Source organism: Georgenia sp. EYE_87 (genome assembly GCF_023148685.1).
GTDB lineage: Bacteria > Actinomycetota > Actinomycetes > Actinomycetales > Actinomycetaceae > Georgenia.
Genome location: NZ_JAHXNL010000002.1, coordinates 286,083 through 399,122 on the forward strand (window position 1 = coordinate 286,083; position 113,040 = coordinate 399,122).

114 protein-coding genes and 5 tRNA genes (2 of these 119 running past the window's edge) are annotated in these 113,040 nt (G+C 72.8%); 95 read left to right on the forward strand and 24 right to left on the reverse strand.

Annotated features, from left to right (window positions below; genetic code table 11):
• The 7 genes from KZX45_RS04660 to KZX45_RS04690 all read left to right on the forward strand — a co-directional run.
• Positions 1 to 65, forward strand: a tRNA-Tyr gene (locus tag KZX45_RS04660) (it extends 17 nt beyond the left edge of the window).
• A gap of 178 nt (positions 66 to 243) precedes the next feature.
• Positions 244 to 316 (forward strand) — tRNA-Thr (locus tag KZX45_RS04665).
• 50 nt (positions 317 to 366) lie between these two features.
• Positions 367 to 443, forward strand: a tRNA-Met gene (locus tag KZX45_RS04670).
• Between the two features lie 62 nt (positions 444 to 505).
• A complete protein-coding gene (gene rpmG, locus KZX45_RS04675) occupies positions 506 to 676 on the forward strand; it encodes a 50S ribosomal protein L33 (RefSeq protein ID WP_248256539.1) in 171 nt (56 codons plus the stop codon).
• Between the two features lie 32 nt (positions 677 to 708).
• Positions 709 to 1,182, forward strand: a complete 474-nt coding sequence (locus tag KZX45_RS04680; protein WP_248256540.1) for a MaoC family dehydratase N-terminal domain-containing protein — start codon at positions 709 to 711, stop codon at positions 1,180 to 1,182.
• Positions 1,179 to 1,634, forward strand: coding sequence for a MaoC family dehydratase (locus KZX45_RS04685; protein WP_248256541.1), 456 nt, complete (start codon positions 1,179 to 1,181; stop codon positions 1,632 to 1,634). The genes KZX45_RS04680 and KZX45_RS04685 overlap by 4 nt, the downstream gene beginning before the upstream one ends.
• Positions 1,635 to 1,711: 77 nt before the next feature.
• The gene (locus KZX45_RS04690; RefSeq protein WP_308221705.1) at positions 1,712 to 2,899 is read left to right on the forward strand and encodes a UDP-N-acetylmuramate dehydrogenase; all 1,188 of its coding nucleotides are present in this window, start codon (positions 1,712 to 1,714) and stop codon (positions 2,897 to 2,899) included.
• A 96-nt stretch (positions 2,900 to 2,995) separates the two neighbouring features.
• Here the strand turns inward: KZX45_RS04690 and KZX45_RS04695 are convergent, their stop codons facing one another.
• The 5 genes from KZX45_RS04695 to KZX45_RS04715 form a co-directional block, all read right to left on the reverse strand.
• Positions 2,996 to 3,370 carry a GntR family transcriptional regulator gene (locus KZX45_RS04695; RefSeq protein ID WP_248256542.1) on the reverse strand — a complete coding sequence of 125 codons (375 nt, stop codon included), beginning with the start codon at positions 3,368 to 3,370 and terminating at the stop codon, positions 2,996 to 2,998.
• Positions 3,367 to 4,287, reverse strand: coding sequence for a hypothetical protein (locus KZX45_RS04700; RefSeq protein WP_248256543.1), 921 nt, complete (start codon positions 4,285 to 4,287; stop codon positions 3,367 to 3,369). The genes KZX45_RS04695 and KZX45_RS04700 overlap by 4 nt, the downstream gene beginning before the upstream one ends.
• Before the next feature lie 185 nt (positions 4,288 to 4,472).
• Positions 4,473 to 5,201, reverse strand: coding sequence for an alpha/beta hydrolase (locus KZX45_RS04705; RefSeq protein ID WP_248256544.1), 729 nt, complete (start codon positions 5,199 to 5,201; stop codon positions 4,473 to 4,475).
• Complete coding sequence (locus KZX45_RS04710; RefSeq protein ID WP_248256545.1) at positions 5,198 to 5,947, reverse strand: alpha/beta fold hydrolase; 750 nt, start codon at positions 5,945 to 5,947, stop codon at positions 5,198 to 5,200. Before KZX45_RS04710 ends, KZX45_RS04705 begins: the two co-directional genes overlap by 4 nt.
• 86 nt (positions 5,948 to 6,033) lie before the next feature.
• Positions 6,034 to 7,065: an adenosine deaminase gene (locus KZX45_RS04715; RefSeq protein WP_248256546.1), complete on the reverse strand. Its 1,032-nt coding sequence runs from the start codon at positions 7,063 to 7,065 to the stop codon at positions 6,034 to 6,036.
• 127 nt (positions 7,066 to 7,192) lie between these two features.
• On the opposite strand from KZX45_RS04715, the gene KZX45_RS04720 reads away from it, so the two are divergent.
• Entirely contained in the window at positions 7,193 to 8,467 is a 1,275-nt protein-coding gene (locus tag KZX45_RS04720) for a phosphotransferase (RefSeq protein WP_248256547.1), read from the forward strand.
• Positions 8,468 to 8,602: 135 nt separating this feature from the next.
• On the opposite strand, the gene KZX45_RS04725 is transcribed toward KZX45_RS04720, so the two are convergent.
• Complete coding sequence (locus tag KZX45_RS04725; RefSeq protein ID WP_248256548.1) at positions 8,603 to 9,175, reverse strand: hypothetical protein; 573 nt, start codon at positions 9,173 to 9,175, stop codon at positions 8,603 to 8,605.
• A gap of 113 nt (positions 9,176 to 9,288) precedes the next feature.
• Between KZX45_RS04725 and KZX45_RS04730 the strand changes: the two genes are divergently transcribed.
• Both KZX45_RS04730 and KZX45_RS04735 read left to right on the forward strand, forming a co-directional pair.
• On the forward strand, positions 9,289 to 9,714 hold the full coding sequence (locus tag KZX45_RS04730; protein WP_248256549.1) for a hypothetical protein: 426 nt from the start codon (positions 9,289 to 9,291) through the stop codon (positions 9,712 to 9,714).
• Positions 9,711 to 10,565 carry a ketopantoate reductase family protein gene (locus KZX45_RS04735; protein ID WP_248256550.1) on the forward strand — a complete coding sequence of 285 codons (855 nt, stop codon included), beginning with the start codon at positions 9,711 to 9,713 and terminating at the stop codon, positions 10,563 to 10,565. The genes KZX45_RS04730 and KZX45_RS04735 overlap by 4 nt, the downstream gene beginning before the upstream one ends.
• Here KZX45_RS04735 and KZX45_RS04740 read toward each other — a convergent pair.
• Positions 10,555 to 11,226 (reverse strand): response regulator transcription factor, encoded by a 672-nt coding sequence (locus KZX45_RS04740; protein WP_248256551.1) that lies wholly within the window; start codon positions 11,224 to 11,226, stop codon positions 10,555 to 10,557. The two genes, KZX45_RS04735 and KZX45_RS04740, sit on opposite strands and share 11 nt — an antisense overlap.
• 154 nt (positions 11,227 to 11,380) lie before the next feature.
• Here KZX45_RS04740 and KZX45_RS04745 point away from each other — a divergent pair, with 154 nt between their 5' ends.
• Positions 11,381 to 12,802, forward strand: coding sequence for a sodium:alanine symporter family protein (locus KZX45_RS04745; RefSeq protein ID WP_248256552.1), 1,422 nt, complete (start codon positions 11,381 to 11,383; stop codon positions 12,800 to 12,802).
• Positions 12,803 to 12,812: 10 nt separating this feature from the next.
• Here KZX45_RS04745 and KZX45_RS04750 read toward each other — a convergent pair whose 3' ends face one another.
• On the reverse strand, positions 12,813 to 14,315 hold the full coding sequence (locus tag KZX45_RS04750) for a cell wall metabolism sensor histidine kinase WalK (protein WP_248256553.1): 1,503 nt from the start codon (positions 14,313 to 14,315) through the stop codon (positions 12,813 to 12,815).
• 189 nt (positions 14,316 to 14,504) lie between these two features.
• Positions 14,505 to 15,716, reverse strand: coding sequence for a pyridoxal phosphate-dependent aminotransferase (locus KZX45_RS04755; protein WP_248256554.1), 1,212 nt, complete (start codon positions 15,714 to 15,716; stop codon positions 14,505 to 14,507).
• A gap of 273 nt (positions 15,717 to 15,989) precedes the next feature.
• On the opposite strand from KZX45_RS04755, the gene KZX45_RS04760 reads away from it, so the two are divergent.
• The 52 genes from KZX45_RS04760 to KZX45_RS05015 all read left to right on the forward strand — a co-directional run bounded on the left by KZX45_RS04760 (position 15,990) and on the right by KZX45_RS05015 (position 62,838).
• A tRNA-Trp gene (locus KZX45_RS04760) sits at positions 15,990 to 16,065 on the forward strand.
• A 114-nt stretch (positions 16,066 to 16,179) separates the two neighbouring features.
• Positions 16,180 to 16,449 carry a preprotein translocase subunit SecE gene (gene secE, locus KZX45_RS04765; protein ID WP_248256555.1) on the forward strand — a complete coding sequence of 90 codons (270 nt, stop codon included), beginning with the start codon at positions 16,180 to 16,182 and terminating at the stop codon, positions 16,447 to 16,449.
• Positions 16,450 to 16,682: 233 nt separating this feature from the next.
• A complete protein-coding gene (gene nusG, locus KZX45_RS04770; protein WP_374112556.1) occupies positions 16,683 to 17,492 on the forward strand; it encodes a transcription termination/antitermination protein NusG in 810 nt (269 codons plus the stop codon).
• Positions 17,493 to 17,556: 64 nt separating this feature from the next.
• Complete coding sequence (rplK, locus tag KZX45_RS04775; protein WP_248256557.1) at positions 17,557 to 17,988, forward strand: 50S ribosomal protein L11; 432 nt, start codon at positions 17,557 to 17,559, stop codon at positions 17,986 to 17,988.
• Positions 17,989 to 18,077: 89 nt separating this feature from the next.
• Entirely contained in the window at positions 18,078 to 18,794 is a 717-nt protein-coding gene (rplA, locus tag KZX45_RS04780) for a 50S ribosomal protein L1 (protein WP_248256558.1), read from the forward strand.
• A 486-nt stretch (positions 18,795 to 19,280) separates the two neighbouring features.
• Entirely contained in the window at positions 19,281 to 19,802 is a 522-nt protein-coding gene (gene rplJ / locus KZX45_RS04785; protein ID WP_248256559.1) for a 50S ribosomal protein L10, read from the forward strand.
• A gap of 80 nt (positions 19,803 to 19,882) precedes the next feature.
• Positions 19,883 to 20,272, forward strand: coding sequence for a 50S ribosomal protein L7/L12 (gene rplL / locus KZX45_RS04790; protein ID WP_248256560.1), 390 nt, complete (start codon positions 19,883 to 19,885; stop codon positions 20,270 to 20,272).
• Between the two features lie 229 nt (positions 20,273 to 20,501).
• Positions 20,502 to 24,011 carry a DNA-directed RNA polymerase subunit beta gene (gene rpoB, locus KZX45_RS04795; RefSeq protein WP_248256561.1) on the forward strand — a complete coding sequence of 1,170 codons (3,510 nt, stop codon included), beginning with the start codon at positions 20,502 to 20,504 and terminating at the stop codon, positions 24,009 to 24,011.
• 128 nt (positions 24,012 to 24,139) lie between these two features.
• Positions 24,140 to 28,030, forward strand: a complete 3,891-nt coding sequence (locus KZX45_RS04800; protein ID WP_248256562.1) for a DNA-directed RNA polymerase subunit beta' — start codon at positions 24,140 to 24,142, stop codon at positions 28,028 to 28,030.
• Between the two features lie 429 nt (positions 28,031 to 28,459).
• Positions 28,460 to 28,834, forward strand: a complete 375-nt coding sequence (rpsL, locus tag KZX45_RS04805; RefSeq protein ID WP_043498211.1) for a 30S ribosomal protein S12 — start codon at positions 28,460 to 28,462, stop codon at positions 28,832 to 28,834.
• On the forward strand, positions 28,834 to 29,304 hold the full coding sequence (gene rpsG, locus KZX45_RS04810) for a 30S ribosomal protein S7 (RefSeq protein WP_248256563.1): 471 nt from the start codon (positions 28,834 to 28,836) through the stop codon (positions 29,302 to 29,304). Before rpsL ends, rpsG begins: the two co-directional genes overlap by 1 nt.
• Positions 29,305 to 29,379: 75 nt before the next feature.
• On the forward strand, positions 29,380 to 31,482 hold the full coding sequence (gene fusA / locus KZX45_RS04815; protein WP_248256564.1) for an elongation factor G: 2,103 nt from the start codon (positions 29,380 to 29,382) through the stop codon (positions 31,480 to 31,482).
• A gap of 122 nt (positions 31,483 to 31,604) precedes the next feature.
• On the forward strand, positions 31,605 to 32,798 hold the full coding sequence (tuf, locus tag KZX45_RS04820; protein WP_248256565.1) for an elongation factor Tu: 1,194 nt from the start codon (positions 31,605 to 31,607) through the stop codon (positions 32,796 to 32,798).
• A gap of 1,128 nt (positions 32,799 to 33,926) precedes the next feature.
• Positions 33,927 to 34,235: a 30S ribosomal protein S10 gene (gene rpsJ, locus KZX45_RS04825; protein WP_006502853.1), complete on the forward strand. Its 309-nt coding sequence runs from the start codon at positions 33,927 to 33,929 to the stop codon at positions 34,233 to 34,235.
• A gap of 11 nt (positions 34,236 to 34,246) precedes the next feature.
• Positions 34,247 to 34,915 carry a 50S ribosomal protein L3 gene (gene rplC / locus KZX45_RS04830; RefSeq protein ID WP_248256566.1) on the forward strand — a complete coding sequence of 223 codons (669 nt, stop codon included), beginning with the start codon at positions 34,247 to 34,249 and terminating at the stop codon, positions 34,913 to 34,915.
• Between the two features lie 5 nt (positions 34,916 to 34,920).
• Entirely contained in the window at positions 34,921 to 35,574 is a 654-nt protein-coding gene (gene rplD, locus KZX45_RS04835) for a 50S ribosomal protein L4 (RefSeq protein ID WP_248256567.1), read from the forward strand.
• Positions 35,571 to 35,876: a 50S ribosomal protein L23 gene (gene rplW, locus KZX45_RS04840; RefSeq protein ID WP_248256568.1), complete on the forward strand. Its 306-nt coding sequence runs from the start codon at positions 35,571 to 35,573 to the stop codon at positions 35,874 to 35,876. The genes rplD and rplW overlap by 4 nt, the downstream gene beginning before the upstream one ends.
• Before the next feature lie 28 nt (positions 35,877 to 35,904).
• On the forward strand, positions 35,905 to 36,741 hold the full coding sequence (gene rplB / locus KZX45_RS04845; RefSeq protein ID WP_248256569.1) for a 50S ribosomal protein L2: 837 nt from the start codon (positions 35,905 to 35,907) through the stop codon (positions 36,739 to 36,741).
• Between the two features lie 15 nt (positions 36,742 to 36,756).
• On the forward strand, positions 36,757 to 37,038 hold the full coding sequence (rpsS, locus tag KZX45_RS04850; RefSeq protein WP_139930137.1) for a 30S ribosomal protein S19: 282 nt from the start codon (positions 36,757 to 36,759) through the stop codon (positions 37,036 to 37,038).
• Between the two features lie 47 nt (positions 37,039 to 37,085).
• Complete coding sequence (rplV, locus tag KZX45_RS04855; RefSeq protein WP_248256570.1) at positions 37,086 to 37,484, forward strand: 50S ribosomal protein L22; 399 nt, start codon at positions 37,086 to 37,088, stop codon at positions 37,482 to 37,484.
• The gene (gene rpsC, locus KZX45_RS04860; RefSeq protein ID WP_248256571.1) at positions 37,484 to 38,317 is read left to right on the forward strand and encodes a 30S ribosomal protein S3; all 834 of its coding nucleotides are present in this window, start codon (positions 37,484 to 37,486) and stop codon (positions 38,315 to 38,317) included. Before rplV ends, rpsC begins: the two co-directional genes overlap by 1 nt.
• 3 nt (positions 38,318 to 38,320) lie before the next feature.
• Entirely contained in the window at positions 38,321 to 38,740 is a 420-nt protein-coding gene (rplP, locus tag KZX45_RS04865; protein ID WP_248256572.1) for a 50S ribosomal protein L16, read from the forward strand.
• Positions 38,740 to 38,979, forward strand: a complete 240-nt coding sequence (gene rpmC, locus KZX45_RS04870; protein ID WP_282453266.1) for a 50S ribosomal protein L29 — start codon at positions 38,740 to 38,742, stop codon at positions 38,977 to 38,979. Before rplP ends, rpmC begins: the two co-directional genes overlap by 1 nt.
• An 11-nt stretch (positions 38,980 to 38,990) precedes the next feature.
• Positions 38,991 to 39,284 carry a 30S ribosomal protein S17 gene (gene rpsQ / locus KZX45_RS04875; protein WP_308221706.1) on the forward strand — a complete coding sequence of 98 codons (294 nt, stop codon included), beginning with the start codon at positions 38,991 to 38,993 and terminating at the stop codon, positions 39,282 to 39,284.
• Positions 39,285 to 39,362: 78 nt separating this feature from the next.
• Positions 39,363 to 39,731, forward strand: coding sequence for a 50S ribosomal protein L14 (gene rplN / locus KZX45_RS04880; RefSeq protein WP_043498182.1), 369 nt, complete (start codon positions 39,363 to 39,365; stop codon positions 39,729 to 39,731).
• A 2-nt stretch (positions 39,732 to 39,733) separates the two neighbouring features.
• Positions 39,734 to 40,075, forward strand: coding sequence for a 50S ribosomal protein L24 (rplX, locus tag KZX45_RS04885; protein WP_248256573.1), 342 nt, complete (start codon positions 39,734 to 39,736; stop codon positions 40,073 to 40,075).
• A 2-nt stretch (positions 40,076 to 40,077) separates the two neighbouring features.
• Positions 40,078 to 40,644, forward strand: coding sequence for a 50S ribosomal protein L5 (gene rplE / locus KZX45_RS04890; RefSeq protein WP_248256574.1), 567 nt, complete (start codon positions 40,078 to 40,080; stop codon positions 40,642 to 40,644).
• A gap of 1 nt (position 40,645) precedes the next feature.
• Positions 40,646 to 40,831: a type Z 30S ribosomal protein S14 gene (locus KZX45_RS04895; RefSeq protein ID WP_248256575.1), complete on the forward strand. Its 186-nt coding sequence runs from the start codon at positions 40,646 to 40,648 to the stop codon at positions 40,829 to 40,831.
• Positions 40,832 to 40,886: 55 nt separating this feature from the next.
• On the forward strand, positions 40,887 to 41,285 hold the full coding sequence (gene rpsH, locus KZX45_RS04900) for a 30S ribosomal protein S8 (protein ID WP_248256576.1): 399 nt from the start codon (positions 40,887 to 40,889) through the stop codon (positions 41,283 to 41,285).
• Between the two features lie 18 nt (positions 41,286 to 41,303).
• The gene (gene rplF / locus KZX45_RS04905) at positions 41,304 to 41,843 is read left to right on the forward strand and encodes a 50S ribosomal protein L6 (RefSeq protein WP_248256577.1); all 540 of its coding nucleotides are present in this window, start codon (positions 41,304 to 41,306) and stop codon (positions 41,841 to 41,843) included.
• 3 nt (positions 41,844 to 41,846) lie between these two features.
• Positions 41,847 to 42,218 (forward strand): 50S ribosomal protein L18, encoded by a 372-nt coding sequence (rplR, locus tag KZX45_RS04910; RefSeq protein WP_248256578.1) that lies wholly within the window; start codon positions 41,847 to 41,849, stop codon positions 42,216 to 42,218.
• A gap of 34 nt (positions 42,219 to 42,252) precedes the next feature.
• The gene (rpsE, locus tag KZX45_RS04915) at positions 42,253 to 42,957 is read left to right on the forward strand and encodes a 30S ribosomal protein S5 (RefSeq protein WP_248256579.1); all 705 of its coding nucleotides are present in this window, start codon (positions 42,253 to 42,255) and stop codon (positions 42,955 to 42,957) included.
• Positions 42,957 to 43,139 (forward strand): 50S ribosomal protein L30, encoded by a 183-nt coding sequence (gene rpmD, locus KZX45_RS04920; RefSeq protein WP_248256580.1) that lies wholly within the window; start codon positions 42,957 to 42,959, stop codon positions 43,137 to 43,139. Before rpsE ends, rpmD begins: the two co-directional genes overlap by 1 nt.
• 2 nt (positions 43,140 to 43,141) lie before the next feature.
• Complete coding sequence (gene rplO / locus KZX45_RS04925; RefSeq protein WP_248256581.1) at positions 43,142 to 43,624, forward strand: 50S ribosomal protein L15; 483 nt, start codon at positions 43,142 to 43,144, stop codon at positions 43,622 to 43,624.
• Positions 43,625 to 43,881: 257 nt separating this feature from the next.
• Complete coding sequence (gene secY / locus KZX45_RS04930; protein WP_248256582.1) at positions 43,882 to 45,177, forward strand: preprotein translocase subunit SecY; 1,296 nt, start codon at positions 43,882 to 43,884, stop codon at positions 45,175 to 45,177.
• Positions 45,174 to 45,752: an adenylate kinase gene (locus KZX45_RS04935; RefSeq protein WP_248256583.1), complete on the forward strand. Its 579-nt coding sequence runs from the start codon at positions 45,174 to 45,176 to the stop codon at positions 45,750 to 45,752. The genes secY and KZX45_RS04935 overlap by 4 nt, the downstream gene beginning before the upstream one ends.
• A gap of 73 nt (positions 45,753 to 45,825) precedes the next feature.
• Positions 45,826 to 46,659, forward strand: coding sequence for a type I methionyl aminopeptidase (gene map, locus KZX45_RS04940; RefSeq protein WP_248256584.1), 834 nt, complete (start codon positions 45,826 to 45,828; stop codon positions 46,657 to 46,659).
• 273 nt (positions 46,660 to 46,932) lie between these two features.
• A complete protein-coding gene (locus KZX45_RS04945; RefSeq protein ID WP_248256585.1) occupies positions 46,933 to 49,359 on the forward strand; it encodes a LuxR C-terminal-related transcriptional regulator in 2,427 nt (808 codons plus the stop codon).
• Positions 49,360 to 49,362: 3 nt separating this feature from the next.
• Positions 49,363 to 51,822 (forward strand): LuxR C-terminal-related transcriptional regulator, encoded by a 2,460-nt coding sequence (locus KZX45_RS04950; RefSeq protein WP_248256586.1) that lies wholly within the window; start codon positions 49,363 to 49,365, stop codon positions 51,820 to 51,822.
• 556 nt (positions 51,823 to 52,378) lie between these two features.
• Positions 52,379 to 54,982 (forward strand): SpaA isopeptide-forming pilin-related protein, encoded by a 2,604-nt coding sequence (locus tag KZX45_RS04955; protein WP_248256587.1) that lies wholly within the window; start codon positions 52,379 to 52,381, stop codon positions 54,980 to 54,982.
• A gap of 56 nt (positions 54,983 to 55,038) precedes the next feature.
• On the forward strand, positions 55,039 to 55,683 hold the full coding sequence (locus tag KZX45_RS04960; protein WP_248256588.1) for an alternate-type signal peptide domain-containing protein: 645 nt from the start codon (positions 55,039 to 55,041) through the stop codon (positions 55,681 to 55,683).
• Positions 55,684 to 55,749: 66 nt separating this feature from the next.
• Positions 55,750 to 56,343, forward strand: coding sequence for a signal peptidase I (locus KZX45_RS04965; RefSeq protein ID WP_248256589.1), 594 nt, complete (start codon positions 55,750 to 55,752; stop codon positions 56,341 to 56,343).
• On the forward strand, positions 56,340 to 56,942 hold the full coding sequence (locus KZX45_RS04970; protein WP_248256590.1) for a hypothetical protein: 603 nt from the start codon (positions 56,340 to 56,342) through the stop codon (positions 56,940 to 56,942). Before KZX45_RS04965 ends, KZX45_RS04970 begins: the two co-directional genes overlap by 4 nt.
• Complete coding sequence (locus KZX45_RS04975) at positions 56,939 to 57,712, forward strand: hypothetical protein (protein ID WP_248256591.1); 774 nt, start codon at positions 56,939 to 56,941, stop codon at positions 57,710 to 57,712. The genes KZX45_RS04970 and KZX45_RS04975 overlap by 4 nt, the downstream gene beginning before the upstream one ends.
• A gap of 5 nt (positions 57,713 to 57,717) precedes the next feature.
• Positions 57,718 to 58,425, forward strand: a complete 708-nt coding sequence (locus tag KZX45_RS04980) for a hypothetical protein (protein WP_248256592.1) — start codon at positions 57,718 to 57,720, stop codon at positions 58,423 to 58,425.
• A 141-nt stretch (positions 58,426 to 58,566) separates the two neighbouring features.
• Complete coding sequence (gene infA, locus KZX45_RS04985) at positions 58,567 to 58,788, forward strand: translation initiation factor IF-1 (RefSeq protein WP_043501486.1); 222 nt, start codon at positions 58,567 to 58,569, stop codon at positions 58,786 to 58,788.
• Positions 58,789 to 58,850: 62 nt separating this feature from the next.
• A complete protein-coding gene (gene rpmJ, locus KZX45_RS04990; protein ID WP_110851912.1) occupies positions 58,851 to 58,964 on the forward strand; it encodes a 50S ribosomal protein L36 in 114 nt (37 codons plus the stop codon).
• Positions 58,965 to 59,110: 146 nt separating this feature from the next.
• Positions 59,111 to 59,491: a 30S ribosomal protein S13 gene (gene rpsM / locus KZX45_RS04995; protein WP_248256593.1), complete on the forward strand. Its 381-nt coding sequence runs from the start codon at positions 59,111 to 59,113 to the stop codon at positions 59,489 to 59,491.
• Positions 59,492 to 59,560: 69 nt separating this feature from the next.
• On the forward strand, positions 59,561 to 59,968 hold the full coding sequence (rpsK, locus tag KZX45_RS05000) for a 30S ribosomal protein S11 (protein ID WP_123917129.1): 408 nt from the start codon (positions 59,561 to 59,563) through the stop codon (positions 59,966 to 59,968).
• Positions 59,969 to 60,114: 146 nt separating this feature from the next.
• The gene (locus KZX45_RS05005) at positions 60,115 to 61,140 is read left to right on the forward strand and encodes a DNA-directed RNA polymerase subunit alpha (RefSeq protein ID WP_248256594.1); all 1,026 of its coding nucleotides are present in this window, start codon (positions 60,115 to 60,117) and stop codon (positions 61,138 to 61,140) included.
• Between the two features lie 34 nt (positions 61,141 to 61,174).
• A complete protein-coding gene (gene rplQ / locus KZX45_RS05010; protein ID WP_248256595.1) occupies positions 61,175 to 61,822 on the forward strand; it encodes a 50S ribosomal protein L17 in 648 nt (215 codons plus the stop codon).
• 194 nt (positions 61,823 to 62,016) lie between these two features.
• Positions 62,017 to 62,838 carry an alpha/beta hydrolase gene (locus KZX45_RS05015; RefSeq protein WP_248256596.1) on the forward strand — a complete coding sequence of 274 codons (822 nt, stop codon included), beginning with the start codon at positions 62,017 to 62,019 and terminating at the stop codon, positions 62,836 to 62,838.
• On the opposite strand, the gene KZX45_RS05020 is transcribed toward KZX45_RS05015, so the two are convergent.
• From KZX45_RS05020 to KZX45_RS05035, 4 genes are all read right to left on the reverse strand, one after another.
• The gene (locus tag KZX45_RS05020) at positions 62,742 to 63,503 is read right to left on the reverse strand and encodes an ROK family protein (RefSeq protein WP_248256597.1); all 762 of its coding nucleotides are present in this window, start codon (positions 63,501 to 63,503) and stop codon (positions 62,742 to 62,744) included. The genes KZX45_RS05015 and KZX45_RS05020 overlap by 97 nt on opposite strands.
• Before the next feature lie 26 nt (positions 63,504 to 63,529).
• Positions 63,530 to 65,302, reverse strand: a complete 1,773-nt coding sequence (locus tag KZX45_RS05025; protein ID WP_248256598.1) for a SelB C-terminal domain-containing protein — start codon at positions 65,300 to 65,302, stop codon at positions 63,530 to 63,532.
• Between the two features lie 3 nt (positions 65,303 to 65,305).
• Complete coding sequence (gene selA, locus KZX45_RS05030; RefSeq protein WP_248256599.1) at positions 65,306 to 66,673, reverse strand: L-seryl-tRNA(Sec) selenium transferase; 1,368 nt, start codon at positions 66,671 to 66,673, stop codon at positions 65,306 to 65,308.
• A gap of 17 nt (positions 66,674 to 66,690) precedes the next feature.
• A tRNA-Sec gene (locus KZX45_RS05035) sits at positions 66,691 to 66,785 on the reverse strand.
• 66 nt (positions 66,786 to 66,851) lie between these two features.
• On the opposite strand from KZX45_RS05035, the gene selD reads away from it, so the two are divergent.
• The 4 genes from selD to nrfD are packed head-to-tail and all read left to right on the forward strand — an operon-like array spanning position 66,852 to position 73,207.
• Positions 66,852 to 67,844 (forward strand): selenide, water dikinase SelD, encoded by a 993-nt coding sequence (gene selD / locus KZX45_RS05040; protein WP_248256600.1) that lies wholly within the window; start codon positions 66,852 to 66,854, stop codon positions 67,842 to 67,844.
• A gap of 59 nt (positions 67,845 to 67,903) precedes the next feature.
• A complete protein-coding gene (gene fdh / locus KZX45_RS05045; protein ID WP_248256601.1) occupies positions 67,904 to 71,206 on the forward strand; it encodes a formate dehydrogenase in 3,303 nt (1,100 codons plus the stop codon).
• Positions 71,196 to 72,161 carry a 4Fe-4S dicluster domain-containing protein gene (locus KZX45_RS05050; protein ID WP_248256602.1) on the forward strand — a complete coding sequence of 322 codons (966 nt, stop codon included), beginning with the start codon at positions 71,196 to 71,198 and terminating at the stop codon, positions 72,159 to 72,161. Before fdh ends, KZX45_RS05050 begins: the two co-directional genes overlap by 11 nt.
• The gene (gene nrfD, locus KZX45_RS05055) at positions 72,158 to 73,207 is read left to right on the forward strand and encodes an NrfD/PsrC family molybdoenzyme membrane anchor subunit (RefSeq protein WP_248256603.1); all 1,050 of its coding nucleotides are present in this window, start codon (positions 72,158 to 72,160) and stop codon (positions 73,205 to 73,207) included. The genes KZX45_RS05050 and nrfD overlap by 4 nt, the downstream gene beginning before the upstream one ends.
• A gap of 62 nt (positions 73,208 to 73,269) precedes the next feature.
• Here nrfD and fdhA read toward each other — a convergent pair whose 3' ends face one another.
• Complete coding sequence (gene fdhA, locus KZX45_RS05060) at positions 73,270 to 74,493, reverse strand: formaldehyde dehydrogenase, glutathione-independent (RefSeq protein ID WP_248256769.1); 1,224 nt, start codon at positions 74,491 to 74,493, stop codon at positions 73,270 to 73,272.
• A 166-nt stretch (positions 74,494 to 74,659) separates the two neighbouring features.
• On the opposite strand from fdhA, the gene KZX45_RS05065 reads away from it, so the two are divergent.
• A complete protein-coding gene (locus tag KZX45_RS05065; protein ID WP_248256604.1) occupies positions 74,660 to 75,685 on the forward strand; it encodes a tRNA pseudouridine synthase A in 1,026 nt (341 codons plus the stop codon).
• A 79-nt stretch (positions 75,686 to 75,764) separates the two neighbouring features.
• Here the strand turns inward: KZX45_RS05065 and fdhD are convergent, their stop codons facing one another.
• From fdhD to KZX45_RS05080, 3 genes are all read right to left on the reverse strand, one after another.
• The gene (fdhD, locus tag KZX45_RS05070) at positions 75,765 to 76,598 is read right to left on the reverse strand and encodes a formate dehydrogenase accessory sulfurtransferase FdhD (RefSeq protein ID WP_282453267.1); all 834 of its coding nucleotides are present in this window, start codon (positions 76,596 to 76,598) and stop codon (positions 75,765 to 75,767) included.
• Between the two features lie 33 nt (positions 76,599 to 76,631).
• On the reverse strand, positions 76,632 to 77,156 hold the full coding sequence (locus tag KZX45_RS05075) for a DUF5709 domain-containing protein (protein WP_248256605.1): 525 nt from the start codon (positions 77,154 to 77,156) through the stop codon (positions 76,632 to 76,634).
• 72 nt (positions 77,157 to 77,228) lie between these two features.
• Positions 77,229 to 77,513, reverse strand: a complete 285-nt coding sequence (locus KZX45_RS05080) for a hypothetical protein (RefSeq protein WP_248256606.1) — start codon at positions 77,511 to 77,513, stop codon at positions 77,229 to 77,231.
• A gap of 357 nt (positions 77,514 to 77,870) precedes the next feature.
• On the opposite strand from KZX45_RS05080, the gene rplM reads away from it, so the two are divergent.
• The 4 genes from rplM to KZX45_RS05100 all read left to right on the forward strand — a co-directional run bounded on the left by rplM (position 77,871) and on the right by KZX45_RS05100 (position 81,379).
• The gene (gene rplM, locus KZX45_RS05085; protein WP_248256607.1) at positions 77,871 to 78,314 is read left to right on the forward strand and encodes a 50S ribosomal protein L13; all 444 of its coding nucleotides are present in this window, start codon (positions 77,871 to 77,873) and stop codon (positions 78,312 to 78,314) included.
• A 40-nt stretch (positions 78,315 to 78,354) separates the two neighbouring features.
• Entirely contained in the window at positions 78,355 to 78,846 is a 492-nt protein-coding gene (rpsI, locus tag KZX45_RS05090) for a 30S ribosomal protein S9 (RefSeq protein WP_248256608.1), read from the forward strand.
• Between the two features lie 173 nt (positions 78,847 to 79,019).
• Complete coding sequence (gene glmM, locus KZX45_RS05095) at positions 79,020 to 80,369, forward strand: phosphoglucosamine mutase (protein WP_248256609.1); 1,350 nt, start codon at positions 79,020 to 79,022, stop codon at positions 80,367 to 80,369.
• 104 nt (positions 80,370 to 80,473) lie between these two features.
• A complete protein-coding gene (locus tag KZX45_RS05100; protein WP_248256610.1) occupies positions 80,474 to 81,379 on the forward strand; it encodes a DedA family protein in 906 nt (301 codons plus the stop codon).
• Between the two features lie 213 nt (positions 81,380 to 81,592).
• Here KZX45_RS05100 and KZX45_RS05105 read toward each other — a convergent pair whose 3' ends face one another.
• Both KZX45_RS05105 and coaA read right to left on the reverse strand, forming a co-directional pair.
• Complete coding sequence (locus KZX45_RS05105) at positions 81,593 to 82,444, reverse strand: hypothetical protein (protein WP_248256611.1); 852 nt, start codon at positions 82,442 to 82,444, stop codon at positions 81,593 to 81,595.
• 596 nt (positions 82,445 to 83,040) lie between these two features.
• Complete coding sequence (gene coaA, locus KZX45_RS05110) at positions 83,041 to 84,000, reverse strand: type I pantothenate kinase (protein ID WP_248256612.1); 960 nt, start codon at positions 83,998 to 84,000, stop codon at positions 83,041 to 83,043.
• Positions 84,001 to 84,129: 129 nt separating this feature from the next.
• Between coaA and glmS the strand changes: the two genes are divergently transcribed.
• The 18 genes from glmS (at position 84,130) to tsaD (ending at position 103,280) form a co-directional block, all read left to right on the forward strand.
• Complete coding sequence (glmS, locus tag KZX45_RS05115) at positions 84,130 to 85,986, forward strand: glutamine--fructose-6-phosphate transaminase (isomerizing) (RefSeq protein WP_248256613.1); 1,857 nt, start codon at positions 84,130 to 84,132, stop codon at positions 85,984 to 85,986.
• Between the two features lie 49 nt (positions 85,987 to 86,035).
• Positions 86,036 to 86,386: a holo-ACP synthase gene (locus KZX45_RS05120; protein WP_248256614.1), complete on the forward strand. Its 351-nt coding sequence runs from the start codon at positions 86,036 to 86,038 to the stop codon at positions 86,384 to 86,386.
• Positions 86,387 to 86,398: 12 nt separating this feature from the next.
• The gene (locus KZX45_RS05125) at positions 86,399 to 88,033 is read left to right on the forward strand and encodes an NAD(P)H-hydrate epimerase (protein ID WP_248256615.1); all 1,635 of its coding nucleotides are present in this window, start codon (positions 86,399 to 86,401) and stop codon (positions 88,031 to 88,033) included.
• A 21-nt stretch (positions 88,034 to 88,054) separates the two neighbouring features.
• Positions 88,055 to 89,293: an alanine racemase gene (alr, locus tag KZX45_RS05130; protein ID WP_248256616.1), complete on the forward strand. Its 1,239-nt coding sequence runs from the start codon at positions 88,055 to 88,057 to the stop codon at positions 89,291 to 89,293.
• The gene (gene tsaE, locus KZX45_RS05135; protein WP_248256617.1) at positions 89,290 to 89,913 is read left to right on the forward strand and encodes a tRNA (adenosine(37)-N6)-threonylcarbamoyltransferase complex ATPase subunit type 1 TsaE; all 624 of its coding nucleotides are present in this window, start codon (positions 89,290 to 89,292) and stop codon (positions 89,911 to 89,913) included. The genes alr and tsaE overlap by 4 nt, the downstream gene beginning before the upstream one ends.
• Positions 89,910 to 90,749, forward strand: a complete 840-nt coding sequence (locus KZX45_RS05140) for a hypothetical protein (protein ID WP_248256618.1) — start codon at positions 89,910 to 89,912, stop codon at positions 90,747 to 90,749. Before tsaE ends, KZX45_RS05140 begins: the two co-directional genes overlap by 4 nt.
• Before the next feature lie 49 nt (positions 90,750 to 90,798).
• A complete protein-coding gene (tsaB, locus tag KZX45_RS05145) occupies positions 90,799 to 91,518 on the forward strand; it encodes a tRNA (adenosine(37)-N6)-threonylcarbamoyltransferase complex dimerization subunit type 1 TsaB (RefSeq protein ID WP_248256619.1) in 720 nt (239 codons plus the stop codon).
• Positions 91,519 to 91,523: 5 nt separating this feature from the next.
• Positions 91,524 to 92,126, forward strand: coding sequence for a ribosomal protein S18-alanine N-acetyltransferase (gene rimI, locus KZX45_RS05150; RefSeq protein ID WP_248256620.1), 603 nt, complete (start codon positions 91,524 to 91,526; stop codon positions 92,124 to 92,126).
• The gene (locus tag KZX45_RS05155; RefSeq protein WP_248256621.1) at positions 92,119 to 92,973 is read left to right on the forward strand and encodes a sulfurtransferase; all 855 of its coding nucleotides are present in this window, start codon (positions 92,119 to 92,121) and stop codon (positions 92,971 to 92,973) included. Before rimI ends, KZX45_RS05155 begins: the two co-directional genes overlap by 8 nt.
• 321 nt (positions 92,974 to 93,294) lie before the next feature.
• Positions 93,295 to 93,990, forward strand: a complete 696-nt coding sequence (locus tag KZX45_RS05160; protein WP_248256622.1) for a succinate dehydrogenase cytochrome b subunit — start codon at positions 93,295 to 93,297, stop codon at positions 93,988 to 93,990.
• Positions 93,991 to 94,004: 14 nt separating this feature from the next.
• The gene (locus KZX45_RS05165) at positions 94,005 to 95,990 is read left to right on the forward strand and encodes a fumarate reductase/succinate dehydrogenase flavoprotein subunit (protein WP_248256623.1); all 1,986 of its coding nucleotides are present in this window, start codon (positions 94,005 to 94,007) and stop codon (positions 95,988 to 95,990) included.
• Complete coding sequence (locus KZX45_RS05170; protein ID WP_248256624.1) at positions 95,987 to 96,730, forward strand: succinate dehydrogenase/fumarate reductase iron-sulfur subunit; 744 nt, start codon at positions 95,987 to 95,989, stop codon at positions 96,728 to 96,730. Before KZX45_RS05165 ends, KZX45_RS05170 begins: the two co-directional genes overlap by 4 nt.
• A 313-nt stretch (positions 96,731 to 97,043) precedes the next feature.
• A complete protein-coding gene (locus KZX45_RS05175; RefSeq protein ID WP_248256625.1) occupies positions 97,044 to 98,561 on the forward strand; it encodes an ABC transporter substrate-binding protein in 1,518 nt (505 codons plus the stop codon).
• Positions 98,562 to 98,744: 183 nt separating this feature from the next.
• A complete protein-coding gene (locus tag KZX45_RS05180) occupies positions 98,745 to 99,710 on the forward strand; it encodes an ABC transporter permease (protein ID WP_248256626.1) in 966 nt (321 codons plus the stop codon).
• The gene (locus KZX45_RS05185; protein ID WP_248256627.1) at positions 99,707 to 100,579 is read left to right on the forward strand and encodes an ABC transporter permease; all 873 of its coding nucleotides are present in this window, start codon (positions 99,707 to 99,709) and stop codon (positions 100,577 to 100,579) included. Before KZX45_RS05180 ends, KZX45_RS05185 begins: the two co-directional genes overlap by 4 nt.
• Positions 100,576 to 101,442 carry an ABC transporter ATP-binding protein gene (locus tag KZX45_RS05190; RefSeq protein WP_248256628.1) on the forward strand — a complete coding sequence of 289 codons (867 nt, stop codon included), beginning with the start codon at positions 100,576 to 100,578 and terminating at the stop codon, positions 101,440 to 101,442. Before KZX45_RS05185 ends, KZX45_RS05190 begins: the two co-directional genes overlap by 4 nt.
• Entirely contained in the window at positions 101,439 to 102,215 is a 777-nt protein-coding gene (locus KZX45_RS05195; protein ID WP_248256629.1) for an ABC transporter ATP-binding protein, read from the forward strand. The genes KZX45_RS05190 and KZX45_RS05195 overlap by 4 nt, the downstream gene beginning before the upstream one ends.
• Before the next feature lie 21 nt (positions 102,216 to 102,236).
• Positions 102,237 to 103,280 (forward strand): tRNA (adenosine(37)-N6)-threonylcarbamoyltransferase complex transferase subunit TsaD, encoded by a 1,044-nt coding sequence (tsaD, locus tag KZX45_RS05200; RefSeq protein ID WP_248256630.1) that lies wholly within the window; start codon positions 102,237 to 102,239, stop codon positions 103,278 to 103,280.
• Between the two features lie 16 nt (positions 103,281 to 103,296).
• Here the strand turns inward: tsaD and KZX45_RS05205 are convergent, their stop codons facing one another.
• Both KZX45_RS05205 and KZX45_RS05210 read right to left on the reverse strand, forming a co-directional pair.
• Positions 103,297 to 103,872, reverse strand: coding sequence for a hypothetical protein (locus KZX45_RS05205; protein ID WP_248256631.1), 576 nt, complete (start codon positions 103,870 to 103,872; stop codon positions 103,297 to 103,299).
• Entirely contained in the window at positions 103,869 to 104,246 is a 378-nt protein-coding gene (locus tag KZX45_RS05210) for a PadR family transcriptional regulator (protein ID WP_248256632.1), read from the reverse strand. Before KZX45_RS05210 ends, KZX45_RS05205 begins: the two co-directional genes overlap by 4 nt.
• Positions 104,247 to 104,438: 192 nt before the next feature.
• Between KZX45_RS05210 and KZX45_RS05215 the strand changes: the two genes are divergently transcribed.
• Positions 104,439 to 105,809, forward strand: a complete 1,371-nt coding sequence (locus KZX45_RS05215; RefSeq protein WP_248256633.1) for a rhodanese-like domain-containing protein — start codon at positions 104,439 to 104,441, stop codon at positions 105,807 to 105,809.
• Positions 105,810 to 105,849: 40 nt separating this feature from the next.
• On the opposite strand, the gene KZX45_RS05220 is transcribed toward KZX45_RS05215, so the two are convergent.
• Positions 105,850 to 106,980 carry a glutamate--cysteine ligase gene (locus tag KZX45_RS05220; RefSeq protein ID WP_248256634.1) on the reverse strand — a complete coding sequence of 377 codons (1,131 nt, stop codon included), beginning with the start codon at positions 106,978 to 106,980 and terminating at the stop codon, positions 105,850 to 105,852.
• 235 nt (positions 106,981 to 107,215) lie between these two features.
• On the opposite strand from KZX45_RS05220, the gene KZX45_RS05225 reads away from it, so the two are divergent.
• Complete coding sequence (locus KZX45_RS05225) at positions 107,216 to 108,271, forward strand: zinc-dependent alcohol dehydrogenase family protein (protein ID WP_248256635.1); 1,056 nt, start codon at positions 107,216 to 107,218, stop codon at positions 108,269 to 108,271.
• Between the two features lie 185 nt (positions 108,272 to 108,456).
• On the opposite strand, the gene KZX45_RS05230 is transcribed toward KZX45_RS05225, so the two are convergent.
• Positions 108,457 to 109,677, reverse strand: coding sequence for a class I SAM-dependent methyltransferase (locus tag KZX45_RS05230; RefSeq protein WP_248256636.1), 1,221 nt, complete (start codon positions 109,675 to 109,677; stop codon positions 108,457 to 108,459).
• A gap of 214 nt (positions 109,678 to 109,891) precedes the next feature.
• Between KZX45_RS05230 and groES the strand changes: the two genes are divergently transcribed.
• On the forward strand, positions 109,892 to 110,188 hold the full coding sequence (groES, locus tag KZX45_RS05235; RefSeq protein WP_248256637.1) for a co-chaperone GroES: 297 nt from the start codon (positions 109,892 to 109,894) through the stop codon (positions 110,186 to 110,188).
• A gap of 160 nt (positions 110,189 to 110,348) precedes the next feature.
• On the opposite strand, the gene KZX45_RS05240 is transcribed toward groES, so the two are convergent.
• Entirely contained in the window at positions 110,349 to 110,639 is a 291-nt protein-coding gene (locus tag KZX45_RS05240) for a WhiB family transcriptional regulator (RefSeq protein ID WP_248256638.1), read from the reverse strand.
• A 184-nt stretch (positions 110,640 to 110,823) separates the two neighbouring features.
• Between KZX45_RS05240 and KZX45_RS05245 the strand changes: the two genes are divergently transcribed.
• Both KZX45_RS05245 and guaB read left to right on the forward strand, forming a co-directional pair.
• Positions 110,824 to 111,861 (forward strand): MerR family transcriptional regulator, encoded by a 1,038-nt coding sequence (locus KZX45_RS05245; protein WP_248256639.1) that lies wholly within the window; start codon positions 110,824 to 110,826, stop codon positions 111,859 to 111,861.
• Between the two features lie 106 nt (positions 111,862 to 111,967).
• Positions 111,968 to 113,040 carry the 5' portion of an IMP dehydrogenase gene (gene guaB, locus KZX45_RS05250; RefSeq protein ID WP_248256640.1) on the forward strand. 445 nt of this gene lie beyond the right edge of the window, so the window shows 1,073 of its 1,518 coding nt (coding positions 1-1,073); the start codon lies at positions 111,968 to 111,970; its stop codon lies beyond the right edge, outside the window.

Here is a 113,040-nt window from a genome sequence, read left to right on the forward strand (position 1 = left end):
GCCAAAGGGAGCTGACTGTAAATCAGCCGCGGAATGCTTCGCAGGTTCGAATCCTGCACTCGCCACGGACCGGCCCATCGGTGGAGCACCACCGGCGGGCCGCTGTCATGTCCGAGCCGGACGTGCGCCGCACCAGCGGCGGCGCCCGGCCGGGGCGTGACGGGGGTGTGAGAGGTCTCACCCCCGTTGTGCCCGGCCCGGATTTCACTCTGGGCCGCTCGGGCAGGTAGGCTCGTCCGCGCTGCCCCGATAGCTCAGTCGGCAGAGCGTCTCCATGGTAAGGAGAAGGTCAAGGGTTCGATTCCCTTTCGGGGCTCTGGTCTGTAGGACCGTCGTATGATGGACGACGGCGGTGCGTCAGGACGCGGCGGGGTAGCTCAGTTGGTGAGAGCGCACGACTCATAATCGTGAGGTCGCGGGTTCGAGCCCCGCCCCCGCTACCAAGCAGTGAACGACGAAGCAGCCGAATGGCCGCTCGCACGACAGTCGAACGTGAGGAAACGCCGTGGCCAGCAAGTCCGGAGATGTCCGCCCCAAGATCACCCTCGCCTGCGAGGTGTGCAAGGAGCGCAACTACATCACCAAGAAGAACCGTCGGAACAACCCCGACCGTCTCGAGCTGGCGAAGTACTGCCCGCGCTGCAACGCCAAGACCACGCACCGCGAGACCCGCTGACCGATCCGGTCGCGCCCCTCTAGTCTGGGGCGATGACCGAGTCCAGCACCCGCCCCACCGGCGTCGACAAGACGCTCGTGGGGCGTTCTTATGCCCCGACGGAGACGTACGAGGTCTCCCGCGTGAAGATCGCCGAGATGGCCGCCGCGACCGGGGCCACGCACCCCGCGCACACCGACCCCGACGCCGCGTGGGCGCTGGGCTACTCCGACGTGGTGGCGCCGCCCACCTTCGCAGTCGTCCTGGCGCAGCGGGCCGAGCAGGCGTACGTCGCCGCGCCCGAGTCGGGCATCGACTTCTCCCGCGTGGTGCACGCCGAGGAGCGCTTCGTCCACCACCGGCCCATCGTGGCGGGGGACCGGCTGCGCACCACCGTCCACGTGGACAAGATCGTCGAGCGCGGCGGGATCACCCTGGTGACCACGCGTGCGGAGATCGCCGACGACGCCGACGCCCCGGTCTCGACCGTGACGTCGACGCTGGCCGTGAGGGGGCCCGAGAAGTGAGCGAGCACAACGAGGTGCTGGACCGTGGGACGCGACCCGTGCTGACCGAGCTGGAGGTCGGCACCGAGCTGTTCAGCCGCACCTACCCCGTCGACCGGGACCGGCTGGTCCGCTACGCCGGCGCGAGCGGGGACTTCAACCCGATCCACTACAACGACCGGTTCGCGGTCGAGGTCGGCCTGCCCGGGGTGATCGCCCACGGCATGCTGACGATGGGGCTCGCCGGCTCCGCCGTCGTGGACTGGGCCGGCGACCCGGGCGCGGTGGCCGAGTACGGCGTCCGCTTCACCCGCCCGATCCAGGTTCCTGACCCAGGGTCGGCCGAGGTGCAGGTGGTCGGCAAGGTCGGTGCGGTGGACCTCGGCGAGGGCTCGGTGCGCGTCGACCTGACGGTGACGTCGGGCGGGGCCACGGTGCTCGCCAAAGCGCAGGCGGTGGTCCGGCTGGGGTGAACGTGGTCGGTCCCTGGACCGTCCGGCGTGCGACGGGCCACACTGACCGCTCCGGCCCGGCGACGTAGCCTGGGACGGTGACCCAGACCTCCGGACACCCCGCGCCCACTCCCGGCTCCGCACCCGCGGCCGCCGCCGTCGCCGCCGTGCCCACGCTCGCCGCGCTCACCACCCTGAGGGTGGGCGGGCCGGTGCGTGAGCTGGTCGACGCCGCGACCGAGACCGAGCTGGTCGAGGCCGTGCGCACCGCGGACGACGACGGCACCCCGGTCCTCGTCCTCGGCGGCGGGTCGAACCTCCTCGTCTCGGACGACGGGTTCGACGGGGTCGTCGTGCGCGACACCCGGCGGGGGATCGACGGCGTGGCCGACTCCTCGTGCGCAGGTGCCAACCTGGTCGTCCCGGCGGGGCAGCCCTGGGACGAGGTGGTCGCCACCGCCGTCGCCGAGGGGTGGATGGGCGTCGAGGCGCTGTCCGGCATCCCCGGCTCGACCGGGGCGACGCCGGTGCAGAACGTCGGCGCCTACGGCCAGGAGGTCGCCGAGACGCTGTCCTCCGTGCGGGTGTACGACCGTCTCGAACGGCGCACCCGGATGCTCGCCGTGGGCGAGCTCGGCCTCGGCTACCGCACCAGCATCCTCAAGCGGTCCCTGAGCGACGCCGGCGCCGGCGGCGGGCGCACCTGGGGCCCGACGGGCCGCTACGTCGTGCTGGAGGTGAGCTTCCAGCTGCGCCTGGCCACGCTCTCCGCGCCCGTGCGCTACGCGGAGCTCGCGCGCCGGCTCGACGTCGCCGTGGGTTCCCGGGTCCCGGCCGCCGAGGTGCGGGACGCCGTGCTGGAGCTGCGCCGGGGCAAGGGCATGGTGCTCGACGACGCCGACCACGACACCTGGTCCGCGGGCTCGTTCTTCACCAACCCGGTGCTCACCACGGCGGAGGCCGACGCCCGCCTGCCGGAGGACGCGCCGCGCTTCCCCGTCACCGACCACACCCGCGTCGCCCAGATCGGCGCCGCCGCGCCGGTGGTCGAGGGCCTGGTGAAGAGCTCGGCCGCGTGGCTGATCTCTCGCGCCGGCTTCGACAAGGGCTTCGGCGCGCCCGGGCCGGCGACCCTGTCGACCAAGCACTCCCTCGCCCTGACCAACCGGGGATCCGCCACGGCGGCCGACCTGCTCGCCCTCGCGCGTACGGTGCGTGACGGGGTTCGGGACAGCTTCGGCGTGACGCTGGTGCCGGAGCCGGTGCTGGTGGGCGTCAGTCTCTGAGCCGAGCCGAGCCGAGCAGAGCCGAGCAGGGTCGGGCCGGGCCGCCCCGGGCCGGGTCGGGCTGAGCTGAGCCGGGCCGAGCCGCTCGGCGCGCCGTCAGCGGTCTGTCATGAGCGCGCCGCGCACGAGGTCGAGGATCTCCCGGTCGTCCAGCCCGGCCGCGCGCGCCCGTCCGACGAACCCGTGCGCGGCCGCCCGGATCTCCGCCGCCTGGTCGGACGCCGGCGCGGCGGGCGCGACGACGGTGCCCGTGCGGCGCCGCGACAGCACCGTGCCCTGCGCCTCGAGCTCGCGGTAGGCGCGCTGGACCGTCCCGACGGCGACGCCCAGGTCCGCGGCGAGGTCCCGGACCGTGGGGAGACGGTCGCCGGCGGTGAGGGTGCCCGCCGCGACCAGCGCGGCCACCTGGGCGCGGATCTGCTCGTAGGGCGGCACCCCCGCGGACAGGTCGACCGTGATGCGCCCGCTCATGGGCGCGCGGTCCCGACGGCGGTGCCCTCCTGCCGCGGGCGCGGGTCCCCCGGGGCGAACGCCTGCGCGGCGGCGACCAGGGAGACGACGCCGACAAGCAGCCCCAGCGGCACGGCGAACCAGGCGGCGAGCGACCACTCGGCGTTGCGGAGCGCCAGGCCCGCGACGAGGAGGACGGCGGCCGCACCGCCGCCGACGAAGAGCTGGACCCCGCCCAGGACGCGCCGCGCGCTGGTTCTGCGGAGCCCCAGGTCGTCCTCGGGGAGCGTTCCCGTGACGGCGGGCCGACGGGCGACGAGGTGGAGCACCCACGCCGTCCCCGCCAGGACGAGCGCGAGCCCGAGGAGCATCGGCAGCGCGTACGGCGCGCCCGGGTAGGGGCCCGAGGCCCCGCCCACGATGCCCGCGGACGCCGCCTCGGACGTGATGAGCAGCGGCACCGCGCGACCGGTCTCGTCGGCCGTCAGCATGAAGAGGACGAGCGCCACGGCGAACAGGGCGGAGGTGGCGAGGACGAGGCTGAGGCGACGGCCTGCGATCTCGCGCACCGTGCGGCGCCGGAGGGCGGCGGTCCGCACGGCGCCCACGGGGCGGGGCCAGGTCCGCTCACCCACGGCGTGCATGACGAGGTGGACCAGCGCACCGGCCGTCGGGCCGAGGGCGGCAGCCAGGCCTGGCGGCCCCGGCACGAGCCGTGCGCCGTTGCCGGCGAGGGCGACCAGCGCCGCGGCGACGGCGAGCCCGCCGGCGAGGCCGAGCGCCGTCGCGACGTCCTCGTGCCGGCGGGCAGCGACGAGCGTGGCGGCCGGCGTGTTCACGGGGCTGCTGCCGCGACCCGACCGGACCAGCACCGTGACGAGGGCACCGACGAGCGCCGCCGGGACCACCGCGGCGACGAGCAGGACCAGCATGCTCATGGCTTCCTCCAATGAAGCAATGCATTGAGACAATGAGTCTGTCGGGTCCGGGCTCATCCGTCAACGGATCGGGGAGGGGAAGCGGCGAGGCGGACGTGCGGGCCTCGTGCACCGGCGCCGGGAGGGTGTGCGTGAGCGGGCGCGCGAGCGCCCGTCTCGAGCACGGGCGCCGGGACGGCCGCGGGTCAGGGCGGGGCGGTCCCGAGCTCGTCCACCGCCGCGAGCACGGCCGCGCGCAGCTCGGCGTCGTCGAGCACGCGGAAGTGGCCCGACCCGGCGACCCGGACGTTCCGTCGCGCACCCGGCAGTTCGCCGGTGCCCGGGATGTGCGGGTCCCAGGCGGGAGCCACGGTGACGATCCGCGCGTTGACGTCGCGCTCGCGGGCGAGCGCGAGGATCTGACGGTCGCGGGGCGAGAAGTGCCGGACGGCCGAGCCCGGTGGGAAGAGGCGCGCGTACACGGACCCCTCCCAGGGGGTGGCGACGGCGACCATGCCCGCCACACGCGCGCCGCCGTCGGCCAGCATGAGGGTCTTCCCGATGAGCCCGCCCTTGGAGTGGGCGACGAGCACCACGCCCGAGAGCTCCTTCTCCGCGAGGTACCCCCCGGCGCGCGCGGCACCGTCGAGGACGGGCCGGCGGTTCACGCCGAGCGTGCTCAGGACGTGCACCGGGTGCCCGGCACCCGCGAGGTGGGCGGCGAGGGGCTCGAGGAAGCGCCAGGTCTCGTAGACGCCCGGAAGGAGCAGCACTGGTGCGCGCCGGGTGGCCGCGTCGACGCGGTGCGCCTCACCTCCCGGCAGGTAGCGCGCGGCGTCCGTGCGGGGGCCGAGGAACGCCCGCGCCTCGTGGCGCAGCGCGTAGGCGTAGTCGGCGGCACGCGCCGGGAGCCGCAACCGGGCCAGCGGCCTCACGCGGTACCGGCCCGGGTGCGCGCCAGGACGTCGAGAGCTGCCCGGGCCACTGCCCCGGCGTGGTCCACGACGACGTTGTGGGCCGCGCCGGGAACGGTGCGCGTCTCGGCGCCGTCGCCGAGGAGACCCGCCAGCGCCTCCAGCCACCGCACCGGCGTGACGGCGTCGTGCTCGCCCCGCATCAGGACGACCGGCGCGCGGACCCGGGCCATCCGCTCCTCGACGGGGTAGCGCATCATCGCGCGGACGATCGTGGAGAACCACCGCACCCCGCAGGCGGCGTAGGCCCGTGCGGTGATGGCGATGGTCCGCGGGGTCTCGTGCAGGCTCGACCCGACGAGGCGGACCGCCTGGATGAGAACCCGGTGCGCCGCCGTATCCACGACCGGGCTGATGAGCACCGCGCCCGCCACGAGGTCCGGGCGGGTGACGAGCAGCTCGGTGGCCACCTGGGCGCCCATCGAGTGTGCGACGACGACGGCCGAGCGCACGTCCGCCCCGTCCAGCACCTCGGCCACCACGGCGGCGAGGTCGGCGATCTCGGGAGCGGTGCCGCGGGGCCGGGGGAGTCCGCCGTGCCCCGGAAGGTCGAGGATGTGCACCCGGCCGGTGGTCGACAGCAGGTGGGCGAGCGTCGCGAACTCCCGCGCGGAGACGCCGAGGCCGTGCAGGAGCACGAAGACCGAGCCGCCCGGACGTGCCGGCCCCTCGGTCACCCGGTGGACGCGCACCCAGGTGCCGCGCACCCGTACCACAGCGCTGCGCAGGGCATGGGCCGGACCGATCGCCCTCGCCCCCTGCGGCCTGAGCTCGAGGGGCCCCGGACGCGCCGTCATCCGACCAGGGCCGGCGCGGCCAGCCAGGCGTCGACGTCGGCCAGCATGGCGCGCTTCGATGCCTCGGACGCGAGCGAGACCTCGATTGAGCTGCGGGCCAGCGCGGCCAGCGCGGCGTCGTCCAGACCGTGCTCCTCGCGGGCGATGCGGTACTGGTCGACGAGCCGGGAGAGGAACAGCAGGGGGTCGTCCGCCCCGAGCGCCACCCGGGCGCCGGCGTCGACGAGGGTGCGCAGGGGCACCTCCGAGGGGTCGTGGTAGACGCCGAGGGAGACGTTCGACGAGGGGCACACCTCCAGGGCGATCCCGGCGTCGACGAGACGGGCGAGGAGGTCGGGATCCTCGGCGGAGCGCACGCCGTGGCCGAGGCGGGCGGGCTTGAGGTGGGCGACGACGTCGCGCACGTGCTCCGGCCCGAGCAGCTCCCCGCCGTGCGGCACGCCGGCCAGCCCGGCGTGGCGGGCGATGCGGAAGGCGGGCGCCCACTCGGAGGTCTCGCCCCGCCGCTCGTCGTTGCTCAGCCCGAACCCCACCACCTGCCCGGGGGCGTCACCGGCGTGCTTGGCCGCGAGCCTCGCCAGCGTGCGCGCGTCGAGCGGGTGCCGGGTGCGCGAGGCCGCCACGATCACCCCCACCTCGACGCCCGTGGCCGCGCTCGCGGACCGCGCCTCGTCCAGGACGATCTCCAGGGCGGGCGTGAGGCCCCCGACGAAGGGGGCGTACGACGTCGGGTCCACCTGGATCTCCAGGCGGCGCGAGCCCTCGGCGGCGTCGTCCTCGGCGGCCTCGCGCACGATCCGCCGCATCGCGGCCTCCGAGCGCACGACGGCGCGGGCGGCGTCGTAGGAACGCTGGAACCGGAACCAGCCGCGCTGGGACGCCGGGACCCGTAGCGGGTCCGCGTCGGTGAGGGACGCGGGCAGGCGCACGCCCTGCTCGGCCGCCAGCTCCCGGAGCGTCGAGACCCTCATCGAACCGGTGAAGTGCAGGTGCAGGTGAGCCTTCGGAAGGGTGACCAGATCGCGCACCTCGACGAGTCTGCCACCCCGGCGGCAACCCGCCCGCCGGGCCCGCCGCAGCCCCCGGGCGGCGCACGGGCGGACGAATCGTCGTGTCCGGCCGCGGCGACCTGCCCCGTCATGGTCAACTTGCCCCATGAGCGTCCCAGCTGCCGCCCGGCGCGAGCCGGCCGACGTCGCGCTGCTGACCGGCTCCGAGGCCGGTGACATGCTCGCCGGTGCCCTCGAGGCCGAGGGCGGCCGCCTGCTCGACTGGCAGGTGCACACCATCCACCACCGGCCCGGCGCCGGGGTGACCGTCGGGTACACCGCGACCGTCGAGCGGGCCGGCAGCGCCGGCACGCCGGTGCGGCACGAGGAGTACCTCTGCGCCACCACGGCCCGCCTCTCCCACGGCGCGGGCGCCGGTCTGGTCCGGCTGGAGCAGCCCGACGGCGGACCCGTGGTGCACCTGTGGCGTCACCCGGCGGACCCGGAGCTGCCAGCGCTCGCGGTGGCCTGCGACGCCGCCCGGCTCTCGGACCGCCTGGGTGCGCGGGTGACGGTGGAGCTGCTCGCCTACCGTCCCACCCGCCGGGCGGTGCTGCGGGTCCGCCGCGCGGAGCCGGCCGGGGCGGTCGCGTACCTGAAGGTGGTCCGTCCCTCGGCCGCGAGCGCGTTCGTCGAACGGCACCGCACCCTCACCGCCGCGGGCGTGCCCGCGCCGGAGGTCCTGCGCGCGGACGAGGACGGCCTGGTGCTGCTCGCCGCGGGGCGTGGCACGCCGTTGGCCAACCTGCTCTCGCGGGGCCTCGGGGACCGGACCGGCGCGGTGCTCGACGCGCTGCTGGGCACCCTGGACGCGCTGCCACCGGCCCTCCTCGACCTGCCGCGCCGGCCCGCCTGGTCCGAGCGGGCCGACCACTACGCGCACGCGGCGGCCACCGTGCTGCCGGAGTACGCGGCGCGCACCGAGGCACTCGCCGAGGGCGTCAACCACCTCATGGCCAACTCGGACCCCGGCCCGGTGGTGCCCACGCACGGGGACTTCTACGAGGCGAACGTCCTCATGGACCCCCGGCCCGACCTCGTCGCGGTCACCGCGCTGCTGGACGTGGACGCCGTCGGCCCGGGGTACCGCGTGGACGACCTTGCGTGCCTCCTCGGCCACGTCTCCGTGCTGCCCCACCTGGCGCCGGAGACCTACCCGCACGTGCCCGAGGTGCTCGACGCCTGGACGCGGGCCTGCTCGGCCGTCGTGGACCCGGTGGCCCTGCACGCCCGGTGCGCGGGGGTGGTGCTCTCGCTGGTCGCCGGTGCCCGCCGGACGGACGGCGCCCACTGGCGCGCCGACGCCGAGGGGCGTCTGGCGTGCGCCGAGGGCTGGCTGGCCCACGGGCGTGAGCTGCTCGCCCGGCGCGGGCCGCACTGAGCGAGCGGGCCGCACCGAGCGTGACCGCGGCGGATGAGAACGTTGTCATCTTCTCCTCCTCGTCGTCTCACCCCGGCGCGCCAGAGTTGCGGTCATCAGCAGCCCGGCATCCCCGGGCACCGACCGCAGGAGGCATCACGCGATGAACCACAAGCTCTGGATCACCACCGGCACGCTGAGCGTCCTCGCGGCGGCGAGCGGGGTGGGCGTCGCCGTCGCCGACACCGACGACGGCCAGGACGTCTCGGGCGTGGAGGTCACGACGCCCGCCGCGACCGAGACCGCGACTCCCGCGGCCGGGACGGCCACCCCCGACGCCCGCGCCACCGACCCCGCCTCGGTCAGCGCCGGCAGCGCGACGACGGCGGTCACGGCGGTCTCCGCCGCCAGCCCGATGACTTCGGCGTCGGCGGCCAGTCCGGTGACTCCGGCGTCGGCGGCCAGTCCGGTGACCCCGGCGTCGGCGGCCAGTCCGGTGACTCCGGCGTCGGCGGCCAGTCCGGTGACTCCGGCGTCGGCGGCCAGTCCGGTGACCCCGGCGTCGGCGGCCAGTCCGGTGACTCCGGCGTCGGCGGCCAGTCCGGTGACTCCGGCGTCGGCGGCCAGCCCGGTCACCCCCGCCTCGCCGGCGTCCGCGCCCTCGGCGCAGTCCGGCGAGTAAGCCAGCCCACCCCCGTCCAGGACCGACGAGGTCCGGCGAGTGAGCAAGCGCGCGCGCCGGGACCGAGAAGGTCCGGGGCGGGCGCTGTCCCGTCGCCAATGCTGGCCCCGGCCCCCGTATCCGTGGGACGGTGTACCGGCGAGAGCAGTGAGGAGCTGAGATGGTCGCCAGGAGCATGTGGGCCGTGATCGGCGGCACGCTCGGCGTCGTGGGTGTCGCCGGTGCCTTCGGTGCGGTCGCCGGGGAGCCGCGTGACCCGGTGGCCCTCGACGCTGTGCAGATCTCCGCGACGCAGCCCGCCGCCCCCTCCGCGGACCGCGAGGCAGGGGCGTCCGCCACGCAGTCGGCGAGCCCCTCTGCCACCGAGACGCCGTCACCCGAGGAGACCGGGCCGGACGACGACTCCGGGTCCGACGACGACTCTGGCTCCGACGACTCTGGCTCCGACGACTCCGGCTCCGACGACTCTGGCTCCGACGACTCCGGGTCCGACGACGACTCCTTGTGGGATGACTCCGGGTCGGACGACTCCGGGCCGACCGTAGTCTCGCCCCCCAGCCCTGTGACCGCGGAGACCCCCGAATGATGCTCGCAGTTCTCGGACCGGGCGCCGTCGGCGGCCTGCTCGCCGCCCTCCTCCATCGCGCGGGGGAGGACGTCGTGGTCGTCGGGCGGCCGGAGAGCGCGCGGCGGATCGTCACGGAAGGCCTGCGCGTCCGCTCGGACAAGTTCGGCCAGTTCACGGCCATGGTGCCGGCGACCACCGAGGTCCCGCCCGGCTCCGCCGTCGTCCTCGCGGTCAAGAGCTACGGTCTGGCCGACGTCCTGCCGGGCCTCCGGGCGGCGTCGCCGACCGAGGTGCTCGCGCTCCTCAACGGGCTCGGGCACGCCGAGACGCTCCGCGAGGTCCCGAACGCGGTCTGCGGGTCCGTGCAGGTCGAGGCTTCCCGCGAGGACGGCACGATCGTCCATCGGGGCCAGTACCTCATCGTCAACGTCCCCGCCGGCGGGGCCGGTCGCATCGCCGAGGCGCTGCGGCGCGCGGGCGCCGACGTGCGCGTGCGGGGCTCGGAGCTGGACGTCCTGTGGCGCAAGTACAGCTTCCTGGCCCCGACGGCGCTGCTGACCTCCTGGACGGATCTACCGCTGGGGGAGGCGCTCGACCAGGACCCGACGGTGGCTCGCGGCGTCGTCGCCGAGGTGGCCGCCGTGGCGACGGCGGACGGGTGGCCCACGACGGCCGAGGACCTGCACGCGCTCCTGCGCCGCCTGCCCGCGACGATGATGTCCTCGCTCCAGCACGACCTCCGCGCCGGCGGCCCCACCGAGCTCGAGGCGATCGGCGGGCACCTGCTCGCGCTGGGGGAGCGCCACGGCGTGCCCACGCCCACGCTCGCGCGCGTGGTCGGGGACCTGCGGTTTCGCGTCAGCGCGTGAGATCGACCAGGCGGTAACCCATGCCGCGGACCGTCTCCACGTGCGCGGCGCCGATCTTGCGGCGCAGGTAGCGAACGTACACGTCCACCACGTTCGACCCCGGGTCGAAGTCGTACCCCCACACCCGGGAGAGCAGCTGCTCGCGCGAGAGCACCTGCCCCGGGTGCGTCATGAACGTCTCGAGCAGGGCGAACTCGCGCGCTGAGAGGTCGACCTCGGTGTCGCCGGCGGTCACGCGCCTGCTGCGCAGGTCCAGCGACAGGTCGCCGTAGGCCAGGACCGTCGTCTCCACGGTGCCGGGCTCGCTGCGCAGCCGCAGTCGGACCCGTGCGAGGAGCTCCTCGAACCGGAACGGCTTGGCCATGTAGTCGTCAGCGCCGCCCTCGAGGCCGGCCACCGTGTCGTCCACCGACGAGCGCGCGGTGAGGATGATGACCGGGACGGTCGAGCCCTGGCCCCTGATCCGCCGCAGCACCTCGAACCCGTCCATGTCCGGCAGGCCGATGTCGAGGATGACGAGGTCGTAGCCGTCGGTGTGCGCGTGCGCGAGGGCATCGCGGCCCGTGCCCACCGCGGTCGGCTGGTGCCCGGCGGCCCTCAGGCCCTTGGTGACGAACGAGGAGATCCCGGCCTCGTCCTCGACGATCAGGATCTGCGCCATCTTCCCTCCACGGTGGTTTTCCGGACAGTCTCCCACCAGCCGCCGCCCCGGTGTCCCGCCGTGGACGCAGGTGTGACGGCAGGCACAGGAGGCGCTAGGTTCTGCCACCAAGCGTCCGGCCGACAGCGGCCCGGGCTCGGCACGAGGGAGATGCATGGACAGCGAGCGGCTGGCGACGACCCTGGGGGACATCGGCGGAGTGGTGTGGGGGCCGTTCGTGCTCATCCCGCTGCTTCTCGGCACCGGCCTCTACCTGACGATCCGGCTGGGCGGGCTGCAGTTCCGCAAGCTCGGGGCCGCCCTGCGCCTCGCCGTGCTCAAGCGCAAGGACGACGGCGCCGACGGCGACATCTCGCACTACCAGGCTCTCACCACGGCCCTCGCGGCCACGGTCGGCGTCGGCAACATCGCCGGCGTCGCCACCGCGATCTACCTCGGCGGGCCGGGCGCCCTCTTCTGGATGTGGGTCACGGGACTGCTGGGCATGGCGTCGAAGTACTCGGAGGCGTTCCTCGGCGTGCGGTTCCGGACCAAGGACGCGCGCGGCGACGTCTCCGGCGGGCCGCAGTACTACCTGGCCCGGGCCATCCCGAACAAGTTCGGCCTCACGCTCAGCCTCATCTTCGCCGTCTTCGCCGTCCTGGCCAGCTTCGGCATCGGCAACATGACGCAGTCCAACACCGTCGCGACCTCGGTGCAGGAGTCCTTCGGCGTGCCCACCTGGGTCGCGGGCCTCGTGCTCGCCCTGTTCACCGGCGCCGTGCTGATCGGCGGCATCCGGTCGATCGGCAAGGTCACGGCCGGGTTCGTCCCGCTGATGATCGTGCTCTACGTCGTGGCGTCCCTGGTGGTCCTGGTGCTCAACGTCGCGGAGATCCCGCAGGCGCTGGCCCTGATCTTCACCGACGCGTTCACCGGGACCGCGGCGGCCGGCGGCTTCCTCGGCTCCACCCTGATCCTGGCGATCCAGTACGGCGTCGCCCGCGGCATCTTCTCCAACGAGTCGGGCATGGGCTCGGCCGCCATCGCCGCCGCCGCCGCCCAGACCCGTCACCCCGTGCGCCAGGGCCTGGTCTCCATGACCCAGACGTTCATCGACACCCTGATCGTCGTCTCCATGACCGGCCTGGTCATCATCACCACGGGCGCCTGGCGCAGCGGCATCGAGGGCGCCGGGATGACTGCCGAGGCGTTCAACATCGGCCTGGGCGGCTGGGGCCACTACGTGGTGACCATCTCGGTCATCTTCTTCGCGGGCTCCACGGTCCTGGGCTGGGCCTACTACGGGGAGCGCTGCATGGAGCGGCTCGTCGGCATCCGCGGCGTCATGCCCTACCGCGTCCTGTTCACCGTCGTGGTCTTCGTCGGGGCGACGACGGAGCTGACCGTCGTGTGGAACTTCTCCGACATCATGAACGGCCTCATGGCGCTGCCCAACCTCATCGGCCTCATCGTCTGCGCCGGGCTGATCGCCCGGGAGACCCGGGCCTACCTGGACCGAGACCCCAAGCTGCTCGACGAGCCCGCTGTCTCGACGCTCCAGGGGACGGCAGAGCTGGAGCGCCTGCCCCGCTGACGGGGCTGGTTCAGCGCGGGGCCGGAACCCGCCCGGCCCGGTGGTCGTCCTCGTCCGGCTCGTCGCTCGTGTGCGTCTCCACCGCCACGCCGACGGCCGGCAGGTCGATGACGAAGACGGACCCCGCACCCGGCTCGGAGTCGACCCGCACGGTGCCGCGGTGCGCCTCGGCGATGGCCGCGACGATCGCGAGCCCGAGCCCGGCCCCCTCGCGCCGCGCAGCATCACCCGGCGCACGGGCGAAGCGGTCGAAGATGCGCTCGCGCTGCTCGGGCGCGATGCCGATGCCCTCGTCGCGGACCCAGAGGTGGAGGCGGTCACCGCGGACCCCGGACCCGATCGCCACGGTGGAGCCGTCCTCGGAGAACTTCACGGCGTTGGCGGCCAGCTGCAGCATGGCCTGGGTCAGCCGCTGGGCGTCGACCGTGGCATCGGCCTCGAGCCGCTCGTCCACACGCCAGCGACGGTCACCGAGCGGGCGCGCCTGGTCCAGGACGTTGTCGAGCAGCAGGCCGAGGGCGGTGGGGGCCGGGTGGACGAAGTCGGGCTGCTCGGACCTCGCGAGCATGACGAGGTCGTCGGCGAGGCGGTGCATGCGGTCGAGCTCGCTGAGGGCGAGGTCCTTGGTGGCCGCGGCGTCCTGCGGGTCGGCCGGGTCCATGAGCTCGAGGTGACCACGGACGATCGTGATGGGGGTGCGCAGCTCGTGCCCGGCGTCGTCGAGCAGCCTGCGCTGCGAGGTGAAGGCGTCCTCCAGGCGGGCGAGCATCGCGTTGAACGTGCGCGCCAGGTCGCTGAGGTCGTCGTTGCCGCGGACGTCGATCCGGCCGGAGAGATCCGTCTCCGAGATCTGCTCGGCGGTCTCTCGCAGCTGGCGCACCGGCTTGAGCAGCCGACCCGAGAGCAGCCAGCCGACGACGGCGAGCGCCGCGAACGCGGCCACGCTGACCACCGCGTAGGTCCGGAAGGTCTGGTCCACCGAGGCCTGCTCCGCCGTCCGGTCGAACGCCACGACGAGCGCCCCGACACCGACGTCGCCCACCCGGACCGGGACGAGCGCGTAGCGGTACTCGGTGGCGGCGGTGGTGAACGAGGCGATCCTGCCCTGCCCGCTGCCCGCCGCCGCGTCGAGCTGCGAGGCGAGGTGCGCGACGAGCTCGGGGTCCTCCGCGAGAGGCACGCCGGAGGGCATCGTGTACTCGAGCCGGCCGTCGACAAAGCCGACCATGCCCTCGTTCGCGCCCGGCACCTCTCGGACCATGCCGCCGTAGATCAGCTGCTTGGGATCGGCGGAGGCGGCCCCACGGGCGGCCGCGTCCACGGCGTAGCTGGAGAACTCCTCGGTCGTGCGGCGCAGGCTCGCGTCGATGCCCAGGTCGACGCGGCCCAGCTGCAGCACGTAGGCGGTCCCGCCGGCGATGGCGAGGGTCAGACCGGTCAGGAACAGCGTCAGCGCGAGGATGCGCGAGCGCACCGTCATCCCGCGCGGTGTGCCGTCCGTCGTCGTCCGCATCGCCTCTCCCTGCCGCGCCCGGCACGACCCTGCCGAGCTCCCCGCTCACTCAGTGCGGCCCGGCGGCTCGGCCGCCCGGGCACAGATCGTCCCACCGATCGTGAGGCACGCGGATGAGACGGGCATGAGAAGAGCCCGGGACCGGCGCGCGTGCGCGGGTCCCGGGCTCCGCCGTCGGGCGGCCGTCGCTCAGGCGAGCAGCTCCTGGATGCGGCCGACGCCCTCGACGAGGTCGTCGTCGCCCAGGGCGTAGCTCAGGCGCAGGAAGCCGCTCGGGCCGAAGGCCTCGCCGGGCACGACGGCGACCTCGACCTCCTCGAGGATGAGCCCGGCGAGCTCGGCCGACGTCGTGGGCGTGCGGCCGCGGATGGTGCGGCCGAGGACGCCCTCGACGGAGGGGTAGGCGTAGAAGGCGCCCTTCGGGGTCGGCAGCACGACGCCGTCGATCGCGCGCAGCATCTCCACCATCGTGCGGCGGCGGCGGTCGAACGCGGTCCGCATCCGGTCCACGGCGGACAGGTCGCCGGTCAGGGCCGCGATTGCCGCCCGCTGGGAGACGTTGGCGACGTTCGAGGTCAGGTGCGACTGCAGGTTGGTCGCGGCCTTGATGACGTCGTTCGGGCCGATCATCCAGCCCACCCGCCAGCCGGTCATGGCGTACGTCTTCGCGACGCCGTTGAGGACGATGGAGGTGTCCACGAGCTCGGGGACGGCCCGCTGGATCGGGGTGAACACGGCGTCGTCGTACACGAGGTGCTCGTAGATCTCGTCGGTGATGACCCAGACGCCGTGCTCCACCGCCCAGCGGCCGATCGCCTCGGTCTGCTCGGGGGAGTAGACGGCGCCGGTCGGGTTGGACGGCGAGCAGAAGAGCAGCGCCTTCGTGCGCTCGGTGCGGGCGGCCTCGAGCTGCTCGACCGTGACCAGGTACTCCTGGTCGGCGCCGGCGAAGACCTCGACCGGCGTGCCGCCGGCCAGCGCGATGGCCTCGGGGTACGTGGTCCAGTACGGCGCCGGCAGCAGCACCTCGTCGCCCGGGTCGATGATCGCGGCGAAGGCCTGGTAGACGGCCTGCTTGCCGCCGTTGGTCACCAGCACGGAGTCGGGGGAGACCTCGTAGCCGGAGTCCCGCAGGGTCTTCGCCGCGATGGCCTCGCGCAGCGCCGGCAGCCCCTTCGCGGGGGTGTACCGATGGTTGACCGGGTCCTTCGCGGCGGCGACGGCGGCCTCGACGATGTAGTCGGGCGTCGGGAAGTCGGGCTCGCCCGCGCCGAAGCCGATGACCGGCCGGCCGGCCGCCTTGAGGGCCTTGGCCTTGGCGTCGACGGCGAGCGTGGCCGACTCGGCGATCGCGGCCAGGCGGGCGGAGACTCGGGGCTTGGAGGAGGTGGGTGCGCTCACGTCGCCTATCGTGGCACGGGGCCACCGGCCGGTCACCGGGACGTTCGCTCCGCGGGCACCCGCGATCGTGGCCGGACGCCCCCGGCCCGAGCGCGCGGGGTTGGTGCGGAGATGGCCCGGATCGGCGCCAGATCGCGTGTGACGAGGCTCCCTGCGGTCCGAGTTCGACCAAAAGGCGCTCGACCACGTACACTCGACGCCGGTGGTTGACGTCCACCATGCTGGAGCGTGCCCGTGAGGGTGCGGCGACGGCATGGCGTTCGGATCACCGATAGGGCAGTGGCGCAATTGGTAGCGCACCGGTCTCCAAAACCGGCGGTTGTGGGTTCGAGTCCCTCCTGCCCTGCCAGGACGGCGTCTCCCTCGCGGGAGGGCGCGGATATCCTGATGGCTTCGCCGTACGGCGAGCCGGACCCGCCCGACCGGGGCGGTGTCGGACCCGGCAGAACGAAGGAAGCAACCTGTGAGCGAGTCTGCGAGCGCGACCTCGGGGCGGCCCGAGCGTGCCGCGAGCGCCGACGGGTCGCGGCCGAAGAAGGAGCGCGGCCTGTTCGGCCGCATCGCCCTGTTCGTCCGTCAGGTGATCGCCGAGCTCAAGAAGGTCGTCCGCCCGACCCGGAACGAGCTCATGACCTACTTCGTGGTCGTGCTCGTCTTCGTCGCGGTGATCATGGCCTTCGTGGGCCTGCTCGACCTGTCGTTCGGCAGGCTCGTGCTGTGGATCTTCGGCTGAGTCCCATGACGCCGTCCGCCCGGCAGCCGGCCGACCGGTAGCCATCCCACTGATCAGAAAGCAGGTCCCCTGTGCCTGAGGAGAATCTCGAGCCCCAGAACGTCGACGAGACGTCGCTCGAGCCCGGGCAGCCGGACACCCCGGCTGCCGCCGACGTCGAGGACGACGCTGCCCTCGCGCACGACGAGGCCGATCTGGTCGAGGTGAACGCCGAGAACGCCGCCGCTGACGACCTGGACGAGGACGAGCTCGAGCACGCCGGCGAGCCGCTGTCCGCCGAGACCGACGCGCTCGCGTCCGACGAGCTCGAGAACGCCGACGAGACCGACGACGTCGCTCCCGCGGCGGTGACCGACGAGGCTGACGAGGTTGAGCCCGAGGCCGCCCCCGACGTGGCCGAGGAGGCCGAGGAGGCCGAGGAGGCCGACCAGGACCCGGCCGAGGCGTTCCGCAAGGAGCTGCGTCACCTGCCCGGCGACTGGTACGTGGTGCACACGTACGCCGGATACGAGAAGCGCGTGAAGGCGAACCTCGAGAACCGCATCCAGAGCCTCAACATGGAGGACTACATCTTCCAGGTGGAGGTTCCCATGGAGGAGGTCGTCGAGATCAAGAACGCGCAGCGCAAGGTGGTCAGCCGTGTCCGCGTTCCTGGTTACACGCTCGTGCGCATGGACCTCACCGACGAGTCGTGGGGCGCCGTGCGCCACACGCCCGGTGTGACGGGCTTCGTGGGCAACACCCACCAGCCCGTCCCGCTGACCGAGGACGAGGTCTTCTCGATGCTCGCCCCGACGGTCCAGGCCGCCGCCCCGGCCGCCGCCGGGAAGGCCGCCGCCAGCACCGGCGGCGCCGCGTCCACGCCCATCCACGTGGACTTCGAGGTCGGCGAGTCGGTCACGGTCACCGACGGCCCGTTCGAGACGCTGCCCGCCACCATCTCCGAGATCAGCCCCGAGAGCCAGAAGCTCAAGGTGCTCGTCACGATCTTCGGCCGGGAGACCCCGGTCGAGCTGTCGTTCTCGCAGGTCGCCAAGATCTGAGGGACGAGGCGTCCGCCGGCCGAGGGCCGGCGGGTATCCCAGGAAGAATCGTTAGGACCCGAACATGCCCCCCAAGAAGAAGGTCGCAGGCCTGATCAAGCTCCAGATCCAGGCCGGCGCCGCGACCCCCGCGCCGCCGATCGGCCCCGCGCTGGGTCAGCACGGCGTGAACATCATGGAGTTCTGCAAGGCCTACAACGCGGCCACCGAGTCGCAGCGCGGCAACGTGATCCCGGTGGAGATCACGGTCTACGAGGACCGCTCCTTCACCTTCATCACGAAGACCCCGCCGGCCGCCGAGATGATCAAGAAGGCCGCCGGCGTGGCCAAGGGCTCCGGCACCCCGCACACGGTCAAGGTCGCCAAGATCACCCGTGAGCAGGTCCAGGAGATCGCCCGCACCAAGCAGGAGGACCTCAACGCCAACGACATCGAGGCCGCCGAGAAGATCATCGCCGGCACCGCCCGCTCCATGGGCATCACGGTCGAGGGCTGACCGAACCACCCGACACGGCGCCCCGGGCGCCGTCAGTGGCAGGGTCCGCGCGGACCCGCAGACCACGACTGCACAGGAAAGAGAAGCAGATGGCAACGCGCAGCAAGAACTACCGCAAGGCCGCCGAGAAGATCCACGACGGCGAGCTCTACGCCCCCCTCCAGGCCGTGCGCCTGGCCAAGGAGAGCGCCACCACCAAGTTCGACTCCACCGTCGAGGTCGTCTTCCGCCTCGGCGTCGACCCCCGCAAGGCGGACCAGATGGTCCGCGGCACCGTCAACCTGCCGCACGGCACCGGCAAGACCGCTCGGGTCGTGGTCTTCGCCGTCGGTGAGCGGGCGAACCAGGCCATCGAGGCCGGGGCGGACGAGGTCGGTGGCGACGAGCTGATCGAGAAGGTCGCGGCCGGGTACACCGACTTCGACGCCGCCGTGGCGACGCCCGACCTCATGGGCAAGGTCGGCCGCCTCGGCCGGGTGCTCGGGCCCCGCGGCCTCATGCCGAACCCGAAGACCGGCACCGTGACGATGGACGTGGCCAAGGCCGTGAACGACATCAAGGGCGGCCGTATCGAGTTCCGGGTGGACAAGCACTCGAACCTGCACTTCATCATCGGCAAGGCCAGCTTCGACGAGAAGCTGCTCGTGGAGAACTACGCCGCCGCCCAGGAGGAGATCCTCCGCCTCAAGCCGGCCAGCTCCAAGGGCCGCTACATCACCAAGGCGACGCTGACCACCACCATGGGCCCCGGCATCCCGCTGGACGCGACCAAGACGCGCAACCTCACCACCGAGGACGCCTCCTGATCCACGCCTGACGACGACGGCCCGGCACCTCCCGTACGGAGGGTGCCGGGCCGTCGTCGTCCCGGGAGGCGGCGCGACCGGGAGAGTGCGCCGCCCGCCGCGCCGAGGAGACCGTCGCCCGCCGCACCGTTCTCGAGAGCCTGGACGGCAGCAAGGGCATTCGCGGGAGCGCGGACAGCAGCAAGGGGAGGCGCGAGCCGCCGGGGCAGGCGGTTGCCGGGTCGGTGTGGCCAAGGACACGCCCGCAACCGCGCCGCCGGCCCACCCGGGCGTTGCCCGCACCTCTCCGGACCGGGTAGGGTGGCATCTGCCAAAGACCGCCGGTCGCCCGTCGCTGAGACGGGGCCAAGTCCGCGAACGCGGAGCCAGCGCAGGTGAGATACGAGCTTAAGCCGTTCGCGGCGTCCGAGCCCCGTGCCTTCCTGTGCACGGGGCTCTTTCTCGTTCCCGGGCCCACCGACCGGCGTCACTACCGGAAGGAGGGCCATGGCGAGGCCTGACAAGGCGGCAGCGGTTGCCGAGATCACGGAGCAGTTCCGTGAGTCGAGCGCCGTCGTGCTGACCGAGTACCGCGGGCTCAGCGTCGCCCAGCTCAAGCAGCTGCGCCGCTCGCTCGCCGGTACCGCTAGCTACGCCGTGGTGAAGAACACGCTGACGGCCATCGCGGCGAAGGAGGCCGGCCTCGACAACCTCGAGGACGAGCTCTCCGGTCCCACCGCGATCGCGTTCGTGACCGGGGAGCCGGTCGACGCGGCCAAGGCCCTGCGTGACTTCGCCAAGGCGAACCCTCAGCTCGTGATCAAGGCGGGCGTCCTGGAGGGCAACAAGCTCTCCGCCGAGGACGTCACCAAGCTCGCCGAGCTCGAGTCCCGCGACGTGCTGCTGGGCAAGGCGGCCGGAGCGTTCAAGGCTGCGCTGTTCCAGGCTGCCTACCTCTTCACCGCGCCGGCCACCCAGGCCGCGCGCACCATCGAGGCCCTGCGCGAGAAGCAGGCCGCCGAGGCCTGATCCCGCCCGGGACCGGTCACGGCACGCACCACCCCCACCCTCTGCTCGCGTAGCAGGACTACCAGGAAGGAACGCCTACCATGGCGAAGCTCAGCACCGAAGAGCTCATCGAGGCTTTCAAGGAGCTCACCCTCATCGAGCTCTCCGAGTTCGTGAAGCAGTTCGAGGAGACCTTCGAGGTCACCGCCGCCGCCCCCGTCGCCGTTGCCGCTGCCGGTGCGCCGGCCGGCGCCGCCGCCGAGGAGGCCGAGGAGGAGAAGACGGAGTTCGACGTCGTCCTCGAGTCGGTCGGCGACAAGAAGATCCAGGTCATCAAGGAGGTGCGCGCCCTGACCTCCCTCGGCCTGAAGGAGGCCAAGGACCTCGTCGACGGCGCCCCCAAGCCCGTCCTCGAGGGCGTGGCGAAGGACGTCGCCGACAAGGCCAAGGAGGCCCTCGAGGGCGCCGGGGCCACCGTCACCCTCAAGTGATCTGACGCCGGCCCCCGCCCCTGCGCCACAGCGCCGGCGGGGGACCGGCAGGCCCGTACGGCTCGACGACGAGGCCCGCACCTGTGGTGCGGGCCTCGTCCCGTACCCGCTGGACTTCGCACCATCCGGCCGGTATGCTGTCGCTTTGCGCTGACTTCTGCCTGCAATCAGGCCACCCGTCCCAGGTGATCAGTGCAGCGTGCATTCCAATCGCAGGGAAGGACCCCCTTTGGCTGCCTCGCGCACCTCTTCCGCACCTACTGCTGACGCTATCGCGAACCGTACGGCATCACGCCGCGTGTCGTTCGCAAAAATCCACGAGCCGCTTCAGGCGCCCGACCTTCTCGGGCTCCAGACCGAGAGCTTCGACTGGCTGCTCGGTGACGATGCCTGGCGCGCCCGCGTCGAGGCCGCCGCCGCGAGCGGCGACACGAACGTGAACACCACGTCGGGCCTGGAGGAGATCTTCGCCGAGATCTCCCCGATCGAGGACTTCGGCCAGTCCATGTCGCTCTCCTTCCGCGACCACCGCTTCGAGCCGCCGAAGTACACGGCGGAGGAGTGCAAGGAGAAGGACTTCACCTACGCCGCCCCGCTGTTCGTCACGGCGGAGTTCGTCAACTACACCACCGGCGAGATCAAGTCGCAGACGGTGTTCATGGGCGACTTCCCGCTGATGACCGAGCGCGGCACCTTCATCATCAACGGCACCGAGCGTGTCGTCGTGTCCCAGCTCGTCCGCTCCCCGGGGGTCTACTTCGAGCGGACCCCGGACAAGACGTCCGACAAGGACATCTTCACCACCAAGGTGATCCCCAGCCGCGGCGCCTGGCTCGAGTTCGAGATCGACAAGCGCGACGCCGTCGGCGTGCGCATCGACCGCAAGCGCAAGCAGTCGGTCACCGTCTTCCTGCGCGCCCTGGGCATGACGGAGTCGGAGATCCGCGAGGAGTTCGCCGACTACCCGGTGCTGCTCGAGACCCTCGAGAAGGACAACGTCTCCACCCAGGACGAGGCGCTGCTCGACATCTACCGCAAGGTTCGTCCCGGCGAGCCGCCGACGGTCGAGGCCGGCCGCACCCTGCTGGAGAACTACTACTTCAACCCCAAGCGCTACGACCTCGCCAAGGTCGGCCGCTACAAGATCAACAAGAAGCTCGGGCTGACGACGGAGCTCGGTGAGTCGGTCCTGCGCCTGGACGACATCACCGCGACCATCAAGTTCCTGCTCGCCCTCCACAAGGGCGACGAGACGATCCCCGGCACGCGCAACGGCGAGGCGATCGAGGTCCGCGTCGAGACCGACGACATCGACCACTTCGGCAACCGCCGCATCCGCGCCGTCGGCGAGCTCATCCAGAACCAGGTCCGCACCGGCCTGTCCCGCATGGAGCGCGTCGTCCGCGAGCGCATGACCACGCAGGACGTCGAGGCGATCACCCCGCAGACCCTGATCAACATCCGCCCCGTGGTGGCGTCGATCAAGGAGTTCTTCGGGACGTCGCAGCTCTCGCAGTTCATGGACCAGAACAACCCGCTGGCCGGCCTGACGCACAAGCGCCGCCTGTCCGCGCTCGGCCCGGGCGGTCTGTCCCGCGACCGCGCCGGCATGGAGGTCCGTGACGTCCACCCGTCGCACTACGGGCGGATGTGCCCCATCGAGACCCCTGAGGGCCCGAACATCGGTCTGATCGGCTCGCTGGCGACCTTCGCGCGCATCAACCCGTTCGGCTTCGTGGAGACCCCGTACCGCGTGGTCAAGGACGGCGTGGTCTCCGACGACGTCGTCTACCTCACGGCCGACGACGAGGACCGTCACGTCATCGCGCAGGCCTCGGCCCCGCTCGACGACGACGGCAAGTTCGTCGAGGACTCGGCCCTGTGCCGCCTCTCCGGCGGTGAGCCGGCCCTGGTCGCCATCGACGAGATCGACTACATGGACGTCTCCGCGCGCCAGATGGTCTCCGTGGCCACGGCCATGATCCCGTTCCTCGAGCACGACGACGCCAACCGCGCCCTCATGGGTGCGAACATGCAGCGCCAGGCCGTGCCGCTGCTGCGCAGCGAGGCCCCGCTCGTCGGGACCGGCATGGAGCGCCGCGCCGCCGTCGACGCCGGTGACGTCATCGTCGCCGCGAAGGCCGGCGTGGTCACCGAGGTCTCGGCCGACGCCATCCAGGTGGCCGCCGACGACGGGACGACCCAGGTCTACCGCGTCGCCAAGTTCCGCCGCTCGAACCAGGGCAACTCCTACAACCAGCGCGTGCTGGTCGACGAGGGCGCCCGCGTCGAGGTCGGCTCCGTCCTGGCGGACGGTCCCGCCACCGACGACGGCGAGCTGGCCCTGGGCCGCAACCTCCTCGTCGCCTTCATGTCGTGGGAGGGCTACAACTACGAGGACGCCATCATCCTGTCCCAGCGCATCGTGGCTGACGACGTGCTCACCTCGATCCACATCGAGGAGCACGAGGTCGACGCCCGCGAGACCAAGCTGGGCGCCGAGGAGATCACCCGGGACATCCCGAACGTCTCCGAGGAGGTCCTCGCGGACCTGGACGAGCGCGGCATCATCCGTATCGGCGCCGAGGTCAGCTCCGGCGACATCCTCGTCGGCAAGGTCACCCCGAAGGGCGAGACCGAGCTCACCTCCGAGGAGCGTCTGCTCCGCGCCATCTTCGGCGAGAAGGCGCGCGAGGTGCGCGACACCTCCCTGAAGGTGCCGCACGGTGAGTCCGGCATCGTCATCGGCATCCGCGAGTTCTCCGAGGAGGAGGGCGACGAGCTGCCCCCGGGCGTGAACCAGATGGTCCGCGTCTACATCGCGCAGCGCCGCAAGATCACCGACGGCGACAAGCTCGCCGGCCGTCACGGCAACAAGGGCGTCATCTCCAAGATCCTCCCGGTCGAGGACATGCCGTTCCTGCCCGACGGCACCCCGGTGGACGTCATCCTCAACCCGCTCGGCGTCCCCGGACGCATGAACGTGGGCCAGGTGCTCGAGCTGCACCTCGGCTGGATCGCCGCGCAGGGCTGGGACGTCACCGAGGCCGCCAAGGCGGCCGAGGAGTGGACCAAGCACCTGCCCGAGGAGGCCCTCCAGGGCGCCCCGCGCACCCCGGTGGCCACGCCTGTCTTCGACGGAATCCACCAGGAGGAGGTCCAGGGTCTGCTCCAGCACACCACGCTCACGCGCGACGGGGAGCGGCTGGTCAGCTCCGACGGCAAGGCGCAGCTCTTCGACGGTCGCTCCGGCGAGCCGTTCCCGGAGCCGATCTCCGTGGGCTACATGTACATCCTCAAGCTGCACCACCTGGTGGACGACAAGATCCACGCGCGCTCGACGGGTCCGTACTCGATGATCACCCAGCAGCCGCTGGGCGGTAAGGCGCAGTTCGGTGGTCAGCGCTTCGGCGAGATGGAGGTCTGGGCCCTGGAGGCCTACGGCGCCGCCTACGCCCTGCAGGAGCTGCTGACGATCAAGTCCGACGACGTGACCGGCCGCGTGAAGGTCTACGAGGCCATCGTCAAGGGCGAGAACATCCCCGAGCCCGGGATCCCCGAGTCGTTCAAGGTGCTCATCCAGGAGATGCGCTCGCTCTGCCTGAACGTCGAGGCGCTCGACGCCGAGGGCAACGCCATCGAGCTGCGGGACGCCGACGACGAGGTCTACCGGGCCGCTGAGGAGCTCGGCATCGATCTCTCGCGCCGCCCGGACGCCAGCAGCGTCGACGAACTGTAGAGCTCGACGGGGCGCGCCGGACCGCCGCCGACCGCAAGAACACGGTCGGCGGCGCTCCCGGCGCCAGCAGCCCGCCGCCGCTCATCGAATAGCTGTACACGGTGTTCTACCGGAGGAAGTAGGAACCCTTGCTCGACGTCAATGTCTTCGACCAGCTCCACATCTCGCTCGCGACCGCGGGCGACGTGCGCGAGTGGTCGCACGGTGAGGTCAAGAAGCCCGAGACCATCAACTACCGCACCCTGAAGCCGGAGAAGGACGGTCTGTTCGGCGAGCAGATCTTCGGCCCCACCCGGGACTGGGAGTGCGCGTGCGGCAAGTACAAGCGCGTGCGCTACAAGGGCATCATCTGCGAGCGCTGCGGTGTCGAGGTCACCCGCTCGAAGGTCCGCCGCGAGCGCATGGGCCACATCGAGCTCGCCGCGCCCGTCACGCACATCTGGTACTTCAAGGGCGTCCCCTCGCGCCTGGGGTACCTGCTCAACCTGGCGCCGAAGGACCTGGAGAAGGTCATCTACTTCGCCGCCTACATGATCACCGAGGTGGACGAGGACGGCCGGCACGAGGACCAGCCCTCGCTCCAGAACGAGATGGACCTGGAGAAGAAGCAGGTCGAGACCCGGCGCGACGCCGACATCGAGGCCCGCGCCCAGCGGCTCGAGGCCGACCTCGCCGAGCTCGAGGCCTCCGGCGCCAAGGCCGACGCGCGCGACAAGGTGCGCAAGTCCGCCGAGCGCGAGATGGCCCAGATCCGCAAGCGCGCGGACCAGGACCTCGACCGGCTCGAGCGCGTCTGGGACCGCTTCAAGAACCTCAAGGTCGGTGACCTCGAGGGCGACGAGCTGCTCTACCGCGAGCTCAACGCCCGCTACGGGATCTACTTCAAGGGCTCGATGGGCGCCGAGGCGATCCAGAAGCGCCTGGAGACCTTCGACCTGCAGGCCGAGGCCGACTCCCTGCGCGAGACCATCGCCACGGGCACCGGTCAGCGCAAGACCCGGGCGCTGAAGCGCCTCAAGGTCGTCAACGCGTTCCTCACCACGGGCAACTCCCCGCTGGGCATGGTCCTGGACTGCGTCCCGGTCATCCCGCCGGACCTGCGCCCGATGGTCCAGCTCGACGGCGGCCGCTTCGCCACCTCCGACCTGAACGACCTGTACCGCCGCGTCATCAACCGCAACAACCGCCTCAAGCGGCTGCTCGACCTCGGCGCGCCGGAGATCATCGTCAACAACGAGAAGCGCATGCTCCAGGAGTCCGTGGACGCGCTCTTCGACAACGGCCGCCGCGGGCGTCCGGTGACGGGCCCGGGCAACCGCGCCCTGAAGTCGATCTCCGACATGCTCAAGGGCAAGCAGGGCCGGTTCCGCCAGAACCTGCTCGGCAAGCGCGTGGACTACTCGGGCCGTTCGGTCATCGTCGTCGGCCCGACCCTGCAGCTGCACCAGTGCGGTCTGCCCAAGCAGATGGCCCTGGAGCTGTTCAAGCCGTTCGTGATGAAGCGGCTCGTGGACCTCAACCACGCGCAGAACATCAAGGCGGCCAAGCGCATGGTCGAGCGTTCGCGCCCGCAGGTGTGGGACGTCCTCTCCGAGGTCATCCGCGAGCACCCGGTGCTGCTCAACCGCGCGCCGACCCTGCACCGTCTCGGCATCCAGGCCTTCGAGCCCCAGCTGGTCGAGGGCAAGGCCATCCAGCTCCACCCGCTCGTCTGCGGCGCGTTCAACGCCGACTTCGACGGCGACCAGATGGCCGTGCACCTGCCGCTGAGCGCGGAGGCCCAGGCCGAGGCCCGCATCCTGATGCTGTCCTCGAACAACATCCTCAAGCCGTCGGACGGCCGTCCGGTGACCATGCCCACCCAGGACATGATCATCGGCCTGTTCCACCTGACGTCGGACCGCGGCGACGCGCTGGGCGAGGGACGTTCCTTCTCGTCCATGGCCGAGGCGATCATGGCCTACGACGCCGAGGAGCTCGACCTCAACGCGGTCGTGAAGATCCGTTTCCCCGAGCTCGTCCCGCCGCTGGGCTGGACCGCGCCGGAGGACCGGGAGGAGGGCGACCCGTACGTCCTCGAGACCACGCTGGGCCGCGCCCTGTTCAACGAGCTGCTGCCGGTCGACTACCCGTACATCAACGGTGTGGTGGACAAGAAGGTGCTCGGCAGCATCGTCAACGACCTGGCCGAGCGGTACCCGAAGGTCGAGGTCGGGGCGAGCCTCGACGCGCTCAAGGAGGCCGGCTTCCGGTGGGCGTCGCGCTCCGGCGTGACCATCGCGATCTCCGACGTCGTCGCCCCCGCGGCGAAGGCGGGCATCCTCGAGAAGTACGAGGGCGAGGCCGCGAAGATCCAGGAGCAGTACGACATCGGCCTGATCACCGACGACGAGCGCCGTCAGGAGCTCATCGACATCTGGACCCAGGCGACCAACGACGTCGACGCTGCGATGCGGGAGAACTTCCCGGAGCGCAACACCGTGTTCCGCATGGTCTCCTCGGGTGCGCGTGGTAACTGGATGCAGGTCCGTCAGATCGCCGGTATGCGCGGTCTGGTGGCGGACCCGAAGGGCGAGATCATCCCGCGCCCGATCAAGTCCAACTACCGCGAGGGCCTGTCCGTCCTCGAGTACTTCATCGCCACGCACGGTGCCCGCAAGGGCCTGGCCGACACCGCCCTGCGGACCGCCGACTCCGGGTACCTCACCCGTCGTCTGGTGGACGTCTCCCAGGACGTGATCGTCCGCGAGGACGACTGCGGCACCCGCATGGGCCTGACGATGACGATCGCCGAGCCGGACTCCCAGGGCAACCTGGTGCGCGCCGAGACGGTGGAGACCAGCGTCTACGCCCGTACGGTCGCCCAGGACGTCAAGGACGCGGACGGCAACGTCCTCGCCGCGGCGGGCGACGACGCGGGCGACGTGCTCATCGAGCGCCTGATCGCCGCCGGCATCACCGAGGTCAAGATCCGCTCGGTGCTGACCTGCGAGTCCCGCGTGGGCACCTGCGCCAAGTGCTACGGCCGCTCCCTGGCCACCGGCAAGCTGGTGGACATCGGCGAGGCCGTCGGCATCATCGCCGCGCAGTCCATCGGCGAGCCCGGCACGCAGCTGACCATGCGTACCTTCCACACCGGCGGCGCCGCCTCCGCGGAGGACATCACGCAGGGTCTGCCCCGTGTGCAGGAGCTCTTCGAGGCCCGCACCCCCAAGGGTGAAGCCCCGATCGCCGAGGCCGCCGGCCGGGTGAAGATCGACGACACCGAGCGCACGCGCAAGATCGTCATCACCCGCGACGATGGCCAGGAGGACGCGGTCTACCCGGTCACCAAGCGCGCCCGCCTGCTGGTCGAGGACGGAGAGCACGTCGCCGTCGGCAAGCAGCTGATCGCCGGTGCCGTGGACCCGAAGAAGGTCCTGCGCATCCTCGGCCCGCGCGCCACGCAGAAGCACCTCGTCGAGCAGGTCCAGGAGGTCTACCGCTCCCAGGGCGTGGACATCCACGACAAGCACATCGAGGTCATCGTCCGCCAGATGCTGCGCCGCGTGACGGTGCTCGACTCCGGCGACTCGCGACTGCTGCCCGGCGAGCTCATGGAGCGCAGCCGTTTCGAGACCGAGAACCGGCGCGTGGTCTCCGAGGGCGGCACCCCCGCCTCCGGCCGGCCCGAGCTGATGGGTATCACCAAGGCCTCGCTCGCGACCGACTCGTGGCTCTCCGCCGCCTCCTTCCAGGAGACGACGAAGGTGCTCACCGAGGCGGCCATGAGCAGCCGGCGTGACCCGCTCCTCGGCCTCAAGGAGAACGTCATCCTCGGTAAGCTCATCCCGGCCGGGACGGGCCTGCCCCGCTACCACGAGGTGGTCGTGGAGCCGACCGAGGAGGCCAAGGCCCAGGCGTTCAGCCGGCTGGGCTACAGCGACATCGACTTCGCCCCCACCGGCGGCACCAACGAGTCGATCCTCCTGGACGACCTGGACTTCGGTCCGGACACGTACGGGCTGGAGTTCCGCTGATCCACGCACAGGCGCGGCGGGGCCGAGAGGTTCTCACCTCCCGGCCCCGCCGCGTGTCACGGACGTGGTGCGCCGACAGGGTGTCGCACACCACGCCCCATGCTCGCCCCAAGCTTTGACGCACGAAACCGCCGCAGAGTACGCTGTTCGGCGGTGCCCGCGACATCGGGCTCTCGTGCGTGCGTCTCTCACACCGCTGGGTCATCAGCCCGGTCGGAGCGGGGCCCGCAGGCGTCACCGCCCAGTAGCAGCACGTCGATCCGCCCTTTACGGTGGCAGACGAGGCCGCGCAGCAGCTGGTCGACACGCCCGACAGCGGGGGCAGGGGGAGCGAGCCAGGTCGGGCCGGATGCGGTCCGTGCCGGTCGACCCCGTGGTCGGGCGAGCAGAGAAACATCGACACAGCAAGTACTTCGAGACGGAGATGTAGTGCCCACGATTCAGCAGCTGGTCCGCAAGGGCCGTAGCGTCAAGGTCGGGACTTCCAAGACGCCGGCCCTCAAGGGCAGCCCGCAGCGTCGCGGTGTGTGCACCCGCGTGTACACCACGACCCCGAAGAAGCCGAACTCGGCCCTTCGCAAGGTCGCCCGCGTGCGCCTGTCCTCCGGCATCGAGGTCACCGCGTACATCCCCGGCGTCGGTCACAACCTCCAGGAGCACTCCATCGTGCTGGTGCGCGGCGGTCGTGTGAAGGACCTGCCCGGTGTCCGTTACAAGATCGTCCGCGGCGCGCTCGACACCCAGGGTGTTCGTGGCCGCCAGCAGGCTCGCAGCCGTTACGGCGCGAAGAAGGAGAAGAAGTAATGCCTCGTAAGGGCCCCGCCCCGAAGCGTCCGCTCGTCGTCGACCCGGTCTACGGCTCGCCCGTCGTGACCCAGCTGGTCAACCGCGTCCTGCAGGACGGCAAGAAGTCCACGGCCGAGCGCATCGTCTACGGCGCCCTCGAGGGCGTCCGCACGAAGACCGACGCCGACCCCGCCGTCGTCCTCAAGCGCGCGCTCGAGAACGTCCGCCCCTCCCTCGAGGTCCGCTCCCGCCGCGTCGGTGGCGCCACCTACCAGGTGCCCGTCGAGGTCCGGCCCGTCCGCCAGACCACCCTCGCGCTGCGCTGGCTCGTCGACTACGCGCGCTCGCGCCGCGAGAAGACGATGACCGAGCGCCTCATGAACGAGATCCTCGACGCGTCCAACGGCCTCGGTGCCGCGGTGAAGCGTCGCGAGGACACGCACAAGATGGCCGAGTCCAACAAGGCCTTCGCGCACTACCGCTGGTAGTCACGGCGCCGCCGCCGGTGATCCCGGCGGCGGCACCCACGTCCTCACACACGACACGACCGAAGAGAGCCTCACGTGGCACTTGACGTGCTGACCGACCTGACCAAGGTCCGCAACATCGGCATCATGGCGCACATCGACGCCGGCAAGACGACGACGACCGAGCGGATCCTGTTCTACACCGGCATCAACTACAAGATCGGCGAGACGCACGACGGCGCCTCGACGATGGACTGGATGGAGCAGGAGCAGGAGCGCGGCATCACCATCACCTCCGCCGCCACCACCTGCTTCTGGAAGAACAACCAGATCAACATCATCGACACCCCCGGCCACGTCGACTTCACGGTCGAGGTCGAGCGCTCGCTGCGCGTGCTCGACGGTGCGGTCGCCGTCTTCGACGGCAAGGAGGGCGTCGAGCCCCAGTCCGAGACGGTGTGGCGCCAGGCGGACAAGTACGACGTCCCGCGCATCTGCTTCGTCAACAAGATGGACAAGCTCGGTGCGGACTTCTACTTCACGATCAAGACGATCGAGGACCGCCTCAAGGCCACGCCGCTGGTCATGCAGCTGCCGATCGGCTCCGAGAGCGACTTCCAGGGCGTCGTCGACCTCGTGAACATGCGTGCGCTGACCTGGCGGGGCGAGGTCAAGATCGGCGAGGACTACGAGGTCGAGGAGATCCCCGCCGACCTCCAGGCCAAGGCCGAGGAGTACCGCAACAAGCTCATCGAGCAGGTCGCGGAGGCGGACGAGGAGCTGCTCGAGAAGTACCTCGGCGGCGAGGAGTTCACGGTCGAGGAGATCAAGAAGGGCGTCCGCGCCCTGACGGTCTCCAGCCAGGCCTACCCGGTCTTCTGCGGCTCGGCGTTCAAGAACAAGGGCGTCCAGCCCATGCTCGACGCCGTCATCGACTACCTCCCCACCCCGCTCGACGTCCCGGCCGTCCAGGGCCACGCCGTCGGCGACGAGGAGCAGGTCATCGAGCGCCACCCGGACGAGACGGAGCCCTTCTCGGCCCTCGCGTTCAAGGTGGCCACGCACCCGTTCTTCGGCAAGCTCACCTACGTGCGCGTGTACTCCGGCAAGGTCGCGCAGGGCGCCCAGGTGCTCAACTCGACCAAGGGGAAGAAGGAGCGCATCGGGAAGATGTTCCAGATGCACTCCAACAAGGAGAACCCGATCGAGGAGGCCCACGCCGGCCACATCTACGCGTTCATCGGCCTCAAGGACGTCACCACCGGTGACACCCTGTGCGCCCTCGACGCGCCGATCATCCTCGAGTCGATGTCCTTCCCCGAGCCGGTCATCCACGTGGCCATCGAGCCCAAGACCAAGGGCGACCAGGAGAAGCTCTCCACGGCCATCCAGAAGCTGGCCGAGGAGGACCCCACCTTCTCGGTGAAGCTGGACGAGGAGACCGGCCAGACCGTCATCGGCGGCATGGGCGAGCTCCACCTCGACATCCTCGTGGACCGCATGCGCCGCGAGTTCAAGGTCGAGGCCAACGTCGGCGCGCCGATGGTCGCCTACCGCGAGACCATCCGCCGCAAGGTCGAGAAGGTCGACTACACCCACAAGAAGCAGACCGGTGGCTCCGGCCAGTTCGCGAAGGTGCAGGTCACCTTCGAGCCCCTCGACACCGCCGAGGGCGAGCTGTACGAGTTCGAGAACAAAGTCACCGGTGGCCGCATCCCGCGCGAGTACATCCCGAGCGTGGACGCCGGCATCCAGGACGCGCTCCAGAACGGCGTCCTGGCGGGCTACCCGATGGTGGGCGTCAAGGCGACCCTGCTGGATGGCGCCTACCACGACGTCGACTCCTCGGAGATGGCGTTCAAGATCGCCGGCTCCATGGTCCTCAAGGAGGGCGTGCGCAAGGCCGACCCGGCCCTGCTGGAGCCGATGATGGACGTCGAGGTGCGTACGCCCGAGGAGTACATGGGTGACGTCATTGGCGACCTCAACTCCCGCCGTGGCATGATCCAGTCGATGGAAGACGCGAGCGGCGTCAAGGTCGTCCGCGCTCTCGTGCCGCTGTCCGAGATGTTCGGCTACGTCGGCGACCTCCGGTCCAAGACCCAGGGTCGTGCGGTGTACTCGATGCAGTTCGACAGCTACGCGGAGGTTCCTCGGAACGTCGCCGAGGAGATCATCAAGAAGACCCGGGGCGAGTGAGTCCCACAGGTCGACCAGCAAGAAACCCATAACCGACCCGTAGGATCCCATCCGCCCCGGCAGGGGCCGCCAAGCGCCTGCCAGAGCTGAGAGACAACTACCCAAGTCCCAGGAGGACCCCAGTGGCGAAGGCCAAGTTCGAGCGGACCAAGCCGCACGTCAACATCGGCACCATCGGTCACGTCGACCACGGCAAGACGACGCTGACCGCCGCGATCTCGAAGGTGCTGGCGGACAAGTACCCGGACCTGAACACGTTCACCCCGTTCGACCAGGTCGACAACGCTCCCGAGGAGCGTCAGCGCGGTATCACGATCAACGTCTCGCACGTCGAGTACCAGACGGAGAAGCGTCACTACGCGCACGTCGACGCCCCGGGTCACGCCGACTACATCAAGAACATGATCACCGGTGCCGCCCAGATGGACGGCGCGATCCTGGTGGTCGCGGCGACCGACGGCCCGATGGCCCAGACCCGCGAGCACGTGCTGCTCGCCCGCCAGGTCGGCGTGCCGTACCTGCTGGTCGCGCTGAACAAGGCCGACATGGTCGACGACGAGGAGATCCTCGAGCTCGTCGAGATGGAGGTCCGCGAGCTGCTGTCGTCCCAGGGCTTCCCCGGCGACGACGTCCCGGTGGTGCGCGTCTCGGCGCTCAAGGCTCTCGAGGGCGACCCGGAGTGGGTCAAGTCCGTCGAGGACCTCATGGAGGCCGTCGACAACAACGTCCCGGACCCGGTCCGCGACATCGACAAGCCGTTCCTCATGCCCATCGAGGACGTCTTCACGATCACTGGCCGCGGCACCGTGGTCACCGGTCGTGTCGAGCGCGGCCAGCTCAAGGTGAACGAGGAGGTCGAGATCGTCGGTATCAAGGAGGCGAAGCAGACCACCACCGTCACCGGCATCGAGATGTTCCGCAAGCTGCTCGACACCGCGGACGCCGGCGAGAACGTCGGTCTGCTGCTGCGCGGCACCAAGCGCGAGGACGTCGAGCGTGGGCAGGTCGTGTGCAAGCCCGGCTCGATCACCCCGCACACCCAGTTCGAGGGTCAGGTCTACATCCTGGCCAAGGACGAGGGCGGGCGTCACAACCCGTTCTACTCGAACTACCGTCCGCAGTTCTACTTCCGGACCACCGACGTCACCGGCGTCATCACGCTGCCCGAGGGCACCGAGATGGTCATGCCCGGCGACAACACCGAGATGACGGTCGAGCTGATCCAGCCGATCGCCATGGAGGAGGGCCTCGGCTTCGCCATCCGTGAGGGTGGCCGCACCGTCGGCTCCGGCCGCGTCACCAAGATCCTCAAGTGATCGCCCGCCAGGCCTAGGCCTGGCACCGGCCGGGGGAGATCCCGGCTGCCGGCCCCGGCCGGCGAACGCAGGACCACAGGGCCCGGCGGCTGCACCAGCAGCTGCCGGGCCCTGCTGCGTGTGGCGGCCTCCTGGCTGCACCGGTGGCTGCGGGGCCCTGGTGCGTGTGCCGGGTCTCCCACCGGGCCTGCCGGCTGCACCAGCAGCAGCCGGGCCCTGGTGCGTGTTGCGGGCCTCCTGGCTGCACCAGCAGCTGCCGGGCCCTGCTGCGTGTGGCGGGCCTGCCGGCTGCACCGGCGGCTGCGGGGCCCTGGTGCGTGTGGCGGGCCTCCTGGCTGCACCGGTGGCTGCCGGGCGCTGGTGCGTGTGCCGGGTCTCCCACCGGGCCTGCCGGCTGCACCAGCAGCTGCCGGGCCCTGGTGCGTGTGGCGGGCCTCCTGGCTGCACCGGCGGCTGTGAGGTCCTCGTGCGTGCGGCGAGCCCCCCGGCTGCACCAGCAGGTGCCGTGCCCTCGCGGCCAGCCGGTGGCAGGCCAGCTTTCCCTTGCGCCGCTGCCGGACCGAGGGCCCGCCCCGCCTCGCTCAACGGGGATGATTGGTGTCTGTCAGTGACACCTTTCTTCCCCGATCTGGTAGGGCCCGCGTCTTCCCCCGTCCGGTTGGCCGCGCCAGGCGAGTGCGAGACCGGCGGGCATGCCGAGCAGATCCACGCTGGCGAGGTGGCAGGCAGCGCGAGACGGTCGATGCGGGCTCGGTGGGGCCGCACGGACCCCGGTGGGCAGCGTCACAAGGGTGATCGGGGCCGGGGGCTCGCGGGCCGGCGCCGCGGGCTGGTAACGTAACGGGGCCGGGACGCGCGAGCGTGCCTGTCGAGTAGTGATCCAGTCCTCACCGCGGGGAAAGGGTCCTGATTGGCCAACAGGTCGGTCGCTCTGGCAGACTAGTCCGGTTGCCTGGGGTCAGGCCCCAGAGACATGACTGCTGGATCGGGTGCCAACACCCAGGTCCGAACAAGCATCACAACGACCACCCCCGAACGGGGATCCGGGTCGGAGCATGTTGCCTTGCGCGACACGCCCGAGCGCGGGGGTCGGTACAGGTAGCGGTACGAGAGAGGTTAGACGACGCCATGGCGGGACAGAAGATCCGCATCCGGCTCAAGTCCTACGACCACGAGGTCATCGACAGCTCGGCGCGCAAGATCGTCGACACGGTGACTCGCGCTGGTGCGACGGTCGTGGGCCCGGTGCCGCTGCCGACGGAGAAGAACGTCTTCGTCGTCATCCGTTCGCCCCACAAGTACAAGGACAGCCGCGAGCACTTCGAGATGCGCACCCACAAGCGCCTCATCGACATCGTCGACCCGACGCCGAAGGCTGTCGACTCGCTCATGCGTCTCGACCTGCCGGCGGACGTCAACATCGAGATCAAGCTCTGAGGACTCCTGCAATGACTACGACTTCCCAGCAGGCTGCCGGCCGCGCCGTCAAGGCGCTGCTCGGCACGAAGCTCGGCATGACCCAGGTCTGGGACGAGGCCGGGCGCCTTGTTCCCGTCACGGTCGTCCAGGTGGGCACGAACGTGGTGACGCAGGTGCGTTCCGCGGAGACCGACGGCTACAACGCCGTCCAGCTCGCCTTCGGCCAGATCGACCCGCGCAAGGTCACCCAGCCGCTCAAGGGCCACTTCGAGAAGGCCGGGGTCACCCCGCGCCGCCACGTGGCCGAGATCCGCACCTCCGACGCCACCGAGTACAACCTCGGCCAGGAGCTCTCGGTGGACACCTTCGAGGCCGGCCAGCGCGTCGACGTCGTCGGGACCACGAAGGGCAAGGGCACGGCCGGTGTCATGAAGCGCCACGGCTTCGCCGGCGTCTCCGCCTCGCACGGCTCGCACCGCAACCACCGCAAGCCCGGCTCGATCGGTGGCGCCTCCACGCCGTCGCGCGTGTTCAAGGGGCTGCGCATGGCCGGCCGGATGGGCAACGAGCGCCAGACCACCCAGAACCTCACGATCCACGCCATCGACGCCGAGCGGGGCCTCGTGCTCGTCGCCGGCGCCGTTCCCGGCAACAAGGGTGGCGTCGTCGTGATCCGTACCGCCGCGAAGGGGGCGTGAGCCGCATGGCAACCACGCAGACCGTCGACGTCCTGGACGCCACGGGCGAGAAGGCCGGCTCGGCCGACCTGCCCGCGGAGGTCTTCGACGTCCAGACGAACGTGCCGCTGATCCACCAGGTCGTCGTCGCCCAACTGGCGGCTGCCCGCCAGGGCACCCACGCCACCAAGACCCGCGGCGAGGTTCGCGGCGGTGGCCGCAAGCCCTACAAGCAGAAGGGCACCGGCCGCGCCCGCCAGGGCTCGACGCGTGCGCCGCAGTTCGCCGGCGGTGGCGTCGTCCACGGCCCGCAGCCGCGTGACTACAGCCAGCGCACCCCCAAGAAGATGAAGGCCGCCGCCCTCCGCGGCGCCCTGTCCGACCGGGCCCGCGCCGGCCGCGTGCACGTCGTCTCCTCGCTGGTCTCCGGCGAGACCCCGAAGACGGCGGCCGCGCTCACCGCGCTGCGCAACGTCGTGGGCGACCGTACGGCGCTGGTCGTCGTCGAGCGCAGCGACGAGCTGAGCGTGCTGAGCCTGCGCAACGTCCCGAGCGTCCACCTGCTCTGGGCCGACCAGCTCAACACCTACGACGTCCTGGTCAACGACGACGTCGTGTTCACCTCCGGCGCCCTGCAGGCCTTCCTGCGCGGCCCGAAGGGCGAGGAGGAGACGAAGTGAGCCTCGAGGCGAGCAAGAACCCCCGCGACATCATCATCAAGCCGATCGTCTCCGAGAAGAGCTACGGCCTGATCGACGAGGGCAAGTACACCTTCGAGGTGGACCCGCGCTCGAACAAGACCGAGATCAAGAACGCTATCGAGAAGATCTTCGACGTCAAGGTCGCCTCGGTGAACACGGCGAACCGTGCGGGCAAGTCCCGCCGGACCAAGTTCGGCCTCGGCAAGCGCAAGGACACCAAGCGCGCGATCGTCACGCTGCGCGAGGGAACCATCGACATCTTTGGCGAGGTCGCCGGCTGACGCCGGCGCGCCGAAGGAAGGATCGAAAATGGGAATCCGTAAGTACAAGCCGACGACGCCGGGCCGCCGCGGTTCGAGCGTGGCCGACTTCGTCGAGATCACCCGGTCCGAGCCGGAGAAGTCGCTGGTCCGCCCGCTGTCCAAGACGGGTGGCCGCAACTCCACCGGCCGGATCACCACCCGGCACAAGGGTGGCGGCCACAAGCGCGCCTACCGCGTGATCGACTTCCGTCGTCACGACAAGGACGGCGTCCCGGCGAAGGTCGCGCACATCGAGTACGACCCGAACCGCACCGCGCGCATCGCGCTCCTGCACTACGCCGACGGCGAGAAGCGCTACATCCTCGCGCCGAACAAGCTCAAGCAGGGCGACCGCATCGAGAACGGCGCGGGCGCGGACATCAAGCCCGGCAACAACCTGCCGCTGCGCAACATCCCGGTCGGTACCGTCGTGCACGCCATCGAGCTCCGGCCCGGCGGCGGCGCGAAGATCGCCCGCTCCGCCGGCACGTCGGTCCAGCTGGTCGCCAAGGAGGGCAAGTTCGCGCAGCTGCGCATGCCCTCCGGCGAGATCCGCAACGTCGACGCGCGCTGCCGCGCCTCCGTCGGCGAGGTCGGCAACGCCGAGCAGTCGAACATCAACTGGGGCAAGGCCGGCCGCATGCGCTGGAAGGGCAAGCGCCCGACCGTCCGCGGCGTCGTCATGAACCCGGTCGACCACCCGCACGGTGGTGGTGAGGGCAAGACCTCCGGTGGTCGTCACCCGGTCAGCCCGTGGGGCCAGCCCGAGGGCCGGACCCGCCGTCCGAACAAGCCGAGCGACCAGCTCATCGTGCGCCGTCGCCGTACCGGCAAGAAGCGCTGATAGGGAGACGACGACATGCCGCGCAGTCTGAAGAAGGGCCCCTTCGTCGACGACCACCTGCAGAAGAAGGTGGACGTCCAGAACGAGAAGGGGACGAAGAACGTCATCAAGACCTGGTCCCGCCGGTCGGTCATCACGCCCGACTTCCTGGGCCACACCTTTGCGGTGCACGACGGCCGGAAGCACGTGCCGGTCTTCGTCACCGAGTCGATGGTCGGCCACAAGCTCGGGGAGTTCGCCCCGACCCGCACGTACCGCGGGCACGACAAGGACGACCGCAAGGCTCGCCGCCGCTGAGGCGACGACCTTCCCGAGCACACCGAACCGACAAGTAAGGCAGGAACATGGAAGCCAAGGCGCAGGCGCGATTTGTGCGCGTCACGCCTCAGAAGGCGCGCCGTGTCGTGGACGTCGTCCGCGGCAAGCGCGCTGAGGAGGCAGTGTCCGTGCTGCGGTTCGCCCCGCAGGCGGCGGCCGAGCCCGTGCGCAAGGTTGTCGAGAGCGCGATCGCCAACGCTCGCGTGAAGGCCGACCAGGCCAGCGAGGCGTTCGACGAGTCCAAGCTCGTCGTCATCGAGGCGTTCGTCGACGAGGGCCCCACCCTGAAGCGGTTCCGGCCGCGCGCCCAGGGCCGGGCCAGCCGCATCCTCAAGCGCACCAGCCACATCACCGTCATCGTCGGTGAGGCTGAGACCAACGGCGCGGCCAAGCAGGCCGCCGGCACGAAGGGGAGGACCCGATAGTGGGTCAGAAGGTCAACCCGACCGGGTTCCGGCTCGGCATCACCACCGATCACCGTTCGCGCTGGTTCGCCGACAGCACCAAGGCCGGCCAGCGGTACCGCGACTACGTGCGCGAGGACGTGGCGATCCGTCGCCTCATGTCCGCCGGGCTCGAGCGCGCCGGCATCTCCAAGGTCGACATCGAGCGCACCCGCGACCGCGTGCGCGTCGACCTGCACACCGCCCGCCCCGGCATCGTCATCGGGCGCCGCGGTGCGGAGGCCGACCGCCTGCGCAGCGAGCTCGAGAAGCTCACGGGCAAGCAGGTGCAGCTGAACATCCTCGAGGTCAAGAACCCCGAGATGGACGCGCAGCTGGTCGCCCAGGGCATCGCCGAGCAGCTCGCGAGCCGTGTCTCCTTCCGCCGTGCGATGCGCAAGGGCATGCAGTCCGCCCAGCGCGCCGGCGCCAAGGGCATCCGGGTGCAGTGCTCCGGCCGCCTCGGTGGCGCCGAGATGTCGCGTTCGGAGTTCTACCGCGAGGGGCGCGTGCCGCTGCACACCCTGCGCGCGAACATCGACTTCGGGTTCTTCGAGGCCCGCACCACCTTCGGCCGCATCGGCGTGAAGGTCTGGATCTACAAGGGTGACGTGACCGAGAAGGAGTACGCCCGCGAGCAGGCCGACTCCGCCTCCCGCGCGCCGCGTGGTCGTGGTGGGGAGCGCCGTGGCGCCCCGCGCCGTGACGGCGCCGGCCGTGGCGGCGAGTCCCGCCCGCAGGGTGCTCCCGCCGCGGCGGGCCAGGGCGACGCCCCGGCCGCCGAGGCTTCGGCACCGACCGGAACGGAGGCCTGAGCCGTGCTCATCCCCCGGCGGACCAAGCACCGCAAGCAGCACCACCCGACGCGCCGCGGCGTGGCCAAGGGTGGCACGTCGATCTCCTTCGGCGACTACGGGATCCAGGCTCTGGAGGGTGCGTACGTCACCAACCGGCAGATCGAGGCCGCCCGTATCGCCATGACCCGCCACATCAAGCGTGGCGGCAAGGTGTGGATCAACATCTTCCCCGACCGCCCGCTCACCAAGAAGCCGGCCGAGACCCGCATGGGTTCCGGCAAGGGTTCCCCGGAGTGGTGGATCGCCAACGTCAAGCCCGGCCGCATCATGTTCGAGCTGGCCGGTGTCGATGAGCAGCTCGCTCGCGAGGCCATGAGCCGTGCGCAGCACAAGCTGCCGATGAAGACTCGCTTCGTGAGTCGTGAGGGTGGTGAAGGCTGATGGCCATCGGAAGCAAGGGCCTGGCTCCGGCCGACCTGGACGGGATGGACAACGACCGTCTCGCGCAGGAGCTGGAGAAGGCCAAGGCCGAGCTGTTCAACCTGCGGTTCTCCGCGGCGACCGGGCAGCTCGAGGACCACGGCCGGCTCAAGGCCGTGCGTCGCGACATCGCCCGCATCTACACGATCGTGCGCGAGCGCGAGCTCGGCATCCGCACGGCGCCGAGCACCGAGAAGTGAACGAGGTCCCAGTGAGCGAGAACACGACGTCCGCGGCCCCCGAGGCCGCCGCGGACCGCAACTTCCGCAAGACGCGCCGCGGGTACGTGGTCAGCGACAAGATGGACAAGACCGTGGTGGTCGAGGTCGAGGACCGCGTCAAGCACGCGCTCTACGGCAAGGTCATCCGCCGCACCGAGCGGGTCAAGGCCCACGACGAGACCAACGAGGTCGGCGTCGGGGACCTGGTCCTCATCATGGAGACCCGCCCGCTGTCGGCCACCAAGCGCCACCGCGTGGTCGAGATCCTCGAGAAGGCCAAGTAGTCCCGGCCCTCTAGCCCACCATCCGTTCGGCCAGGCTCGGCCCCGCCGAGAACCGGCACGACGACAGGAGTTAATCGAATGATCCAGCAGGAGTCGCGGCTGAAGGTCGCCGACAACACCGGTGCGAAGGAGATCCTCTGCATCCGGGTGCTCGGCGGCTCGGGCCGGCGCTATGCCGGCATCGGCGACACGATCGTCGCCACCGTCAAGGACGCCATCCCCGGCGGCAACGTCAAGAAGGGCGACGTCGTCAAGGCGGTCGTGGTCCGCACGACCAAGGAGCGCCGCCGCCCGGACGGCTCGTACATCAAGTTCGACGAGAACGCAGCCGTCATCCTCAAGGCCGACGGCGACCCGCGCGGGACCCGCATCTTCGGCCCGGTGGGCCGCGAGCTGCGCGACAAGAAGTTCATGCGCATCATTTCTCTGGCGCCGGAGGTGCTCTGACCATGGCGAAGATCAAGAAGGGCGACCTCGTCGTCGTCATCGCCGGCCGTGACAAGGGCAAGCAGGGCCGCGTGCTCGAGGTGCTCAAGGACTCCGACCGCGTCGTCGTCGAGGGTGTCCAGCGCGCCACGAAGCACACCAAGGTCGGCCAGTCCAGCCGTGGCGCCCGTACGGGCGGCATCGAGACGGTCGAGGCCCCCATCCACGTCAGCAACGTGATGGTGGTCGACCCGGAGACCAAGAAGGGCACCCGGGTGGGTCACCGCACCGAGCAGGTCGAGCGCGACGGCCGGACCCGCAACGTGCGGATCCGCGTGGCCAAGCGCTCCGGTAAGGACATCTGAGCATGAGCGAGACCACCACCACCGTGACGCCGCGCCTCAAGCAGCGCTACCGCGACGAGATCGTCGCCGGGCTGCGCGAGGAGTTCCAGCACGCCAACGTCAACGAGGTCGCCGGCCTGACCAAGATCGTGGTCAACATGGGCGTAGGCGACGCCGCTCGTGACTCGAAGCTGATCGAGGGCGCCATCCGCGACCTCAGCCTCATCACCGGCCAGAAGCCGCAGGTCACCAAGGCCCGCAAGTCCATCGCGCAGTTCAAGCTGCGCGAGGGGCAGCCGATCGGCGCGCACGTCACGCTGCGCGGCGACCGCATGTGGGAGTTCCTGGACCGCCTGCTCTCCGTGGCGCTTCCCCGCATCCGCGACTTCCGCGGCCTGTCGCCCAAGCAGTTCGACGGCCACGGCAACTACACCTTCGGTCTGACCGAGCAGTCGATGTTCCACGAGATCGACCAGGACAAGATCGACCGGGTTCGCGGTATGGACATCACGGTCGTCACCTCGGCCACCACCGACGAAGAAGGGCGTTCGCTGCTGCGTCGCCTCGGATTCCCGTTCAAGGAGAACTGAGATGGCGAAGACCGCCCTGGTTCAGAAGGCCAACCGCAAGCCGAAGTTCCCCGTGCGTGGCTACACCCGCTGCCAGCGCTGCGGGCGCCCGCACTCGGTGTACCGCAAGTTCGGGCTGTGCCGGATCTGCCTGCGGGAGATGGCCCTCGCCGGCCAGCTCCCCGGTGTGACCAAGTCCAGCTGGTAAACGACTACGTCGCAGGTCCCGCGAGGAAACCACGACGAGGAAGGGCTGAGGCCCGATGACTATGACCGACCCCATCGCAGACATGCTCACGCGTCTGCGTAACGCCAACTCGGCGTACCACGAGACGGTGGCGATGCCGTACTCGAAGCTCAAGGCGAACATCGCCGAGATCCTGAAGGCCGAGGGCTACATCGCCGGCTGGACCGTCGAGGATGCCGAGGTGGGCAAGACGCTGACCCTGGACCTGAAGTTCGGCCCCAACCGCGAGCGTTCGCTCGCCGGTGTGCGCCGCGTCTCCAAGCCGGGCCTGCGCGTCTACGCCAAGTCCACGAACCTGCCCAGGGTCCTCGGCGGCCTGGGGGTGGCCATCCTGTCCACCTCCTCCGGCCTGCTGACCGACCGCGAGGCACAGACCAAGGGTGTGGGCGGGGAAGTCCTCGCCTACGTCTGGTGACCAGGAAGGAAGCAGACTATGTCTCGAATCGGTAGGCTCCCCGTCCCGGTCCCCGCTGGCGTCGACGTCACCATCGACGGCGGCACCGTCACCGTCAAGGGCCCCAAGGGCACCCTGGCCCACACCGTGGCCGACCCCATCACCGTCGCCCGCGACGAGGACGGCGCGATCGTCGTCACCCGTCCGGACGACGAGCGCGAGTCCCGCTCGCTGCACGGCCTCACCCGCACGCTCCTGGCCAACCTGGTCGTCGGCGTCACCGAGGGCTACACCAAGGCCCTGGAGATCGTCGGCACCGGTTACCGCGTGCAGGCCAAGGGCTCGGACCTCGAGTTCGCGCTCGGGTTCTCCCACCCGGTCTCGGTGACCGCCCCCGAGGGCATCACGTTCGCGGTGCAGGGCCCCACCAAGTTCACCGTCTCCGGCATCGACAAGCAGCTTGTCGGCGAGACCGCGGCGAACATCCGCAAGATCCGCAAGCCCGAGCCCTACAAGGGCAAGGGCGTGCGCTACGCCGGCGAGCAGGTCCGCCGCAAGGTCGGAAAGGCTGGTAAGTAACCCATGGCTATCTCCGTCAAGGGCAAGGGCAAGCAGGTCGCCCGCACGCGGCGTCACCTCCGGGTGCGCAAGCGCGTCACCGGCACCGCCGCGCGTCCCCGCCTCGTCGTCACGCGCTCCAGCCGCCACATGGTCGCCCAGCTGGTGGACGACACCACCGGCCGCACCCTGGCCTCGGCCTCCACGCTCGAGGCGGACCTCCGGGTCGCCGAGGGCGACAAGGTCGCCAAGGCACGCAGGGTCGGCGAGCTCGTCGCCGAGCGCGCGAAGAGCGCCGGGGTCGACGCCGCGGTGTTCGACCGCGGCGGCAACAAGTACCACGGGCGGGTCGCGGCGGTCGCCGACGGTGCCCGCGAGGGTGGTCTGACCCTGTGACCAAGCAGAGCGTACGAGAGCAGAGGAACATCTGATGGCTGCACCGCAGCGAGGCAGGACCACCGGTCCGGCTACCGGCTCGGGCGAGAACCGCGAGGGCGGGGCCCGCCGCGAGGGCGGCAACCGCCGCGACGGTGGCCGTCGCGACAGCAACCGTCGCGGGGCCGAGGACAAGAACCAGTACATCGAGCGCGTCGTCACGATCAACCGCGTCGCCAAGGTCGTGAAGGGTGGTCGTCGCTTCAGCTTCACCGCCCTCGTGGTCGTCGGCGACGGCGACGGCACGGTCGGCGTCGGCTACGGCAAGGCCAAGGAGGTGCCCGCGGCGATCGCCAAGGGCGTCGAGGAGGCGAAGAAGAACTTCTTCCGCGTCCCCCGCGTGGCCCGCACCATCCCGCACGCCGTGCAGGGTGAGGCCGCGGCCGGAGTCGTCTTCCTTCGTCCGGCCTCCCCGGGTACCGGGGTCATCGCCGGCGGACCGGTGCGCGCCGTCCTGGACTGCGCCGGCATCCACGACATCCTGAGCAAGTCGCTCGGGTCGTCCAACGCGATCAACATCGTCCACGCCACCGTGGCGGCGCTCAAGGGGCTCGAGCAGCCCGAGGCCGTCGCCGCCCGTCGTGGCCTGCCCCTGGAGCACGTGGCCCCGGCCGCGCTGCTGCGGGCGCGCGCCAAGGGCGAGGCCAAGGAGCGCGAGGACAAGGCTGCCACCGAGCAGACCGTCGGGGCAGGTGCGTGATGGCTCAGCTCAAGGTGACCCAGACCAAGTCCGTCATCGGCGGCAAGCAGAACCAGCGTGAGACGCTGCGCACGCTGGGCCTCAGGCGTATCGGCCAGTCGGTCGTCCGCGAGGACAAGCCCGAGGTCCGCGGCATGATCACGACGGTGGCGCACCTTGTCACCGTCGAGGAGGTCGACTGACCATGGCCGATTCCAAGAACACGGGCGCCGAGCCGCAGGTTCACACCCTCAAGGTGCACCACCTGCGTCCTGCCCCCGGGGCCAAGTCCGCCAAGATCCGCGTCGGACGCGGTGAGGGCGGCAAGCGCGGGAAGACCGCCGGCCGCGGTACCAAGGGCACCAAGGCCCGGTACCAGGTGCCGGAGCGCTTCGAGGGCGGGCAGATGCCGCTGCACATGCGGCTGCCCAAGCTCCGCGGCTTCAAGAACCCCAACCGCACCGAGTACCAGGTCGTGAACCTGGAGAAGCTCGGCGCGCTCTACCCCGAGGGTGGCACCGTCACCCGCGAGGACCTCGTCGCCAAGGGCGCCGTGCGCTCCGGGCAGCTCGTCAAGGTCCTCGGGACCGGCGAGCTGAACGTCAAGCTCGAGGTCACGGTCGACGCGTGGTCCGCGTCGGCGAAGTCGAAGATCGAGGCTGCCGGCGGGACCATCTCCGCCGAGTGAGCCACCGACGCGGGCGGTCCGGTCAAGCCGGGCCGCCCGCGTCGTCGTTCCCGCGGTGGGACGCTGCCGGGGGAGCGTCTCCACCGCAGGAGCGTCTCCACCGCAGGAGAGCGTCCCCGCCGGGGCACGCGGGCCGAGAGCCCCGGAACCGTGCCGCGGTCGGGGAAGCGGCGACGGTCGCGATAGTCTGACCGACGGCCCGTGCCGCGCATGCGGTCAGCAAGGCCCCGGAACGGGCCCGATCAGCAGGAGGAAGATTGCTCAGCGCATTCGCCCAGGCGTTCCGCACGCCTGATCTGCGGCGCAAGCTGCTCTTCACGCTGGGGATCATGGCGATCTTCCGGCTGGGCACCTTCGTGCCGGCCCCAGGGGTGTCCTACGCCAACGTCCAGCAGTGCCTCGCGAGCGCGGGCACCGCGGACCTCCTCGGCATGGTCAACCTCTTCAGCGGCGGGGCGCTCCTCCAGCTGAGCATCTTCGCGCTGGGGATCATGCCGTACATCACGGCGAGCATCATCGTCCAGCTCATGCGCGTGGTCATCCCGCGCTTCGAGGAGCTGCACAAGGAGGGCCAGGCCGGCACGGCCAAGCTCACCCAGTACACCCGCTACCTGACGATCTTCCTGGCGGTCCTGCAGTCCTCCGTCATCGTCACGGTCGCGAACTCCTCGCTCTTCCCGGGCTGCCCCGTGCTGCCCATCCCGAACGACTCCCCGGGCAACCTGCTGCTCACCATCATCGCGATGACCGCGGGCACCGGGCTGATCATGTGGCTGGGCGAGCTCATCACCGAGCGCGGCGTCGGCAACGGCATGTCGCTGCTCATCTTCACCTCGATCGCCGCCTCCTTCCCGGGCGCCTTCGGCTCGATCCTGCAGAGCGACGGCGGCGTCGGCCGCCTGCTCGCGGTCATCGCGCTGATCCTGCTGGTGACGCTGCTGATCGTCTTCGTCGAGCAGTCGCAGCGTCGCGTGCCGGTGCAGTACGCCAAGCGGATGGTCGGGCGCCGGATGTACGGCGGGTCGTCCACCTACATCCCGATCAAGATCAACATGGCGAACGTGATCCCCGTGATCTTCGCGTCCTCGCTCCTCGCCCTGCCGACGCTGGCGGCGCAGTTCGCGGACCAGAGCGCCGGCTGGGTGCAGTGGATCCTCGTCAACCTGGCGAACCCGTCGGCGCCGCTGTACCTGGCGGTCTTCGCGCTGCTGATCCTGTTCTTCACGTTCTTCTACACCTCGATCACGTTCAACCCCGAAGAGGTCGCGGACAACATGAAGCGCTACGGCGGTTTCATCCCGGGCATCCGCGCGGGCCGACCGACGGCCGAGTACCTGCAGTACGTGATCACCCGCATCACCACGGTGGGGGCCATCTACCTGACGCTGGTGGCCCTCATCCCGACCGTCGTCTTCGCCCAGATGGGGATCGACCAGCAGATGATGGCGTTCGGCGGGACCTCGGTCCTCATCGTCGTGGGCGTCGGCCTGCAGACGGTCAAGGAGATCGACTCCCAGCTCCAGCAGCGTCACTACGAAGGGTTCCTGCGATGAGCGCACGACTGGTCCTCCTCGGCCCGCCCGGAGCGGGCAAGGGCACCCAGGCCGCCCGCATCTGCGAGCGGCTGGGCGTCCCCGCGATCTCCACGGGCGACATCTTCCGCGCCAACGTCGCGGAGCAGACCGAGCTCGGCCGGCGCGCGCAGCGCTACATGGACGCGGGCGAGTACGTCCCGGACGAGGTCACCAACGCCATGGTGCGCGACCGCCTCTCCCAGGCCGACGCCGTCGACGGCTTCCTCCTGGACGGCTACCCGCGCACCGCGGACCAGGTGGCCGAGCTCGACGGGATGCTGGCCCACAGCGGGACCCGCCTGGACGCCGTCGTCGAGCTCACCGCCGACACCGACGAGGTGGTCGCCCGCCTCCTCAAGCGGGCCGCCGAGCAGGGCCGCGCCGACGACACCGAGTCCGTGATCCGCCGCCGCCTCGAGGTCTACGCCGAGCAGACCGCCCCGCTCGCCGACCTCTACGCCGAGCGCGGCCTGCTGGTGCAGGTCGACGGCATCGGCTCCCTCGACGAGGTGACCGAGCGCATCCTGACCGCGCTCGAGCCGAAGCTGGGCTGAGCCCCGACCCCCTCCACGACGGCGCGGCCCGAGCCCCGGGTCCGCGCCGTCGTCGTACCCGGAAGGAGCCGACGTGTTCGGCCGCGAGAAGATCGAGTACAAGACCCCCGACCAGGTGCGCACGATGCGCCGGGCGGGGCTCGTCGTCGCCGACATCCACGCCGCCCTGCGTGAGGCGGTCGCGCCGGGGATGACGACGGCGGACCTCGACGCCGTCTCCGCCGACGTCATCGCCCGGGCCGGGGCGCGCTCGAACTTCCTCGGGTACCACGGCTACCCCGCCACGGTCTGTATCTCCGTCAACGAGGTCATCGTGCACGGCATCCCCGGGGACCGGGTCATCGCCGAGGGAGACCTGGTCTCCTTCGACTGCGGCGCGATCGTGGACGGCTGGCACGGCGACGCGGCGTTCTCGCTCGTCGTCGGCACGCCCTCCGAGGCGGACCGCGCGCTGGTCGAGGTCACCGAGGAGGCCATGTGGGCCGGCATCGCGGCGCTCGCCACGGGCGAGCGGCTGGGGGTGGTGGGTGACGCCGTCGAGACTGTCGTCGAGCGGGCGACGGTCGAGCGCGGCGTGACCCTGGGGATCGTCCAGGAGTACGTCGGGCACGGCATCGGCTCCGCGATGCACCAGCCGCCCGAGGTGCTGAACTACCGCACCCGCGAGAGGGGCCCGCGCCTACGCCCCGGGATGTGCCTGGCGGTGGAGCCGATGCTCACCGCCGGCAGCCCCGAGAGCAAGGTGCTCGAGGACGACTGGACGGTCGTCACCCTGGACGGCTCCCGGGCCGCGCACTTCGAGCACACGGTCGCCGTCGGCGAGCGGGGCATCTGGGTGCTCACGGCGCCCGACGGCGGCGCGGAGCAGCTGGCCGCGCGCGGCGTCACGGTCGTCCCGCTCGGCTGACCGGGACCTCGGACCCACTCCGGCAGTGCGCCGGCGGACGCCCGCAGGGCCGCGGAGGGCCTAACGACCCGTTCTCAGGACGCGGACGGGCCGGAACCTATATCAGATGTCCTCGGCAGGTCGCAAGAACTGAGGGCACGAAAACGCCCGTGTCGCGTCCGCGCCCTCGGTACCTTGATGATCCGGACGGAGGTCACCCCTGGGCCCCCGCCGGGCGCACGAGGGGTGTGGGCCGTGGCGACAGCCGTACACGCGACGCGAACGCACGCGCGTATGCCGCGTGACCTCGTTGTCGACGACGCCGTCCTCGAGATCCTCGCCGAGCAGGCTCCTCTCACGGTCGTGCGCGGGCCCCGCGGCTACGGCAAGTCCGCGACGCTGAACGCCTGGCTCGAGTCGGCCCCGCCGCAGCACCAGGTGGTCACGCTCGCGCTCACCCGTGAGGCGAACGAGGCCGACGAGTTCTGGCGGGCCCTGTGCGCGGCGCTCTCCGACGCCGGCGTGCTCGACGGCGAGGACGGGGACCACCGCGCCCGCGCGGTGCGGTCGCTGGTCCGGCGCGCCGCGCCGCTGACGGTCGTCATCGACGACTACCACCACGCGGGGCGCCTGGAGGCGGCCGCCGACATCGACGACGAGCTCGTCGAGGCCGTGCGGCAGAACGACCAGCTCTACCTCGTCGTCGCCAGCCGGACCACGCGGGCCATCGAGACGACCGGCAGCCTCTCGATCGACGTCGCCGTCGTCTCCCCGCGGGAGCTGCGGCTGCGCGGCACGCAGGTCGCGGCGCTCGCCGCGCGGCTGGGCGTCCAGCTCAACGACCGCGAGGCGGAGCTGCTCGCCACCGGGTTCGCCGGCTGGCCCGCCGCGATCCGCGACGTCCTGGTCCGCTCGCGCGGAGAGGGCGGTCGGATCAACCTCGCGCTCGCCGACGACTACATCGCCAGCATGGTCCGCGACCTCCGGCACGAGCAGGTGCGCGCCTTCCTGCTGCGCACCGCCGTGCCCGAGTCCTTCGACGCCGAGCTCGCCGATCTCGTCGCCCCCGGGGACGCCACGCTGACGATCCTGCGCAACGTCCGCTCCGCCGGGCTGCTCCGCGAGGAGATCGCGGGGGAGCGGCGGGTCTACTCGTACGCCCCGATCGTGCGCCAGGCCCTGGTCCGGATGCTCGCCGAGTCGCGGCCCGACGACCTGCGCGAGGTGCACCGGGCGCTGATGAGCCACAGCCTGCACGAGCGCGACCACGTCCGGGCCCTCGTCCACGCCATCCACGCCGGCGCCTGGTCCACCGCCGAGCAGGTGATGGAGGACGAGTGGCACCACCTCGTCACCCAGGAGCCGGCCGTGCTCATGGCGGCCGCACAGATGATCCCGCCCGACGTCGTCGCCGAGCACCCGCGCTTCCAGGTCGCGCGGGACGAGATGGACGGCGCACTCAAGTCGGGCCGCCAGGGCCGGGACCTCATCTGGCCGACCGGCGACATCCGCGGCCTGACGGCCGAGCTCGGGCCGAGCCGGCTGCGCACCGGCATGGACACCACGGTCTTCGCGCTGGTGCAGTGGGGGGTCGCGGCGGTCCTCGCCGGGGACGAGCCGTCGGCGCTCTACGCCTTCGGGCGGGCGCGCACCGTCTCCCAGGAGCGCGACGAGGAGTCGGTCGCCGTCGCCCTGGCCACCCTCGGTCTGGCGGGCACCCACGCCATCTACGGCGACGTCGACATCGCCGCCTCGTGGCTCGAGGACGAGTCCCTGCGCCGGCTCGGCAGCCTGCCCCCGGAGCTCGACGAGTACGTGGACTACTGGCAGCGGCTGATCCGCGCCCTCATCGCCCTCGACCGCCTGGAGCCCGACGCCGCGGAGGTCGTGGCGGCGATGCGCGAGCGCACCCGGCGGGACGAGATCTGGGGTCTCGAGGTGTTCGTGGCGGCGGTGAACGCCTCCACCTCGGGCGACGCCGGGGACATCGCCCGGTGGGCGGCCAACGTCCGCGCCGCGCGGCACTACCTCCCGCAGGGCCGGATGGCCGAGATGGTGCTGCGCGCCACGGAGGTCGAGGTGCTCCTCGCCGGCGGCCTGCTCGACGACGCCCGGCACGTGGCCCGCAACCTGCCCGTCAACGCCGTGAGCATGTCGACCCACGCCCACCTCGCGCTCGCCAACGGCGAGTACCGGCAGGCCGCCTCCCGGGCCCGGGAGGCGCTCGAGGTGGTGACCCTCTCCCAGCGCTCGGTGATGGAGTGCCAGCTGGTCCTCGCCGGGGCCCACCACGCGCTCGGTGAGCGGGCGGCCGCCCGGGCCGCGTTCGCCGAGGCCGTCCGCACCGCCTACGCGTCCGGTCAGCGCCGCCCGCTGCTCGTGCTGCGCCACAGCGTCTTCACCGCCCTCGCCGCCGGGGACGTGCGCGTGCTGGACCTGTGGCCCGAGGCCTACCGGCCCAGCGAGCGTGAGATCGCCGAGGAGCCCCGCGGCGGGCTGACCGAGCTGCTCACGCCGCGCGAGCTCGAGGTGCTCCAGGCGCTGCACCAGCACACCGGAGCCGTGCCGATCGCCGAGGTGCTCGGGCTCTCCGTCAACACCGTCAAGTCGCACCTGCGCAGCGTCTACCACAAGCTCGGCGTCACCAACCGCTCGGGCGCGCTCCGGCGTGCGGACGAGCTCGACCGCGCGGGGCCGCCGGGTCACGTGGGGATGGGCTGAGAGATGAGCCGGCCGTCCCACCGCACCGATCAGCACCGGGGGGACGGCCAGGGGCTTCCGCGCGTGCCCGCGGCGTTCACGCCGTCGCCGACGGTGGAACGCGCGCTGGAGGTCCTCCCGCCGCTCGTCGTCTTCCAGGCCCCGCGCGGCTACGGCAAGACCACGACGGCCTCGGCGTGGCTGCGCCGTCCCGACCTGCCCGACCACGACCTGGTGTGGGTGGGGCTGCCGCCCCGCGCCGTCGCCCGGGACGAGTTCTGGGCCGAGGTGCGCGACGCCGTCGTCCGGGCCGGCTACGACGACCCTGGCCCGGTGCTGGACGGCCGCGACGTCGGCCGCGCGGCCCAGGAGCGGTTCCGGCACCTGGTCATCGTGGTCGACAGCTTCGAGCGGGTCGTGGACGAGAGCGTCGACGAGGAGCTGGTGGAGCTCGCCCAGCGGCACGCCAACCTCCACATCGTGCTGCTGACCCGCGCCCTGCGGCCGGTGGTGGCCCTCGCCCGCGCGATCGCACCCGAGGCGGTGGTGCTCCAGGCAGCCGACTTCGTCCTGACGGGGGAGCAGACCCGCCAGCTCGGGGAGGAGCTCGGCGTGCCGGTCACGGAGAAGGCTGCCGCGGAGCTGTGCGCGGGGCTGGCCGGGTGGCCGGGTCTGCTGCGGGTGGCACTGCTGACGGCGAGCTTCACGGACGAGGGCGAGCCCGTCGTCGACCTCTTCTCGATCGCCGACTACCTCCGAATCGTGCTCCAGGACCTCGCGGTCGACGGGGTGGACGCGGTGCTGACCTCGCTCGCCGTGCCGGAGTCCTTCACGCCCGAGCTCGCCGAGCAGCTTGTGGGCGCGGAGAACATCGAGGCGACCGAGTCGATCCTGGTGCGGATGCGACGCGCCGGCCTGCTGGTGACGCGCGGCGAGGGGGAGTTCGCCTACCCGCCCATCCTGCGCGACGCCGCGAACCTCCTGCTGCGCGAGGACGACCCGGCGCGCTACTGGCGGCTCAACGCCGACGTCGCACGGCTGTGCCGTGCCTCGGGGCGGATGTCCCAGGCGCTGGAGCACGCGGTGCGCTCCCAGGACGCGGCGCTCCTGGCGGAGGTGGTGGAGGAGTCCTGGCCCCAGCTGCTCGCTGCCGACCGCGACAAGCTGCGTGAGGCGCTGACCCACCTGCAGCCCGAGACCCTGGCGGGCACCCCGACCATGATCGCCCTGCGCGACCACGTGGCCCCGGGCGAGCTGCCCCGGTGGTTCCTCGAGGCGGTGCAGTCCGACCTGCCCGTGATCGCCCCCGGCAGCAGCACGCTGGCCATCGCCCATGACGAGGCCGACCAGCCCGGCGTCGCCCGCACCATGCTCGAGCTCGCCCACGTGCTGCTCGGCGAGGCCGACGTCCTCGGCGCGTCGTTCGCCTGCTACGACGCCGTGCGGCGCGGGACGCAGGACGAGTACACCCTGGTGCGCGAGGCCGGTGCCGGGGTCGCGCTCACCACGGCGCTGCTCGGCCACCTCGACGCCGCCGACCGCTGGATGGACTGGGTGCTGGCCCGGCCGGACCCGCCGCCCGGGCCGCTGGAGACGGTGGCGCGCATCGTGGTGCCGGCCTTCCTCCAGCTCGACCGGCTCGCGGACGTCGACCTCCCCGCCGAGCCGCCCGACCTTCCCGAGGCCCACCAGTGGCTCGAGACGCTGATCGTCTACGTGTGGGTGAACCGGTCGCTCCACCTGGGCAACCCCGCGGAGGTGCTCGGTGACGTCGAGCAGTACCGCGACCGCAACCGGCACCGCCCCAGCACCTGGCTGGGGGACACCATGCTCGCGACGGCGCTGATCGACCTGTGCATCGCCACCGACCAGCTTGCCCGTGCCCGCGAGATCGGGACCCAGGTGGGGCCGAGACGCTGGGAGAGCGGGCTGCTCCGTGCCGCGCTGGCCCGGCTCGCGCTCTACTCCGGGGACGACCAGCTCGCCCTGGACGTCACCAAGGACGCCCCCGCGGTCGCCCCGGTGCGGCCACGGGTGGCCCTGAAGCTGAGTCTCGTGCGCACGGTCGCCGCGCACCGCACCGGCCAGCGGGCCCTCGCCCAGGAGGCCATGCACCTGGCCACCCGCATCGCGGAGCGCACGGGGATGCTGCGCCCTTTCCTGCTGGTACCGCGGGCGGACCTGGAGAACGTGGCCGCGGGGTTGCCCCACAGCCGGGCGCTGCTGGAGAAGCTCGACGAGGCCGCCGTGGCGGGGCCCTTCCCGGAGGCGGTGCGGGTGGAGCCGCTCAGCGGGCGGGAGATCCACGTCCTCCGCGAGCTCGCCACCGGCCGTCCCGTCCCGATCATGGCGCGCCGCCTCTTCGTCTCGGAGAGCACCGTCAAGACGCAGGTGCGGAGCATCTACCGCAAGCTCGGCGTCCACTCCCGCGCCGAGGCCCTCGAACGCGGCCGGCTCCTGGGTCTTCTCCCGCCGCAGGAATGAGGGAGTGGCGCGGCTTCTGCGCCCGGTACGGCCCCGTCCCCAGGAGGTCAACCTCACCTACGGAGGGTGAGGTCGGCATTTCATCCCGGGATCCCCTGCCCGTCGCGCTGACAAGTTTCGGCATTCGCGGTCTGCTGGATCCAGGCCCTGGCGGGGACGTCGGGGTCGAGGTCGACGGCGGTGGTGCGGCAAAGGCGGCGCGCCACCCCGCCTGACCGCCACAAGACGGCGGGGTCGCCCACCTTCCCCCGGGATGGGCGGCCCCGCTCCTGTGCGCCCGCGGGCGAGGAGGCACAGCTCCTGCGTCGTGCCCGCCCTCGCGGGGTGGGACCTGCCGGGGTGCGGCTCACCCGCGGGCTCGCCCGGTCACCCCCATGCTCACCCCTGGAGCCCCCGGGACGGGTACCGGACCCACCCCGTACGGATCATCTCCCCTTCGCCTACGGAGCGGCACCGAGGGCGTGCCACCCGCTGGTGCGATGAAGGAAGTCGAGGTCGATCCGGGGGCCAGCACAGGCCCTGCGGTGCCGGCCCCCGAGCCCGGGGAGTGAGCTTCATGCGTCGAGCACCACGACGGCGTCGCACCGCGGCCCTCACCCGCACCCGTGCCTCGCTGGCCGGGCTCCTGGGGGCGGCTCTCCTGTGCACCGGCAGCGCCGCGGTGGCCGTCGGGGAGGGCGAGACCGAGGCCGCGACGGCGGGGACGACGACGGCGGGGACGAGCGCGGCTGAGGCCGTCCCGGAGGCCACCGGTTCCGGGCCGCAGCTCCTGTGCGCGGACGGGACGGCCCCCGACGCCGAGGCGCTCGCGTCGGCGACGCCCGAGGAGATCGAGTCCGCCCTGGCGGCCGGTGAGCCGCTGCCCGGCTGCGACGAGCGGACCGCCTCCGCGGGGCCCGCCGCGGACGAGCCTGCCGACGCCGTCGCGAGCGGTGTGCCGGGCGAGGAGCCCACCGCCGACGGCGCGACAGGCCCGCCCGCCGCGGAGCCGGAGCTCTCGACCGACGCGCCGGCGACCGAGTCGTCGGCCGACGCGGAGCCGGCCAGCCTGGCCCCGCTGAAGATGACCCCGCTGGCGGCGGTCAGCCCAGGCGCCGCGCTCCGGGGCGGGTTCGAGATCGACGGCAACCTGACTCCGGGTGATCTTCCGGGCACCCCGGGCGACGACTGGGCCGGCGTCTCCTACGGGGAGGCGGCCGACGGCCTGAACGACGCGACGCAGTTCAGCTCGAAGGACACGAAGGAGGGCGACGCGCCCTCCGGCTGGCAGCCCGGCAGCGGCACCGCCAGCGACCAGGCCGACATCGACAAGGTGTGGACCCACGACCGGGTCGTCTCCGGCACGCAGTGGCTCTACCTCGGCTTCTCCCGCAGCACGGGGTCCGGCTCCATCGGCTACTCGCTCGAGCTCAACCAGCTGAGCAACGTGGTCAACGCCCACGGTGTCAGCGTGCCGAACCGTTCGGCCGGCGACGTGCGGGTCGGGTTCACGCAGTCCGGCAACGGGCTCCTGTCAGTGGTGGACGTGGCGCGCTGGGCGGGTACGGCGACCGGCGGGTCGTGGACGAGCCTCGCCGTCTCCGGCGCCGTCCTCGGTCTCGCCAACGCCGCGGACCTGCCCGCGACGGCGGGGTTCCCGGCCATGCCGACGAGCACGTTCGTCGAGGCGGCCTTCGACCTCACCGCGCTCGAGCAGGACACCACGTGCACGCGCGCCGGCTTCACGCAGGCCAACCTGCGCAGCCGCCAGTCGCAGTCCATGACCTCGCAGATGAAGGACCACGCCGTCGCCCCGGTCAGCATCCCGCCGCGGTGCGCGGACCTGACGGTCACGAAGGTCGCCGAGAACGGCCAGGCGCTCACCGGCGCCGAGTTCACCATCGCGCCGAGCCCGGACGGGGGCGGAGCGCCCCAGCTCGTCGTCACCGACGGCGGGCCGGGAGACCTCGACGGCGCCGCCGACGGCAGGATCTCCCTCCGGACGAGCGACTTCGGCACCTACACGGTGACCGAGACCCGCGCCCCGACGGGCTACCTGCTCGCGACCCCGCGGAGCCAGACGTGGACGGCGGCCGCGTACGTCCAGTCGGCGCTGCGCTTCGTCGACCCGCTCGGCGCGGTCTCCTGGACCAAGGTCGACCAGGACGGTGCCCCCGTGGCCGGCGCGACCTTCACCCTCAGCCCGACGGGCGGCGACGCCGGTGAGCTGCTCGGCCCGGACCACGACCTGGTCGTCACGGACGACGGCCCTCACGACGCCGATCCCGACGCGGGCGAGCTGCGCGTCGAGGGCCTCTTCACCGGCACCTGGGAGCTGGTCGAGACGGCGGTGCCGGCCGGCTACGACCCGCAGCGGGTCCCCGCCCCGATCGCTTTCGAGATCGCCGACGAGAACCCCGAGCGGCTGGTCGGTCCGGCGCCCGAGCTCGGCGAGCTCGTCAACCACCGACTCACCACCGTGACCGTGGTCAAGACCGTCACCCCCCGCCTCACGCCGGCAGGCACGCGCCCGCCCGACGAGCCGGGCGCCGGGTGGCAGTTCACGGCGGAGGCACCCGCCGGGGTGACGGTCACCGGGTCCGGCCTGACCGGCAGCGACGGCACGACGCAGTTCGCCCTCTCGGTCCCGGCCGGCACGAGCACGGTCGCGCTCGCCGTCGCGGAGACGATGCAGCCCGGCTACACGCTCGCGCCGCAGGACGGGCTCAACGCCGCCTGCGTCGCCGACGGCGCGCCCGTCGACGTCAGCAACGGTGACCCGGCCGAGGACCCGTACGGGTTCGAGGTGGCGGTGCCGGCCGGCTCGGCCGTCACCTGCTACGTCGACAACCGCGAGCTTGAGGTCGGCGTCGACATCGTCAAGCGCGCGTGGTTCGTCCCCGCCGGTGAGGCGCCCGCCGACGGCGAGGACCTCCTCGACGGCGGCTACGCCGAGCTCGTCCACGACCCCGAGGGCATGCAGGTCCCCTCCCTCGCCTCCGGCACGACGGTGTGGTGGAGCTACACCGTGACGAACACCGGCGAGCTCGACCTGGAGGGCCTCGTGGTCACCGACGACGTGCTGGCCCCCTCGGCCGACGACCCGGTCTGCACCATCCCCGAACTCGGTGCGGGTGACTCGTTCACCTGCATCGGCAGTGGTCCCGTCACCAGGCAGTGACGGGCTGACCCCCTGGCCCGCTGGCAGCAGCAGCCATCCCCCCGAAAGGAATGACCATGAACAACAAGACCAAGGGCGCTCTGGCGGGCGTCGCCGGGGTCGCGATCCTCGCGGGCGGCACCACGTTCGCGCTGTGGAGCGACAGCGACGAGGTCGACGGCGGCGTCATCACCGCCGGCAACCTCGACGTCAAACTGACTGACCACGCCTGGTACGACGTCTCGGACGACCGCATCGACGAGGGGCACCCGATCAGCCTCAGCTCCTTCCGAATCATCCCGGGCGACACGATCCGGGGCGAGTTCGGCGTCGACCTCGCGCTCGAGGGAGACAACATGGTGGCCAAGCTGTCCATGCAGCGCGACGGCGAAACCACCGGCAACCTGTTCGGTGACGGCACGCACGACGTCAAGGTCACCTATCAGCTGTTCGGGCCCGACGGTGCAGTGACAGCGGAGACTCCGTTCGGCGAGGAGACGACTGTCGTGTTCGCGTCCGCGGACAACAGCGAGAACGTGGAAGCCCTGCCCACGATCCCCGCAACATTCGACGAGGACGGAGGGGAGTTCACGATCGAGGTCACCGCGACCTTCGACGAGGACACCCCCGACCAGGTCCTCACCCAGGCCACCGGTGACCTCGCCGGTGTCGGCGTGAAGCTGGAGCAGAGCCGCTCCACCACCGGCGAGGGCGGCTTCTGACCCACCCCGATCGTGGAGGGGCGGATGCACGGCCGCCCCTCCGCCACCTCAAGAAAGGAGAGTGACATGAGCGCCACCGACAGCAGCCGCGGCCGGCTCGCCGGCGTGGTCTCCGTCGCCACGACGACCGTGCTGGTCGTCGCGGTCGCGCTCGCCGTCGCTCTCGCGCTCGTCCCGCGCGTGCTGGGCGGGGGAGCGCTGACCGTGCTCACCGGATCCATGGAGCCGACGATCTCGGCGGGCGACATGGTCGTCGTCCGCCCGGTCGAGGCCGGCGACGTGCGCATCGGTGACGTGGTCACCTTCCAGCCGGTCTCCGACGACCCGACCCTGATCACCCACCGCGTGGTGGGCAAGCAGGTCGGGTCGTCGGGGACCACGTTCGTCACCCGTGGCGACGCGAACGGGGCGGACGATGCCCCGATCGTCGCCGACCAGATCATGGGCGAGGTCGTCTACCAGGTCCCGTACGCGGGGCACCTCGCCCTCTGGGCCGGCGGGAACCGGCAGGGGATCGTCGTCGCCACCGGCGTCGCGCTCCTGGCCTACGCCACCGGCATGTTCCTGCGGCCCGGGCGCCGCGCCGTCGTCGGCGACGGCCAGGCCGCCTCCGCCGCCCCGGCCGCCTCGTGCGCCCCAGAGCAAGGAGTCCTGTCATGACCGCCACGTCGCGGATCGCGGTCGCCGGCGCGGCGCTGGTCGTCGCGATCGGCGCGGGCGCCGCCACCTACTCCCTCTGGGTCGGCGACAGCGCCGGGAGCGCCGGCGTCATCACCGCCGGCGACCTCGACATCGCGCTGCGGCCCGACGGCTTCGCCTGGGAGGAGACCTCCCCCGACGTCGGGGCGCCGCGGTCCGGCACCACGCCGGAGTCGTTCGCGGCGTTCGTCGCCATGAGCGGGGACAGCTTCACGGTCAGCCAGGAGTTCACCACCACCCTCGAGGGCGACAACCTCCTCGGCCGGCTCACCGTCGGCTGGGCGGCGCCGCCGGACCTGCCGGCCGGGGTGTCGGCGACCTACCGGGTGCTCGGCGCCGGCAACCAGGTGCAGGCCGCGGCCCGCCTGGGCGAACCGGTCGAGGTGCGCGACCTCCCGGTCGGCACCGGCACGTGGACCGTCGAGGTGGACCTGGACCTCGCGGAGGACAGGCCAGACCGCTACACCACCTTCTCGGGGGCCGACCCGGTCGAGCTCAGCGATCTCGGCGACATCGTCGTCAGCCTGGAGCAGATGCGGACGGGAACGGGGTTCGAATGAGTGCCACCATCGCCCGGCGGGCCCCCCTGGTGGGGGTGGCCGCCCTGGCCGTCGCCCTCGGGATCGGCGGCGGCACGGCCCTCGCGCTCTGGGACGACGACGAGGTGCTCACCGCCTCGATCGGCACCGGGATGGTCGGCCTCGCCGTCGAGAAGCTCGGCACGCACGAGGCGCAGGTCGCGGACGGGCCCGGCTCGAGGCCCGGCGTCACGCTCGGGCCGGCCGAGGCCGAGAGGCTGCTCGCCGACGGCGAGGTCACCGTCGGCATCCGGGTCGACGCCCGCGCCGACGGCAACAAGGGGCTGAGGTACGGCCTCGAGCTGCCCGTCCTCGACGGCGCGTCCCTCCTGGGCAACTCCACCGTCCGCGTCTTCCGCGTGGCGGCCGACACGGCCTGCACGCCCGAGACGGAGCCGCTCCCGGGCACGCCGGTGGCCACCTGGACCCCGGCGGACGCCGACGGCGACGGCACCTACGTGCCCGGCACGGACCCGGGCTGGGACGGCACCGGGCTGGGCTCCGTGCCCGTCGCGGCCGACTACGACGCCCCGTGGACGGCGGTCGAGCGCTGGTGCGTCGTCGCCGAGCTCGGCGACATGCCCGACGAGGGGTCGTACACGAACACCGCCACCGTGGCGGTCGAGGTGGACGGTGCGACCTACACCGGTCGCGACTCCTGGTACACCGACGTCACCACCGCCGCCGACCCGGCGGGCGAGCCGGCGCACACGATCCGCTTCAGCCACACGACGTTCCGGCCCGGGGAGTGAGCACGATGACCATCAGCTGGTGCCGCGCGTCGCTGACGGGACTGGTGCTCGCGGCCGGCCTCGCGGCTCCGGCCGCCCTCGCCGCGCCGGCCGGAGCCGCGACGGCCGGAGCCGCGACGGACCCGACCGACGCCATCTCGCTCTCCTGGGACGGCACGGAGTACGGCGCCTCCACCACGCAGAGCTTCCTCGGCGTGCCCGTGAGCGTGCCCGGCGACACCGCCACCCGCACCCTGACCGTCCGGAACGACGGACCCCGGCAGGGTGTCCTGACGGCGGAGATCGCGGAGGTGGAGCTGCTGGACCCGGCCGCGGCCGACCCGCACGGGAACTTCTACGACGACCTCACCCTCGCCTGGGCGACGGCGGACGGGGCGGGGGCGGCGTCGTTCACCACCCTCGACGCCGACGGCGGACGCCGGATCGGCGAGGTGCCGCTCGGCCGGGGCGAGGCCACCGAGCTCACCCTCACCTACGAGTTCCCGTACGATGCGACGTCGGGCAACCGTGCCAACGTCGCCGTCCGGCAGGCGTCCTTCGACGTGCTGCTGACGATCCGGGGGGACGACGCCGCCGCACCGCCGGCCGTGCCGACCCGGCCGTCGCTCCCGACGACCGGCGCCGACGTCCTGCGGCTCGGGACCGCCGCGGTGCTCGCCGTCGCCGCCGGGCTCGCGCTGCGCGGACGGGCGGTGCGCCGGCAGGTCCGGTGACCGCCGTCACCGCGGGCACGGTTCCGCAGTGCGGCGCGATGCCGTAGGATGGACCGCTGGGCATGGCTTCACCTTCGTCGCGCGTGCGCGGCAGCACGATGAGCCATCACCATGTTTCAGTCATCAACGTGAGCGGGAGTAATGGCGAAGAAGGACGGCGTCATCGAGATCGAGGGCAGCGTGGTCGAGGCTCTTCCGAACGCGATGTTCCGCGTGGAGCTGAGCAACGGGCACAAGGTCCTCGCCCACATCTCGGGCAAGATGCGCCAGCACTACATCCGGATCCTCCCTGAGGACCGGGTGGTCGTCGAGCTGAGCCCGTACGACCTCACCCGGGGTCGCATCGTCTACCGCTACAAGTAACCACCACGAACGAACGCCGTCGGCGGACCTTGGGTCCGGCGTGCGCGGCGGCGGAGGAACACATGAAGGTCAAGCCCAGCGTCAAGAAGATCTGTGACAACTGCAAGGTGATCCGTCGGCACGGCCGCGTCATGGTCATCTGCACCAACCTGCGTCACAAGCAGCGCCAGGGCTGAGTCCCTGACCGCCGGGAGCAGCGCCCCGGCACCACGTACCACCAGCACCGTCGGTCACGACGGCGCAACCCTCGGCTCGGAGGCCGGGGCCCGCAACCGGCGGGAGGGTGGTGCGGCAGACCTCCGACCCACAACAGGAGTCAAAGTTGGCACGTCTTTCCGGCGTCGACCTCCCCCGCGAGAAGCGGCTCGAGATCGCGCTCACCTACATCTACGGCGTCGGCCGTACCCGTGCGGCCGAGGCGCTCGCCGCCACGGGCGTCAGCCCTGACCTGCGCGTCAAGGACATGACGGACGCGGACCTCGTCGCGCTGCGTGACTACATCGAGGGCAACTTCAAGGTCGAGGGTGACCTCCGCCGCGAGGTCGCCGCGGACATCCGCCGCAAGGTGGAGATCGGCTGCTACCAGGGCCTGCGCCACCGTCGTGGCCTCCCGGTCCACGGTCAGCGCACCAAGACCAACGCGCGTACCCGCAAGGGCCCGAAGCGCACCGTCGCCGGCAAGAAGAAGGCCGGCAAGAAGTAGTAGTCCGTGACCGCGCCGGGCTGGCGCGGACCGGTCCGACGACCTCACCCTCAGGAGTAGGAACCCTCTATGCCCCCCAAGACCCGTACGGCGACCGCGGCCCGCAAGCCGCGCCGCAAGGAGCGGAAGAACGTCTCCCACGGCCACGCCTACATCAAGAGCACCTTCAACAACACCATCGTCTCCATCACCGACCCGACCGGCGCCGTGATCGCCTGGGCGTCCTCGGGCCAGGTGGGCTTCAAGGGGTCGCGCAAGTCGACGCCGTTCGCCGCGCAGCTGGCCGCCGAGGCCGCCGCGCGTCGCGCCCAGGAGCACGGCATGAAGAAGGTCGACGTGTTCGTCAAGGGTCCCGGCTCCGGCCGCGAGACCGCGATCCGCTCCCTCCAGGCCACCGGCCTCGAGGTCGGTTCGATCCAGGACGTCACGCCCCAGGCGCACAACGGCTGCCGTCCGCCGAAGCGTCGCCGCGTCTGACAGACGTGTCCATGCAGCGGGGTGCGCGCGCGATGCGTGCGCACCCCGCTGCATGACTGCCAGCACCACCCCTGCCGGACGGACCGATGTCGGCAGGTCCTCGCCCAGACGTCATATAGCGGACGTCGGCTGAAAGGAAACCCCAAGTGCTCATCGCACAGCGCCCCGCACTGACCGAAGAGGTCGTCTCCGACTACCGTTCGCGGTTCGTCCTCGAGCCCCTCGAGCCCGGTTTCGGCTACACCCTCGGCAACTCGCTGCGTCGCACCCTGCTCTCCTCCATCCCGGGTGCCGCCGTGACCTCCATCCGCATCGACGGCGTGCTGCACGAGTTCTCGACCGTTCCCGGTGTCAAGGAAGACGTCACCGAGATCATCCTGAACATCAAGAACATCGTCGTCTCCTCGGAGAACGACGAGCCCGTCGTGATGTACCTGCGCAAGCAGGGCCCGGGCGTCGTGACCGCGGGGGACATCACCCCGCCGGCCGGTGTCGAGGTGCACAACCCCGACCTGCACATCGCGACGATCAACTCCAAGGGCAAGCTGGAGATCGAGCTGACGGTCGAGCGCGGCCGCGGCTACGTCTCCGCGGTGCAGAACAAGAGCGCGGACTCCGAGATCGGCCGCATCCCGGTCGACTCGATCTACTCCCCGGTCCTGAAGGTGACGTACAAGGTCGAGGCGACCCGCGTCGAGCAGCGCACCGACTTCGACAAGCTGATCGTCGACGTCGAGACCAAGAACGCGATCGCCCCGCGCGACGCGCTCGCCTCCGCCGGCAAGACCCTCGTCGAGCTGTTCGGCCTGGCCCGCGAGCTCAACGTCGAGGCGGAGGGCATCGAGATCGGCCCGTCGCCGACCGACGCCGCGCTCGCGCAGGACCTGGCGCTGCCGATCGAGGACCTCGGCCTGCTGTCGCGCTCGTACAACTGCCTCAAGCGCGAGGGCATCCACACGGTGGGCGAGCTCGTCGCCCGCTCGGAGGCCGACCTCCTCGACATCCGCAACTTCGGCGCCAAGTCGATCGGCGAGATCAAGGAGAAGCTCGCCGGTCTGGGCCTGGGCCTGAAGGACAGCCCGGCCGACTTCGACCTCTCCGCCCACGTGGGCGACGAGGACGAGGACGAGGCCTACGGCGACATCCAGTTCAGCGACGAGCAGCCCAGCTGACCTGCTCACCCGACACATCTACTAGGAGATAACAATGCCTACCCCTGCCAAGGGACCCCGTCTGGGTGGCAGCGCTGCGCACGAGCGGCTCATGCTGGCCAACCTGGCCACCGCGCTGTTCGAGCACAAGAGGATCACCACCACCGAGCACCGCGCCAAGCGCCTGCAGCCGGTGGCGGAGAAGCTCATCACGCTGGCCAAGCGCGGTGACCTCCACGCCCGCCGCAAGGTCATGACCACCGTGCGCCGCAAGGACATCGTCGCCGAGCTCTTCGAGCAGACCGCGCCGAAGTTCGCCGAGCGCAACGGCGGCTACACCCGCATCACCAAGGTGGCGCCGCGCAAGGGCGACAACGCCCCCATGGCGGTCATCGAGCTCGTGCTCGAGCCGGTCAGCCCGAAGCAGGCCACCGTGCGCGAGGCCGAGAAGGCCACCGCCCGCGCCGCCACGGCCGCTCCGACCGCCGAGGCCCCCGCCGAGGAGCAGGTCGCCGAGACCACCGCCGAGGCCGTCGAGGCCGAGGCGCCCGGCGAGCAGGGTGCGGCCACCGAGGCCGTCGAGGCCGAGGCGACGGTCGAGGCCCAGCAGGCCGACGCCGAGAAGGCCGCGGAGGCCGCCGACGCCGAGGCCACCGAGGCCGAGGCCGGCCAGGCCAAGGGCCCGGTCGACCCGCGCAAGTGAGGCACCCGCGAGCCTGACGCAGCAGCGTCGCGCCCGCCCCGAGGGGCCCGGACCGTCACGGTCCGGGCCCCTCGCGCACCCCCGCGCCGAGATCCCCCCGACCCCGGTGTGCCGGCATCTGCTCGGTCACCCGTCATCTCCTCCGTGAGATGTCAGGCACTCGGCGGCTGAGGACCTGCCACTAGCCTGGCGAGGTGAGCGTCCCCACCGTGGTGCTGGTGCACGGCATCCGCGCCTCGCGCAGCATGTGGCTGCGCCAGCTCGCCGCCCTGGACGCGGCCGGCGTCCCCGCCGTCGCGCCGGACCTGCCCGGCCACGGCTCACGCGCGGGCGAGGACTTCACCGTCCCGGCCGCGATCGACACCGTCGAGCGGACCGTCGGCGGGATCGACGGGCCCGTCGTCGTCGTCGGTCTCTCCCTGGGCGGGTACCTCACCCTGCACTGGGCCGCCCGCACCGAGCACCGCCCGGCCGCCGTCCTGGCCGCCTCGTGCTGCACCCAGCCAGCCGGCCCAGGGCTGGCCGCCTACCGCCGTCTCGCCGCGCTGATCGGGCGGCTGCCCGACGGCGGAGCGGGCGTCAACGAGTTCATGGTTCGCCGGTTCCTGCCCGCCGAGGCCCGTGCCGACCTCGCCGCCGGCGGCATGACGATGTCGGTGATGACCGCCGCCCTGGCGGGCATGGCCGGGGTGGACACCTACGCGGACATCACCCGCATCCAGTCCCCGATCTGGTTCGTCAACGGCCGCTGGGACCACTTCCGCGTGCACGAGCGCCGCTTCGTCGCCGCCGCGCGCGAGGGCCACCTCGTGCTGATCCCGCGCGCCACCCACCTGGTCTCGCTGGTGCGGCCCGTCGCGTTCAACCGCGTGCTCCTCGAGCTGGTGGACCGGGTGTCGACGGACGCGGGGGACGGCGTCTACGGGACCCGCAGCTCCCAGGCCCGCACCCCGCCGACGATGCCCGCCGAGTTCGGCACGATGACGACGTCGTCGCCGAGCCGGGAGAGCACCTGAGGGGCGATCCGGCGCGAGTTGCCCCCGCCGAGGTAGAGCCGGTCCCACAGGTACATCGGGCGCAGCGCCTCGACGACGTTGCGGACCCGCCGCGACCACATCGCGTCGCCCAGCCGCAGCCTCTCGTGCTCGCCGACGTAGTCGTCGTAGGTCAGGCCCCACTTCACCGGGCCCCGGCTGAGCTCCACGTGCGGGGCGAGCGTCCCGCCGTCGAAGACGGCGTTGCCCAGCCCCGTCCCCAGGGTCACGATCATCTCCAGCCCGGCGCCCGTGATCGCGCCGGCGCCGTGCACCTCCGCGTCGTTGAGGACGAGGGCCGGGATGCCCAGCTCCTGCTCGACGGCGCCCTTCATGTCGAACCCGGACCAGTGCAGCTCGAGCTCGGGCAGCACCCGGGTGCGCGGGCCGGCCTTGGTGATGTAGTGCGGGGTGTGGATGACCACGCCGTGGCGCAGCATCCCGGGCATCCCGACCGTCACCCGGCCGGCCGCGGGGAGCTGCTCGGCCAGGGAGGCGATCGTCCGCACGAGCCGCGACGGCGGCAGCGGGTACGGCGTGGTGGCCCGCACCGGCTGGGCGTGCATGGTGCCGGCGGCGTCGAGCACCGAGGCCTTGATGCCGCCGCCGCCGCAGTCGACGGCCAGCGTCACGCTCGAGGGCTCCACCGCGCGAGAGTATCGCGGGGCCACGCTCAGGGCCGACGCCCGGTGACCTCCCGGCGGTCGTCGGGCAGCCGGCGCGTGAGGCCGCGCCGGTCGAGCAGGTCCAGCAGCGGGAGCACCACCCGGCGCGAGGTGGCGAGCCGGACCCGGGCCTGGCTCGTGGTGAAGGGCTGGGGCAGGTCCGCCAGCCACGCCGCGGCGCGCTCGGCCGCGTCGGCGGGGAGCACGACGCCGGGCGCCGGGCGCAGCACCCGGCCCGCGCGCGCGGCGGCGGCCAGTCCGCGCTCGTCCAGCCCCAGCTCGCGCAGCCGGTCCGCCGTCGGGGCGGCGAACGGCGCCCCGGCCAGGTCGGCGGCGAGCGTCCCGAGGGCCTCCGCCAGCGCCGGGGGCAGTCCGCCGCTGCCGCTGACGACCACGCGCCCGTCCGCCATGGCCAGGGGCGCGCGCAGCGCGGCCCGCAGCAGCGCCTCGGGAAGGCCGAGCCGGGCGGCGAGGGCAGCGGGCGGGAGGCCGAGGTCGAGGGGGTGGGCGGCGTCGTGCTCGCGCACCAGCCGCTCCGCGTCCGTCAGCGCCCCGGCCGCCCGTGACGCGGACAGGAGCAGGCCCGCGGCCACGACGCCGTGCGCGGCGGCGTCGGCGGTCGGCACACCGATGCGGCGCAGCACGGCCAGGTCGGCCAGTCCGTCCCGGCGGCGCAGCTCCCCGGCCAGGTCCGGCGTGCCGTCGGCGCCGGCGAGGGTGGCCGCCCGTCTCGCGGCCGCGCCCCGGCGGGCCAGGGGCGTCGGGGCAGGGTCCAGGACGACGACGCCCCACAGGGCCCGGCTGCCCGGGTCCCGCAGGAGGGCCCGGTCGCCAACGCGCAGCGGCAGCGGCCGGCGCAGGGTCAGCCGGGCCAGGCCGTCGGCGAGCGGACGGTGGTGGACCTCGACCGACGCGCCGCCCACGTGCAGCATGGGGCGGTCCGGCGGCAGGGCTGCGGCGGCCGGCCCGCCGGCCCGGCGCAGCCTCACGTCGACGACCTCGGTGCGGTGCCAGGCGTCCGGGGTGACGAGGACGGCACCGCGCTCGACGGCGGCGTCCCCGGCGAGGTTGAGGGCCACGCGGGCCACCCCCACCGCCTCGGGCACCTCGCGCCCGAGCGACTGCACGGCCCGGACCCGGACGGTCCCGCCGTCGTGGGCCAGCCGGTCGCCGGTGGCGACCCGCCCGGCCGGCAGCGTGCCGGTGACCACCGTCCCCGCCCCGTGCACGACGAAGCTCCGGTCCACCCACAGCCGCACGTCCGCGTCCTCGTCGGGGGCCGGGAGAGAGCGCAGCGTCCGTGCCAGGGCGTCGGCCAGCTCCGCCAGGCCGGCGCCGGTGCGGGCGCTGACCGCGACGACGGCGGCGCCGCGCAGGGAGGTGGCGTCGATCTCGCCGCGCGCCCGGGCGATCGCGGGCCCCGGGTCGGCGAGGTCGGAGCGGTTGACGGCGACCACCCCGTAGGAGACGCCGAGGCCGTCGAGGGCGGCGAGGTGCTCGGCCGCCTGCGGCATCCACGGGTCGTCGGCGGCCACCACGAGCAGGGCGACCGGCACGGGCCCGACGCCGGCGAGCATCGTGGGCACGAACCGCTCGTGGCCCGGCACGTCCACGAAGGCGACGTCGCCGACGCCGGGCAGGGCGGTCCAGCAGAAGCCGAGCTCGATCGTCAGGCCTCGCCGGTGCTCCTCCGGCAGCCGGTCGGGGTCGGTGCCGGTCAGGGCGCGGACCAGGGCGGACTTGCCGTGGTCGACGTGCCCGGCCGTGGCGACGACGTGCACCGGTCAGCTCCCCGGGTGTCCCGGCGCGGTCGTCGGTACCGCCCGGTCCTCGCGGCCTGCCAGGGTGGCCGCGGCGGCCCGGACCGCCGCGAGCAGCGCCTCGTCCTGCTCGGCCGGCACCGTGCGCAGGTCCAGCAGCAGCCGGTCGCGCTCGACGCGGCCCACCACCGCGGGCCGGCCGCGACGCAGCGCGGCGGCGAACGGCACGGGCAGGGTCACCGCGGCGCTGGGCAGCTCCACGCCCGGCGCGCCCCCGCCCCCGACCGCGGCGACGCTGGTGCGGGCGACCGCCCCGACGTCGGCCAGGAGGGCGGCGATGGCCTCGGCGCGCCGCAGGAGCGTCGCGGGGTCGGTCTCGAGCGCGGCGCGCACGGGCGGCGGGGGACCGGTGAGGGTGGCCTCGAGGGCCGCCAGGGTGAGCTTGTCGACGCGCAGGGCGCGGGCGAACGGGTGGCGGCGCAGCGCCTGGACAAGGTCCGCGCGGCCCAGCAGCAGCCCCGCCTGCGGGCCGCCGAGGAGCTTGTCGCCCGAGGCGGTGACCAGGTCCGCGCCCTCGCGCAGGGTGGTGGCGGCGTCCGGCTCGCCGGGCAGCAGCGGGTGCGGGGCGAGGAGCCCCGAGCCGATGTCGGCGACGACCGGCACGGGCAGGCCGGCGAGCGCGCGCACCGGCACCGCGGACGTGAACCCCGAGACGACGAAGTTCGACGGGTGCACCTTCAGGACGAACGCGGTGCGCTCGTCGACCGCGGCGGCGTAGTCGGCCAGCCGGACGCGGTTCGTGGTGCCGACCTCCCGCAGCGTGGCGCCGACGGACTCGAGCAGCTCCGGGATGCGGAACCCGTCGCCGATCTCCACCATCTCGCCCCGGGCCAGGACGACGTTCCGGCCGGCCGCGAGCCCCAGCGTCACCAGCGCCAGCGCCGCGGCGCCGTTGTTGACCACGTGCACGGCGCCGGCGTCCGGCACCGCGGCGGCGAGCGCCGCCAGCGCGCCCGCGCCGCGCGGCCCGCGCCGCCCGGTGGCCAGGTCCAGCTCGACGTCCGTGGGGCCGGCGGCGAGGGCGACGGCCTCGCGCGCGGCGGCGGAGAGCGGGGCACGGCCGAGGTTGGTGTGCACGACGACGCCGGTCGCGTTGACCACGCGGTGCAGGGAGGTGGCGGCCTCGGGCAGGGCGGCGAGGGCGGCGTCGGCGACCGCGCCGGGCTCCAGGGCCCCGGCGCGGCAGCGCGCCTGCGCGGCCGTCACGGCGTCCTTGACGAGCCGGCCGCCGAGCCGGGCGGCCGCGGCGACCAGCCGCGGGTCGGCCAGCACGGCGTCCGTGCGGGGCACGGCGCGACGCGCGTCGGTCGCGGCGCTGCGGCTCTCCGGCACGATCGGCCCTCCTGACGTGGCGGAGGCGGACGGGAATCGAACCCGCCTGGCCGGGATGCCCGGCCACAACGGTTTTGAGGACCGCGCCCGTCACCAGACGAGGTACGCCTCCGCGGCACACCCTAGCGGCAGCCCGCGGAGGGTGGACCCCGGCGGGGGCCGCACCTAGGCTCGCCGTGTGACCGCGACGACGCAGCCGCTGCGCCTGACCCAGTACGCCGCCGGCGGCGGCTGCGCGTGCAAGGTCCCGCCGGGCGAGCTCGAGCGGGTGCTCGGGACGCTGCGGCTGCCGGCCGGCGGGGACCTGCTCGTGGGCCTGGAGAACGGCGACGACGCCGCGGCGGTGCGCATCGAGGGCGGACGGGCGATCATCGCCACCGCCGACTTCTTCACCCCGGTCGTCGACGACCCGTACGACTGGGGCCGCATCGCCGCGACCAACGCCCTGTCCGACGTCTACGCGATGGGCGGGACGCCGCTGGTGGCGGTGAACCTGCTCTGCTGGCCGCGCAGCACCATCCCGTTCGAGGTCGCCGCCGAGGTGCTCCGCGGCGGCGCGGACGCGTGCGCGGAGGCGGGGACCTTCCTCGGCGGCGGGCACAGCGTGGACGACCCCGAGCCCAAGTACGGCCAGGCGGTCACCGGCATCGCCGACGCCGACCGGCTGCTGCGCAACGACGCCGGCGAGGCGGGGGTGCCGCTGACGCTGACCAAGCCGCTCGGGCTGGGCGTCCTGAACAACCGGCACAAGGCCACCGGCGAGCGGTTCGAGGAGGCCGTCACCCAGATGACGACGCTGAACCGGGACGCCGCCGCGGCCGCGCTCGCCGGCGGCGCGCGCTGCGCCACCGACGTCACCGGCTTCGGCCTGCTCGGGCACCTGTACAAGCTGGTGCGCGCCAGCGGGGTGTCCGCCGTGATCGACGCGGCCGCCGTCCCCTACGTCGACGGCGCCCGGGAGTCGCTCGCGGCCGGGTTCGTCCCCGGCGGGAGCCGCCGGAACCTGGACTGGGTGCACCCCCACCTCGACTCCGCCGTCGACGAGGACGAGCTGGTCCTGCTCGCCGACGCGCAGACCTCCGGGGGGCTGCTGGTAGCGGGCGAGGTGCCGGGGTACCCGGTGATCGGTGAGCTGGTGGCCGCGGGGGAGCACGCCGTTCGGGTGCGGTGACGGCTCGGACGGGGCACGATCGTCAGCAGACGAGGGCGTCGGCAGGAAGGGGCGGGGCGGTGGCACGCAGGGTGTTCCTCGACTGGCCCGTGGTGCGCCAGCTCACGGGTGCGGACCCGCTGGGACGCGGCCCGGCGGTGCGCTCCGCCCGCACGGAGGAGCTGACCGCCCGCACGACGACGGCGGACCGGGTGGCCCGCAGCGTCTGTCCCTACTGCGCGGTCGGCTGCGGGCAGCGGGTCTACGTCAAGGACGAGCGGGTCGTGCAGATCGAGGGCGACCCGGACAGCCCGATCTCGCGGGGCCGGCTGTGCCCGAAGGGTTCGGCCAGCAAGAGCCTGGTGACCAACCCGGCCCGGCTCTCCACCGTGCGGTACCGCCGCGCCTACGGCACCGAGTGGGAGGACCTGCCGCTCGACGTCGCCATGGAGATGATCGCGGACCGGGTGGTGCGGGCGCGCGAGCAGACCTGGCAGGACCTTGACGAGACGGGCCGCTGGGTGCGGCGCACCCTCGGGATAGCCAGCCTGGGCGGGGCGACGCTGGACAACGAGGAGAACTACCTCATCAAGAAGCTCTTCACCGCGCTCGGCGCCCTGCAGATCGAGAACCAGGCGCGTATTTGACACTCCTCCACGGTCCCCGGTCTGGGGACCAGCTTCGGGCGCGGCGGCGCCACCGGGTTCCAGCAGGACCTGGCCAACGCGGACTGCATCGTCATCCAGGGCTCGAACATGGCCGAGGCGCACCCGGTGGGCTTCCAGTGGGTCGTGGAGGCCAAGGCCCGCGGCGCGCGGGTCATCCACGTCGACCCGCGGTTCACCCGCACCAGCGCGCTCGCGGACCAGTTCGTGCCGCTGCGGGCCGGGACGGACATCGTCTTCCTCGGCGCGATCGTCAACCACGTCCTGAGCAACGAGCTGGACTTCCGCGAGTACGTGCTGGCCTACACCAACGCCGCCACGATCCTCGACGAGCGCTTCGGCGACACCGAGGACCTCGACGGGCTCTTCTCGGGCTTCGACCGTGAGCGGCGCAGCTACGACACCGACAGCTGGCAGTACGCCGGCGGTGACGGCCAGGAGGGCCAGGAGGAGGACGAGTCGAGCGACCGGCGCGCCAGCGCCCGGCCGATGGAGCACGAGACCCACGGCATCCAGGTGCCCGCGAACCCGCCGCGCGACGAGACCCTGCAGCACCCGCGCACGGTGTACCAGGTGCTCAGGCGGCACTTCGCGCGCTACACCCCGGAGATGGTCGAGGAGGCCTGCGGGGTGCCGCGCGAGGACTTCCTGAAGGTGGCGGACGCCTGGGTGGCGAACTCCGGGCGGGAGCGGACCACCGCCCTCGTGTACAGCGTCGGGTGGACCCAGCACAGCGTCGGCGCCCAGTACATCCGTACCGGCGCGATCCTCCAGCTGCTGCTGGGCAACATGGGCCGGCCCGGGGGCGGCATCCTCGCGCTGCGCGGTCACGCCAGCATCCAGGGCTCCACCGACATCCCGACCCTGTACAACCTTCTCCCGGGCTACCTGCCGATGCCGCACGCGGAGCAGCACCCGGACCTGGACAGCTGGATCGGTAGCATCCGCCACCCCGGCGCGAAGGGCTTCTGGAAGCACGCCGACGCCTACGCCGTCAGCCTGCTCAAGGCCTACTGGGGGGACGCGGCCACCGCGGAGAACGACTTCGCCTACGACTACCTGCCGCGTATGACCGGGGACCACGGCACCTACCGCACCGTCCTCGACATGATCGACGGGAAGGTCAAGGGCTACTTCCTGCTGGGGCAGAACCCCGCCGTCGGCTCGGCCCACGGCCGGGCCCAGCGCCTCGGCATGGCGAACCTCGACTGGCTCGTGGTGCGGGACCTCTACGAGATCGAGAGCGCCACGTTCTGGAAGGACTCCCCGGAGATCGCCACCGGAGAGATCGTGCCCGAGGAGTGCCGCACCGAGGTCTTCCTCATGCCGGCCGCCTCCCACGTGGAGAAGGAGGGCACGTTCACGCAGACGCAGCGGATGCTGCAGTGGCGCGAGAAGGCGCTCGACCCGACCGGGGACCGCCGCTCCGAGCTGTGGTTCTTCTACCACCTCGGCCGTCTCGTGCGGGAGCGGCTGGCGGGCTCCACCCTCGAGCGGGACCGCCCTGTGCTCGACCTGGCGTGGGACTACCCGGTCCACGGCCTCACCGACGAGCCCAGCGCCGAGGCGGTGCTGCGCGAGATCAACGGGTACGAGGTGGCGAGCGGCCGTCCGCTCTCGACCTTCACGGAGATGCGTGCGGACGGCTCGACAGTCGGCGGGTGCTGGATCTACACCGGGGTCTTCGCCGACGGCGTCAACCAGGCCGCCCGCCGTCGTCCCGGCTCGGAGCAGTCCTGGGTGGCGCCCGAGTGGGGCTGGGCCTGGCCCGCGAACCGCCGGATCCTGTACAACCGGGCGTCCGCGGACCCGCAGGGGCGGCCGTGGAGCGAGCGCAAGGCGTACGTGTGGTGGGACGAGGACGCCGGGGAGTGGACCGGCCACGACGTGCCCGACTTCGAGCGCACCAAGCCGCCGTCGTACCGCCCGCCCGAGGGGGCCGACGGCGTCGAGGGCCTGGCCGGCGACGACCCCTTCATCATGCAGGGCGACGGCAAGGGCGCCCTCTTCGTCCCCGTCGGCCTGCTCGACGGACCGCTGCCCACGCACTACGAGCCCGTCGAGTCCCCGTTCCGCAACCCCCTCTACGGCCAGCAGGCCAACCCCACCCGGGTGGAGTACCGCCGCGCCGACAACCCCATCCACCCCAGCCCGCCGCAGGACGGCGCGGTGTTCCCGTTCGTCTTCACGACCTCGCGGCTGACCGAGCACCACACCGCTGGCGGCATGAGCCGGTTCCTCGAGTACCTCTCGGAGCTGCAGCCCGCCATGTTCGTGGAGGTCTCCCCGCAGCTGGCGGCCGAGCGCGGGCTGGAGCACATGGGCTGGTGCCACGTGATCACGGCCCGCTCCGCGATCGAGGGCCGGGTGATGGTGACCGACCGCCTCCGCCCCCTGCGCATCGAGGGCCGCACGGTCCACCAGGTCTGGCTGCCCTACCACTGGGGCAGCGGCGGCCTGGTCACCGGGGACTCCGCGAACGACCTGTTCGGCATCGCCCTCGAGCCGAACGTGCTGATCCAGGAGACCAAGGCGGGCACGTGCGACGTGCGGCCCGGGCGGCGCCCCACCGGGGCGGCGCTGCTGGAGTACGTGGCCGGGTACCGCCGTCGCGCGGGCATCGTGGATGGCGGCGGCGGGGAGATCGTGACGGCGCGGGCGACCGGGCGGGAGACCGATACCGGGCCGCAGGACGAGGAGGGGCACGATGGCCGGTAGGTACAGCCTGTTCGGGCCGATCGACCCGGCGCGGGACGCCGGCTATACCGACCCGCCCCCGCGCAAGGGGTTCTTCACCGACACCAGCGTGTGCATCGGCTGCAAGGCGTGCGAGGTGGCGTGCAAGGAGTGGAACCTCCTGCCCGACGACGGGTTCGACCTCCTCGGCTCCTCCTACGACAACACCGGCGCGCTCGGGGCGAGCACGTGGCGCCACGTCGCGTTCGTCGAGCAGCCCGCCGGCGGGCGCGACCCGGTGCCGCTCGGCATGCCGGGCGTCGGACCGCCCGACGGCGGAGCCGCCGCGCCCGACGGCGGAGCCGCCGCGCCCGACGGCGGAGCCGCCGCGCCCGACGGCGACCCCGACGGGCATCCCGACTTCCGCTGGCTGATGTCCTCCGACGTCTGCAAGCACTGCACGCACGCCGCGTGCCTCGACGTGTGCCCCACCGGTGCGCTGTTCCGCACCGAGTTCGGCACCGTGGTGGTGCAGGACGACGTCTGCAACGGCTGCGGCTACTGCGTCGCGGCGTGCCCGTACGGCGTGATCGAGCGGAGGAAAGGAGGCGCCCGCAACGTGGGCATCGCCCAGAAGTGCACCCTGTGCTACGACCGGCTCGGTGCCGGGCTCGAGCCCGCCTGCGCAAAGGCCTGCCCGACGGACTCGATCCAGTTCGGCGACCTCGACGAACTCCGGGAGCGGGCGCGGGCCCGGCTCGACCGGCTGCAGGAGGACGGCGTGAGCGGGGCGCAACTGTACGGCGAGGACCCGCACGACGGCACGGGCGGCGCCGGCGCGTTCTTCCTGCTGCTCGACGAGCCCGAGGTCTACGGCCTCCCGCCGGACCCGGTGGTCACCACCCGCGACCTGCCGCACATGTTCAACCGGGCCGGCATGGCGGGCCTGGCGCTGCTGGCCGGCGCCGCGCTGTCGTTCCTCGGGAGGCGCGGATGAGCCCGACGGCGGACGGGTCGGGGCGCGAGGTGCCGGCGGGGCGGGGCGCGGACCGCCGAGCCAGCGAGGGGCGTCGTCGCACGCACGGCGGTGAACGGGCGATGGTCCCGCCGGCGGAGTTCACCTCCTACTACGGCCGGCCGGTGGTGAAGCCGGCGCCCTGGGAGAACGACATCCCCGCCTACATGTTCGCCGGCGGCCTGGCCGCCGGCTCCTCGCTCCTCGCCGCCGGCGCCGACCTGACCGGGCGGGGCGCCCTGCGCCGTGCGGGCCGGCTGTCCGCGCTCGGCGCGCTGGGGTTCAGCATGGTCACCCTCGTGCACGACCTCGGCCGGCCGGAGCGGTTCCTCAACATGCTGCGCACCGTGAAGGTGACCTCGCCGATGTCCGTCGGCACGTGGATCCTCGCCCTCTACGGCCCGCCCGCCGGCGTCGCCGCGGCGGCCGAGGTGGCCGGGATGCTCCTCCCGCGCTCGGACCGGGCGTCGCTGCGGCTGCTGGCCGCGGTGGGCGGTCCCGCCGGGGTGCTCGCCGGGGTGCTCGCCCCGCCGGTCGCCGCGTACACGGCCGTCCTGCTCTCCGACACGGCGACACCGTCGTGGCACGAGGCCTACCGGGAGCTGCCCTTCGTGTTCTGCGGGTCCGCCGCGGCGGCCGCGGGCGGGCTCGCGACGGCGCTCGTGCCGGCGGCCCAGGCCGGCCCGGCCCGGCGCCTCGCCGTCGGTGGGGCAGTGGCGGAGGTCCTTGCCGAGCACCGGATGGAGCGGTCGATGGGGATCACCGCCGAGCCGCTGCGCGCCGGCGCACCCGGGCGGCTGATGCGCACGGCGCGTGCCCTCACGCTCGCCGGGGCCGCCGGGATGCTGCTGGCCGGGCGCAGCCGCGCCGTCGCCGTCGGGTCCGGCGCGGCGCTGCTGGCGGGGTCGGCGTGCACGCGGTTCGGCGTGGTGCGCGCGGGCATCGCCTCGGCGCGGGACCCGCGCTACACCGTGGTCCCGCAGCGCGAGCGCGTCGACCGCGGGGAGCCGGTGCGTCACCCCGGCTGAGCGGCCCCCGCGAAGCGCCCCCGGTGCCAGGCACCGGGGGCGGGGCGCGGACGGTCGGGAGGTCAGCTCCTGGCGCCGACCATGCCGTGCGGGTCGAGCACGTACTTCTTGGCCGCACCCTTGTCGAACTCGTCGTAGCCCTGCGGCGCCTGGTCCAGCGGGATGGGCGTCGCGTTGACGTTCTTGGAGATGCTCACCTTGTCGTGCAGGATCGCCTGCATCAGGCCCCGGTGGTACCGCATGACCGGGCACTGGCCAGTGGTGAAGCTGAGCGACTTCGCCCAGCCGGTGCCGAGGCTGATCGACAGCGTGCCGTGCTTGGCGGCGTCGTCCACGGCGCCCGGGTCGCCGGTGACGTACAGGCCCGGGATGCCCAGGGCACCGCCGGCGGCGGTGAGCTCCATGAGGGAGTTCAGGACCGTCGCGGGAGCCTCCTTGGCCGCCCCCGCGCCGTGACCGCGTGCCTCGAACCCGACCGCGTCGACGGCGCAGTCCACCTCGGGGACGCCGAGGATCTGCTCGACCTGGTCCTTCGGGTCTCCCTTGGAGACGTCCACCGTCTCGCAGCCGAAGGCTCGCGCCTGGGCGAGGCGCTCCTCGTTGAGGTCGCCGACGATGACGACCGCGGCGCCGAGCAGCTGGGCCGAGGTCGCCGCGGCGAGCCCGACCGGCCCGGCACCGGCGATGTAGACCGTGCTGCCGACCTTGGTGCCAGCGGTGTACGCACCGTGGAAACCGGTCGGGAAGATGTCCGAGAGCATGGTCAGGTCGAGGATCTTCTCCAGGGCCTGGTCACGGTCGGGGAAGACGAGGAGGTTCCAGTCGGCGTACGGCACGAGCACGTACTCGGCCTGTCCGCCGACCCAGCCGCCCATGTCGACGTAGCCGTACGCCGAGCCCGGACGGTCCGGGTTGACGTTCAGGCAGATGCCGGTCTTGCCCTCCTTGCAGTTGCGACAGCGACCGCACGCGATGTTGAAGGGGACCGAGACGATGTCGCCCTTCTTCACGAACTCCACGTCCGAGCCGGTCTCGACCACCTCGCCGGTGATCTCGTGCCCGAGCACGAGGCCCTCGGGGGCGGTGGTGCGGCCGCGGACCATGTGCTGGTCGGAGCCGCAGATGTTGGTGGAGACCACCTTCAGGATCGCGCCGTGATTGACCTTGCGTCCTACGTTTGCCGGGTTGACGCCCGGACCGTCCTTCAGCTCGAACGTGGGGTAGTCGATGTCGATGACCTCGACCTTGCCCGGACCTGCGTAGCTGACTGCCTTGTTGCTCACGATGGAGCCTCCCTCTCGAACGTCGTCGTACGAACAGGAACACTCCGCGCCGCATCAGGTACGCAGCGCGGGGGTACTCCCCACCCTGGCACGGTCGGTCTCCGGGGTGAACCCCCGGGGGTGGGGGATCGTCGGGACCGTGGGCACCCGGGAGGGCTAGCCTCACCCGGTGGGGCAGGACGACGCGGAGAGCGGTGGGATGACCGGAGAAGGGCAGCCGGCGGGGCCGACGGTGCCGGGGCGGCGGGAGCCGGTGCCGGGCGAGCCGGTGCCGGGCGAGCCCGTGCCGGCGGTACGGGTGCAGGGGCCCGCGGGCGCCGCCGTCCGGGTCCGGCTCGACCTCGCCTACGACGGCACCGACTTCGCGGGGTGGGCGCGCCAGCCCGGGCTGCGCACCGTGCAGGGCGTCCTGGAGGACGCGCTCACCACCGTGCTCCGCCTGCCCGCACCCGCGCGGCTGACCGTCGCCGGGCGCACCGACGCCGGCGTGCACGCCCGCGGCCAGATCGCGCACCTCGACGTGCCCCGCGACGCCTGGGCCGCACTGCCCGGGCGCAGCGACCGCACCCCCGGTGAGTCGCTGGTGACCCGCCTCGCGGGCGTCCTCGGGCGGGGGGCCGTACCCCGCGGGAGCGGGGACGTCGTCGTCCACCGGGCCGCCGAGGCGCCGCCCGGGTTCGACGCCCGCTTCGCAGCTCTCTGGCGCCGGTACTCCTACCGCATCGCCGACGACGTCGCGGCCCGGGACCCGCTGCGCCGGCGCGACGTGGTCTGGCACGGCCGCCGGCTCGACGTCTCGGCGATGGGCGTCGCCGCCCGGCTGCTGCTCGGCGAGCACGACTTCGCGGCGTACTGCAAGCCCCGTGAGGGGGCGACCACCATCCGCACCCTGCTCGACCTGGACTGGCGCCGGGTGCCGGCCGGGGAGCCGGACGCCGGGCTCGTGGTCGCGACCGTGCGGGCCGACGCGTTCTGCCACTCGATGGTCCGGGCGCTCGTCGGGGCCTCGCTCGCGGTCGGGGAGGGGCGCCGGCCCTCGGCGTGGCCCGCGGAGGTGCTGGCCTCGGGGGGGCGCCAGCCGTCGGTCACCGTCGCGCCCGCCCACGGGCTCACGCTCGAGGAGGTGGCGTACCCGACGGGCGACGGACTCGCCGAGCGGGCGGCCCGGGCGCGGGCGGTGCGGACCCTGCCCTGAAGGTGCCGCGCCAGCCGTCATGGTGCGCACCCGGCCGTGCTGGGACACGACCGGTCGCCATCTTCCGGCCGGCCTACACTCACACGAGCCTGTGGGCCCCCGCGTAGACGTTCAGGCCGTCCCCGCGGCTGAACCCCACCAGCGTCATCCCGGCCTCCGCCGCCAGGTCGACCGACAGGGCGGACGGCCCGCTCACCGCGGCGAGGACGGGGACGCCGGCCATCCGCGCCTTCTGCACCAGCTCGAACGAGGCCCGGCCGGAGACCTGCAGCACCGTGCCGCGCAGCGGTAGCCGGCCCTCGCGCAGCGCCCAGCCGAGAACCTTGTCGACGGCGTTGTGCCGACCCACGTCCTCCCGCAGGCACAGCAGCTCCGCCGCGCCGTCGCCGTCGACCGCGAAGAGCGCGGCGGCGTGGACCGAGCCGGTGGAGTCGAACACGGGCTGACGCTCGCGGAGCCGGGCCGGCAGCGTCAGCAGCTCGGCCAGCGGCACCCGCACCGGGTCGTCGGCGACGGCGAAGCGGGACGCCTTGGTGACCGCCTCGATGGAGGCGGTGCCGCAGATGCCGCACGAGCTGGACGTGTACACGTGGCGGGCCTGCGCCGCGTCCGGGCCGGTGACGCCCGGCGCGAGACGGACGTCGACGACGTTGTAGCTGGGGGAGCCGTCAGGGTCCACCCCCGGGCCGTAGGCCAGGGCGGTGATCTGGCGTGGGTCCCAGACCACGCCCTCGGAGACGAGGAATCCGGCGACGAGGTCGAAGTCGCCGCCGGGGGTGCGCATCGTGACGCTCCACGGCACGCCGCCGAGGCGGATCTCCAGCGGTTCCTCGCCCGCGAGGGTGTCGGAGCGGCGGCGCGTGGCGCCGTCGGCGTGGAGGTGCAGCACGGGGTGCCGCCTCGTCACCCGCAACGCGCACCCACCTCGTCCCTCCCGGGGGCCGGCTCAGCCCCGGTCGTCCGGATCGATCGTGCCGCCCTCGTCGACCACGGCCTCGCCCTCGACGTGCATGGCGGCCTCCTCCGGTAGGAACCCGCCGCCGGCCACCCCGGCGTCCTCGGCCAGGACGTCCTGCTGCTCGCCGGGCAGGTCCTCGGGCCCGTCGTCGTCCGGCAGCGCCACGAGGCGACCGATGCCGGTGCCCTCGCGCACGTCGGGCGCCTCCTCACCGCTCGGGCCGGGGCCGGCGCGGTTCTCGTCGTCGTCCGGCTGCTCCTCCCAGACCTCGGGCTCCTCGCGGGCGAGCCGGTCGTCCCAGGTCTCGCCCTCGGCCTGCCCCGACTCCGTGAGGTCGAGGCTGGCCAGCGGATCGGTGTCCGGGGCGGTCAGTCCCTCGTCCAGGACGTCGTCGGTCTCGGTGTCGAGGAGGGCGTCCTCCTTGTTGGGCTGCCAGGACTCGTCGGCCAGGAACTGGTCCGGTCCGGGCGTGCCTCCGCCGCTGACCGGGGTGCTCGGGTTGTCGGTAGTCATGACGTCAGCGTGCCACCGGCTGCCCGGGCGCGCATCGCCGGGCACCGGTCGGTGCCGAGGGGGCGGGGAGCCTCAGGGGCGTCCGTCCCAGTCCAGATCGTCGGGGTCGTCGCCGCCGGTCAGCCCGCCGTGCCCGTCGCGCACGATGTGCATCGCCGCCTCCTCCGCACACCGGTCGCCGGGCGTGCGGTCCTCCTCCTCGGCGAGGACGTCCTGCCACTCCCCGACCTCGTCGGAGGGGTCGTCGTCGTCGGGCAGGGCGACCAGCTGGCCCACCCGCGCGTCGGGCTCGTCGAAGGTGTCGTCGTCGTCCGGGACCGCGTCCCAGCCGGCCGGCCGGAGCTTGTTGCTGTCCATGCCCGAGTGTCCCACCGGAGCCGTGCGGGCGCTGGGCACGAGGTCCCTGGACCCGGGCGGTTCCCGGCGGCTGCCCCGCCGCGGGGGAGTGCTGGTGGGTGCGGGACGGCCGCGCGGACCGGCCCGCGGGCGCGGCCGTGGCAGGTCTCACGGAAACTGGTGACGGGGAAGTTTTGACCCTGCTGGTGGCGCGGCGGTAGTCTTGGACCTCGTTGTGCATCCCCATGCGCTCCCCGGTGCTCCCACTCGCCGGTTCAGGAGAGCGGATGCCGGCAGCGAGCAACACCTGACCATGGGCCGCAGTGCCGCCATAACTGCGCCCGACGAGAGAACGCTGAAGAAACGAAGGCTACGCCCGTGCGCACGTACACACCGAAGCCCGGCGACGTCACGAAGAACTGGTACGTCATCGACGCTACCGACGTCGTCCTCGGCCGACTGGCGACGCAGGTCGCCACCTTGCTCCGTGGGAAGCACAAGCCGACCTTCGCCCCGCACGTGGACAACGGCGACTTCGTCATCGTGATCAACGCTGACAAGGTCGCACTGACCGGGAGCAAGCGCGACAACAAGATCGCGTACCACCACTCCGGTTACCCGGGCGGGCTGAAGGCCACCAACTACGCCGAGCTTCTTGCCCGGTTCCCCGAGCGTGCTGTGGAGAAGGCCGTCCGCGGCATGCTCCCCAAGACCTCCCTCGGGCGCGACCAGCTCGCCAAGCTGAAGGTCTACGCCGGTGCGGAGCACCCGCACAGCGCGCAGAAGCCGCAGACCTTCGAGATCACCCAGGTTGCCCAGTAGCGTTCGCGCCTGCGGCACAGAACAGGACTGAAGGAGAACTGTGGCTGAGACCACTTCGGACATCGAGCTGGACGACGAGAACGTCCCCAGCAGCTACACCACCGAGACAGAGGCGGCTGCGGCCGGTCTGGGCCAGTCCCTCACCGCGCCCGGCCAGGCCCTCGGCCGCCGCAAGGAGGCGGTCGCCCGAGTGCGCCTCGTCCCCGGCACCGGCGAGTGGAAGATCAACGGGCGCTCGCTCGAGGACTACTTCCCGAACAAGCTGCACCAGCAGCTCGTGAGCTCGCCGTTCACGCTGCTCGACATCGCGGGCCGTTTCGACGTCATCGCCCGCATCCACGGCGGCGGCACGTCCGGCCAGGCCGGTGCGCTGCGCATGGGCATCGCCCGCGCGCTCAACGAGATCGACCGCGACTCGAACCGTCCCGCGCTGAAGAAGGCCGGGTTCCTCAAGCGCGACGACCGCTCGGTCGAGCGCAAGAAGGCCGGCCTCAAGAAGGCCCGCAAGGCCCCGCAGTACTCCAAGCGCTGATCTGCGCCTGAACCGTGGCCCCGTCCGAGCATGCTCGGACGGGGCCACGGTGCGTCCGGGGCCGGGACGCCTGCCCGGCGGAGCAGGGCTCCGGGGCTGGGCACGTGCGTGGCCGCCGGGCACAAGATGGCACGATGGGCGCCGCAGAACCGGACTCTCTCGGAGGTAGCACCATGGCTCGACTCTTCGGCACCGACGGCGTGCGAGGCCTCGCCAACCGCGACGTCACCGCGGAGCTCGCCCTCGACCTGGGCGCCTCGGCGGCCCGGGTGCTCACCTCCTCGGGGGACTTCACCGGCCGGCGGCCCCGCGCCGTCATCGGGCGGGACACCCGCATCTCGGGCGAGTTCCTCTCCTCCGCGATCGCCGCCGGGCTGGCCAGCGCGGGCGTGGACGTCACCCAGGTCGGCGTGCTGCCCACCCCGGGGGTCGCCCACCTGACGGCGAGCACCGACGTCGACCTCGGCGTCGTCATCTCCGCCTCGCACAACGCGATGCCGGACAACGGCATCAAGTTCTTCGCCCACGGCGGCTTCAAGCTCGAGGACGCCATCGAGGACCAGATCGAGGCCGGCCTCCAGGCCGCGTGGGAGCGTCCCGTGGGCGCCGATGTCGGCCGGATCAGCGACGACGTGGCGCTGGCCGACCGCAGCTACATCGACCACCTCGTGCGCGCGGTCGGGCAGCCGCTGCGCGGGCTGCGCATCGCCGTCGACTGCGCCAACGGCGCCGCGAGCGACATCGCCCCGCTCGCGCTGCGGGAGGCGGGGGCCGACGTCGTCGTCATCAACGCCTCGCCGGACGGGCGCAACATCAACGACGCGTGCGGCTCCACCCACCCCGAGCAGCTCCAGGCCGTGACGGTCGCCTCCGAGGCGGCCTTCGGCGTGGCCTACGACGGCGACGCCGACCGCTGCCTGGCCGTGGACCACACCGGGACGCTGGTGGACGGCGACCAGATCATGGGCCTCCTCGCCACCGCCATGCGGGAGTCCGGGGACCTGGCCAACGACACGCTCGTCGTGACGGTGATGTCGAACCTCGGCCTGCTGCTCGCCATGCGCGACGCGGGCATCAGGACCGTCCAGACCGCGGTGGGCGACCGGTACGTCCTCGAGGCGATGCGCGCCGGGGGGCACACCCTCGGTGGGGAGCAGTCCGGCCACATCATCAACTCCAGGCACGCGACCACAGGCGACGGCATCCTGACCTCGCTGATGCTCGCCGCCCGCGTGGTCGAGACCGGCCGCACGCTGGCGGACCTCGCCTCGATCGTGACGCGCCTGCCGCAGGTCCTGGTCAACGTCAAGGGCGTGGACAAGGCGCGTGCCGCCGACGACGAGGCGCTCGCCGCGGCGGTCCGCAGGGCCGAGGAGAGCCTCGGCGACACCGGCCGCGTGCTGCTGCGCCCCTCCGGGACGGAGCAGCTCGTCCGGGTGATGGTCGAGGCCGCGACGATGGACGAGGCGGAGGTCGTCGCCCACGGGCTGGCCGACGTCGTCGAGGAGCGCCTGGCGCTCTGACCGTCGATTCTCGGGGTCAACCCCCATACCCGTGCCCCCGGGCCTGACGTACCGTTGCAGGGACTGGCCCGGGGTGCCCGGGGCTCGCCCTGCGGAAGGACACCATGGAGCTGATGCAGGCCGTGGAGGAGTTCGTCCTGGGGCTCGCCGGGTCCCCCTGGATCCTCCTCGCGGTGACGGTGCTCGCGACCATCGACGGGTTCTTCCCGCCGGTGCCGAGCGAGTCGATCGTGATCGCGGTGGCCGCGCTCTCGGTGAGCGGCGACGCCCCGAGCCTGTGGTTCCTCGTGCTGGCCGCCGCGGTGGGCGCCTTCAGCGGTGACCTCATCGCGTACACGATCGGCACGAAGGTGCCCATCGAGAACCTGCGGGTCCTGCGTGGCCCCCGCGGCCGCGCGGCGCTCGCCCGGGCGAAGCGGGCCCTGGCGCACCGGGGAGCGGTCTACATCCTCTCCGCCCGCTTCATCCCGATCGGCCGGGTGGCCGTGAACATGACGGCGGGCGCCGTCGGCTACCCGCGCAAGCGGTTCATCGGCATCGCCGCGATCGCCGCGGTGGTCTGGGGCGGGTACTCCACGCTCATGGGCCTGGGCGCCGGCGTCTTCCTCCACGAGCACCCGCTGATCGCCGTCGCCGTGGGCGTGGCCGGCGGAGTGGCGGCCGGGTTCGCCGTCGACAAGCTTCTCGGCGTCATCCAGCGACGCTGGTTCCCGGACCTCCCGCCGCCTGCGGTCCGCATGCACGTGGAGGACGACGACACGGAGGAGGCGGCGGGCGACGGCGTGGGCCGCGAGGACGCGGGCGTGAGTCGCCAGTCCGGGGACGCCGTGAGTCGCGAGGCGACGGGCGAGAGCGTGGGCCGCGTGGCCGCGCGCGACGTGGGTCGCCAGGCCGCGGGTGACCGGACGGGCCGCGAGGCCGGGCACGACGGCAGCACTAACCTCACGGACGGGGCGGTGGCCCGCCCGCGGCAGGCCGAACGCACCGGGAGCGAACCCGGCCCGGTCTGACGCCCGGCCCAATGCGGCGAGCTGGTCGCCCGCGACGGAGCCGCGTCAGCCTGCGTTGGTGCCCTCGTCGCGCTCGCGGCTCCTCGCGCTCGCGGCTCCCCGCGCTCGCGGCTCCTCGCGCTCGCGGCTCCCTCGCGAGCAAGCGGTCCTATGCCGAGCAACCGGGTACAGACCTTCTTGCTCGGCGCCGGAGTTCTTGCTCGGCACAAAGGACTACCGGCCCTGGCGGTACCACGGACGACGGATCAGCCCCGGCACCGGAGCGAGGCTGGCGAGCACACTCGGAGGAAAGCCGCGGCACAGCCGGCTGAAGACGGCGTCGGCATCCCGGAGGTGACGGTTGACGAACCGGTGGAACGTCGCGCCTGTGCCACGGATCGCGTCCTCTCGGATCTTCTCGGCGTACAGGGACGTACGGTCGTCCCGCCGCGCGTCCTGCCGGGGCGAGGTGGGGGCGGCGTACTTGTCCTCTCCGTCGAACTCGGCCGCAACGAGCCGGCGCACCGCGCCGCCGTCCGTCTCAGCGTCGAGGATCCAACCGAGATCGACATAGAACGCGCCTTCCTCGGTGTCGACGCGTAGCTGGGCAACGGGCTTCGGCAGACCTCGCGAGGCGGCGATCCACCGGAGGTCCGTCTCACCCGGTGACTCGGAGAACCCGTCAGCGTGCTCGATGACCGCCCGCGCCCCCACGACACCTCGAGCGCCGCGCAGAGTCCCGAGGCGGGCCGAGAGCCTGGCGCGGACCGCTTCGACCCGCGCCACGGAGCCGTCGCGACTGAAGCGGTCGGGACGTGCCAGGATGCGCAGCCCGCTGTCGGCGACGGCCAGAGCCCGTCTGGGGGCGAGAGTCAGAGCGCAGTCCGTGATCGTCCGTTCGAGACTGGTGACAGCGAGACCATGTACCTCTGTGACGTCCTCGGGCGGGAGATTCTGCGAGTGGTGCCGACTGATGTCGTCGCTGCCGGGCTGGCTGGGCATCGAACGCTGCAGAACGTGCGTGGTGCCGTCGAGACCGGGGACCCAGCAGCCATGGATCAGCGCGGCCGACTCGTGGCTGATCACCACGGGCGCGGACAGCTGTCGCGCCACCGCAGCGGCATGCGCCAGTGCGAGCGTCTCGCGGGCCGCCCAGGCCGGAGCTGGGAGGGGGCCCTCGAGATACGCACCGGGGCGCACGCGTACGAGGTCCCCGCTGCGGGTGCCGGCCCGTGCGGCACCGGTGCCGATGTCCCGGGACATCACGATGGCGGGTAGGTCCCGCGGACGGGGGATCGGAGGTGGCACGTCGCTCAATGTGCCCGTGCAGCCACGATCTGAACGGGTGTGTGCGCGGCGGCTGTGGACACCGCGGTCGAGACCTGCGTGTGTGGGCGGCTGAGCCGCGGCCGAAGCCGCCCGGCCGCCGCCCAACCGTGCACGGTGGCCGTCGAACAACGTAAACGGTGGCCGTCGAACAACATGCACGGTGGCCGTCGAACAACGTGCACGGTGGCCGTCGAACAAGAGGTCGCGTGCCCAGCAAGCGGGTTCAGGTCTTCTTGTTCGGCACAGGACTTCTTGCTCGCCAGCCTTGGGCGCCTCCGCCGGCCTTGGGCGCCCGCGATGGTGAGCGGCCTGGGCGCCCGCGATGGTGAGCGGCCTGGGCGCCTGCGCCGGGCTCAGAGCTTGCGCAGCCGCATGCGGTGCATGCGGTGGTCCTCCGCCTTGGTCAGGACGAGCGTCGCCCGGCCCCGCGTCGGCAGGATGTTCTGGGCCAGGTTCGGGGCGTTGATGGACTCCCAGATCGCCTCCGCCTGAGCGACGGCCTGCTCGTCGTCCAGGTCGGCGTACCGGCGGAAGTAGGAGGCCGGGTCCGCGAAGGCGGTGCGCCGCAGCTTCAGGAACCGCTCGATGTACCACCTCTTGATGTCGCGCGTGCGGGCGTCGACGAAGATCGAGAAGTCGAAGAAGTCGCTCACCGTCATCGAGGCCGTCCCGTCCGCCCGCGCCCGGGCGGGCGCGAGGACGTTGAGACCCTCGAGGATCAGCACGTCCGGGTGGCGCACCACCTGACGGCGGTCGGGGAGGATGTCGTAGGTCACGTGGTCGTACAGCGGAGCGCTGACCTCCTCCGCGCCGCCCTTGACCTCCGCCACGAACCGCAGCAGCGCCCGGCGGTCGTAGGACTCCGGGAAGCCCTTGCGCTCGAGGAGGCCACGGCGCCTGAGCTCGGCGTTGGGGTAGAGGAAGCCGTCCGTCGTGATGAGGTCGACCCGCGGCGTCTGCGGCCAGCGGCGCAGGAGCTCGCGCAGCAGGCGGGCCGTGGAGGACTTGCCCACCGCCACCGACCCGGCCACCCCGATCACGTAGGGGGTCCGCGTCGCCCGCTCGCCCAGGAACGTCGACGTCGCGCGGTGCAGCGCCCCCGTCGCGGCCGCGTAGAGCTGGAGCAGCCCGGAGAGCGGGCGGTAGACGACGTCGACCTCGGGAAGGTCGATCGGGTCGCCGAGACCGCGGAGGTTGAGCACGTCCGCCGTCGTCAGCGGCAGCGGGGTCGAGGCGGCGAGCCGTGACCAGGAGGCACGGTCGAACTCCACGAAGGGGTTGGCGGCGGACGTCGTCGTACGCGGGAAGGACACGGCGGACAGTGTCTCGCACCCAGGGCCCCGCGCGCGCACACCCGGCTCCCGCCGCCCGGCGGCGGCGGGGCCACGTGGGTCTGCTCACAAGCGCACGGAGGCACCCGCCCCGGAAGTTATTCTGCAGCCATGTGTGGAATCGTCGGGTACGTAGGTCCCGCAACCCCGAGCAACCGTCCGCTCGACGTGGCCATGGAGGGGCTGGCCCGCCTGGAGTACCGCGGCTACGACTCCGCGGGCGTCGCCCTCGTGACACCCGACGGCCTCGCCACGGCCAAGCGTGCTGGCAAGCTCGCCAACCTCCGCGGGGCGCTGGAGGACAGCCCGCTGCCCGCCGCCACCGCGGCGATCGGCCACACGCGCTGGGCCACCCACGGCGGCCCCACCGACGTCAACGCGCACCCGCACCTGAGCGAGGACGGCCGCCTCGCCGTCATCCACAACGGCATCATCGAGAACTTCGTCGCCCTGAAGGCCGAGCTCCTCGCCGACGGGGTGACCTTCACCTCCGAGACCGACACCGAGGTCGTCGCCCACCTCCTCGCCAAGACCCTCGACGGCAGCGGCGACCTCACCGCCGCGATGCTCGCCGTCACCGCCCGCCTCGAGGGCGCGTTCACCCTCCTCGCGGTCCACGCCGACGAGCCCGGGACCGTCGTCGGCGCCCGCCGCAACTCCCCGCTCGTCGTCGGGCTGGGCGAGGGGGAGAACTTCCTCGGCTCCGACGTCGCCGCCTTCATCTCCTCCACCAAGGAGGCCATGGAGGTCGACCAGGACCAGGTCGTGACCCTCTCCGCCGACGGCGTCCGCGTCGTCGACGCACAGGGCGCCGAGGTCCACCCCCGCCGCTTCACCGTGGACTGGGACGCCGCGGCCGCCGTCAAGGGCGGCTTCGCCACCTTCATGGAGAAGGAGATCCACGACCAGCCCAAGGCCGTGGCCGACACGCTGCTCGGCCGCACCGACGGCAAGGGCAACCTCGTCCTCGACGAGCTGCGCATCGACGAGGCCGTGCTCCGCAGCGTCGACAAGATCATCGTCATCGCCTGCGGCACCGCCGCCTACGCCGGGCACGTGGCCAAGTACGCCATCGAGCACTGGTGCCGCATCCCCGTGGAGGTCGAGCTCGCGCACGAGTTCCGCTACCGCGACCCGGTCGTGAACGAGAAGACCCTCGTCGTGGCCATCTCCCAGTCCGGCGAGACCATGGACACGATCATGGCGGTCCGGCACGCCCGCGAGCAGGGCGCGAAGGTGCTCGCCGTGGTCAACACGCACGGCTCGACGATCGCCCGCGAGTCCGACGCCGTGCTGTACACGCACGCCGGCCCCGAGGTGGCGGTCGCCTCCACCAAGGCGTTCCTCGCCCAGATCACCGCCTGCTACCTCCTCGGCCTCTACCTCGCCCAGCTGCGTGGGAACAAGTACGTCGACGAGGTCGCCGGCTACCTCGAGGAGCTCGGCAAGCTCCCCGCCAAGATCCAGCACGTCATCGACGGCGAGGAGCAGGTCAAGGAGGTCGCGCGGTCCATGAAGGACGCCACCTCCGTCCTGTTCCTCGGCCGCCACGTCGGCTACCCGGTGGCCCTCGAGGGCGCGCTCAAGCTCAAGGAGCTCGCGTACATCCACGCCGAGGGCTTCGCCGCCGGCGAGCTCAAGCACGGGCCCATCGCCCTGATCGACGAGGGCCAGCCCGTCTTCGTCGTCGTCCCGACGCCCCGCCGGCCCACCCTGCACGCGAAGGTGGTCTCCAACATCCAGGAGGTGCGCGCCCGCGGCGCCCGCACCCTGGTCATCGCCGAGGAGGGCGACGAGGCGGTCACCGAGTTCGCCGACGTCGTCTTCCGCGTGCCGCGGACGCCGACGCTGATGATGCCGCTGGTCACCGTGGTGCCGCTGCAGATCTTCGCGTGCGCGCTGGCCGCGGCCAAGGGTCTCGACGTCGACCAGCCCCGCAACCTGGCCAAGTCGGTGACGGTGGAGTGACGACGGCGCAGCCCGGTCCCGGGCCGGCGGCCGACCGCGCGGGCCGAGCATGATCGTCTCCGTGGGCATCGACGTGTGCGACGTCGCCCGGTTCATCGCCGAGCTCGACCGCGTCCCTCGCCTGCGGGAGAAGATCTTCACCCCGGAGGAGCGGGAGCTGCCGGACGCCTCGCTCGCCGCCCGGTTCGCGGCGAAGGAGGCGATCGCCAAGGCGCTCGGCGCCCCCGCCGGGATGCGGTGGCACGACTGCACCGTGCACCGGGTCATGGGCGGTCCGCCCGTGGTGGAGCTGCGCGGGACCGTGGCGGCGCGCGCCGCCCAGCTCGGCATCACCCGGTGGCACCTGTCGATCTCGCACGACGCCGGCATCGCCTCGGCGATGGTGGTCGCCGAGTCCTGACACGATGGGGGCATGATCCGAGCCCACCACGCCGCGGCCGTGCGCGCCGCGGAGGAACCGCTCCTCGCGGCCGGGGAGCCCCTCATGGCCTCCGCCGCCTTCGCCCTCGCCACCCACGTGGTGGCCGAGCTGCGCGCGCGGGGCCGCGTTGCCGGCTCCGTGGTGCTGCTGGTGGTCGGCGGCGGCAACAACGGCGGCGACGCCCTGTTCGCCGGCACCCACCTCGTCCGGCGGGGGTGCCAGGTGCACGCAGCCCTGGTCTCCGACGACGTCCATCCGGAGGGCCTCGCCGCCGCCCGCGCCGCCGGGGTGCTCGTCCACCGCGTCCTCGACGGTGCCGACCCGGCCGCCGACGTGCTGGCACTGGCCCGCCGGTGCGGGCTGTGGGTGGACGCGGTGACCGGCATCGGAGCCCGCGGGCCGCTGCGCGAGCCGGCCGCCGCCGTCGTCGCCGCCCTCGCCGAGGAGCGGGCCCGCTGGCCCCAGGAGCCGGTCGTGGTCGCCGTCGACGTCCCCAGCGGCATCGGCGTCGACGACGGCACCGTGGCGGGCCCGGTGCTGCCCGCCGACGTCACGGTCACCATGGGCACCGCCAAGCCGGGCCTCCTGCTGCCGCCGGCGTCGGGCCTGGCGGGGCGGGTCGAGGTGGTCGAGCTCGGCCTCGACGCGCTCGCGGCCGAGCCACCGGCGGCGTGCTCCCTCACCGCCGCGGACGTGGCGGACCTGTGGCCGGTGCCCGGCCCGGACGACCACAAGTACACCCGCGGGGTCCTCGGCCTCGCGGCGGGGTCGCAGGCGTACCCGGGCGCCGCCGCCCTCGCCGCCGCCGGCGCGCTGCGCACCGGCCTGGGCATGGTGCGCTACCTCGGCCCGGAGGTGCCCTCCGCCCTCGTCCGCACCCGCCACCCCGAGGTCGTCACCGTCCCGGGTCGGGTGCAGGCGTGGGTCCTCGGCCCCGGCGTCGGCCCCGACGACGCCGCCCGGACGCACGAGCTGTACGAGCACCTCCTCGCCGCGCTCGCCGCCCACCAGCCGGTGGTCCTTGACGCCGGCGCCCTGACGCTGCTGCACGAGGAGGACCACCTCCCGGACCTGCCGGCCACGGCCGTGCTCACCCCGCACGCGGGCGAGCTGGCCGCGCTGCTCACGGCGCGCGGGGAGGAGACCGGGCGCGAGGCGGTCACCGCCGCCCCCGCCCGGCACGCGCGCCTGGCCGCGGAGCTCACCGGCGCCACCGTGCTGCTCAAGGGGCCGACCACCGTGGTCGCCGCCCCGGACGGTCCGCTCTACGCCCAGCACGACGCCACGCCGTGGCTGGCCACCGCCGGGGCGGGCGACGTGCTCGCGGGCGTCCTCGGGGCCCTGCTGGCCGCCTACGGAGATCTCCTGGCCGGCGGCTTGCCCGAGGGGGTGGGCGTGCCGGCCTCGCTCGCGGCCGCCGCCGCGCTCGTGCACGGCCGCGCAGCCAGGATCGCCGCCGGCCTGCCGCCCGAGGCGGCGCGGGCCGGTGCCCCGGTGCGGGCGGGCGTCCCGGGGTGGACGGGCGCACCGGGCCGGACCGGTGCCCCGGTGCTGACCGGGGTGCCGATCGCCGCAGGCGACGTCGCCGCCGCCCTGCCGGCGGCGCTGCGCACGGTGCTTGCCTGACACGGTGGGACACTGGGGCGCGTGAGTCTTCCCGTTCCCTCGACGACGGCCCGGTCCGCGGCGGACGCCGGCACGCACCCCGCCCGCGCCGTCGTCGACCTCTCCGCGATCCGGCACAACCTCGGGGTCCTCGCCGCGGCCGCACCCGGCGCGCAGGTGATGGCGGTGGTGAAGGCCGACGCCTACGGTCACGGCCTGCTGCCCGTGGCCCGGGCGGCGCTCGCGGGCGGGGCCACGTGGCTCGGCGCCGCCCAGCTCGCCGAAGCCCTCGAGCTGCGGGCCGGGCTGGACGCCGGCACCGGGACCGCACCCGACTCCGGGGTCCGCACGGCCACCGCCCGGCCTCGCATCCTCACCTGGCTGTTCGCCCCCGGCGCACCCCTCGGGCGCGCGCTGGAGGCGGACCTCGACCTGTCCGCCTCGGCGCCCTGGGCGGTCGAGGAGATCGCCGCGGCCGCCCGCGCCACCGGGCGCACCGCCCGGCTCCACCTCAAGGTCGACACCGGCATGGGCCGCGGCGGCGCCCGCCCCGAGGCCTTCGGCGACCTGCTCGACGCCGCCTCCCAGGCCCGCGCCGAGGGCGCCGTGGACATCGTCGGCATCTGGTCCCACCTGGCGTGCGCCGACGACGCCGACAGCCCCGCCACCGCGCAGCAGACCGCCGTCTTCACCGCGGCCCTCGCGCAGGCGGAGCGGGCCGGCGTCCGGCCCGAGGTCCGCCATCTCGCGGCGTCCTCGGGCACCCTGTTCCACCCCGCCACCCACTTCGACCTCGTCCGCCCCGGGATCGCCGTCTACGGCCTCACCCCGGCACCCGGCATCGCCGGGGGCGCCCAGCTCGGGCTGCGCCCGGCCATGCGGCTCGAGGCCCGTCTCACCGTGGTCAAGCCCGCGCCCGCCGGCACCCCGCTGTCCTACGGTCACACCGCACGCACCACCACGGACACCCACATCGCCGTCGTCCCCCTCGGGTACGGCGACGGCGTGCCGCGGGCGGCGTCGGACCGCGGCCCCGTAACCGTGGGCGGGCGGCGGCTGCACGTGGCCGGGCGGGTGTGCATGGACCAGGTGGTCGTCGACCTCGGCCCCCAGGGCGCGGGCGTGCGCGAGGGGGACGTGGCCGTGCTGTTCGGCGACGGCGCCGCCGAGCCCTCCGCCGACGACTGGGCGGCGGCCAGCGGCACGATCAACTACGAGATCGTCACGCGGCTCGGAGCCCGCGTGCCGCGCATCCACGTCGACCCGGAGGCCCGCCCGTGACCCTGACGCTGACTCTTCCCGACGCCGACGCGACCCGCGACCTCGGACGTCGCCTGGCCGCGGTGCTCCGCGCCGGGGACCTGGTGCTGCTCTCCGGCGACCTCGGCGCCGGGAAGACCACCCTCACCCAGGGGATCGGCACCGGACTCGGCGTGCGCGGCCAGGTGGCCTCGCCGACGTTCATCATCGCGCGGGTGCACCCGGCGCTCGGGGACGGCCCGGACCTGGTCCACGTCGACGCCTACCGGCTGGGGTCGCTCGACGAGGTCGACGCGCTGGACCTGGACACCTCGCTGGAGGACTCCGTCACGGTCGTGGAGTGGGGCGCGGGCAAGGTGGAGACGCTGTCCGCCGACCGGCTCGAGATCGACCTGCGCCGCCCGCACGGGGCGGGGGGTGCAGGGCCCGGCGCCGGTGCAGCGTCGCACGGCGGTGCCGTCCCCGGCGGCGGGGGACTTCCCGGCGGCGGGGCCGGCCCCGACGGCGGCGCCCGCCTCGACGCCGCCGCCGCCCTGGAGGACCTCGCCGCGCCCGCGGCGCGCGAGGTCGAGGTGCGAGCGGTGGGGGAGCGCTGGGCCGGCGTGGATCTGGCCGCGGTCCTCGACGCCCGCCGGCCGTGACCAGGGGAGGGGGACCCCGCGCGGCCCGGCACCTGCGGGCCGGGGTGCTGGCGCTGATCGGTCTGTTCATGCTGCTCGCCCCGGCCGGCCCCGCGGCCGCCACCGCCGAGGTGGGGCCGGTGACGCAGGCGCCGCCGGTGGCCGAGGGGGTGCCGGAGAAGGTCGCGCAGTGGTTCCGCACGGAGGCCGCCGACGTCGTCAGCACCCAGGGCGGCGCCGAGCTCGACCTCTCCGCCGAGCAGCGCGGCGCCGTCGAGATCGGCCTCGTGCGCACGGTCAGCACGTGGTCCGCCGGGTTCCGCGCCGGCGGCGAGGCCGATCCGCCGCTCGAGGTGACGTCGCGCTGGGTGGCGCCCCTGAGCCTTGGCCCGGAGGGGGTCGGCGTCCTCGTCGCGGGCCTGGACACCAACGGCGTGGTCGGGGCCGAGCAGCTCCGCTCCGCCCCGGACCTCGCCGACGCCCTGCTCGCGCTGGGACCGGCCCAGCCCGTCGTCCACGACGTGCCCCTCGACGCCTGGTTCACCGTCGCCGCAGGCGAGGTGCTCCCGCTCGACGACGCCGCGCGCGCGTCGCTCGCCGGCGCCGTCGCGCTCGACGTCTACCGCCCCTTCGTGCAGGAGCGCTACGCGGTGGCCGACCCGAACCAGCCGGGCTCCGCCCTGCCCGACGCGCACTCGTGGGCCCCGGCCGCCTGGGTCGCGGCCGCCCTGCTGCTGCTGCTGGGCTGGGCCGGTCTCGTGGTGTGGCTGCGGCGCGAGGGTGACGGCGCGGACGTCCGCGAGACAAGGCCGGCGCGCCCGCGGACCCGCCCGCGGAGTCGCGGCGCCCAGCGCTGAGCCAGCCCGCCGGCGAGGGCCCGCGCCGCTCGCGCACTACCCTGGTGCGGTGCACATCCTGAGCCTGGACACCTCCGCCGGCAGCGCCGTCGCCCTCGTCGAGACCGGTCCCGGCGGTGTCACCGTGCTCGACCGCGCGGAGGGCGCCGACCCGCGCCGCCACGCCGAGACCCTCGCCCCGCTCCTCGACGGCGTCCTCGCCCACGCGCCGGCGCCGGACGCGGTGGCCGTCGGGACGGGCCCCGCCCCCTTCACCGGCCTGCGCGCCGGGCTGGTCACGGCACACGTCTTCGCCCGCGGCCGCGGCATCGAGGTGCACGGCGTGTGCTCCCTGGACGCCCTCGCCCGCCAGGCCCTCGACGCCCTCGACCGCCGGGACGCCGCCGTGGACGGGTCCCGCGAGGTCCTCGTGGTCACCGACGCGCGCCGCAAGGAGGTCTACTGGGGCCGTTACCGGGCGGACGGTCCCGACGACGTCGCCCGCCTCGCCGGGCCCGAGGTCGCCGCCCCGGCGGTCGTCGCCGAGACCCACCGGGCCGGGATCGCGTCGGGGCTCGCCGTCGCGGGCGCGGGCGCCGTCCTGTACCCGGAGCAGCTCCCCGCCACCGCGGACCTGCCGGTGGCCGTCGACCCGGCGGTTCTCGCCCGCATCGTCGCCGCGCGCCTCGCCCGCCGTGCCGCCGGGGAGCAGGTGGAGCTGGGCACGGAGCCGCGCTACCTGCGCCGGCCTGACGTGCACACCGCCGCGGCGCCCAAACGGGCGTCCTGAGGGTCATGGACGTCCGGCTGCGCCCGCTGCGGGAGAGCGACCTCGACCGCGTCATGGAGCTCGAGGAGCAGCTGTTCGGCGCCGGCGCCTGGAGCCGTGGCGCCTACCTCGAGGAGCTCACGCGGGCGCCCGGGCGCACCTACCTGGCCGCCGTCGTCGACCGTGCCGACGGCGAGCTCGTCGTCGGGTACGCGGGGCTCGCGGCCGGTACCGAGGCTCAGGTGATGACGGTCGGCGTGGACGCCCCGTACCGCCGCCGCGGCATCGGCCGGCTGCTCGTCGACGCGCTGCTGGCGGACGCGCGCGCCCACGGCGCCCGCACCGTGCTGCTCGAGGTCCGCGCGGGCGACGCGGGGGCGCAGCGGCTGTACGCGCGCGCCGGGTTCGAGCCGATCGGTCGCCGGCGCAACTACTACCAGGCCGAGGGTGAGGACGCCGTCGTCATGCGGGCCCGGCTCGCGCCCACGCCCGGCCCCGTGGGCGCCGAGACCGGCGGACCGGCCGAGACCGGCGGACCGGCCGAGACCGGCGGACCGGCCCTCACCGGCGGACCCGCCGCGCACGGCGTGCCGGCCCGCACACCGCAGGAGGGAGCAGAGAATGCGTGAGCAGGTGCTGATCGGGGCCGAGGAGCTGTCGCGCGATCTGGCCGCGCCGGACCCGCCGGCGGTGCTGGACGTCCGGTGGTCGCTGGCGGAGCCGGACGGGCGGCCGGCCTACCGGTCCGGCCACGTCCCCGGCGCGGTGTTCGTCGACCTCGAGAGGGAGCTCGCCGCGCCCCCGGCCCCGGCCGCCGGCCGCCACCCGCTGCCCGACCCCGCCGACCTGCAGGAGTCGGCCCGCCGCTGGGGCCTGCGCCGGGGCGGACGGGTGGTCGTCTACGACGACGCCGGTGGCACCTCGGCGGCCCGGGCGTGGTGGCTTTTGCGCTGGGCCGGGCTGCGCGACGTGCGCATCCTGGACGGCGCCCTCGCCGCCTGGCGCCGCGCCGGCCTGCCGCTCGAGAGCGGCGACGTCGTCCCCGAGCCCGGTGACGTGGTCCTCCCGCTCGCCGCGGGCGGCGCGGGCCCCGGCATGCGGACCACCGACGCCGACGGCGCGGCCGCCTGGCCCGGTGTCCTGCTCGACGCGCGGGCGGGCGAGCGATACCGCGGCGAGCACGAGCCGGTCGACCCGCGCGCCGGTCACGTCCCCGGCGCCCGCAGCGCCCCGACCACCGAGAACCTGGCCGACGACGGCACCTTCCTCCCGCAGGCGGAGCTGCGCCGGCGGTTCGCCGGTCTGGGCGTCCGGCCAGGCGCGGCGGTCGGCGTCTACTGCGGCTCCGGGGTCACCGCGGCCCACGAGGTGGCCGCGCTCGCGAGCATCGGCGTCGACGCCACCCTGTACCCGGGGTCGTGGTCGCAGTGGTCGGCGGACCCGGCGCGGCCCGCCGCCACCGGCCCGCAGCCCTGACCGGGGGGCGGCGCCGGCCCGCGCGGCCGGTCGGGGGTGTGCGGGAGGTCGGCGACGGGGTGGGCGCCCCTCGCTCAGGCGGCGACAGCCGCCGACCCTTCCCCGGTCGCGTGGGGTGAGGCGCAGGCGGGGTGCCGTTCAGATCGGGCGGAACCCGTTCGGTGGGCGAACGGTTCCCTCATCATGGTGTGACGTCGCTCACGATCCAGGACAGTCCGCGGCGTCATCTCGCAGGTTGAGTGACCGCCAGGCGAACGGGCGCCGACTTGTTTTGCTGCCGCGTGACCGGAGTGTGACCCAGCACTCGGTACCATCAGGACCATGGTCACGTCCACAGTGCCGACGACGCCGCGCCGAGCGAGATACACCACTGTCGCCCTCAAGTGGGCCATGGCGATCTCGGGCCTGCTCTTCGTCCTCTTCGTCCTCGCCCACATGTACGGCAACCTCAAGGCGTTCTCCGGCCAGGAGGCGTTCGACAGCTACGCGCACAGCCTTCGCACGCTGCTGTACCCCTACCTCCCCCACGAGGGCTTCCTGTGGATCCAGCGCGTGGTGCTGCTGGTTGCCGTCGTGGTGCACGTCGGGGCGGCGGTCGCGCTGTGGCGCCGTGCCCGCACCGCCCGGCCCCGCCGCTACGTGGTGAGCAAGCGGACGGCACAGACCTACTCGGCCCGGACCGTGCGCTGGGGCGGCGTGATCCTGCTGGCCTTCATCATCTTCCACCTGCTGCAGTTCACGACGCTGACCATCAACGTCGGCGGCACGTTCGACAGCCCGTACGAGCGTCTCGTGGCGGCGTTCTCGCACTGGTGGCTGTACCTGGTCTACCTCGTCGCGATCGTGATGCTGACGATGCACGTGCGCCACGGGGTGTGGAGCTCCCTGCAGACGCTGGGCGCCTCGGACCGGACGCGGCAGCGCGCCATCAACGTCGTCGCCTACCTCGTCGCGGCGGCGCTGCTGGTCGGCTTCATGCTCCCGCCCACCGCCATCCTGCTCGGCTTCGTGAACTGAGGGACCCAGAACTGATGACTTCCACCATCGAGACCACCGAGAACCTCGTCGCGGGCCTGTACCGCGAGGGCGCCCCGGTCGCGGACACGAAGGCGCCCGCCGGACCGCTCCAGAACCGCTGGGAGCAGCGCAAGTTCTCCGCGCGCCTGGTCAACCCCGCCAACCGCCGCAAGATGAGCATCATCATCGTCGGCACCGGCCTGGCCGGCTCCTCCGCCGCGGCCACGCTCGGCGAGGCGGGCTACAACGTCAGCACGTTCTTCTACCAGGACTCCCCGCGCCGCGCGCACTCCATCGCCGCGCAGGGCGGCATCAACGCCGCGAAGAACTACAAGAACGACAACGACTCCGTCTACCGGCTGTTCTACGACACCGTCAAGGGCGGCGACTTCCGCTCCCGCGAGTCCAACGTGTACCGCCTGGCCGAGGTCAGCGCGAGCATCATCGACCAGGCCGTCGCCCAGGGCGTGCCGTTCGCCCGCGAGTACGGCGGCCTCCTCGACAACCGCTCGTTCGGCGGCGTGCAGGTCTCCCGCACGTTCTACGCCCGCGGCCAGACGGGGCAGCAGCTCCTCATCGGCGCCTACCAGGCGCTCGAGCGCCAGGTGGCCGCCGGGACGGTGAAGACCTACGCCCGGCACGAGATGCTCGAGCTGATCGTCGTCGACGGCCGTGCGCGCGGCATCGTCGCGCGCGACATGGTGACCGGCGAGATCCAGACGCACCTGGCCGACGTCGTCGTCCTGGCGACCGGCGGCTACGGGAACGTCTACTACCTCTCCACCAACGCGATGGGCTCCAACGTCACGGCCACGTGGCGCGCGCACCGCAAGGGCGCCTTCTTCGGCAACCCCTGCTACACGCAGATCCACCCCACCTGCATCCCGGTGGCCGGCGAGTACCAGTCCAAGCTGACCCTGATGAGCGAGTCGCTGCGCAACGACGGGCGCATCTGGGTGCCCAAGAAGGCCGGCGACACCCGCGACCCGCGGGAGATCCCCGAGGACGAGCGCGACTACTACCTCGAGCGCATCTACCCGGCCTTCGGCAACCTCGTCCCCCGCGACATCGCCTCCCGGGCGGCGAAGTACCAGTGCGACGACGGCAAGGGCGTGGGCCCGGCGGTCGACGGCGTGCGCCGCGGCGTGTACCTCGACTTCAAGGAGGCCATCGAACGCATGGGCCGCCCCGCGGTCGCGGCCAAGTACGGCAACCTCTTCGACATGTACCAGCGCATCACCGGCGAGGACCCCTACCAGGTCCCGATGCGCATCTACCCGGCCGTGCACTACACGATGGGCGGCCTGTGGGTGGACTACGACCTGCAGTCCACGATCCCGGGGCTCTTCGTCACCGGCGAGGCGAACTTCTCGGACCACGGCGCGAACCGGCTGGGCGCCTCGGCGCTCATGCAGGGCCTCTCGGACGGGTACTTCGTCCTTCCGAACACGATCAACGACTACCTCGCGGACGCCCCGTTCGAGAAGATCCCGGAGACCCACCCCGACGTCGTCGAGGCGCAGCAGTCCGTGAAGGACCGCGTCCGCCGGTTCCTGAGCACCAACGGCACCCGCTCGGTCGACTCCTTCCACAAGGAGCTCGGTCACATCATGTGGGAGTACTGCGGGATGGAGCGCACGGAGGAGGGTCTGCGGAAGGCCATCGACCTGATCCGCACGCTGCGCGAGGAGTTCTGGCGCGACGTGAAGGTCCTGGGCGCGGCCGACGAGCTCAACCAGGCCCTCGAGCGCGCCGGCCGGGTGGCCGACTTCATCGAGCTGGGCGAGCTCATGTGCATCGACGCCCTGCACCGTCGCGAGTCCTGCGGCGGCCACTTCCGCGCCGAGTCCCAGACCGAGGACGGCGAGGCGCTGCGTCACGACGACGAGTTCGCGTACGTCGCGGCATGGGAGCACGGCGGCCCCGACGGGGCGCCCGTCCTCCACAAGGAAGACCTCAAGTACGAGTACGTCGAGATGAAGCAGCGGAGCTACAAGTGAAGATCACCCTCAACGTCATGCGCCAGGCCGGCCCCCACGCGGAGCCCCGCCTGGTGGCCTACGAGCTCATGGGTGTCACGGAGGACATGTCCTTCCTGGAGATGCTCGACGTCCTCAACGAGGAGCTCACCGCCCGGGGCGAGGACCCGGTCGCGTTCGACTCCGACTGCCGCGAGGGCATCTGCGGCATGTGCGGCATCGTGATCAACGGCCAGGCCCACGGGCCCGAGCGCACCACGACGTGCCAGCTGCACATGCGTTCGTTCAAGGACGGCGACAAGATCACGCTCGAGCCGTGGCGCGCCAGCGCGTTCCCGGTCATCAAGGACCTGGTGGTGGACCGCTCGGCCTTCGACCGGATCATCCAGGCCGGCGGCTACATCTCCGTCAACACCGGGGCGGCGCCGGACGCGCACGCCACCCCGGTGCCGAAGGAGAACGCGGACCGCGCCTTCGAGGCCGCCGCCTGCATCGGCTGCGGCGCGTGCGTGGCCGCCTGCCCGAACGCCTCCTCGATGCTGTTCACCGCCGCCAAGGTGACCCACCTCGGCCTGCTGCCCCAGGGCCAGCCCGAGCGGGAGGCGCGCGTCATCAACATGCTGCAGCAGCAGGACGCCGAGGGCTTCGGCGGGTGCACCAACATCGGCGAGTGCGCCGCGGTGTGCCCCAAGGAGATCCCGCTGGACGTCATCAGCACCCTCAACGCGGACCTCGGCCGCGCGCTCGTGCGCAACAAGTAGGTGGGTAGGGCGGCCACGCCCCCTGCGTCGTAGCGTCGCTCCTCAGGCCCTCGGTCCTCCCGGACCGGGGGCCTGAGCCGTCCGGTACCGGTACCGCACGGTTGCCTGAGCCGTCCGGTGCCTGAGCCGTCCGCCGGACCGCTGACGAGCCGTCCGCCGGACCGCCGACGCCCTCCGACGCGGCGGGGCTCGTGCGGCGCTCCGGTCTCAGCCCCTGGTACCGCCCCGCCCCCGTTGGCGCGTGGCACCGCCGTCCGGGTTAGTTTTGAGGGTCGGCGGGAGGTCCGCCGTCGGAGAGAAGAAAGTTCCGCCCATGAGAAGAGCCCGCACCCTGGCGGCCGGCGCCGCCCTGCTCGCCGCGATGTCCCTTGTGGCCGCGTGCGGCTCCTCGGGCGAGAGCGGCGACACCGCGACCGGCGGCGAGACGTCGACCGATGCCGTCATCCACGTCGGCTCCCTCTACGAGCCCCAGAACCTCAGCAACGTCGACGGCGGCGGCCAGGGCGTGACGGAGGCGCTCAACGGCAACGTCTACGAGAGCCTCTTCCGGCTCACCGACGACGGCGAGGTCGAGAACCTGCTCGCCGAGGACTACTCGGTCAGCCCGGACGGCCTGACGTACACCGTCACGCTGCGCGAGGGGGTCGCGTTCCACTCGGGCAAGCCGCTGACGTCCGCGGACGTGAAGAGCAGTGTCGAGCGCGTCACGGCGGAGTCGTCGCAGTCCGCGCGGAAGTCCTCGTTCGAGCCGCTCGCCACGATCGAGACGCCGGACGAGCGGACGGTCGTCTTCACGCTCGCGACGCCGTCGATCTCCTTCCCCTACAACCTCTCCTACGTGTGGATCGTCAACACCGAGGCCGGAGACCTCAAGACCGCCGAGGACGGCACCGGGCCGTACACCGTGGGCGACTGGACCCGCGGGTCCAGCCTGTCGCTGGCCCGGTGGGACGACTACTGGGGCGAGCCCGCGGCCAACGCCGAGGTGGTCTTCCACTACTTCACCGACGCCAGCGCCATGAGCAACGCCCTGCTGACGAACGAGGTCGACGTCCTGACCTCGATCCAGAGCCCGGACAGCCTCGCCCAGTTCGAGGACAACCCCGACTACACCATCGCCGAAGGGACCTCCACCACCAAGGAGCTCCTCGCGTTCAACGACCGGGTGGCGCCTTTCGACACCGTCGAGGTCCGCAAGGCCGTCTACTCGGCCATCGACCGGGAGAAGCTGCTGAGCTCCGTGTGGGGCGAGTACGGCACCCTCATCGGGTCGATGGTGCCGCCGACCGACCCCTGGTACGAGGACCTCACGGACGTCAACCCCTACGACCCCGCCCTCGCCGAGGAGCTCCTCGCTGAGGCGGGGCACCCGGACGGGTTCTCGTTCACGCTCGACACCCCCACGTACGACCCGCACCCGATCGTGGCCGAATTCGTGCAGAGCGAGCTGGCCAAGGTGGGCGTCACGGTGGAGATCAACCCCATCTCCGCCGACGAGTGGTACTCCAAGGTCTTCCAGGAGCGCGACTTCGAGGCCACGCTCCAGGAGCACGTGAACGACCGTGACGTCGTCTGGTACGGCAACCCGGACTTCTACTGGGGCTACGACAACCCGCAGGTCACCGCCTGGGTGCAGGAGGCCGAGCAGGCCGCCACCCCGGAGGAGCAGACGGAGAAGCTGCGCCTGGTGAACCGGCAGATCGCGGAGGACGCCGCCAGCGTCTGGCTGTACCTCTACCCCCAGATCGTGGTCTCCTCGAGCGACGTCACCGGCTACCCCGTCAACGGCCTGAACTCCCAGTTCTTCGTCTACGACATCACCAAGGGCTGACGCCGGACGGGACCGCGCCGGGTCCGATGACCGGCCGGGCCCTGACGCCGGCCGCGCCCGACCCGCCCGGGCCCGACCGGCCCGGGCCCGACCGGCCCGGGCCCGACCGGCCCGGGCCCGACCGGCCGGGGGCGCGTGTTCCCGGCTCGGACCGGTCCGCACGCACGAGAGGAGAAGGACGCCGTGGGACGCTACGTCGCTCGACGGACGCTGTTCCTCGTCCTGTCGCTCGCCGTCGCGATGGTGGTGATCTTCGCGCTGCTGCGGCTGCTGCCCGGGGACCCTGCGAACGCCCTGCTCTCCGTCAACGCGACGCCCGAGCAGATCGCCGCGGCGCGGGAGCAGGTGGGCGCGGACGAGCCTGTGCTCACCCAGCTCGCCACCTGGCTCGGGCAGGTCCTCGCCGGCGACCTGGGCACGTCCTTCGTCAGCGGGCGGGAGGTGCTGCCGGACGTCGTCGACCGGCTCGGGGTGACGATCCCGCTGACGCTGATCGCCTTCGTCCTCGCCGCGGTGCTGGCGAGCCTGGTCGGGTTCGTCGCGGCGTACCGGGCGGACCGGTGGTACGGCGTCGTCCTCTCCGGTCTGGCCCAGCTCGGCATCGCGGTGCCGGTCTTCTGGGTCGGCATGGTGCTGGTGTGGATCTTCGCCCTCGACCTCGGGCTCCTGCCGTCCGGCGGGTACCCGCGGGAGGGGTGGGCCGAGCCCGCGGAGACGCTGCGGTACCTGACCCTTCCGGTGGCGACCATCGTGACGGTCATGACGGCGTCGCTCGCGCGCTACGTCCGCTCCGCCACGCAGGACGTGCTCGGCAGCGACTACCTGCGCACCGCCCGGTCCCTGGGGAGCAGCCTGCCGCACGCGTTCTGGCGGCACGGCCTGCGCAACGCCTCCGTCCCGGTGATCGCGATCCTCGGCGTGGAGCTGGCCACGACCCTGCTCGGCGCCGTCGTCGTCGAGAGCGTGTTCTCCCTGCCGGGCCTGGGCAGCATGCTCGTGCGGGCCATCGCCCAGCACGACTACCCGAGCATCCAGGGCGTCCTGCTCGTCACCACCTTCCTGGTGCTCGTGATCGGTTTCGCCGCGGACCTGCTCCAGCGCGTCGTCGACCCGCGGCTGCGCCGCCGGACCACGGGGACGGCGGCATGACGACGACGCCCGGTCTCGAGCCCGTCGACGTCCCCGCCGCGCCGCGCCCGCGGCGGCGCCGCCTCTCGCCCACCCTCGTGGTGGGCGTCGTGCTGCTCGCCGTCGTCGCGGCCGTGGCGGCGCTGTCCCTGGTGTGGTTGCCCTACGAGCTCTCCGACACCTCCGGCGGCCGCCTCGAGCCCCCCGGCTCCGACCACTGGCTGGGCACCGACACGCTCGGGCGCGACCTCTTCAGCCAGACCATGGTCGGCACCCGGATCGCGCTGACGGTGGGGCTGGGCGCGACGGCGGTGGCGGTCGTCGTCGGGGTGGTCGTCGGCATCCTCGCCGCCCTGACCCCGCCGTGGCTCGACGACACCGTCGCCTCGGCGCTGGACATCCTGATCGCCTTCCCGACGCTGCTGCTCGCCATGCTCATCGTCGCGGCGCAGGGCTCGAGCCTGTGGACCGTCCTGCTGGCCATCGGCGTCGGCGCCTCCGCCATCGCGGCGCGCTTCACCCGCATCCTGAGCCGGCGGGTGCTCGGTCAGCAGTTCGTCACCGCGGCCCGCACGTCCGGCACCGGGGTGCTCGGGCTCGTCACGCGGCACGTGCTGCCGAACATCTGGCCGAGCCTGGTGGTCAACGTCGCGGTCCTGTTCGGCGTGGCCGTGCTGGCCGAGGCGAGCCTGTCGTACCTCGGCCTCGGCGTGCCCCCGCCCAACGCCTCGCTCGGCCGGCTGCTGCAGGAGGCCCAGGGCACCGTCGTGACCGCCCCGTGGGCCGCCGTCGCGCCGGGCCTCGTCATCGTGGCCATGGTGCTCGGCGCCAACTTCCTCGCCGACGGGCTCCGTGACCGGTTCGACCCCACCCGCGGGAGGAGCCGATGACCCGGGGTGACGAGCCGAGGACCGGCGAGCTCCCGGTCCTCGCCGTGGACGGTCTGACCGTCATGACGAGCGGCGGCCGCCGCGTCGTCGACGACGTCTCCTTCACCCTGCGCGCGGGGGAGCGGCTCGGCGTCATCGGGGAGTCCGGGTCCGGCAAGTCCCTCACCGCGCTCGCCGTCGCCGGCCTCCTCGCGCCCGGGCTCGCCGCCGCGGGCTCGGTGCGGCTGTCGGGCACCGAGGTGATCGGGGCGCCCGAGGCGACCCTGAACCAGGTGCGCGGATCGTCGGTGTCCCTCGTCTTCCAGGAGCCGTTGACGGCCCTGGACCCGCTCATGCGCGTGGGGCACCAGATCGCCGGCCCGCTGCGGCGTCACCGCGGCCTGCGCGGGGCCGCGGTGCACGCTGCGGTGCTCGACCTCATGCGGGAGGTGGCGCTGCCGGAGCCGGAGCGCCTGGCGCGGTCGTTCCCGCACGAGATGTCCGGCGGTCAGCGCCAGCGCGTCGCGATCGCGATGGCGCTCGCGTGCCGCCCGTCGGTGCTGATCGCCGACGAGCCGACGACGGCGCTGGACGTCACCGTCCAGGCCGAGATCCTCGAGCTGCTCCTGCGGGTGGTGGACGAGCACCGCACCGCGCTCGTGTTCGTCTCCCACGACATGGCCGTGGTCTCGCAGGTGGCGGAGCGGGTCCTGGTGATGCGGACGGGCGCCGTGGTGGAGGAGGGCGACGTCGCCGACGTCATCGCCGCGCCGCGGCACCCCTACACGCGGAGCCTGGTCGAGAGCGCGCGGGCGCTCGACGCCGCGCTGGGCGGGCGGCCCCCGGGCGCGGGGCAGGACGTGACGGCGGTGGAACGGCGATGACCGCGCTGCTCGGCCTCGACGCCGTGACCTACCGCTACCGCGGCGCCACGACGAACGCCCTCGACGGCGTGACGCTCGCCGTGGAGCCGGGGGTCAGCCTCGGCGTCGTGGGGGAGTCCGGCTCGGGGAAGTCCACCGCCCTCTCCCTCTTCCTGGGGCTGGCCCGGCCGACGTCCGGCCGCGTGCTCCTGGACGGCGTGCCGCTCGACCTCTCGGACCGGCGCCGCCGCCGTGCCTTCCGCCGCCGGGTGCAGGTGGTGTTCCAGGACCCGTACTCCTCGCTCGACCCGCGGCAGCGGGTGGACCGGATCGTGGCGGAGCCGCTGGTGTCGCTCCGGCTCGGCCGCGGCCGCGAGGCGCTGCGGGCGGCGGTGGCGGAGGCGCTCGCGTCGGTGGACCTCGACGCCGATGTCGCGCGCCGCTACCCGCACGAGTTCTCGGGCGGGCAGCGCCAGCGGATCGCCATCGCCCGAGCCCTCGTCACCGGGCCGTCGGTCCTGCTCGCCGACGAGCCGGTCAGTGCGCTGGACCTCACCACCCGCCTGGGGGTCATCGCCCTGCTCGACCGGCTCAAGCAAGAACGGGGCCTGACCGTGGTCATGGTGTCCCACGACGTCAGCGCCGTCGCTGCGCTGTGCGAGCGCACCGTCGTCCTCAAGGACGGCAGGGTCGTCGAGGAGGGCACCACGCGCGAGCTCCTGGACCACCCCCGGGAGCCGTACACGCAAAGGCTCATCGCCGCCGTCCCCAGGGTCGCGGCCGGACCCGCCTGAGCCACCGACTACCCTGATCCGGTGAGCGAACCCCTCATCCTCGGCATCGAGACCTCCTGCGACGAGACCGGCTTCGCCGTCGTCCGCGGGCGGGAGCTGCTCGCCGACGTCACGGCCTCCTCCATGGACGAGCACGCCCGCTACGGCGGCATCGTCCCCGAGGTCGCGTCGCGCGCCCACCTCGAGGCCTTCGTGCCCACCCTGGACGCCGCGCTCGCCGCCGCCGACGTCGACCTCGGCCAGCTCGACGCCGTCGCCGTCACCGCCGGGCCCGGCCTGGTCGGTTCCCTCACCGTCGGCGTGGCGGGGGCCAAGGCCCTCGCGCTGGCCACCGGCAAGCCGCTGTACGGCGTCAATCACGTGATCGGCCACGCCGCCGTGGACGAGCTGGTGCACGGGAGGTTCCCCGACCGGTTCGTCTCCCTGGTCGTCTCCGGCGGGCACACGTCCCTGCTGCTCGTGGACGACATCGCCACCGGGGTCACCGAGCTCGGGCAGACCCTCGACGACGCGGCGGGGGAGGCGTTCGACAAGGTCGGCCGCCTGCTCGGGCTGCCCTACCCCGGCGGCCCGCACGTCGACCGGCTCTCCCGGGAGGGCGACCGCGACGCCATCCGCTTCCCGCGCGGCCTGACCTCCGGCAAGGACAAGGCCCGCCACCCCTACGACTTCTCCTTCTCCGGCCTCAAGACCGCGGTGGCGCGCTACGTCGAGGCCTTCCAGGACCGCGGGGAGGAGGTCCCGGCGGCCGACGTCGCAGCGGGCTTCTCCGAGGCCGTCGCCGACGTGCTCGTCACCAAGGCGCTCGTGGCCTGCGAGCGCAGCGAGTGCGACACCCTGGTCATCGGCGGCGGGTTCTCCGCGAACTCCCGCCTGCGCGAGCTCGCGGCGGAGCGGGCCGCGGCGCGCGGGGTCACGGTGCGGATCCCGCCGATCCGGTACTGCACGGACAACGGCGCGATGATCGCCGCGCTGGGGTCCGCCCTGGTGCGGTCGGGCGCGGCGCCCTCGCCGCTCGACCTGCCCACCGACTCCGGCATGCCGCTGGAGCTCGTGCGGGTCTGAGCGTCCGGCGCGCGGCTCAGCTCTCGTCCGAGCTCCGGCGCAGGGCGGGGACGGCGCGCCACGCCCGTGCGGCCACCACGAACACCACGAGCGCGACGAGAAGCGTCCAGGGGAAGCCCGACGCCGCGGCGACGGAGCTCTCCTGCGCCGTGCGCACCACGGTCAGCTCGGCCCACAGCAGCCGCGCCGTCACGCCCTCGACCCCGCCGGCCGGGGCCACCTGCCAGAGCGCCGAGGCGAACACCGCCGCGGCGGCCAGGCACAGCAGCAGCCACGCGCTGACGGCCGCCGCACCCAGGCCCCAGCGGGGCCGCGCGGGGTCCAGCAGCTCGCTGTACTCCGCGGCCAGGCGGCGCGCGGGCCCGAGGGAGCGGACCGCCTCGCGCATCGAGGTGTCCGCGGCGGCGGCGTCGAGCTCGCCCCGCAGCTGGGCGACCAGAGCCCTGCGCTGAGCGGAGGGGTAGTCGTCGTCCAGCCACAGCACGAGCGAGAGCAGGTAGCGGTCCCGGCGGAGCCGGTCGCGAAGGCCCGGCCGTGGGACGACGGTGGCCGTCGGGGAGTCGGTCGGTGTCGTGGAGCCGGTGCGTGTCACGGGCGTGCCTCCTGTACGGGTCGGGACCGGCGCGGGCCGGGGGTCATGACGACGGCGACGACGTCGCCGAGCTGCTGCCAGCCGCGCCGCTGGACCCCGAGGTGCTCCAGGCCGGCGTCGGTGGGGGTGTAGTACTTGCGGGCCGGGCCCGCCTGCGAGGCCACGAGGTACGAGGCCAGGTGGCCGTCGCGCTCGAGGCGGGTCAGCACCGGGTAGACCGAGCCGGTCGCGACGTCGGTGAGCCCGGCCTCCTGCAGCCGCGTCACCAGCTCGTAGCCGTAGGAGTCCTGCTCCCGCAGCAGTGCGAGCACCAGCATGGGCAGGACGCCCTTGAGGAGCTGAGGGTCCCGTGGTGCGGGGGTGCGAGTGGCCACGGAGGAAGGCTATGGCAAGTATTCGGTAATAACAAGTAGTGAGTCTGGCTGGTTACCCCGGGGCGCCGCTGAGCACGGGCCCGACGTGGCGGCGGGCCGGGCGCAGTGGCAGTCTTGCCTCAGCCGCCTCGTCGACGGCACGGGTTCACGGCCCGGACCGAGGCCGTCGGCCCGCTCGGAAAGGACCGGGCGATGACCGTCTCCATCATCCCCGTCGAGACCCCGTCGCTGGGGGACCGCAGCTACCTCGTCCACGACGGCCGGGTGGCGTTCGTGGTGGACCCCCAGCGCGACATCGACCGCATCCTCGCCCTGGCGGAGCGGGCGGGAGTGACGATCACGCACGTCCTCGAGACGCACATCCACAACGACTACGTGACCGGTGGCTACGCGCTCGCCCGGCGGACCGGCGCGCAGTACCTCGTCAACGCCGACGACGAGGTCTCGTTCGAGCGCACGCCGGTCGCCGACGGCGACGTCGTGGACGTCAGCCCGAGCCTGCACCTGCGCGTCCTCGCCACGCCGGGGCACACGTTCACCCATCTGTCCTACGTCCTGCAGGGCGAGTCGCCGGCGCTGTTCTCCGGCGGGTCGCTGCTCTTCGGCGCCACGGGCCGGCCCGACCTGCTCGGCGCGACCAGCACGCACGAGCTCGCCCGCCACCAGTACCGCAGCGCCCGTCGGCTGGCCGACCACCTGCCGGACGACGCCCGCCTGCTCCCGACCCACGGGTTCGGCGGCTTCTGCGCCACCGCGGCGACCGGCTCCGAGATCAGCGCGTCCACCATCGGGCGCGAGCGCGACGTCAACCCGGTCCTGTCCCAGGACGAGGAGGAGTACGTGGCCGACGTGCTCGCCGGCCTGGACGCCTACCCGGCCTACTACGCGTACATGGGTCCCCGGAACGCGGCAGGTCCCGACGAGCCGGACCTCAGTCCCCCCGCGCTGGTGGACGCCAAGGAGCTGCGCCGCCGTCTCGAGGCGGGCGAGTGGCTCGTGGACCTGAGGCACCGGACGGTGTTCGCGGCCGGCCATGTGCCCGGCACCTACAACATCGCCCTCGACGTCAGGTTCGCCTCCTACCTCGGCTGGCTCCTGCCGTGGGGGACGCCGGTGACGCTGCTCGGCGAGAGCGAGGCGCAGGTGGCCGAGGCGCAGCGGGAGCTGGTCCGGATCGGGATCGACCGGCCCGCCGCCGCGACGAGCGGGAGGCCGGAGTGGTGGACCGAGGGGCAGCTCGTCACCACGCCGCGGGCGAGCTTCGCCGACCTCGAGCGGGTGCGGCACCACAGGCCGGTGGTGGTGCTCGACGTCCGGCGGGAGAAGGAGTGGGACCGGGCGCACGTCGACGGCGCCGTCCACGTCCCGCTGCACGCGTTGCTCGCCCGTCTCGACGACATCCCGGCGGGGGAGGTGTGGGTGCACTGCGCCAGCGGCTACCGGGCGAGCGTCGCCGCCTCGATCCTGACCGCGCACGGGCGCCGGGCGGTGCTGATCGACGACTCGTTCCAACAGGCACGCGCCTGCGGCCTGCCGCTGGTCGGCCGGGGCGTCGCGGCCTGACCCGGCACGGGCCGGCCACGCGACGTGCGTCAGGGCGTCGTCAGAGCGGGTGGCCGGCCCGCATCTCGGCGACCAGCGAGGCGACGACGGCGTCCAGGTCGCCCCTCTCGGAGACGCGGAGCTGGCGCTGGTAGGAGGCGCCGTCGTCGAGGATCCGGCGGACCAGGGCGAGGTCCTCGGAGCAGCCGAGCCGTTCGGCCACCGGCTCGAGCTCGACGAGCATCGCGGCGACGGTGTCCGTGACCAGCTCCTCCTCGCCGGAGCCGTCGCGGATGAGGATGGCGTCCATGCCGTACCGGGCGGAGCGCCACTTGTTCTCCACCACGAACCAGCGCGGGGCGGTGGGCAGCTCCTCGCCGGCGTCGAGCATCGTGGAGTAGTGCTCGACGAGGCAGTGCGTCAGCGCCGAGGTGGCGCGCAGCTCCTCGAGGTTGGTCGCGGCGTCGCAGACCCGGACCTCGATGGTGCCGAGCCCGGGCGAGGGGCGGATGTCCCAGCGCAGCTCGGAGAACGTGTCGATGACGCCGGTGCGCGTCATGTCCTCGACGTAGCTCTCGAGATCCTCCCAGCGGTCGAACTGGTAGGGGACGCCGGCCGTCGGCAGCTGCTGGAACATCATGGCCCGGTTGGACGCGTAGCCGGTGTCCTCCCCGCCCCAGAACGGGGAGGAGGCCGCCAGCGACTGCAGGTGCGCGAAGCGCGTGAGCAGCGCCTGCATGATCGGGAGCACCTTCGAGCGGTCCTCGATGCCGACGTGCACGTGCACCCCGTACAGCAGCATCTGCCGGCCCCACCAGCGGGTGCGGTCGATCAGGGTGGCGTAGCGCTCCTTGTTCGTCACCCGCTGGAATGCGGGGCGCGCGAAGGGGTGCGAGCCGGCGCTGGCGAGCTCGATGCGCAGCGGGTCCGTGACGGCGCGCAGGTCGTCGACGGCGCGCTGGAGGTCCGCGGCCGCCTCGCCGACCGTGCGGCACACGCCCGAGACGACCTCGACGGTGTTGACGAGGAGCTCGGGGTGGACGTTCGGGTGGGGAGCGCCGTCCGGGCCGGCGAGACCCGCGAGCACCGTCTCGGCGGCCTGGCGCAGATCGCCCGAGTCGGCGTCGAGGAGCTGCAGCTCCCACTCGATGCCGACAGACGAACGCCCGGACGGGGCGAAGGCAAGGTTCACGGGACCAGTCTGCCGCTCCCCACCGTCCGGTGCGTCACCGGGGCCGAGCTGGGGTGCGGCCTGGTTCCGCGCGCCGCTGACCCAGGTCCCGGTCAGGCACGCCGGGGACCCAGGTCCCGGTCAGGCACGCTGGGGACCCAGGTCCCTGGCGCGTCGCGGTGTCGTCGAGGACCGTGGAGGCAGCGCGCTGCGCCGCCGGCCCGAGCGGGCCGGGACCGACGACAAGGAGGTTGTCATGAAGGCACTCGTCTATCACGGCCCCGGGAAGAAGTCCTGGGACGAGGTTCCGGACCCGACGATCGTGGACCCCACGGACATCATCGTGAAGGTCGACACCACCACCATCTGCGGCACCGACCTGCACATCCTCAAGGGAGACGTCCCTGCGGTGACCGAGGGACGCATCCTCGGGCACGAGGGCGTCGGCACGGTCACCGAGGTCGGCGACGCCGTCTCCACCGTCGCGGTCGGGGACCGCGTGATCATCTCGTGCATCAGCGCCTGCGGAGCGTGCTCCTACTGCCACCAGGGCCTGTACGCCCACTGTCTGGCCGAGGAGGGCGCCGAGGGGATCGGCTGGATCTTCGGCCACCTGATCGACGGCACGCAGGCGGAGTACGTGCGGGTGCCCTTCGCGGACAACTCCGTCTACAAGGTCCCCGAGGGCGTGAGCGACGAGGCTGCGGTGATGCTCTCGGACATCCTGCCGACGGGGTTCGAGATCGGGGTGCGCTACGGGCACGTCGAGCCGGGCGACGTCGTCGCCGTCATCGGCGCCGGCCCGGTGGGGCTGGCCGCCATCATGACTGCCGGGCTCTACGGGGCGGCGCGGATCATCGCCATCGACCTCGACGAGAACCGGATAGCCAAGGCCAAGGACTTCGGTGCCACGGACGGGGTCAACAGCGGGGACGCCGACTGGGTCGAGCAGGTCATGGGGATGACCGACGGGCTGGGCGTGGACACCGCGATCGAGGCGGTCGGCATCCCGGCCACCTTCGACGCGTGCACCAAGATCGTGCGGCCCGGCGGGAACATCGCGAACGTCGGCGTGCACGGAAAGCCGGTCGAGCTGCGGCTGAACGAGCTGTGGATCTCGGACATCGCGATCACCATGGGCCTGGTGAGCACCTCGACCACGCCGATGCTGCTCAAGCTGGTGGCGCAGCACAAGCTGCCGGCGGAGAAGTTCGCCACGCACCGGTTCACCTTCGACCAGGTGATGGACGCCTACGACACGTTCTCCAAGGCCGCCGAGACCAAGGCGCTGAAGGTCGTGATCTCCGGCTGACGCCCGGCACCCGGCCGGCCGCCCGCACCCGCGGCTCGCGGCTCGCGGCTCGCCCGAGAATGCCCTCACGCCCCGTCTGAGAGCGAAGACGGGAAGTCAGGGCATTCTCGGCGGCCGAGGGGGGCGCGGCCGAGGGCGCAGCCGAGGACCCTGCGCCGAGAGGACACGGCCGCGCCTGCCGGCCCCTACGCCCGCTCGACGACGACGACGCTCTGGCGGCCCGCGAGCCGGGTGAGCACGATCGTCGCTCGCCCGGAACCCTTGAGGCCGAGCTGCCGGCGCAGCTGCTCGGGCTCGACGGCGGTGCCGCGCTTCTTGATCTCGACGGCACCGACGTCGCGCTCGCGCAGGTAGCCGCGCAGCCGCTTGAGGCTGAAGACGAAGTGGTCCAGCACCCGGTAGGCGGTGGCGAAGGGCGTGCGGGTCAGAGAGTCCGCCGTCAGGTACGCGATGTCCTCGCTGACCACGCCCGCGCCCAGGTCCTCCGCCGTGCGCGCGACGAGGCCGGCGCGGATGACTGCGCCGTCCGGCTCGTAGAGGTAGCCGGCGAGCGCACGCACGCCGACCTGGCGGGCCGGCGCGTCCGGCGCCCCGGCAGGCGTGCCGCGCACCTCCTCGGCCTCGGTGAGCAGGTGCGCCTCCTCGCCGGCGAGCACAAGCGCCGAGCGCCCGGGCCCCTCGGGTGCCAGCGCGCCGAACCACAGGCCGGCCTCGACGACGTCGCCGTCCACGCTCACCCACTGGGCGTGCGCGTCGGCGGGGAGGAAGGAGTAGGGGATCCCGGGCGCCACCTTCATCCCCAGCTCGGGCACCTGCGCGCGCAGCGCCAGCACCTGGTCCAGGGGCGGCGCGTAGGCGGCCGGGTCGAAGACGCGCCGCCCGCCGCGCGTGCGGCGGGCCGGGTCGGCGAAGACGCCGTCGACACCCTCGGCCGCCAGGTCGAGCGCCATGGCGTCGCCGTGCCGGACGGTGGCGGTGGGGAAGAAGCGCAGGTTGACGGTGGCCAGTGCCGCCGTCGCCTCGTCCGCCTCGACGGCGAGGACCGGGACGCCGAGCGCCGACAGGGCCATCGCGTCGCCGCCCAGGCCGCAGCCGAGGTCGGCCACGAGCGTGGCCCCGGCGTCGGCGTACCGGCGGGCGTGGTGGGCCGCGACGCTGAGCCGGGTGGCCTGCTCCAGCCCCGCCGGGGTGAAGAGCATGCCCGAGGCGAAGTCGCCGAACTTGCCGACGGCCCGGGCGCGCAGGCGCGACTGCGTCAGCGCGGCGGCCACGAGGTCCGGGTCGGTGCCCCGCTCGCGCAGGCCGGTGGAGATCCGCAGCGCGGCCTCCTCGGAGTACGGCGGCAGCGCGGAGAGCAGGGCCCAGCCCTCGGGTGCGAGCAGCTTGGTCAGCGAGCGTTCGTCCACCGCTCGATCCTGCCAGTGTTCGCGCGGCGGCACTCATTGGCACTCACCTTGACCGAGTGCTAACTCCGGCCTAGATTTGTGCGAGGCGCGACCCCTCGGGGTCGCGGCTGCGATCACCGGAGACGATGCGTCCGACCCCCGCGACGGCGGGCGTGGCGGCGAAGGTGACGCACACCCTTAACCGTCCAACTCTCATGCGAAGGGGAGGTCCGCAGTGTCGGTCTCCATCAAGCCGCTCGAGGACCGTATCGTCGTTCAGACCCTCGAGGCCGAGCAGACCACGGCTTCTGGTCTCGTCATCCCTGACACCGCCAAGGAGAAGCCCCAGGAGGGCACCGTCCTGGCGATCGGTCCGGGTCGTGTCGACGACAACGGCAACCGCGTCCCGCTGGACGTCGCCGTCGGCGACGTCGTCATCTACAGCAAGTACGGCGGTACCGAGGTGAAGTACGCCGGCGAGGAGTACCTCATCCTCTCCGCGCGTGACGTCCTCGCGGTCGTCCAGAAGTGATCAGCTCCTAGCTGACGACGAAGCCCCGGTCTCCACGGAGACCGGGGCTTCGTCGTGGCTGAGCCGGGGCTGCTGAGACGCGCGGTGCGAGCGGCCAGGACGTGCGGTCCAGGCTGAGGGGACCGGCGGTCCGAACTGCTAGGACGTGCGGTCCGAGCTGCTAGGACGCGCGCCGCACGGGGCGGGCGAGGATGGCCTGGCGCTCGTCCTCGCTCAGGCCGCCCCAGACGCCGTACGGCTCCCGCACCGCGAGGGAGTGCTCGCGGCACTGCTCGATCACCGGGCAGGTGGCGCAGATCGCCTTGGCGGCCTCGTCGCGACGCCGGCGCGTGCCACCACGCTCGCCCTCAGGGTGGAAGAAGAGATTCGGGTCGGCCTCGCGGCACGCGCCCTGGTACTGCCACTCCCACAGGTCCATCACGGGTCCGGGAAGCCTCGAGAGCTCAGCCATGTCGCCTGTCCTTCCGTCGATGAAGCGTTTCGTCAAAACCGTTGCCCTGAACAACGCTGTGAACAACCTAGCAACCGATGCACAACTTGTTCAAGACCCTGTCGCAACTGATTCATGACGACGTGGCGGTCGCCCACGGCGTGCCGAAGTGGCAGGAGTTCGTCTACCGCGTCAAGATCGATTCATGAGGATGGAGCGCAGCACCGGTCCGTCCGCGCACGACGGCGGCGCGGAGCCGGGCGCGCGTGGCGGCTCCGGGGGAGTCCGGACCGAGGCGGGCGGAGCCCGCCCAGGGCGCGCGACGCGCGCGCAGGGGGCGGGTGCGCCGCTGACCGTGGCCGCGGTGGCGAGCCGTCTGGGCGTCGCCGCGTCCACCCTGCGCACCTGGGACCGGCGGTACGGCCTGGGGCCCTCCGCCCACGAGGCCGGGGCGCACCGCCGCTACTCGCCCGACGACGTTGCCCGGCTCGAGCGGATGCGCCAGCTGACGCTCCAGGGTGTCGCGCCGGCGGACGCCGCCCGCGCGGCCGCGGCATACGACCCGGCCGACCCCTCCGCCGCCCTCCCGCCCGAGGGGGCGAGCGCCGGGCCCCAGCCCACCGAGCGGCACGAGCACCTCCTCGTCGACCCGCTCTCCCTCGCCGCGGCCGCCGTGGAGCCGGACCTGCCGCGGGTGCAGCGCATGTTCGACCAGGAGGTGGGGGAGAAGGGCATCCTGCGCGCCTGGACTACCCTCGCCAAGCCGGCGCTGTCGATGCTGGGGCAGCGCGACCGGTCGGACCGACCCGGGGCGGATCCCGAGACGGTCCTTGTCGGGGCCGTGCTCGCGGCCGTGCGCGGCGTCGTCGCCGCCGCCGACACCGCGGCCGACTCGCAGGGCAGCACGGTCCTGCTCTGCGCGGGGGAGGAGCGTCGGGTGCGGGCCCACGTCATCGGCGGGGGCCTCGCCGAGCGCGGCATCAAGGCCCGCGTGCTGCGTGCGGAGCAGGTTCGGGGCGCGGAGCAGGTGCTGCGGGCGGTCGACGAGCGCCACGCACGCGTGCTGGCCGTGCTGGGCAGCCCGGACGGCACCGAGGAGCTCGTGCGGGCCGTGTCCGAGCGGGGCGACGTCGAGGTCTTCCTTCTCGGCTCGGACGCCCCCGAGCTGTGGCTGCCCAACGTGCACCGGGTGCGCACCCCGATGGCCGCGGTCGAGGAGATCGTCGCCGTCATGCACGGCTGATCTGTCCCGCACGGCGGTGTCGCGGAGGGCGTCCGTGAGTGTGGGACGTGCCACGGACCGGGGGACGCCCCTGCCCCGGCCTCTCCCGCGCACGTAGGATCACCGCGTGACCGAGACGAACGCCCCCGCCGACCCGTTCTCGCTCGTGGGTCTCACCTACGACGACGTCCTCCTCCTGCCCGGTGCCACCGACGTGATCCCCTCCGAGGTGGACACCACCACCCGGCTCACCCGTGAGATCTCGGTGCGCACGCCGCTGATCTCCGCCGCCATGGACACCGTCACCGAGGCCCGCATGGCCATCGCCATGGCGCGCCAGGGCGGCCTCGGGATCCTGCACCGCAACCTCTCGATCGAGGACCAGGCCCAGCAGGTCACCGTGGTCAAGCGCTCGGAGTCGGGCATGGTCACCGACCCGGTGACCATCGGGCCCGACGCCACCCTCGCCGAGCTGGACGCCCTGTGCGGGCAGTACCGCGTCTCCGGGCTCCCCGTGGTCGACGCCGACAACGTGCTCCTCGGCATCATCACCAACCGCGACCTGCGCTTCGTGCCGGGCGGCGAGTTCGGCACCCGGCGGGTGCGCGAGTCCATGACCCCGATGCCGCTGGTCACCGGCCCCGTGGGCATCAGCTCGGACGACGCCGCCGCCCTGCTGGCCAAGCACAAGATCGAGAAGCTGCCGCTCGTCGACGACGCCGGCCGGCTGAGCGGGCTCATCACGGTCAAGGACTTCGTCAAGTCCGAGCAGTACCCGCACGCCACCAAGGACGCCGAGGGGCGCCTCATGGTCGGCGCTGCCATCGGCTACTGGGGCGACGCCTGGGACCGCGCCACGGCCCTCGCCGAGGCCGGGGCGGACGTCCTCGTCGCGGACACCGCCAACGGCGAGGCCCGCCTGCTCCTCGAGATGATCTCGAGGATGAAGAAGGACAAGGCCTTCGCGGGCGTCCAGGTCATCGGCGGGAACGTCGCCACGCGCGAGGGCGCCCAGGCCCTCGTCGACGCCGGGGCCGACGCCGTAAAGGTCGGCGTGGGGCCCGGCTCGATCTGCACCACCCGCGTGGTCGCCGGCGTCGGCGTCCCGCAGGTGACCGCGGTGCACCTCGCCGCCCAGGCGTGCCGGCCCGCCGGCGTACCGCTCATCGCCGACGGCGGCCTGCAGTACTCCGGCGACAT

Bases quoted from the DNA above. Each gene is read 5' to 3' on its own strand.
- KZX45_RS04680 (WP_248256540.1), top strand. From the start codon at position 709: ATGACCGAGTCCAGCACCCGCCCCACCGGCGTCGACAAGACGCTCGTG.
- KZX45_RS04695 (WP_248256542.1), bottom strand. From the start codon at position 3,370: ATGAGCGGGCGCATCACGGTCGACCTGTCCGCGGGGGTGCCGCCCTAC.
- KZX45_RS04700 (WP_248256543.1), bottom strand. From the start codon at position 4,287: ATGAGCATGCTGGTCCTGCTCGTCGCCGCGGTGGTCCCGGCGGCGCTC.
- KZX45_RS04720 (WP_248256547.1), top strand. From the start codon at position 7,193: ATGAGCGTCCCAGCTGCCGCCCGGCGCGAGCCGGCCGACGTCGCGCTG.
- KZX45_RS04730 (WP_248256549.1), top strand. From the start codon at position 9,289: ATGGTCGCCAGGAGCATGTGGGCCGTGATCGGCGGCACGCTCGGCGTC.
- KZX45_RS04735 (WP_248256550.1), top strand. From the start codon at position 9,711: ATGATGCTCGCAGTTCTCGGACCGGGCGCCGTCGGCGGCCTGCTCGCC.
- KZX45_RS04740 (WP_248256551.1), bottom strand. From the start codon at position 11,226: ATGGCGCAGATCCTGATCGTCGAGGACGAGGCCGGGATCTCCTCGTTC.
- KZX45_RS04745 (WP_248256552.1), top strand. From the start codon at position 11,381: ATGGACAGCGAGCGGCTGGCGACGACCCTGGGGGACATCGGCGGAGTG.
- KZX45_RS04750 (WP_248256553.1), bottom strand. From the start codon at position 14,315: ATGCGGACGACGACGGACGGCACACCGCGCGGGATGACGGTGCGCTCG.
- rplK (WP_248256557.1), top strand. From the start codon at position 17,557: ATGCCCCCCAAGAAGAAGGTCGCAGGCCTGATCAAGCTCCAGATCCAG.
- rplA (WP_248256558.1), top strand. From the start codon at position 18,078: ATGGCAACGCGCAGCAAGAACTACCGCAAGGCCGCCGAGAAGATCCAC.
- rplJ (WP_248256559.1), top strand. From the start codon at position 19,281: ATGGCGAGGCCTGACAAGGCGGCAGCGGTTGCCGAGATCACGGAGCAG.
- rplL (WP_248256560.1), top strand. From the start codon at position 19,883: ATGGCGAAGCTCAGCACCGAAGAGCTCATCGAGGCTTTCAAGGAGCTC.
- rpsG (WP_248256563.1), top strand. From the start codon at position 28,834: ATGCCTCGTAAGGGCCCCGCCCCGAAGCGTCCGCTCGTCGTCGACCCG.
- rpsJ (WP_006502853.1), top strand. From the start codon at position 33,927: ATGGCGGGACAGAAGATCCGCATCCGGCTCAAGTCCTACGACCACGAG.
- rplC (WP_248256566.1), top strand. From the start codon at position 34,247: ATGACTACGACTTCCCAGCAGGCTGCCGGCCGCGCCGTCAAGGCGCTG.
- rplD (WP_248256567.1), top strand. From the start codon at position 34,921: ATGGCAACCACGCAGACCGTCGACGTCCTGGACGCCACGGGCGAGAAG.
- rplB (WP_248256569.1), top strand. From the start codon at position 35,905: ATGGGAATCCGTAAGTACAAGCCGACGACGCCGGGCCGCCGCGGTTCG.
- rpsS (WP_139930137.1), top strand. From the start codon at position 36,757: ATGCCGCGCAGTCTGAAGAAGGGCCCCTTCGTCGACGACCACCTGCAG.
- rplV (WP_248256570.1), top strand. From the start codon at position 37,086: ATGGAAGCCAAGGCGCAGGCGCGATTTGTGCGCGTCACGCCTCAGAAG.
- rpmC (WP_282453266.1), top strand. From the start codon at position 38,740: ATGGCCATCGGAAGCAAGGGCCTGGCTCCGGCCGACCTGGACGGGATG.
- rplN (WP_043498182.1), top strand. From the start codon at position 39,363: ATGATCCAGCAGGAGTCGCGGCTGAAGGTCGCCGACAACACCGGTGCG.
- rplX (WP_248256573.1), top strand. From the start codon at position 39,734: ATGGCGAAGATCAAGAAGGGCGACCTCGTCGTCGTCATCGCCGGCCGT.
- rplE (WP_248256574.1), top strand. From the start codon at position 40,078: ATGAGCGAGACCACCACCACCGTGACGCCGCGCCTCAAGCAGCGCTAC.
- KZX45_RS04895 (WP_248256575.1), top strand. From the start codon at position 40,646: ATGGCGAAGACCGCCCTGGTTCAGAAGGCCAACCGCAAGCCGAAGTTC.
- rpsH (WP_248256576.1), top strand. From the start codon at position 40,887: ATGACTATGACCGACCCCATCGCAGACATGCTCACGCGTCTGCGTAAC.
- rplF (WP_248256577.1), top strand. From the start codon at position 41,304: ATGTCTCGAATCGGTAGGCTCCCCGTCCCGGTCCCCGCTGGCGTCGAC.
- rplR (WP_248256578.1), top strand. From the start codon at position 41,847: ATGGCTATCTCCGTCAAGGGCAAGGGCAAGCAGGTCGCCCGCACGCGG.
- rpsE (WP_248256579.1), top strand. From the start codon at position 42,253: ATGGCTGCACCGCAGCGAGGCAGGACCACCGGTCCGGCTACCGGCTCG.
- rpmD (WP_248256580.1), top strand. From the start codon at position 42,957: ATGGCTCAGCTCAAGGTGACCCAGACCAAGTCCGTCATCGGCGGCAAG.
- rplO (WP_248256581.1), top strand. From the start codon at position 43,142: ATGGCCGATTCCAAGAACACGGGCGCCGAGCCGCAGGTTCACACCCTC.
- KZX45_RS04935 (WP_248256583.1), top strand. From the start codon at position 45,174: ATGAGCGCACGACTGGTCCTCCTCGGCCCGCCCGGAGCGGGCAAGGGC.
- KZX45_RS04945 (WP_248256585.1), top strand. From the start codon at position 46,933: ATGCCGCGTGACCTCGTTGTCGACGACGCCGTCCTCGAGATCCTCGCC.
- KZX45_RS04950 (WP_248256586.1), top strand. From the start codon at position 49,363: ATGAGCCGGCCGTCCCACCGCACCGATCAGCACCGGGGGGACGGCCAG.
- KZX45_RS04955 (WP_248256587.1), top strand. From the start codon at position 52,379: ATGCGTCGAGCACCACGACGGCGTCGCACCGCGGCCCTCACCCGCACC.
- KZX45_RS04960 (WP_248256588.1), top strand. From the start codon at position 55,039: ATGAACAACAAGACCAAGGGCGCTCTGGCGGGCGTCGCCGGGGTCGCG.
- KZX45_RS04965 (WP_248256589.1), top strand. From the start codon at position 55,750: ATGAGCGCCACCGACAGCAGCCGCGGCCGGCTCGCCGGCGTGGTCTCC.
- KZX45_RS04970 (WP_248256590.1), top strand. From the start codon at position 56,340: ATGACCGCCACGTCGCGGATCGCGGTCGCCGGCGCGGCGCTGGTCGTC.
- KZX45_RS04975 (WP_248256591.1), top strand. From the start codon at position 56,939: ATGAGTGCCACCATCGCCCGGCGGGCCCCCCTGGTGGGGGTGGCCGCC.
- KZX45_RS04980 (WP_248256592.1), top strand. From the start codon at position 57,718: ATGACCATCAGCTGGTGCCGCGCGTCGCTGACGGGACTGGTGCTCGCG.
- infA (WP_043501486.1), top strand. From the start codon at position 58,567: ATGGCGAAGAAGGACGGCGTCATCGAGATCGAGGGCAGCGTGGTCGAG.
- rpmJ (WP_110851912.1), top strand. From the start codon at position 58,851: ATGAAGGTCAAGCCCAGCGTCAAGAAGATCTGTGACAACTGCAAGGTG.
- rpsK (WP_123917129.1), top strand. From the start codon at position 59,561: ATGCCCCCCAAGACCCGTACGGCGACCGCGGCCCGCAAGCCGCGCCGC.
- rplQ (WP_248256595.1), top strand. From the start codon at position 61,175: ATGCCTACCCCTGCCAAGGGACCCCGTCTGGGTGGCAGCGCTGCGCAC.
- KZX45_RS05050 (WP_248256602.1), top strand. From the start codon at position 71,196: ATGGCCGGTAGGTACAGCCTGTTCGGGCCGATCGACCCGGCGCGGGAC.
- nrfD (WP_248256603.1), top strand. From the start codon at position 72,158: ATGAGCCCGACGGCGGACGGGTCGGGGCGCGAGGTGCCGGCGGGGCGG.
- KZX45_RS05075 (WP_248256605.1), bottom strand. From the start codon at position 77,156: ATGACTACCGACAACCCGAGCACCCCGGTCAGCGGCGGAGGCACGCCC.
- KZX45_RS05080 (WP_248256606.1), bottom strand. From the start codon at position 77,513: ATGGACAGCAACAAGCTCCGGCCGGCCGGCTGGGACGCGGTCCCGGAC.
- glmM (WP_248256609.1), top strand. From the start codon at position 79,020: ATGGCTCGACTCTTCGGCACCGACGGCGTGCGAGGCCTCGCCAACCGC.
- KZX45_RS05100 (WP_248256610.1), top strand. From the start codon at position 80,474: ATGGAGCTGATGCAGGCCGTGGAGGAGTTCGTCCTGGGGCTCGCCGGG.
- glmS (WP_248256613.1), top strand. From the start codon at position 84,130: ATGTGTGGAATCGTCGGGTACGTAGGTCCCGCAACCCCGAGCAACCGT.
- KZX45_RS05120 (WP_248256614.1), top strand. From the start codon at position 86,036: ATGATCGTCTCCGTGGGCATCGACGTGTGCGACGTCGCCCGGTTCATC.
- KZX45_RS05125 (WP_248256615.1), top strand. From the start codon at position 86,399: ATGATCCGAGCCCACCACGCCGCGGCCGTGCGCGCCGCGGAGGAACCG.
- rimI (WP_248256620.1), top strand. From the start codon at position 91,524: ATGGACGTCCGGCTGCGCCCGCTGCGGGAGAGCGACCTCGACCGCGTC.
- KZX45_RS05155 (WP_248256621.1), top strand. From the start codon at position 92,119: ATGCGTGAGCAGGTGCTGATCGGGGCCGAGGAGCTGTCGCGCGATCTG.
- KZX45_RS05160 (WP_248256622.1), top strand. From the start codon at position 93,295: ATGGTCACGTCCACAGTGCCGACGACGCCGCGCCGAGCGAGATACACC.
- KZX45_RS05165 (WP_248256623.1), top strand. From the start codon at position 94,005: ATGACTTCCACCATCGAGACCACCGAGAACCTCGTCGCGGGCCTGTAC.
- KZX45_RS05175 (WP_248256625.1), top strand. From the start codon at position 97,044: ATGAGAAGAGCCCGCACCCTGGCGGCCGGCGCCGCCCTGCTCGCCGCG.
- KZX45_RS05185 (WP_248256627.1), top strand. From the start codon at position 99,707: ATGACGACGACGCCCGGTCTCGAGCCCGTCGACGTCCCCGCCGCGCCG.
- KZX45_RS05190 (WP_248256628.1), top strand. From the start codon at position 100,576: ATGACCCGGGGTGACGAGCCGAGGACCGGCGAGCTCCCGGTCCTCGCC.
- KZX45_RS05195 (WP_248256629.1), top strand. From the start codon at position 101,439: ATGACCGCGCTGCTCGGCCTCGACGCCGTGACCTACCGCTACCGCGGC.
- KZX45_RS05215 (WP_248256633.1), top strand. From the start codon at position 104,439: ATGACCGTCTCCATCATCCCCGTCGAGACCCCGTCGCTGGGGGACCGC.
- KZX45_RS05225 (WP_248256635.1), top strand. From the start codon at position 107,216: ATGAAGGCACTCGTCTATCACGGCCCCGGGAAGAAGTCCTGGGACGAG.
- KZX45_RS05240 (WP_248256638.1), bottom strand. From the start codon at position 110,639: ATGGCTGAGCTCTCGAGGCTTCCCGGACCCGTGATGGACCTGTGGGAG.
- KZX45_RS05245 (WP_248256639.1), top strand. From the start codon at position 110,824: ATGAGGATGGAGCGCAGCACCGGTCCGTCCGCGCACGACGGCGGCGCG.